The organism is Acinetobacter baylyi DSM 14961 = CIP 107474 (genome assembly GCF_000368685.1).
In the GTDB taxonomy this organism is placed as follows: Bacteria; Pseudomonadota; Gammaproteobacteria; order Pseudomonadales; family Moraxellaceae; genus Acinetobacter; species Acinetobacter baylyi.
In genome coordinates this window covers 173,014-288,356 of the sequence record NZ_KB849623.1, presented here as the reverse complement: position 1 = coordinate 288,356, position 115,343 = coordinate 173,014, and the positions used below count along the sequence as shown (strand labels likewise).

Below are 115,343 nucleotides of genomic sequence, written 5' to 3'. Positions count from 1 at the left end.
AAAATCTGTACAAACAACGAACTCAGCTCCTGCATCAACGCCTGAAACTTCACCAAATGCACCTAAGTCGAGTCAATAATTTAAAATTGCTCTTTATTTTTGTGTAGGAAGCGACTAGAATTCCTGCCACAAGCTGCGGTGGTGGTGGAATTGGTAGACACGCTACCTTGAGGTGGTAGTGCTTTCGGGCGTGGGGGTTCAAGTCCCCCCTTCCGCACCAATAATTCAAGCAATTCAATTATTGGTGTATGCAGCAGTTGATGGAAGCGCATTGAATGCGATCATCCAGAGATTAAAAAAGGTATCTTTCATAAGATGCCTTTTTTTGTTTGTGCGAATTAAAAATATGACTTTAATTTCTGGTTAAATGTTGATCAAGTGATGATGCATCGTTCAACAATGTGTAACTTGGTCTGATGTGTTGCTCATCAAAATAGATCAAAGCTCGAAATAGCTCCAAACAACGTCAACGCCAAGAAAAGTTTCGTTTACTGGATGAAAGGTCGCGATTTTGGGTGTAAATTGCGCGGTATTGTTCGTTAATTGGACGTTCAGTAGGTATGAAGCTGAATAATCAGAATCATTGGTTGACAGGGTGGGCTTAACTCTCTATAGTTCGCTTCACCAGAAAAGTTGCACTGTTTGTGAGACACACAGCAGGCTAAGATGTTAAAAATCTTGGTGCAAACTTTTTGCCACACGAAGTGTGTGTCGATGCGGGATGGAGCAGTCTGGTAGCTCGTCGGGCTCATAACCCGAAGGTCGTTGGTTCAAATCCAGCTCCCGCTACCATTTTCAATTTGAGTTGCAAAATCAGATTGGAGCATTGGTTGAAAGATTGACTTTTTTCAATGAATGTATATAATATTTGCACGTTGATGCGGGATGGAGCAGTCTGGTAGCTCGTCGGGCTCATAACCCGAAGGTCGTTGGTTCAAATCCAGCTCCCGCTACCAAGTTTCTAAGAGGGCTCACAGATAGGTGGGCCTTTTTGCACAGTGGATTTTAGGTTGCTGTGCAAAATATAGGGGCGATTAACGCCCTTTTTTATTGGCTATCGTGTAGTGTCGACATCAATTGGTCAAATAGTCATGCTTCACTATAGTAAGTCTGAATCGGTCTAAAGACCGATTGAATCGCACAAAATGACGAGAGTAAATGAAGTTATCAAACAAAACCCAAGCACTCCATGATCTAATCGCTCCTGCAGTGCAAGCCTGTGACGTGAATCTTTGGGGAATTGAATTTATTCCACAAGGCAAGCGCTCATTATTGCGTATTTTTATTGACAAGCCCGTAGATGAGACTGCTGAACCTGTTTTAAATGAAGACGGGGAAACTGAGCTCGGACGTGGTATTGGCGTTCAGGACTGTGTTCGTGTCACCCAGCAAGTGGGTGCCATCTTGGACGTTCATGATCCGATTTCAGGTGAGTATGCACTTGAAGTTTCATCGCCAGGTTGGGATCGACCATTTTTCCAGCTTGAACAAATGTCTGCATATATCGGACAACAAGTCGCTCTGAGATTAATTAGCGCTGTCGAAAATCGTCGTAAGTTCCAAGCAAAACTGTTGCTCGTAGATCTTGAAAATGAAATGATTCAAGTAGAAGTGGACGGTAAGCATGTGCTTGAGATTGATAGTCATAATATCGACAAAGCAAATTTGATCTATCAGGACTAAATTCATTTAAATTAATAAGAATCTGTAGGTGACTTATGAGCCGTGAAATTCTTACCGTTGTAGAAACGGTTAGTAATGAAAAAGGTGTTAGTCGTGAAGCGATCTTCGAAGCGCTGGAACAAGCTCTTGTTGCGGCAACGAAGAAAAAATTCTACGAAGGCACAAATGCAGAAGAAGCACAATTACGTGTAGAAATTGACCGCAAAACAGGTGATTACCGCACGTTCCGTCAGTGGACACTTGTTGCGGATGAAGATCATGAAATGCCAGCATGCCAAGACGCGATTTCTGATGTTGATGCATCAAAATGGTCAATTGGTGATGTGCGTGAGCTTGAAGTAGAGTCGATCGAATTTGGTCGTATTGCAGCACAAATTGCCAAGCAAGTGATTGTACAGAAAATTCGTGAAGCAGAACGCGCATTAATTGCCGATGCTTACGAATCAAAAGTGGGTGAGCTGATTTACGGTGAAGTGAAAAAGCAAACCAAAGATGGTTTCATCATTGATCTTGGTGACAATGCGGAAGCGTATCTGGCACGTGAAGAGATGATTGCAAAAGAAATTTTGCGTCCAAAACAACGTATGAATGCAATTTTATACAGTGTCAATCGTGAAGGTCGTGGTGCGCAATTGTTATTGTCGCGCGCGCGTCCTGAAATGTTAATGGCATTGATGAAGAAAGAAATTCCAGAAATTTCTGAAGAAATCATTGAGATCAAGGCTGCTGCGCGTCAACCAGGTGTGCGTGCCAAAATTGCGGTGAAAACCAACGATCATCGTATCGATCCAGTCGGTGCGTGTATTGGTATGCGTGGTACACGTATTCAAGCAGTTCAGCAAGAACTCAATGGTGAGCGTATTGATGTGGTGGTGTGGTCAGATGATCCAGCACAGTATATCGCAAGCGCACTTGAACCTGCGGATGTGTCGGGAATTGTACTTGATGAAGATACACGCAGTGCTGACATTATTTTTGCTACCAATGATCAGCTAGCTCGCGCTATTGGATCACAAGGTCAAAATGTTCGTCTTGCTTCAGAATTAACTGGCTATAAACTCGACATGATGCTTGAAGAAGAGTATCGTGCTCGTCAGCAAAATGAAGCGCAGCAATATCTGGATATGTTTGTAACACGTCTGGATATTGAAGAAGATCTCGCAATGGCACTGGTTGAAATGGGCTTTACTTCACTTGAAGAAATTGCTTATGTGCCACCAGAAACATTTGACGAAATCGAACTTGATCAGGAACTGGTTGAGTTATTGCAAAGTCGTGCAAAAGAAGCAGCATTAACAGATGCATTAAAACAGCAAGAAAATGTTCAGGAACCAAGTGTTGAGCTCCTTGCAATGGCAGGAATGACACAAGAACTGGCATATGCTCTTGCAGCACGTGGTGTCGTGACAGTTGATGACTTGGCTGATCAGGCTACTGATGATATTTCTGATATCGAAGGGCTTAGTGAAGAGAAAGCGGGTCAACTGATCATGAAAGCACGCGAATCATGGTTTAATTAGGAGGTAATACATGACGGACAAGTCGATTAAAGAGTTAGCACTCAGTGTAGGTCGTCCTGTAGAAAAGCTCCTTGAACAGGTTCGTGAAGCAGGTCTGCCACAACGTACAGCAAATGACATTATCACCACTGAACAGCAAGACACCCTAGTGAATCATTTGAAAAAGATTCATGGGCAAGAAAGTGGTGCAGGAAAAATCACGTTGAAACGTAAAACTACCAGTACGGCAAAAGTGGCGAGTACATCAGGCAAAGCCAAAACCATTAACGTAGAAGTTCGTAAAAAACATACGTTTACCAAGCCAAATCCAGAACAAATTGCTGCTGAAGCGAAAGCGCGTCAGGAAACTGAAGAGCGTACACGTCCTCAGGAACAACCACGTCAGGCGCCTCAACAGCAAATGCGTGATGAGTCTGAGAACAAAGCGCAGGCTACTTTAAATGCCATGCGTGCAGCGCAGCAAAAAGAAACAGCAAAAACGACTTCAACCACAACAGAAGTTGTTGTGAAAAGAAAGTCAACCAACAAGCCAATTAAACCTGTCAATGTAAAACAGGTGGAAACGGCTGAGCAACGTAAAGCACGTGAAGCAGAAGCAGCGAAGCTAAAAGCGGTTGAAGAAACAGCACGTCGTAAAGCGGCTGAAGAAGCACAGCAACGTACGCTTGAACAAATGCGTAAAATGGCATCTAAGTATTCAACTGAAGAAACAGGTGCCACCATCCGTGTGATTGATGATTCTCCTTTGGCAGCAGGTCTTGTAGGCCAAGCTTATGAAGATTCTTTCAATCAGGAAGACCGTGAGATCAAGCGTGGTGGTGCAACCAATCCACGTGGTCAGAAGAAAGGCGGCCGTAATAACCAAGAAGAGCAAAGTTTTAAATCACATCACAAACGTGGTTTAAAAACTAGCCAAGCCAACAAGCATGGTTTTGAAAAACCTGTTAAAAAACAGGTATACGATGTTGAAATTGGTTCAACCATTGTGGTTGCCGATCTTGCTCAAAAGATGGCGATTAAAGTTCGCGAAGTAATCAAAACCCTGATGAAAATGGGTGAATTGGTTACTCAAAACCAATCGATTGATCAAGATACCGCTGCACTTGTAGTGGAAGAAATGGGTCATAATCCAATTCTGGTGTCTGATACTCAGGCGGAAGATAACTTGCTTGAAGCGGCTGAAGAAGCACGTGGCGAGCAAACAACGCGTCCTCCTGTTGTAACAATTATGGGTCACGTTGACCATGGTAAGACATCATTACTTGACCGTATCCGTCGCTCTAAAGTGGCTGCGGGTGAGGCAGGTGGGATCACTCAGCATATTGGTGCATATCACGTTGAAACAGATAAAGGAATCATTACATTCCTTGATACACCGGGGCACGCGGCATTTACTGCAATGCGTTCACGTGGTGCGAAAGCAACGGATATCGTGGTTTTGGTCGTTGCAGCTGATGATGGTGTCATGCCACAAACAGCTGAAGCAATTGATCATGCGCGTGCAGCAGGAACTCCAATTATTGTTGCCATCAACAAAATGGATAAAGAATCTGCTGATCCAGATCGCGTATTGAATGAATTGACGACCAAACAGATCGTACCTGAACAATGGGGTGGTGATGTTCCAGTCGCAATGGTATCGGCGCATTCGGGTCAAGGTATCGATGAACTTCTAGACTTGATTCTGATTCAATCAGAGTTGATGGAATTGAAAGCATCTGGTGAAGGTGCTGCGCAAGGTGTTGTGATTGAAGCACGTGTCGACAAAGGTCGTGGTGCAGTAACCTCGATTCTGGTTCAAAACGGTACATTGAACATTGGTGACCTTGTTCTTGCAGGTTCATCATATGGTCGTGTCCGTGCGATGTCAGATGAGAATGGCCAGCCAATTAAATCGGCAGGTCCATCTATTCCAGTGGAAATTCTGGGCTTACCAGATGCACCAATGGCGGGTGACGAAGTTCTTGTGGTGAATGACGAGAAGAAAGCACGTGAAGTGGCTGATGCGCGTGCAGACCGTGAGCGTCAAAAACGTATTGAGCGTCAAAGCGCAATGCGTCTTGAAAACATCATGGCATCAATGGGCAAAAAAGATGTTCCAACTGTCAATGTGGTGTTGAAGGCAGACGTACGCGGTACGCTTGAAGCCTTAACTGCGGCATTGAATGAATTATCGATGGACGAGGTTCGTGTCCGTGTGATCAGTTCAGGCGTTGGTGCGATCACAGAGTCTGATGTAACGCTTGCAGAATCGTCTGAAGCAGTATTGCTTGGCTTTAACGTTCGTGCCGATACAACAGCGCGTCAGAAGAGCGATCAAGACGGCATCGATATTCGTTACTACAGCATCATTTATGAATTGATTGATGATGTGAAGAATGCCATGAGCGGTAAGCTTGCACCTGAACATCGTGAAACCATCTTGGGTGTTGCTGAAGTACGTGAAGTATTCCACTCAAGTAAATTTGGTGCAGCAGCGGGCTGTATGGTACTTGAAGGTATGTTACATCGTAACAAGCCGATTCGCGTATTGCGTGATGACGTGGTGGTGTTCCAGGGTGAGCTTGAATCTCTTCGTCGTTATAAAGAAGTCGTGGAAGAAGTTCGTGCGGGTATGGAATGTGGTCTTGCAGTAAAAGGCTATAAAGACATCAAAGCGAAAGACAAGATCGAAGTGTATGATGTTCAATTGATTAAACGGAGTCTTTAATGGCGGGTAGCCAACGCTTAAAGCGAATGGCGGATTCAGTACAACGTGAGTTGTCTGAACTGATCCGTCAGGAGCTCAAAGATCCTCGCTTAGGGGGTCTGGTGACCATCTCTGCAGTGAAAGTCAGTGCAGACATGGGATATGCTGAAGTTTATGTCACTGTGATGGGGCGTGAGCTAGGTGATGAACAAAGTGAAGCAGCAAATAAAGAAACTTTAGATGTCTTAAATAAAGCGTCTGGTTTCTTGCGTCATGAACTAAGCCGTCGCATTAAAACTCGTATTACGCCACGTTTGCGTTTTCACTACGATAAAACCAATGCCTATGGCAACTATATGTTTGGTTTGATTGAAAAGGCAGTGCAAGATCTGCCAGAGCAGTCATCTGAAGATAAGTCTTAAGCCATATAAAAAGCCACCTGCGGGTGGCTTTTTATATGTAGTCATTTATTGATCTGTTGGTGGATCTGAACGTTGATGGCTTTGATTCAGACTACGACGGCGGTTTAGAAATGAATAACGATCCCAAGGAAGTGGACGGTTTAGGCTTTCAGGAACTTCACCACTTAATGATCTTAAGCGTAAATGCAGTGCTGCTTGTGCCATCAGATTGGCCGAAACCGGTGCTGTAATAAAGGCCAGCAAAGTAATCAACAACTCTGCAAAACCAAAACGGCCATGAAAAGCAGAATAAATAATTGAAGCAATTAAAAAGCTACCCAGTCCCAGTGTGCTCGACTTGGTAGGCGCATGCAAACGCATAAATAAATCAGGCAGACGGATCAGGCCAATACCACCGACTAGAGTAAAAAATGCACCTAAAATCAGAAAGATGGATACCAAAATTTCCATAATCAATTGCATAATAGCCTCCTAGTCAATTACATGACCCGTTGTAAAATAACGGGCCAGTGCTGCGGTAGATACAAAACCAAGCATGGCAATCAGCAAGGCACCTTCAAACAGATTGGTGGTGGCCCAGTAAATTCCAAGTACGATCACTAAACAGGTTGCATTTAAAAAGAGTGTATCTAGTGCCAGTAGCCGATCAATGACTGAGGGACCAAGGACTAAGCGGATCAGACACATAAACATCGAAATCGTAATGGCAATCAAGCAGATGCCTAATGCGTATGGAAGAATGGTCATTTAGGATCTCCTTGATTTACATCAACATCAAAGATGGCAATTAATGGTGCTTCATAACGGTTTTTAATCTCTTGAATATCGAGTTCGGTATTCTCGGTACTCAGTGAATGTACCAAAATATCACCACGTTCCTGATCAATACCTGCCGAGACGGTTCCAGGTGTGGTGGTAATGATCATTGCCAGAATACTATTGACCTGTTCATGTTGCGTTTCAAGCGGTACTCGATACCATTTAGGATGTAAGTGCTCAGTTGGCCCTAAAACAAGTTTGGCCACCCGAATATTGGAAACCACAATATCCCAGAGTACGATAAAGATCAGTTTGATCGCGGGGTTCCAGTGGATGTGGGGTGTTCTGGTAATAAAAGGGCGAACCAAGCGTGGAATAAAAACTCCCAAGAGAATTGCAAGTAAAAGATTTGCAAATTCAAGGCTATGTGCCAGCATAAGCCAGCTTAGAGCAATAATCACCGAAACAAAAGGATGTGGAAACCAGCGCTCAATAAAGGAATGCTTACTCATGACTAGGGCTCCATGGGTTTGAGCTGTGCATCAGTTGGAGCAACGCTTTCATTATTCAGTTGTTGCTGGATTTGACGCTGTTTATAAGGGGAAATATGTTCACCCTTTAGTGAGTTTTCCGAAATGATGTAGGGAATATAGTGAGCATTACTATCCAATGCTTCACCGCCATATTTGGTTTCGGGCAAATAAGTCGGATCATAACTTGCTACACTAATCACATTGCCTTCACGATCTTTCTTTAGGACTTGATTGATATATAAGCTACGATCACGAATTTGTTCGGCAGTTGCAAGCGTATATTGCTGAATAGGTGCGGCAAAAACGACATACAAAATTAGACCAGCAAGCAGTACATAAATGGTTTGATTATTACGTGCGGGTGCGCGATCAGGTAAAGCTTGATAAACTGCATAAGCGGGTTCTTTCGGATTATCTTCAGGACGGCTAGCCCGCCAAAATAATACAAAACCAACACGTGTCAGGGCAATAATACTCAGCAGGCTAACGATTAGAATGATCGCAATAATCCAGCCTTGATAAGCCGATTGTGCAGACGATTGCAAGATAAATACTTTACCCCAGAAACCACTAAAAGGGGGTAAGCCTGCCAGCATCAGCGCAATGACCAAAAAGGTGATTGAGGTAATTTTTTCTTGTTTCATTTGAGGCGCAATTTTTAAATGATCTTTAAATTCGCCACGTTGTGAGGTGATCCAGCCTGAAAATAAATAAAATGCGGCTGCAATCAGGGTGCTATGTACTAGATAGTAAAGTGCGGCTGCCCATGCTTGGGTATTTGACATGGCAATTGCAATCAAAATGGTTCCGACGGATGACAGAATCATGAAGCCAATGAAACGACGTAAGCGGTCTGCACCAATGGCACCAATCACGCCATAAAGTGAGGTAACAAGACCGATTGGAAGTAACCATTTTTGCAACATCGCTTGAGAGAAATCGTCATCAAAGACCGTTCCATTGACTCGCAAAATCGCGTAAATCCCCACTTTAGTCATAATGGTAAACAGTGCAGCAACTGGCGTAGTCGCGACAGCATAGGTCTTGGGTAGCCAGAACCCGACAGGAAGCATGGCAGCTTTGATGCCAAAAACAACAAATAGTAATAACCCCCCTGCAATCGCAAGCTTATGTTGTTCTGGTTCAAGAATAGGCACCAAACGCGCAACATCGGCCATATTTAAGCTGCCTACATTGCCATAAATCATGCCTAGCCCAATCAGGAATAGTGCCGATGCAAGCAAATTGATGGTGACGTAATGAATTCCGAGCTGAAATCTGGCTTTACCTTGGGTGTGTAGCAGTAAGACATAAGACGCAAGTAGTAGCACCTCAAAAAATACAAACAGGTTAAATAAATCGCCTGTTAGAAATGCGCCACATACACCCATCAGTAAAAAATGGTACATCACATGGAAATAGCGACCACGTGCATCCCATTCTTTACTTGCAAACCAGAGTACTGGTGTAGCGAGTACATAGGTAAGTAGCACCATAAAGGCAGATAATCGATCAAGAACCAGTACAATCCCAAATGGTGCAGACCATTCACCTAACTGATATACCGTGATCTGACCTGTGCTGGCCATCATGAAATAGCTGATAGCGGTTGCAAGGCCCAATAATATCGAGATGAAACTAATTCCCCGACGCCAGGGTTGGCGTGGATCATGTTCAAGTGCCCCTGAGCCTGGATTGCCCAATAAAACTAGACTAAATGCGGTAAATGCTGGAATTAAAATACTCAAGATCGGCGCATGCATATGCCAAAAAGTGATGAAATCAGACATTAAGGCTTATCCTCACGCGGGTCATAGTTTAATGCAGGATCTTCTTTAGAATCGACATGATCAGTTCCTGATTCATAGCGACTACGGATTGCAAGCTGCACAATAAATGCAGTGGTTGCAAAACCAATCACGATTGCAGTAAGCACCAGTGCTTGAGGCAGCGGATCTGTGACGTTGGCAGATTCGGTGAGAATTGCAGGAGAGTTCACCTGAAGACGTCCCATCGCAAAAAGAAACAGGTTGACTGCATAACCAATCATGGCCAGACCCAATACCACAGGGAATGTACGTGCACGTAAAATCAGATAAATACCTGTTGCAACGAGTAGCCCGATTGCAGAAGCCAGCAAAAATTCAAGACTGATCATGATGAATCTCCTTCTCGTAATACAGGACCCGACATGGTTGAGTGGCGAGAATCGCCCAGCACCGAAATCAATAACATGGTCGCACCGACCACTGTGGCATAAACACCCACATCGAATGCCGCGGCAGAAGCAAGATGCATTTCTCCAAGTAACGGTGGATGAACGTGAATATGGGCGCTGGTCAGAAATGGTCTCATCCAGAACCAAGAGGCTACGCCTGTAAGACCTGCAACGATGAGTCCAGCACCAATCCAGATTTCATATAAACGACCAGATTTGGCCTGAAGAAGACGTTCTGTACGATCCTGGCCCTGTGCAATATATTGAATAATGAGTGCCATGGATGTAATCAGACCTGCGATAAATCCGCCACCTGGATAATTATGACCACGCAGGAAAATATATAAGCTGACCACTAAGGCGATCGGGAGTACCCATGAAGCCGTGGTTCTGAGCATGAGTGGCGAGGGATTAAAGCGGTAGGTGAGTCCTTGGGTAACACTGGTTCCGTGAATACGCATACCGTCCATCAGACACAAGGCGCCAATCGCTGCAATTCCCAACACAGTGATTTCACCGAACGTATCGAAACCACGGAAGTCGACCAGAATCACATTGACTACATTTGAGCCACCACCCAGCGGTAGGGATTGTTGCAAGAAAAACCAGGAAATCGAGTTATGATCGCGGGTTAAAATTAGCCAAGCAATCCATCCAATCCCAACACCGCCAACAATTGCGATAATGGCATCCCGCCAGCGACGTGTACGTTTTGACTCATAAGGCGTGAGCTGTGGGAGCAAAGACAGGCTCATGAGCAGCAGTACAGTGGTCACAACATCAACCGTAATCTGGGTCAAGGCCAGATCAGGCGCTGATAATCCGACAAAAACCATGGTCACAACCAGTCCGATTGCACCACTGATCAAAACGGCCTTGATACGTTCGTGATGAAACCAGATCATCATCCAGCATGCACAAAACAGGACGAGCCATAACACAATGGCCACCCAGGGTGCATGCAGCAATTCACGTGTACCTGTTGTCAATCCTTGATTTAATAATGGTGTTGCAACAATTGCGATGCTAAAGATAACGATCAAAAATAGATAGAGCTGCAAAGAACCAGTTTCGGTACGTTGCTTAATTTTGCGACTACCCAGTAGTAGGTACTGAAGAAAACGATCAAATAATTCTCGACCTTGAAAGATTCCAAAATAAGGATCGAGATCGATATGTCGAATGCGCTGATTTTTTGCCAGTGTAAAATAGAACAGTGCACCACCGACCAGTGCAATGATACTCATGAACAGTGGAAGGTTAATACCATGCCAGATGGCTAAATGGACACCTTCAAAGTTGGGTGCCATCAGGCTTGCACGTGTTGTTTGATTGACAATCGTTTCAACCAGTAGTGCTGGCAAAATTCCGACTAAAATACATAAAACAGCCAGTAATAATGCAGGTGCACGCATACCAAAAGCAGGTTCGTGAGCCTCTTTGTTTGGAACTTTGTCCCCCACGGGGCCGTCAAAAAACACACCATGAACTAAGCGAATGGAATAACTTACTGCGAAGATCCCTGCCAGCGTAGCCACAATTACAGAGAAAATAAGCGCACCGCCATTGAGGCTGTTCACCAATTCGGTAAAGAACATTTCTTTAGAGATAAAACCGTTGGTGAGAGGGACACCCGCCATGGAAGCCGCAGTGATGAGTGTTAATGTGCCTGTAAATGGAAGAAGTTGCCAGAGACCACTCAGTTTACGTAAATCACGCGTGCCCGATTCATGGTCGATAATTCCTGCAATCATGAACAATGCGGCTTTAAAGGTCGCATGATTGATAATATGAAAAATAGCGGCTGCAACGGCTAATGGTGAACCGATCCCGAGTAAGCAAACAATTAAACCCAGATGGCTAATGGTCGAATAAGCAAGTAAGCCTTTCAGATCTTCTTTAAAAATGGCAAAGAAGGCGGCCATACATAGGGTAAATAACCCGACAAAGGTGACAATGTTATGATACAGCGCAGCACCAACAAAAATTGGAGCTAAACGCGCCAACAAGAAAATTCCAGCTTTAACCATGGTCGCCGAGTGTAGATAAGCTGACACTGGTGTTGGTGCAGCCATGGCATTAGGTAACCAAAAATGGAAGGGGAATTGGGCACTTTTGGTGAATGCGCCGGCTAAGATCAGTAAGAGTGCAGGAACGAACAGACTATGCGATTGAATCATCTGCTTCATTGCAAGCAGCTCATCGATTTGATACGTACCTGTGATCTGTCCAATCAGAATAAAACCACCCAGCATGGCCAGACCGCCCATGCCTGTAATGGTGAGTGCCATACGAGATCCGCGTTGAGCTGCATCGTAATTGCCCCAGTAACCCACCAGTAAGAAAGATGAAATACTGGTCAGTTCCCAAAATACCAACAATAAGATCAGATTATTGGAAAGTGAAATACCGAGCATGGCCGCCATAAATATCATTAATAGCAAATAAAGCTTTGCCAATGAATTCTTGGGACTGAGATAGTAATAGGCATAAATATAAATTAAAGTTCCAATTCCCGTAATGAGTAGGCTAAACAGTAAGCCTAAAGCATCGAGACGAAAACTGAGATTAATGCCGAGTTGAGGAAGCCAGTTCCAAGTTTGCTGAAGCGTTGCGCCATGAAACACATCCTGAGCATGTGCCAGCAATAAGCCAAAACTGGTTAAGCTTACCCCGATTGCGCCTAGAGCAGTTACTCCACGTGAAAATCGCTGGAGTAATGAGACAAGGGTAGTGCCTAGTATTAACGGTAATAAGATAATGATCGGTAACACACTGGTATCCATGTCATGAGTTAGGCGAAGCCTAAACGTGAATCTTATCTTTTAAGCGATTCAGGATGACAAAGAGCCTTCCAAAGGTTGATCACTTAAAAACCAAAATAGAACAAAGAGAAAAAATACAAGCTGTATTGCGCAACTTGACAAATAAAATTTTAAGAACAAAGTCAGTATACAGGATAGAGATTTAACTGTCCTAAAATCATTACATGAAAATAACATTATCAACTACTTAAGGCTCTATAGCCTGTAATTTCAAGTGTTACTCAATAATAGGTAATTTCAATCATAATATATTAAATGATTAGATTTGTAAATTATAACGGCGAATTATTATGCATGATCTGAAGCATCTTGTTCGGTTGCAGAGTCAGGCTTGATCAGGCGAATAATGGCGGCTTTTTGATCTTCTGTTAAATATTCAATTTGACTAAGCAGCTGATCAAAATTTTCTGTCGTAAATGAACTTAGGCTGGTGATTAATCCAGTATCTGCTGATGTTTCATCAAACAAGTGACTATAAATTTCATCATAGAGTTTAGTTGGTTGCCCTAACTCAATAGGAACAATCCCCTGATGTGAAAGTTTATAGCACTGATAGGATGTGGTATGCTCAAGTAATTCATCCCGATTACCTGTGGCAATGATCTGGACTTGAGGGAAAGCCTGGTTTAAACGAATTAGAATTTCACGCGATAGCATTTGATCGAGTTGAGTATCAATCTGATCAATCAGGATAATGCCTTCACCTTCCAGACATGGATATAAACTTAAAGGATTGAGCAAACATAAGCGTCTAACCAAATCACCAATTAAGGCAATCCAGATTTTAAGTGAATTAGACAGTTGTTGATATTGGATGATTTGATCTTGATAACAGACCATAAGCTGCAATTTTGGATGATATTCAAGATAAAAATCAGTCAAATCAGGGAAAATATGCTGCAAACTATTTTTGAGTGCTTGCAAGTGCGGTGTTTTAAGTTGTGCCTGGGCATGAAACAACAGTTGTTGCACATCTTGCTCATTGTCTATGGCATTTTGCTGAGTAAGCTGTTGTAAAAGCTGGGCTGCCTGCGCATTTTCAATATCACTGACTTCTCTTAACCATTCAAAGAAGCGTGCAAAGGTGGTAAATGGCAGTATTGAAATATCATAAGCTGCACTTGGCTGGAAGACTGCCGGAATATTTTTGCTGAGTAAGTTGATTTCATTGATAAAGCGGTCAGCTGGATAATAAGCAATGACAGGCAAGCTTTGCAACGGATCTTGTTTGATCGCGTGTTGATATAGTTCAACCATTTGTTCGAGTTGTTGGGTTTCAACTTGGCTAAATCCAGTACCACTAGCAGTCAGAGTTTTATAGAGCCGCCATGAACAACTGCTCTGATCCTGATTTGAGATGTCACTGGCGTCTGATAAAACACCTAATTCAGCAGGAAAGTGAACTGAAATCGCAGTTTTAGACTGGGTTTTTTGAAAGGAAATATCCTGATCCAGCGTCACAATGCCTGCGGTACGACTATCTTTAAAGCGAGCAGGAAACCAGCTTAATGCCTGAAAAATATGCTTGAGCAGAGTGGTTTTGCCCACAGCCTGTTCGCCTAAAATTAGCGTAATGGGCTTATGCGCATAGTCAAACTCAACATGCAAATCCTGAAAAGGGCCAGTATGTTTTAAATGAATCGACTTTAACTTCATAAGCGTCTCACTTTAAACGACGGACGTACGCAAACTCTGAGGTGCTCGAAGCTTAAGCTGTTGTACGAGGTCATAAATATGATGAATATTGAGACTTACTTTAGCACGTGTACAGGCAACGTACAGTAAACGGAGCTCTTCATCACTGATTTTATGTTCAAGTTGATTAATTTTAAATTGGTAATCATCTTCCAGATGGACACGATTCCATTCCAGACCTTTTGCTTTATGCGCTGTAGAAATGACATAATCGGCCTGCTCAATTGGCGTGATTTTGGATAACGCGTGTTTTAAAGGGGCTGTTCCGTGATCATCGACCAGTTTAACCAGTGGCTTGATATCACTCCCATCATTGGTTTCACAGTATTCATGCACATCATGCCAAGAGTTAAACCAGGCCAGCTCTGGCACATCGGTTACGCGTTTACCTTGCTTGAGTAGACTGGCCGCATCAACAAAACGGTTCAGTTTATTGTGATCTGCTTGCAAGCTGACTTTGTCGCCATGTACTAAACCTGCCAGCAATAATTCCATCGCTCGCGCATTGGTACGGCATAAAATCGCATCACGTTGTTTGGTATGTGGCTTATTGACGACTTTGGAATTCAGATCTGGATTGCCAAGCAGGGGAATAGTTTCATCTAGACCATTGAGCAGGTAATTGGCAACATTGGCAATGCTTTCACCAAAACGAAAAGAGGTGGTAAGTCTGGACTCGGGCAATGGAAGCTGCTGCATTGCATTAACGGCACCACGCCATGCATAAATTTGCTGATGCGCATCACCCACATAAATTACTTGGGTATTTCTTTGCTTAAGTAAAATACCCAGCATGAGTGGATCAGCATCCTGTGCCTCATCAAATAAGACATAATCGGCTGGAATGTTCGGTTCAGATAAAGCCCACAGCTTGAGATAAATATCATGTCCGATACCTGCCTGATGCTGGGGATCAATAGACTCAAGCCAGCGTCGCTCAATAGCGGGATATAAATGTTGCTGTAACTGGGTAAGATCGTCTGGATGTAACCAGCTTGGTGCCTGAATATGACGTGGCGCAGGATATTGAGAATTGGTTGAGCAGAAATAACTGACGGTGTTGGCGACCAGACTAGCTAAACGGCTTGGCATCAGCACATATTTTTCATAACGTCCACCCATCAAACGACGCAAGGTAATCGGCTCCAGTCGATAATCTTTTGCCATAAAGCTTGGACTCAGACGCGGTAACCGCAATTTGTCGGTGACCCCACGCGGTACACTACGAAAAGCCAGAGAGTGAAAGGTACGACAATCGACATGACGATGGAATTTTTGTTGTGCTTCACTGGCAATGGCTTTATTAAATGCTAGATACATGCCACGCCGCTCGGGCATGGCATCACTAATCATTTGCAAGGTTGTTGTTTTACCTGTACCAGCATAGGCAATGACCTTAAAGGATTCACCTAGACGTGCATTATCAATTGCGGTTGCTTGTTCATAGGTTGCCTTCGGTTTTTCTATACTCGACACAGGTAATTTTTATCCTTGATTGCGATTGGCTTTTTCAACAAGACCTGATAAACCCTGACGGCGAGCAAGCTCATCCAAAACGGCTTGTGGCGTAAGATCGAAATAGCCGAGCATGACAATACTATGAAACCACATATCGGCAGTTTCATAGATTAAATCATTTAAATGTTCTTGAGTCGGTTCGGCAGCATAATCTTTGGCTGCAATAATCGTTTCAATATTTTCCTCGCCAACTTTTTCAAGAATCTTATTGAGTCCTTTTTGATAAAGGCTGGCGATATATGAGCTGTCGGCTGTTGCTTGCTTACGTTGCTGCATTAATTGACCGAGATATGATAATACATCCACCTGTTCGTTTGAATGACCATGATCATGCGCTTCAACCTTAGCCGATTGACCATAAATCGCAGTAGGGTCTTTTAACTGCGCATCGACAATCTCCCAACCTTGCGGAGTAAGCTTACGATAAAAACAAGATTCACGGCCAGTATGGCAGGCGATGCCGCCATGTTGTTCAATCTGTAAAATAATCACATCGCCATCGCAATCCAGACGAATTTCATAAACGGTCTGAAAGTGGCCTGATTCTTCACCTTTATGCCATAATTTTTGGCGTGAACGTGAATAATATACAGCCTCTTTCTTTTCGGCTGTAAGTGCCAGCGATTCACGATTCATCCACGCGACCATTAATATACGTCCAGTTTGATGATGCTGAGCGATGGCCGGGATTAATCCTTGTTCGTTAAATTTTACTTCATCGAGCCATTGCACGTTGTTCATGAGACATCACCAAAATTAAAGGAAATATAAAAAGGTTGATCGGACTGCCTAGAAAGACAGCTATATAGTGTACGGCATCTCACCAGATTTGCGAAAAAAAAGTCATCTTTTTTGTAGTGAAGTTCATCGACTTCAGCGATATCTTGATCTCAAGCTTGATATAAATAATCAGATTTTTGACTTATATTGAGCAACATCTGAATAATCGAGATGATGCAGGGGATTGGTTTTTAATCCCGAAATTGTGATGGCCATTTGTTTACGCAGATAGGGAATCTGATACATCCAGTAAAAGCTAAAATCGCGAAATGGGCCAGTCCAGGCAGAATCTGATTGATAAAGTGGGGTCAGTAGGCGACTCAAGGACTGATAAAACTGAGTAGAGCTGTAGCGAAGTTGATGATAGTGCTGCCAAAATTTGTTCCATTCGATACGATGGTCTGGAAATTGTTGTAATGCCTGCCCCAATGCCCATGCATCAAGTAATGCCATATTCGCACCTTGCCCTAATTGAGGGCTCATGGCATGTGCGGCATCTCCAATAACACCAAGACGTCCTTGCCCAAATTTTGACATCACCACATCACGATACTGTGCCGATAACCAAGATGAGCTGGATTGATTTTGTGTGATTTGCTCTAACCAGTGGGAGACAGGTGTCCAGCGAGATGAAATTTGATGAATTAAATCATTAAGCTTATTTGGATGGTTTAAAAATTGATCAAGCTGACGAGTAGGTAAACTCCAGAATATACTGGAAAGTCGTTGATGCGGTTTTTCGGGAATTGCACCTGTAGGCAAAATACCCATCATGATTTGTGAACGATCATAAAATTGATGCAGAATCTGGGTATCTAAAATTTGACATTCGGGCACAATATTCCATACCGCACCCCAGGGATAAGGCCGATCAACTTTGACCCAGGCTTGAGGTCTTAAATGGCTACGAGCACCATTGGCAATGATAACAGCATCAAAATTTTCTTCAAAATCCTGCATTTGATATTGACCATAGACTGTAATGCCATGGTTGTGCTCACTTAATCGATTCACCTCGTGTCCCATTTTCCATGAGACATAAGCGTCATACGCTTCCAGCTTTGATTTCAAGACATGGCATAGTGTTGCCCGATGAATTCCGATGCCATAATACTTGTCATGTACTTCACGGTAGTGACTATTGACCAGTAAGCGTTGATTGGCCAGACGTCCTTCAAGGCCTGTGACCATCGCACCGAGTATTAAAGTGTTTTCCAAGATGCCTAAATGTTCAAAAACTGCGAGTCCTGCAGGTTGTAATAATAATCCTGCACCAACGGGTTGTAGTTGTTCGGCTTTTTCAAAGAGTGTCACCTGAATTTCTTGCCGTGCAAATAAAATGGCAGTTGCTAAACCTGCTGTACCAGCACCGATAATGGCAATCTTATTTATTTTTTTCATTGTAGGGGTATTTAATATTTGAGGTGAAGTTTGAATCAGCGCTTCACCTCATGATCCATTATTTAACGATTCGCCAGATCGATAGCAAGATAGTGAGCGTAATCAAGACAATCGAAATATACCATGGTGCAATGATGGCAATACTCAATAGGATGGCAATGATACTGCCAAAAATCCAGCTACGCTTTTGCTGATGTTCCATTTGCAAACGTAATTGCTGTAATTCCCGAACTTGACGATCCTGCCAGGCAGACTGATTTTTTAAACCATTTAAACTGTCAATCAGTAAGGTAGGTAAATCCTGTGCACCTAACAATAAATCAGGAATTTGTTGTCCAATTTCCTTGATATTCTTGACTGGGTTCATATTAGATTTGACCCATTCGGTCAAAATGGGTTTGGCCAGTTTCCAGATATCCAGTTGAGGATAAAGATCTGTTCCGAGTCCTTCAACATGTACCAGTGTTTTCAGCAATAACATCAATTGTGGTGGAATTTCCAGATGAAAGCGGCGTGCAATATCCATCACTTGCAGTAAAATTCCAGCAAAATCCAGTTGATCCATTGGTTTGGAAACCATCGGTCCAACAGTACGACGCATTTCACGGGCTAAAGCATCTTGATCTGTGCCAGGTGGAATCCATCCAGCTTGATGTACAATCTGGATTAACTGCATAAAGTTGTTGTTCATGACCGCCAATAGCATGCGAGCAACGGTCATCTGGTCGTGCTTGGAGAGTTCCCCCATAATTGCACAATCCAGTGCAATAAAGCGTGGGTTGGCGGGATTAATGGTCTCAACAAACACATTGCCAGGGTGCATATCGGCATGGAAAAAGTTATCTCGGAAAACCTGAGTGAAAAAGATAGTTAATCCTTTTTCTGCTAGATCCGCGCGATTCATTCCCAAACGATCAAATGTGGCTGTATCCGAAATAGGCACGCCAGTGATTCGTTCGGCGACCATGACATCTTTACTGTCCATATACACTTCAGGCACATACATCATACTGGAGCCAGTAAAGTAATGTCGCATGCGCCGCGTATTATCTGCCTCTAACGTAAGATCAAGCTCATTGAGAATAATCTGACGATAGTCTTGAATAATTTCACTCAGGTGCAGCGCACGAGCTGCTTCAAGTCGACTTTCTAGTGATTGACCTAGCCATGAAATAATTTCAAAATCTTGCAGAATTTGTGTGCGTATATTGGGACGCGTGACTTTAACAATCACTTCTCGGCCATCGAATAGTGCTGCGGTATGAACCTGAGCAATCGATGCGGCTGCAAGTGGTTGCTCATCAAAGCGAGCAAAGAGAGTATTGACCTCTGCTTTTAAAGAATCTTGAATCCGCTGTTTTGCAATTTGGGGATCAAAAGGTTTCACTTGATCTTGAAGTAAAACCAGTTGAGACAAGATTTCTGGCGGAATAAGATCGCGTCGGGTGGAAAGCAATTGTCCTAATTTAATTGCCAACGGCCCCATATCCTCAAGTGCTTCTTTGAGTTTAAGCGGGTTTTTTCGTTCACGACTGGACCATGCTGCGGGATGTAGCTTGATTAGATTAATCGCATGGCGGGCTTTGGCAGGCAATTCTTCCGCAGGAAACAGGGTGTCGAGCCGATAATGTGCAGCAATACGCCAGAGTTCGAGTAACCGTGAAACGTGCGGAACCATAATAAAATATCACCTAGTTGTCTGATTGTAATTGCAGGTTGAGCTGTTGCAGTCTGGCTTCAACACGATCAAGCTCTTGATTGAGCTGGCGAGTGGCATGCTGTAGATCGTCCATTTGCCAGCGAGGTGCAAACAGACCACTATCTTCTTTTAAAGCATCTTCCACAAAAAACAGATGGCTTTGCATGGATCGTTTGAGTTGCTGTGGCGCAAGCCGAATTTTACCTAACTCATGCGCTAGGGCAGGTCCAATCCAGGGGCTTAAGTGCGCCGCCAGATCGGGTTCAGACTGCTGCATGATTTTCTGAATATCCTGCAATAGATGATAGTCACCCTCGACTGGAATATTGCCAATTTGATCTGGATCGTTGAACAAAAGTTTAACTAACTCAACGATATTTTTCACATGCAAGGTTGCAGTTGCATCTGTCATTTTATACTGAGGATCAAATGGTCGTTGTTCAAAAATAGAAGGAGTTTGACTTTGTCCAGTCACAGTCGGTTCAAGACGAACTCTATTTTCATCAAAAAATACATCAACAGAAAGCTGAGGACTGTCAGTTACAACTCTCAGTAGTTTGCCTTGTAACTGATTGGTCTGAATGCGTGTGATGGCATCCAGATCAATGATATGGTGGATACAGCGTTCGACTGCACCAAGCGCAAGAATCGACCACATGGTTTGAACCTTTTAAAGTTTGAAGCCACGATGAACGGCAACGATACCGCCTGTTAAATTATGATAATCACAATTCTGGAATCCTGCCTGCTCCATCATGCCCTTGAGTGTACGTTGATCTGGATGCATACGAATCGATTCGGCTAGGTATTTATAACTTTCAGAATCATTTGCCACAAGTTTACCCATAAGAGGTAAAGCTGTGAACGAGTAAAAGTCATAAAGTTTTGAAAATGGCTCGAAAACTGGCTTAGAAAACTCGAGCACTAATAAGCGACCACCTGGCTTTAATACGCGATACATGGCTTCAAGTGCTGCATCTTTATCGGTTACATTACGCAAACCAAAACTAATGGTCACCAGATCAAAGCTATTATCTGCAAAAGGTTCTAAAGTTTCAGCATTTGCCAGCACAAAATCCACATTGGTACATCCCGCGTCAATGAGACGGTCACGACCTACATTCAGCATGGATTCATTGATATCGGATAACACCACATGACCTTGTGGGCCAACTTCGCGACTAAAAACTTTCGCCAGATCACCCGTACCACCCGCAATATCCAGCACATGCTGACCACGACGTACACCTGACATATTGATTGCAAAACGCTTCCATAGGCGATGGATACCAAAAGACATTAAGTCATTCATGATGTCGTATTTACTGGCAACCGAATGAAAAACTTCTGCAACTTTTTGTGCTTTGTCATCGGCATTGACAGTTTGGTAGCCAAAGTGCGTTGTTTCTCCGACATTGCCTGTTTTTCCAGCACCACGCGGCAAGTTATATTTTGGAACAGCACGAGTAGAAGAATTGGTTAGGTCTTGTTGTAAGGATTGCTGCTGACCTTGTGGGGTACCTTGAGGAAGTGGTTGATTCAGGAAAGGACTTTGAGTGTCTGAACGCTGGGCCTGCTCAGTAGGAGTTTGTGGCTTTTGATTTTCGTTAGACATGTTGTCGCTCCTGAATGTAAACACACATTATCAAGTAATTATGGCTGTGCATCATGACAGAGTTTGGTATGGTTTTACAGCCGTCACGATGCAATTGTTATTAATACTATACATAAAACCAGACAGCGCAAGCGTTCAGTTCTATGTAGATTATGTTTTAAAAAAATGAATGGAATGGATCGGGATGACCTGAATGTACTTGGTCTATAATTTGTCTTTCGACAGCTGTAAACGATTTAATAAATTTTTCTGCCGATTTCATCGGTTTCATCGCATTAAAACCATCCTGAATAAACTCATACATCAAATCAAAATGATACTTATGCGCCGTGCCTTTGCACATTTTAAATGCAGCGTACATCATAAATGAACGCATATATTTATCTAAGGCTTCACCCAGATCATCCAGTAAGGCAAGTTGCTGCAAACGTTGCTGCTTTTGATCGAGTTTGAGTAATGTAAGACGCATCATTTCATCTGTAATCGGTTGATCTAATGGATAGTCTTTAAGAAGTTGAAGTGCAATTTGTTCATCTAATTGCATGGCAAGAACAGCCAAACTGACTGATTTTGTTCCTGTTTTTATTGCATTTTCAGGAAGAAGTTTTTCTGCTTTATGTGCATATTTAAGTAAACGTTCAATTTGACTGGCCAGCAGATCAAAATCAGGACCACCATAAAGCCGATTTAAAAAATACTGTGTCATCAGATGATACTGTGGCTGGCTAAAAAGAGTGGTGTGCGTTCGCTTTATTCGTTCTTTTAACCAGATTTGAGCATCATTAAGCCGATCAAGAATCAAAGGATCCTGATGATATTGTAACGCATAATATTGTTTTAATAGGTCATCAAATGGAGCAAGCTTAGACATAGATAGGCATGATAGGTAAGCAAATTTTTAAAAGCATACTGCCCTTTATGAAGCAGAGCTATGACTATTCTATATATAAGCTAAAAAAATTAGTCCAACTATGATTTTTTCTATCTGTAAAGGCTTGTGCAATTAGATAGCTCTTGAAAAACTAACCACTATCTAAAATTTATTCCATGATAAAAAATCTTCTCTTTATAAGAGGACTGGGATACTAGTCTAAGAATAGACGAAATTTATCTAGGAAATTGGTAGCAGTCCAAAAAGTTGACGATAATTCTCTAGGTGAATGGTAGCTATTCATTAAAATTTTTAAATTCTAGCAAATAATTAGAGGTGCTACTGTGCTGAATATTCTTGGGATACTTGTGCCCCAGTACGACGCCAAATTTTTTGTAATTCTTTAATAATAGAATTTGTAGTGACTGCTATAACATTTGTCTGCATTTAGCGTGTTCAAGTTGTTTGAATAACTAAAGTGTCAATGATTCTAGATACAGTCAACGACTGTGCAAATATTAAATTCTTCTTGTGCTGTAACTATAATTGGAAAAGTCATACAGACACTGATCCATACGCCAGCGATCATTCGATCCTTTTCTATGTGAATAAGATTTGCTAAATCAAGAAAATTCCATGTCCTAACTTTTTTATTAAGAATAATCAATTAGATATTTTATTTGTTTTTCACTTCATTGATGAATCAATCCATAGCTCGATCATACTCAAATGCTGTTAAAACGCCCTTAATAGAGTCCCATTAACCTTAAAACCTTAATGAATTCTTAATTTGAGATCTAATACATTTTTTTTAAAAAGTGTGTTTTATTTCACATAAATTAATGTATTATGTAAAGGTAATGAAAAAAAGTTTTGTTTTTTTGTAAACAAATCACATTTGTTGGAAAGTAAAGTTAAATCACAAAGCATAACTTTTCAGTCATTACACAAATTTTCTCTGTAAAAATTAAATTGATAAGGTTTTAGTGATGAAAAAACTTAATTTAGCTTTACTTGCAACAACGCTATGTGCTGCTGGTGCAATGACTTCTGCTTTCGCTGCCGATGGTACGATTACGATTAATGGTCGAGTGATTACAAGTACTTGTACTTTAACTGGTAGTGGTACAGCTGGCGCTGACACACAAAACGTGGTCGTGACACTTCCGACGGTACTGAATTCAGCATTTACAGCAAATAGCGCAGTTCAGCCGACTAATTTTACTTTATCTTTAACAAATGCTGCTGGCTCGGCTGCATGTGATGCAGTGACTATTGCGGGTCTTAAAGGGATTACTTTGGGTGGGCCTACAAATTCAGCTCAGTACGTAGCTGGCGATACAACTCGATTGGTTAATACGGTTTCTGGCTCAACAGTAAATACCCAACTTAAATTGGCTTCAGCAACTGCACCAATTGATTTTGCACTAACTAATCAATTAACAAATAGTAATGCGACAACGACCACAAGTGGTATTTGGAATATGCAAGCACAATATTACTCAACCACAGCAACGCCAGCTGCTCAACAAGTAAATTCTGTTGTTAATTATATTTTAAACTATAATTAATCTTTTTGAGTACGAGGAAAAATATGCGTAAGTTCAGTTTTATTATTTCGATATTGTTACTTAGTCAGTATACAAATGCTGGTGTCAGCATAGATGGTACTCGCATTATTTTTCCTTCCAATGCTAAAAGTGTTAGTGTGCAATTACGTAATGGATTTGCTACACCGGCGTTGGTACAAACCTGGATTGATCAGGGTGATATGAGCAGTATTCCTGCAGCTGATCAAATTCCTTTTGTACTCACGCCACCTTTATCGCGTGTTGAGGCTAAAAAAGGACAAATCATTCGTATCATACCTACAGGTTCTCCTGCTTTACCGCAGGATCGCGAGTCCTTGTACTGGTTTAATATGTTGGATATTCCACCTGAAGATTCGGCAAATAAAGATAAAAATATACTCACTTTTAATGTACGTAGCCGTATTAAACTGTTTTATCGTCCAACAGGCTTAAAAATGTCCTCCGATAAGGCATTTGCTAGTGTTGGTTATAGCTACAATAACGGCACTCAAGCTGTCACTTTAAATAATCCGACGCCTTATTTTGTCACAGTGACCAAAGTAGATTTTAAAAATCAAAGTCAAACAGCAAGCTATAACGCAGATGTAGTCATGCTAGCGCCCTTTTCACAACAAATATTGAATAAGTTTCAGTTGAAGTTTAAGCCTGATCAAATGAACTATACAATTATTAATGATTTAGGCGGCAACCAGACTTTTGAGATGAAATAAAGAAACACTCATTGAGTATTTAACGGTATGAAAATCAGATATTCGAGTAGTTTTTTACTGCTTATTCTTCTTGTAAGCAAGTCTTATGCTGCTTCCGAATCAGATATTTCTGGTCGAAATCCGGAAAAAATATTAGCTCAAGAAAATAAAAATGTTTTAACATTTAGTTCCGCTTCATTGTTTGGAGGACAGAGTCAGAGTGTTGATCTGTCCATATTTCGTAATGCGAATTATGTTGCCGAAGGTACTTATATCGTAGATACGGCAGTTAATGAGCGTTCGATTGGTGAATTAAAAGTATTATTTAAGCATTTGGATGCAAACTCAACCGCAGTTTTATGTATTGATGCAGATATATTAAAACGTCTGGATTTGCAGCCACACTATTTGGCATCACTTGCTAAAAAAGACTGCTTGACTATTAAAGATATTAATCCTGATGCATATTATGATTTTGATCTCTCGACTCAAAAAATTGCGATTTATATTCCCCAGAAATTTGTTGTAGATCGACCAGCGGGTTACATTGATCCTGCATTATTTGATTCGGGCATTAACTCAGCGTTCATTGGTTATAATGCAAACTTTAACCAAAATGATCAGGAAGACAGTAAATATTTAGCATTAACTGCAGGATTAAACTTAAAAGGCTGGTATTTCCGTCATGCAGGAAATTTTGACTCGAAGGATTCAGGTTTAGGGAAATATCGTTCATATCAAAATGTACTTTATCGTGATATTACCGCGATAAATGCGCGTATAAGTGCGGGACAATTTAATACATCTAGTCTACAAACTGAAAGTTTGCCAATTGTAGGGATACAACTTGCTTCAGATTTGTCTATGTTGCCTTGGTCAATGCGTAGCTATGCACCAGTCATTGAAAATGTGGCCAATACCAATGCCTTGGTTCGTGTTTTTCAAAATGGTCAAAAGATCTATGAGAGAACAGTTCCTGCAGGTCCATTTCGTATTACTGATTTAACTTCGTTTGCTTCAGGTGTAATGACACTAGAAATTACAGAGAATGGTGGGGAGAAGAAAACCTATATCATTCCTGTGCAAAATAATATGAATTTGCTTAAGCCAGGACAGAAAACTTTCAGTATAGCGCTTGGAAATTATAAAACGATTGAAAAACTGACCGATGATAGTGTATTACAAGCAAGTTATAATTATGGTTTAAATAATTATTTAACATTATTAAGTGGTATGAATCTCACTCAGGATTATCAGGGTGGGATGCTGGGAGCAGGCTTAAATACTGTTTTAGGCGGAATAAGTATAAAAGCAAATGTTAGTCAGGCGACATTGCGAGATCAGGACTACAGTGGTCAAAAAATTGCGCTGGATTATTCTTATTATTTACCTGCATACAAAATAAATTTTTATGCTAATGCACAGACTCAAACACAACATTATCTATCAGTATTAAATTTACTTTCTTATAAAAATTATGATTATTTAAATACAGATGAGTTAAATAGTTTATCTTTGACGGCTGATTTAAGAAATCAGGTCAATTTTAGTTTAAGTAAAAGCTTCGATAATCCGAAGATGGGCGCATTAAGTTTAGGGTTTTTAGTAAGTGACTATTGGAATAGCGATAATAATCGATATCAATATAACTTGAGTTATGGAAATTCATGGAAACGCATGTCTTATTCGATTGGATTCTCTCAAACTAATTATAGAGAGAATACTTTTGATAAGGATCGCAGTATTTATTTCAGTGTTTCTTTACCTTTAGATCTTCGTAAGTCTAACATTAACCTTAACTCAACTTATCAGCATAGTGAACAACAAGGGATTAGTAGCGATAACTTTGGCGCTTATTTGTCTGGTACGGCGGGTTCTAATAACAATATTAACTTTGGTTTAGGTGCAACTTCCAATCGTTATGATGGTAGCACCAATAATTCATACAATGCCAATGTAAATTATTTACTGCCTCAGGTGAATTTAGGTGCAACGGTTTATCATAGTAATCAAGATACCCAATATTCACTTTCAGCACAGGGTGCAATTGTAGCGCATCGCTATGGTATTACAACCACCAACACGGCAGCAGATACTTATACTATTGTTCATGTCGATCATGGTGCTGGTGCTAGTGTTGAAAATGCATGGGGTATAAAACTTGATCGGTGGGGTAATGCAATTTATCCAAATGCTTCCGCCTATTCGATTAATACGCTCTCGATTAATCCAGATCAATTACCGCCTGAAATTACGTTAGATGGTAACCAAACTCGGGTGATTCCGCGTATGTACAGTTCAACCCTTGCGACTTTCAAAGCGAATCAACAAAGCAATATTTTAATGCGTATTGATAGTAAAAACACACAACAGTTTCCTATGGGAAGTCGTATTGAAACATCAAGTGGTGAGCTAATTGGTTTGATGGGTCAGTCGAATCAATCCTTACTTACCCATGATATTCGTGATTTGAAAGAGCCTTTAAAAGTCGTGTGGGGAGATCAGGTTAAACAAAGCTGTAATATTCCGCTAACAGAATTTAGTTCAGTGGTGAAGAAGAAAAACAGTCAATTAGATATTATTAATGTGGAGTGCCATTAAATGTATAAGAAAATAGCGCTAGTCTTGATGTGTCTATTGGCACTTGTCTCCCAAAGTCATGCAGTCTGTACTACTAGAACAAACCCTGTTAATTTTACTGCAAATTTAACTAATGCACACAGTGATAATGCTTATCTACAGCTTGTAGCTCAAACCATAGCTGCTTCATCCCCTCAGCCCATTGATTCATGTATTGGAAGTGGTCCAAGTACTTTTACCATGAGTGGTGTAACCGATCTAACAACTAGCAGTACAATTAGTAAAGATGGTTATACCTATTATCAGATTCCTTCAGCTAAAATTACTCCAACTGCTGCTGCGGCAAATCTTAAGGTCTATCTCGCTTTTAGCGTCAAGGATAATCAGGATAGTGCCACAGAATACTTGGTAGACAGTGCCAGCACCACCTATACGATCTATACAGGTGCCAGTGATACACGAGGCATTCGCTTGCAAAATGTCCGTTTGTTGGTAACGGGTTTGGGCAATACAGCAGGGACTTATACTATTTCAAGTTTAAAGTTGGGTAACTTTTCTGCAAAAGGCTCTGCTTCAACTACTGCAACTACTGCAATCGTGCTAAATAGTGCTACTTTTCAAATTACAAAATCTACCTGCGTAATTAATAATGGTGCGGCGATTAATGTTACTTTGCCCACTGTGCCGAATAGTACCTTTACGACAATAGGCCAAACAGTCGGCGATACGACATTTAACGTGAGTGTCACTGGTTGTGGTAGTAGTGACGCCAATAAAACGTTGGTTGCCTTGTTAACGGATAATAATAATGCATCTGCAAGTAATACCAATGGACTATTAAAAAATACCTATTCTACCAATGTTTCAGTTCAAATCACTGACAGTGCGGGAACTGCTTTACCTATTGCGCCGAAAAGTATTGATAGTTCAAGTAGCTTTTTTAGTTTTGGCACCATTGGTTCAGGTGGTGCGGTTTCTAAAGCATTTAAAGCACGTTATTATTCGAATGTCGCTGCTGTACCAGCAACGCTGGTTCAGGCACAGGCCACGATTACATTGATTTACAATTAGATAGGCAATGAATTGATTTATTATTTTTTACTATTCAATTCTTTTTAAGAATTTTAAATAATCAACAGGATATTTCAGAAATCATCTTTATTTCTATTGGATATAAATGTTTTCACTTTAATCATTTTAAATCTTTTTTGGGCATCGTTGACACAAAGATAAGAATAATGGATTTAAAGGACTAGCTTGTTACCAGTGCATGATTTATCTCGTTTATATGCATCAATTGGTATGCCATGCTTTACATATCACTTTGATGAAAAGCCAAAATAACACATATGTATGGATTGACTCGACAATTTTAGCTGTCTGCAAAAATGGGTGTAGCTAATGTCATAAATTGTTGATCAAAATTCCATCTTGAGTCGAAATCTTGATGGATTGGTTCTTTATTGTTGTAAAACGACTAGCTGTATCGGCTAATAACCATATCTCTAACGTTAAAATGGTTGAGCAGTTGGTTTGAAGGTGTGTAAACAAAGTTGTATTTGGATCGCGGGTATAGCAGTAATGTCCTAAAATTAAAACTAAAAAGATTAAAATATTGATTTAATTACATATCATCTTACGGACCTAGCCAGTTTAGTTCTCAAAAAAATAAACATCATTTAAAACAATGAAATATAAATATCATTTAGCTTGCAAAAGGATAGATACAATCTGAAGACAAGCAAAACCCGAAGTATTGTCGACTATTTAGCAGCAAGAATTAATATATCTTTATATATTGATCAAATTTGTCATCAAAACAAGTCGATGATTCCTATTATACCGATAGGGCTTAAGCGGGATTCAGATCAGATAGTAACAACCTAAGTCATAGGTGTGAGCCATCTCAAACCAGCATGTATTTAAATTTTTTAGGCAGTTTATTTGGTTTTATTGACACTTAAACTGGACTAAGATGAAAACAAGCTTAGACATAAAATAAGTAGAGCATAGAATGCATCAGCCTCATTTATCAGCAGAAGAAAAGCAGCATAGTCATGATCATTTATCCCTGGATTTGATCGAAGCACAATACCAGCTTAAAAATAGTGCAGGAAAGAAAAATGCCAAAAGTGTGTTGGTTCTGGTGAGTGGTATTGAGCTGGCTGGTAAGGGTGAATCAGTTAAACAGTTGAGAGAATGGGTTGACCCACGTTATTTGAGAGTTAAAGCGGATCCGCCGCAATTACTCACGACAAACCAAACCTTTTGGCAGCCTTACAGTAGTTTTATTCCTGCAGAAGGACAAATTGTGGTGCTATTTGGAAACTGGTATAGCGATTTGTTGACCACAGCAATGCATGTTTCCAAACCATTAGATGAAACCCTATTTGATGCCTACGTCAACAGCATGCGTGCTTTTGAACAGGACTTAAAAAATAATCATGTAGATGTTGTAAAGGTATGGTTTGATTTATCTTGGAAATCTTTACAGAAACGGCTTGATCATATCGATGCATCGGAACGCCAGTGGCATAAACTGCATGGTTTGGATTGGCGTAGTAAAAAACAATACGAAACCTTGCAAAAATTGCGTCAGCGTTTTACTCCAGATTGGGTATTCATTGATGGCGAAGATGAAGCTCTGCGTGACCGTGAGTTTGCTGAATGTATTTTAAAAGCATTAAAAGATGTACCTGATCACGTGCAGCAAGCAGATGCTGCATGGACACAGTCAGTAGTTCCTCAAGCGTTATTGCAACCTTCATCTGAAGTGTTGGAAAAGGCAAAATATAAAAAGAAACTCAAAAAACTGACCAGACGTGTAGCAGATGCACTGCGTTATGACCAGCGCAATGTCATTGTTGTATTTGAGGGGATGGATGCTGCTGGCAAGGGCGGTTCGATTAAACGTATCGTGAAACGTCTTGACCCGCGTGAATATGATATTTTTACCATCAGTGCCCCAGAAAAATATGAACTCAGACATCCGTATTTATGGCGGTTTTGGACCAAACTCCAAAACTGTAGTGATATCCGTATTTTTGATCGAAGCTGGTATGGACGAGTTTTGGTTGAGCGAGTAGAGGCTTTTGCATCAGATATTGAATGGCAGCGAGCTTACGATGAAATTAATCGCTTTGAAAAAGATTTAACGGATAGTCAAACCGTAATCGTTAAAATCTGGTTATCGATTAGTAAAGAAGAACAGGAAAAACGATTTGAGGCACGCGAGAAAACACCGCATAAGCGCTTTAAAATTACCGAAGATGACTGGCGTAATCGGGCAAAATGGGATGAATATTTAAATGCCGCTGCCGATATGTTTGAACATACCAGTACAGATTGTGCACCTTGGACCATTATCGCGACCGATGATAAGCCTACGGCGCGTATCAAAATGTTGAAAGCGATTCTGAAACAGTTGAAATCTAAATAAATCAATATAGAACAGAATGACTCTGATTCGGATCAAGAGATACCGAAACAGAGTCACAGCATGATCAGTGAGATACTGAAGAGGCTAATTTTGTTTGAAGGGGCTTGGATTGAGCCGTATTGTGCTGACGTTTGCGAAATACAATCAATGTCGCGATCAAACTAATGATGGCTGCCAACATCAGCCAGAAAGCTGGCATGCTTTTGCTACCACTTTGCTCTACAAGATAGGTTGCAATCATTGGAGTTAAACCACCAAATACCGAGGTTGCCAAACTATAGGCGACTGAAAATCCAGCAATTCGTACCGAGCTTGGCATCATTTCAGTTAAAGATACGACCAGCGCACCATTATAAAAACTGTAAAGTAATGATAACCAAAGCAAAGATATCAGCATATGAGTCAGGCTAATATTCTGGGTCAGCCAACTGAGAAGTGGATAAGCCGTAATAAAGATCAGCGTGGTCGTTGTAATCAATAAAGGTTTGCGACCAAATTTATCAGAAAGATAACCACCAATTGGAAGTAATATAAAATTACTTACGCCTACCATCACGGTTGCCAGTAAGCTTTCTGCACTGGTTAAATGCAAAACTTCCTTACCATAGGTTGGCGTATAAACTGTAATGAAATAGAACATGGTGGTCGTGGTTGCAACCATACACATGCCAGTCAATACAATTTTCCAGTTCGCTGCCAGTGTTGACATGATCTGTTGAGTCGTTGGATGTTCTTTTCTTGAGGCAAACGCTTCTGTTTCTTGCAGAGATTTACGCAACCAGAAAATAAATGGGATGATGGCACAGCCAACAAAAAACGGAATGCGCCAAGCCCAATCAGCCACTTGAGCTTTGGTAAAGACCAGGCTAATCATATAACCGAGCGTTGCTGCAAAAATAACGGCGACTTGCTGACTCGCAGATTGCCAACTGGTAATAAAACCACGATTATGAGGCTCGGCAATTTCGGACAAATACACCGAAACACCGCCAAGTTCTACACCTGCGGAAAAACCTTGTGCAAGACGACCAGCAAAAATCAGAACAGTGGCAGCAAAACCAATGGTTGCGTAGCCTGGGGTTAAAGCAATAATTAAAGAGCCAACCGCCATAATACTCAAGGTGACCATCAAACCTTTACGTCGTCCGATCCGATCCACATAAGGCCCCAGCACCAATGCGCCAATTGGACGCATCAAAAAGCTGACTGCAAAAACCAGAAAGGTTTTCATGAGTGCAGCATAACTGCTATCAGAATGGAAAAAAGTTTCGCCAATCGCTTTGGCATATAGACCAAATAAGAAGAAATCGTACTGTTCTAAGAAGTTGCCACTTGTTACATTAAAAATGGCACGTATACGGGATGTTTGTTGTCCATGTTCCACAACGACTCTCCATCATTTGTCTGTCATCGTAGTGTGGAGAATAAATAGACAATCTTTAAATAAACTTAAAAAATTAATTGAATCATAAACTAAAATAAAATTAAGTTGGGAAGTGTTAATGAAATATTGAATCTTATGAATAACTTGCTGTTTTGATTGGGCACCCGAAAGTGCCCTTTTAATTTTTATTTAAACTGTAGTAGAGGTGTTTTTTTGCTGAAGACGTTTGGCAAGGTGATAACATTCTTGCACATGTGCTTCGGCTACCTTTTTCATCACAATATATCCCAGGCTGGCTGCTACAATCTGTCCACCAAGTGGAATAAATTTAGTCACTTGCTTGGTCAGAACCTTGCCAATAACGCCATTGAGTGATTTTTTGACAGCAGTACGCGCAACTACAAGCCCTGAAAATTCAAACCCACGCTTACGTAGTTCGTTCCAGTGAATTTGTTTGGTTTGCGGGTCATACACCGTAATATGATCTGGCGATAAACCAAATTTTGCACTGATCTCTGGAATAAGCTGTGAAAGAATACCGATATCAATCACGACATCGAAAAATGGAATAGGTACCACAGCGGCCCCAGCCGAAAAGTAGGCACGTTTTTTAACCATTTCTAAACAGTCTAGACGTATTGATTCTAGATTTAAAGTTGGATCAATTGACTCAGGGATATTCTCTATTTTCATGGATTTATACTCAAGTTGGCTCTGTATGATTCAAGCGTTTATTTTGAGAATGACTCAAATTTTTATTCATGACGCAAACGTGACATAGTTACATAAAGATGTATAGTGACGAATGTTTATGATTTTGTGCATAAAAGTGTAGATTTTAAAAGGGTAAGAGGTAGATGGCCATACATGTAATACAAAGTCAGCGTATTGATGTTTTGCTACAAGGCGTGTGGCAATCGGTGCATCAACCTACACGTCAGCCCTTTGATGTGTTGGCAACACAGCACTTTATTGTACCAAGTCCTGCTGTAGAGCAATGGCTGACTGAAAAATTATCTGAGTTGCAGGGAATTACAGCAAACTACCTGTTTCATCAACGTATTCGTGGCTTTCAATGGTATGCCTATCAGCAGGTTTTGAGTGAACATAAGGATGATGTTCGTAAAGCGAATATTCCCCGTTTAATTTTAAAGTGGCGTGTCTATCAGGCGTTATATGACTTTATTCAGCCCGATCAGATTTTAATTACTCAAGATCATCCTGCGTATTCGATTATTGCCCGTATTTATGACAGTGCTGACCGCCTTGAAAATGGATTTGAAAAACAGTTAAAAAAACAAAAAATGCTGTACTGGGTGGCAGAGCAAGTCTCGCAGCTCTTTAGCAACTATATGATTTATAGGGGGCATTGCCAGAAAAATTGTGCTGGAAATTGTGGTTGCGCCAGTAACTGGTTAAGTGCTTGGGGAGAAAACCGCGAGCTGGATATCGAGCAACTCATCGTTCAGGGAAACAAGGAGATTTCGGCCTTTCAGTTGCAACAGGCTCAGGAATTGGAGGCATGGCAGCGCTGGTTGTGGCATCGCTATTTTCATCAGGATTTTTTGGATATTCAGAACATTGATGATCTGTTCTGGCAAGTCCTTGAACAGCCACAGACACGGGATATCGCATTAAAACGCTTACCTAAACAGATTGTGATGTTTACCTTGCTGGATTTGCCACCAAGTCAGTTGCAGTTTTTGCGCCGTTTAGGCCAATATTTAGACGTGTTGATCTTGCATTACAACCCATCACAGGAATATTGGGCAGACAGTGTCGATCCACTTTGGAAGCAGCGTTACGATGTACGTGTCAAACAGCGCTTTATTGAAAAAAATCCAGCGGCTACAGATGTGGATATTGCCCAGTTTTTTGAGCAGTTTACCTTGCATTTCAATGCAGAAGCACGAGAGTCCAGACATCCATTGCTTACCCGACTGGGTAAGCAGGCACGCGATCATTTTTCATTACTTGCCAATCTATCTACTGGTGAAGAAGGACGCTGGGTGGATGCTTTTGTTGATGACTTTCCTGACACTTTGCTGGGGCAAGTACAATCAGATATCTTGAATCTGGCTGAGCCTCAAGCAGGGCGATATACGCTAGAGCCATCAGATGAATCTATTCGTTTTCACGTGTGTCATTCGAGTCTTAGACAGCTTGAGGTCTTGCGTGATCAGTTGATTCACTGGTTGTCACAAAATGATGATGCTTCGGTGCGCCGCCCAAATGATATTTTGGTGGTTGTACCAAATATTAAAGAAATTGAACCCCTGATTCGGAGTGTGTTTCCAGCAACGCCAAGTGATGATGGCGTCTTTTTACCTATCAAAATTTCAGGCGTGGTTCAACTGGATGTGATGAATGCCTGGCGTGCTGTGCTGGGGCGTATGACATTATTGCAAGGACGTTTGAGCTACGATGATTTTGCAGACTGGTTAAGCCTGCCTGCTACTCAGGTTTGTTATGATCTTGAAGATAGTCAGATCAAACGTATGCTGGCGTTACTGGCTGGCGCAGGATTTAAACGTGGCTTTGACATACACCATTTACAACAAAGCTTAAGTGCCGAGGATCATGATGATCGTTATAGTTTTAAATTTGCGCTAGATCGGCTGGCACTGGGTATCGCGATTCCTGAGCATACCTTGTTTCAGGGTGTATTGAGTTATAGTGGCGTTACACCTGATGACTTTGAATTGATTGGAAAACTCATTCAGATCTATCAGGATATTGATGCACGACGTAATTGGGTGCTTGCTCATGAGCAAGGCACGCAGCATTCAGTTGAAGACTGGCTCAAAATCCTGATGCAGGACGTGATTGAGTTTGAGCAGGCGGGTGTGGTTGCTTTAAAAACTGCGCGCGAGATTATCAAGAAACAAGAACGAATGGTCACGCTGGCCAGTTTTTATGCAGACAAAGATGCGCATACCTTACGTCAGATCGCTTTGCCTTTGCCTTATATTTTAGATGAGATTCAACGCACCCTAGAACATCAATCCGCTCAGGCTGAGCCTACGGGGCAGATTACCTTTAGTCAGATTGGACAGATTCGTCCTTTACCCTATCGCTTGGTTGTCATGCTAAATCTGGATACAGGAAGATTTCCAAACCGAGACAGTCATATTCCTTTTGATTTGATGGATGCACTTAGGCAACAACTGGGTGATCGTTCTCGTCTCGAAGATGATCAGGGCGCTTTTTTAGATGCAGTGTTATTGGCACAACAAGCTTTGTGGCTTTTCTATAATGGATTTGACTTGAATGATGGAGAAGTACGGGAGCCGTCAAGTATTTTGCAGGAGTTCCGTGATCATCTGGCTTTGATTGTTGCACCAGCAGAGCAGATAGCAAAACATGAGGATTCCAATTTAACTATCCAGATGCAACAGCAACAGTTCAAATTGCTCGATATTCCCAACCAGTTATGGCCTTTATATTGCGTGCATCCTTTGCAACCATTTGATCCGTTAGGGTTTGGGAATTTGCCTGTAGCAAAACGTTATCAAGATCAGTGGTATCAGGTGGCGCAAAGTATTCAGGAGGCATCTGCGATATTGCAACCTTGGGTCAATATGGTGTACACGCAGCCACAGCAAGAGCTGAGGGTACTCGATAGCCAGCAGTGGATGGCAGATGTGACTTTCCCTGCGCGTTTGTATTTAAAAAATCTGGGTGTCGAAAATCTGGCCATGACCACTTTGCTGGATCAAAATGAACCTTTATTTCTGGATGGTTTAGGGCGCTATGCCATTCGAAACTTTCTACAAAAACAAGAACAAACCACGACGCCAGACACTTTGCTGGATCAGTTGCCTGTTGGGAAAATTAAACATAGTGCTTGGCAGCAAAGCTTGGCAGAGCAAGAGCGATTACTGGAGCGTCTGCATCACTATACAACTCAGCCTACAGCCACAACACATCACGTCTGGCGGGTTTCTAAAACCCTGCACTTAAATATCATAATGCCTGAACATGACGTACAGGACTGGGTCAGCCTGGAAGCTTCCAGTGCACGTGCAAAACGCATCGCCAAAGTCTGGCTGGAATATCTGCTATGGTTATCGTACTTAAATGAAGGTGACGCTGGACAGCGTCGCCGTCGTATTGTGGTTTTTAGTGATCAGACTGTGATTTGTGAAGGGGTGAGCTCGATTCAGGCACGGGATTATCTCACACAATGGCTAAAAATGTGGCAAGTGGCATCTACACAACCTGTCGTGCTACCCGCCGCCTTGATTCTGCAACCTCTGGAAAAAGCGAAACAGTATCACTGGGTGCAGCAGTCAGACCAATTTCAGTTAGTAGAAAAAGATCTGTTGAATATTTTGAAAGAATGGCAAGACCCCAAAGCGTATATGCAAATAGATACCTCACAGCTTGAAAGCAGCCAGTATCATCTTGACTGGTCATTTATTTTACAACAGCAAGATGCAACTGCTTTATTGAAAGATGCATTGCAGCGTTATTCATATGATTTGTATGCGCCAATTTTTCAGTATCTGCGTCTGGAGTAAGCCTGAATGACAAAATCTAAAGTGTCGTATCAACCGATTACAGAGATTGAATTTTCGGGATTACATTTGATTGAAGCCTCAGCAGGTACAGGTAAAACTTATACTTTATCGAGTCTGATGGTTCGGATTTTTCTAGAAAAATATCTGCCGCAACAAGTGATTGCCACAACATTTACCCGTGCAGCAGCAGCCGAACTCAAAGCACGGATTCGTTCGCGTTTACACCAGACATTAACGTATTTACAGGAATGTCGAGGTTTAACTGAGTCTGAGATATTACAAAAAGCGCAGCAGGAAACAGATCCGTTGCTTGAATATCTGTTACAGCAATTTTCGCTACGGATTGGCTATGCCTGCGAGCGGCTAAAATTGGTATTGGATCAGCTTGATGAACTCTTTGTTGGAACACTAGACAGTTTTAGCCAAAAATTATTACGAGAATTTGCTTTTGAAAGTGGCAAAATTGAACGTGCGGACATTACCGATGATGCCAAGGCATATACACGTCAGCTCATTCATGATGTGCTACGGGCCTGGATTCAGGCACAGCCTCAAGCCTTGATTGATGGGCTTTACAATATGGGCGCCCTAAAAAGTGTGGATGCTTTTGTGGGGTTGGTCGAAAGTTCATTAAACTTTAGCTCGGCAAAATTTCAGCAGCAACAAAGTCCAGAAATTGATTTATATGCATTAGAGCAAGTCGCAGCTTTAGCCTGCCAGATTGATGTAACCCCATTGTCTAGCTATTACCAGCTTGATGGGGAATATTATTCGTTTATTCATGGTTCATCATTTCGCAATCATGGCTTTCATGCGCTATTTGTTCAGCATATTCCTTGTCTTTTAAAAGCTTTACAACAGGATTCTGTGTTAAGCATTTTTGACCCTGCATTTAAAGCATCTCGAGAAGCCGCTGATAAGTTTATAGAAAAGCTGGAGCAGGAAAAAATTTTTAAAAAATGTCCAGCAGATGTCAGTGATGGATTTTATCAGCATGCTGTGGTTGCACAGTTAAAACAGGTGATTCAAACATTACAGCATTATCAGGCGCAATTTGAACAGCTTGATCATGCTTTAAAAGCCTATCTGTGCATCGAAGTTAAACAGCGCTTACCCCAAGTCTTGCAGGAGAAAGGAGAAACCACCTTTTCACAGCAAATTAGTACCTTGGCAGAGGCTTTAAAGGGTGAGCAGGGGCAGCGATTTGCAATTTTTGTGCAGGCACGTTATCCGTTAATTCTGGTCGATGAATTTCAGGATACCAACCAAGATCAGGATGATATGCTGGCGAGTATCTGGCGTCATCCGCAGCGCTATCAAAAAGGCTGCATGATTATGGTGGGAGACCGTAAACAAGCGATTTATGGTTTTCGTGGTGGTGATATGCTGACTTTCCTCAATGCATATCAGGATATTCTGCATAAGCAGGGGCGAGAATATAAGCTGAGCCAGAATCATCGTTCGGTCAAGCCGCTTGTTGAAGTCGTTGATGCCTTATTTCAACGACAACCCAATTTTGGTGAGCAGGTGATTTATGACCCGATTCAGGCGGGTAGCCGAGCTCATCCTGCTTTAATGGATCGTGCACAGGTCAATACCGCACCTTTGCGATGGATCATGCTTCAAGACAAAGCGTCAGAAGCAGAACAGGTCGCATGGAAAATTCGTGCACTGCTCAATCAGGCCAGTTCGGGAGAGTTATATTTAAAAGATGGGTCGGTGCACCACTCGATTATTGCCGATGATATCGCAGTACTCTCGAAAAATCATAAAGGATTGGATGATGTACAGGCGGCACTTGAATATTTGAATATCAAGGTGAATCGACCTTCACGCCGAAGTGTATTTGATCATGTTGTTGCACACGATGTGGGGGCATTTCTAACCGCCATTTTATTTCCTTATGATGAGGCCAAAGTCAAACGTGCGCTGTTAAGCCGATTGATGGGCTTCGATCTTGAGCGCCTGTATCAGCTTGAACAAAGCCCAGTTGGACTGAGTGATTATATGAACCAGTTGGATGGATTAAGAGAAATCTGGCTCCATCAAGGTTTTTTACCAGCATGGCAGCGTGGTCTGAATATATTTCAGGTCTGGCAAAATTTGGGAGCCAAACATAGCAGGGAAAATGAACGTGCTGTGGTCAATCTGCGTCATCTGAGTGAATTGCTGAGCAAACACAGCGAGCAGTATCAGGGTGCACAAAATTTATATCATTGGTATCTCAAGCAACTCAGATCGCCAAGCGAACGAGAGTGGGAGCTGGAACGCAAACTTTCCAGTGATGCTGGGGTGCAATTAATGACGATTCATCAGTCGAAGGGCTTAGAGTTTAAGATCGTTTTTTTACTGGGTGCAGATAAACCTCTTCGGGATCAGAACAAAGACCTGAATTTTTCTAGGGCTGAAATTCTGGATGAATCTACAGGACAGATGCAGACCAAGCGCGTGATTGCGATTGCAGACAAAACTCAACTGACTCCAGAGGCAATCATTCAACATACTGAACGCGCTACCGCAGAACAAAACAGGATCTGGTACGTTGCGCTTACACGTGCTAGCCATCGTGTCTATGCCATGTTGCATGATCCGCAGCAAAAATCAAAAGATGCCTTGGCATTCTGGAAAAATCAGGATTCACCTTTTCTGCATGAATACAGTATTGAAGAAGCGCTGCTGATGCAGTGTCCCGAACCTTTGACTGTCCATGAAACGCCTCAGAAAATCCTGATCTATGCGGCACCTTTGCCCCAGCAGCGTTTCTATCCACGCGGGAAAACCAGTTTTAGTTATCTGGCACAACATTTAAAGCCACGCGTGAGCTATGCAGATACGTTGGTGTCAATGCAAACACGCCCAGAGCAGGCAGAGGATGAGCGTGATACCACCACAAGCATTCAATATTCTCAAGCCGCTATACAGCCAATTGCATGGATTAAGCAAAATTTTCCCAAAGGCACACTGGCGGGAAACTTTCTGCACGAAATTTTTGAACATATCAATTTTAATCAGACAGAAGAGTGGATAACTGAAATTCGTCGTCGATTTAAAAATGATTATGGCAGCCTCTGGGAGATGCTTTATCCTGTTTATATAGATGCTTTCCCAGAGCTGAATGGCGACGAAAATAGACTTTACCAATGGCTTGCCGATTGGTTGGATGATGTACTCAAAACGCCTTTGCATCAAGACTTTCAACTCAAGCAATTACAAAGCGGGCAGTTTTTATCAGAGTGTCCTTTTTATCTGGCGCTATCTGATCGTGTCCTCGCCATGCGCCGTATTCAACAGTTATTTATCGAGTATCACATCGAGATGCCAGAATTTCTGGATGCATATTCTGCCCGATACCTGAATGGCTCAATTGATTTGATGTACTTTGATGGCCAGCGTTTTCACATTGCCGACTACAAGAGTAACTTTCTCGGAACAGATCAAACTCATTATGATGGCCTGGCTATTCGCGAGAATATGACCCATTCGAGTTACTGGTTGCAGGCAGCACTGTATCTGGTGGCTTTACACCGTTATTTGAAAGTAAAACTTGAACATTATGAGATTGCAGAACATTTGGGAGGCGCCACCTATTTATATCTGCGTGGAATGAACGGACATACAGGGCAGGGTTATTATTACTGGAAACCAGAAGATGAGTTTATCTTAAGGCTTGATGCCATTTTAGGCTATGCCACTGAGGATAAAATTGGATGAAAATGGGGGTGTTTTCAATAATACTATATAAATCAAAAACTTAATTTGTGGATAAATGTGTTTATAACTATGTGGACAAGCTTGAGGATAACTGTGTGGATAAGCAAAACATCAGTAAAGACACTGATTTAGCATGGCTTGAGACGTGGAGCAAGTATCTTGTCCAGACGCCGTTCAATCTCGGGGAGCGCAATTCTGCCCAAATTACGGCAATGTTGCAAGCATTAATTGAAGCAAGTGTGCAAGGCGATAGCGGTTTGGTGGTTTCTTCATCAATTGTGGCTGAATTGGGAAATTACGTTCTGGATGAAGCTCAGGCCCAAACTCAGGTTGCACCCATGATTTACGATGGGGAACTGCTGGCACTGTATCGTTACTGGATGCTTGAACAGCGTTTAGCGATACAGGTGGTGCGTTTGAGTCAGCAAGTTATTCCGCCTGTCGAGGTTATGCCTCATCTCGATTTACTGACCGATCCGCATCAGCAAGCAGCAATGTCGATGGTTGCTACCCAAGCATTTAGTCTGATTACGGGCGGTCCAGGAACAGGAAAAACCTATACACTTGCCCGAATTATTGCTGTTTTGAATCAAGCAATTCCGAATATTCGTATTGCTATGGCAGCACCTACGGGTAAAGCCGCTCAGCGGATGCAGGAAGCATTACAGGCTTCATTTAATGATGAAAAGCTGACAGCTTCGGGTTTATTGAGTCATGAATTAAAACAGCAAACCACGCAAACACTGCATCGTTTACTCGGACTTGGACATCAGCAGTTACCGCGTTTTCATGCCAAACAACCTTTACCGTATGATGTGATTGTGGTGGATGAGGCATCTATGCTTGATTTGAAACTGGCCACCTTATTGTTCGAAGCTGTGCCAGCAGGTTGTCGACTCATTTTACTGGGGGATGCCAATCAGTTGGCTTCGGTTGATGTGGGTTCGGTACTGGCAGATTTGCAGCAAGTCGAGGCACTTGAACAGAATCGAGTCAATCTGGTGACCAGCCGTCGTTTTCGCGAAGGCGCAAAAATTGGTGAATTTGCCCAGTTTATTCAATGTCTTGATGTAACGTGGGATCCACAGCAAATTCTGCATGAGTTTGAGCATCAAATAGCTGTACCTCAAGCATTACAGCCAGTTTCACTATTGCACGATAGGGATGATATGGTGCAGCTTGAATATCTTCCACCTAAGGTAAACTTAGAGCACCTTACACCGTATTATCAGAAACTCATGCAAGGCTTTGAAACATTTGCCCAGCAGCTCAAGCATTACCGATTACATGATTATGCAGAATCGGAAGTGGCTGCAGTGATTCAGGCATTTGATGATTATCGTATTTTGGTTGCCATTCGCTTTGGAGATTTTGGTCTTGAACACATCAACAAAATGGTTGAACAGTGGCTCACTCAATATTTGGGCATTTTGCCTGTAGGTGGCTGGTATATCGGTCGTCCCGTCATGATGACCTATAACGATTATCAGCTTGGACTTTCCAATGGAGATATTGGGATCTGTTTTAGACATCGAACACAATATGATCAGTTTGAGGTGTATTTCCCAAGTCTGGATAAATGGATTGCTGCCAATCGTCTCCCTAAAAATATTCAGACTGCATTTGCACTCACCATTCATAAATCACAAGGATCAGAATTTCGGCATACAGCGATTGTATTTGATCATATGGCACAAAAAGTGCTGAGTCAGGAACTCATTTATACCGCGATTACGCGTGCTAAACAGGCGGTTAGTCTATTGGTCGATCAAGATGCCTTGCTACAGTCTCTTATTATTCGAACGACACGAAAAAGTGGCTTAATTAAAAAAATTAATAAAGATATCATTTTAGTAAGTTTACCTAAGGAGTAGACAACTCTGTACGAAATTGCTTACACAGATTCGAGAAATTTGCTTATAGAGTCGAATGTCAGATTCTGAGAAGATGATCGTGCAAAAATACTCAGCATGGAATGCAGAGCAAAACCGCAAAAGAATAACAAGACGTCACAGACAGCGAACTTACAGTGAAGTAAGGACAAAGAGGAACTTACAGCCGCTAAGCCTTGTAGTTTTGGGAGAGACTACAGGGCTTTTTTATGTCTATAAATTTTCCAGATGCCAAAAAATAAAATTAAAATGCTAAGTCATCAATAAAAACTGCTTTGTTTTCCTATATATACAGACCTGTACGTTTTTGCTTACATATTGCTACGAAAATTACGACTTTTATTCATAATTAAATGTGGCAGAATGAACTACATAAGGGAAAGTTATTGATGTCAGGGACCTTGATGATAATGAAGAAAAGAGTTCTAAGAAAACTCTCAATATAATAGAAAAGTATAAGAATAATGCTCAAAATAAGAAACTACAGCGCATAAAGCCCAAGTCTGACTTGGGCTTTTATTTTTTATACCATGTCCGTTTCTGATGCATCACTACCAAAAAGTGAGCGACGCTGATTCTTTTCAACTTTTGGGCATTGGGTTGCAATTTGGTACAACACTTTTGCCAGTGCAGTCAGATGTGTACCGACGACGGATTTTCCAGTAGTAAGTAGGGATACACTGATATCACGTTCGGGATCGGCCCAGCATAAAATATTCGAAAATCCCAAATGTCCAAACGCTTGTCCTGTCATGGGGCCAAACAATCCCACTGGATTACTGCCGAGCATTGGTCCTAGCGCATAACGCATAGGTACCAGTAACGTTCGATCTAGGCTGGTGACAGAAGTAGGCAAAGTAGCGCGAAACACGGTTTTTGAAGTTAAAATCCGTTTATTTTTATAAACGCCGCCATTTAATAACATTTCAAAAAAACGCCCAGCCTGTTCTGCACTGGTATAAATATTGCCAGCAGGACAAATAGTCTGCATAAAGCGTGGATCATTGGTGACATCTACAGCGAGCTTTAAGCCACCGCCAAGGACATGATTGAGATAATGATCTGTACCCAGACGCGGGTGCAGACCTGTCGCCACATTAAGCGCAACCTGTTCTTGATATTGTGGCTCAAGACCATAATTGAAGTAAGACATTCCCATGGGTTTTTCAATGGCGTCATGTAGAACAGTTTTTAGATCTTGCCCTGTGACTCGTTCAACCAGCTCTCCTAAAATATAGCCTGCAGTAACGGCATGGTAAGCCAAATGAGTGCCTGCAGCAGACACAGGTTTAGCTTGATAAAGCCGTTGCAAAATAGCTTGTTTATCAAACAGTAATTCTGGTGTGACATCATCTTCAAGACGTGGGATGCCACCACGATGTGAAAGAAGATGAAAAATAGTGGCACGACGTTTGCCATTCACGCCGTATTCTGGAATGTAATAACTGACAGGATCAAGTAGATTAATCATGCCTTTTTCATTGAGTAAATGAACCAGCATGGCAGTCACGATTTTGGAAGCAGAAAATAAACAGATCGGAGTATCTGGGGTTGCAATGACTGCATCGTTTGCCAAACCATGGACAGAGTTACCACGCGCATGACCAATACTCCGATTAATCAGGATATGGCCCTGACGGCGCAGACAAAAGCTAATCAGTGGATGATTTCCTGTGCGATACAATTTTTCTACACTGTTCCAGATTTTTTGAATCTGTTCGTGCTGCATACCGCCAAGTTCTGCTGGGTTCTCATCCTGGGCACGTATTACCGAGGTTAAGTCACTTGGAATTTCACAAGTGTTGGTCGAAAATAGTTTCACAACATCCTCATTGTTCGTTGTTTTTATCATGCAGAGCGTGCCACCGATGCGGATGAAAGTCAGTGTCTTGAATGACCAGTTTTATAAGAGAGTTATACCAGTCAAATCAGGAGGGAGCGATGACTGATTTGATTTATGAATTGTCAAGCGCGGCTATATCCTTTAAAATAGCAAGCTGCTGTAGTGATGCACGGCAGTCAAAAATCTTGTTTTTAGTGAATTAGATCTTTGATATTTATCATTTTGTTATTACTTTTTTAAGCATCTCGGAGAAATCGAATGGCTTTAACAAACGCAGATCGCGCAGCGATTATCGCTAAATTTGCTCGTGCTGAAAATGACACTGGTTCACCAGAAGTTCAAGTTGCTCTATTGACTGCTCAAATCAATGATTTGCAAGGTCACTTTAAAGAGCACAAACACGACCACCATAGCCGTCGCGGTCTAATCCGTATGGTTAACCAACGTCGTAAATTACTTGACTACCTTAATGGTAAAGACCATGGTCGTTATGTAAGCTTGATCGGTGAATTAGGTTTACGTCGTTAATTCGATTTTGGCTTTATTTTTGGTATTACGCCTTATGGTGTGTTTAATTGCTAAAAACGAAGCAATGTCTGGTGTGTGGCACTAGGCAAATTCTAGAAGGGGCGAATGTTCGCTCCTTCTTTGTGTTTATTCTCTAGTGAGGTCGGCTTCTAAGCTTTGTCATTTATCATTGCTGTTGGGGTGATATGAATGCCAAACCTTAGGGGTCTCCACTAGAATAACTGTTCAAAAAGAACTAGGAAAAAAGATTACATGTCGATGTTTAATATTATTCGTAAAGAATTTCAGTTTGGTCAACATCAGGTGGTACTAGAAACGGGTCGCGTTGCACGTCAAGCAAACACCGTTTTAGTCACGATGGGTGGTGTGACGGTATTGGTTGCAGTCGTTGCACAACCTAAAGCGAAAGCGGGTCAAGACTTTTTCCCACTGACTGTGAACTATCAAGAAAAACAATATGCTGCTGGTCGTATCCCAGGTGGTTATGGCAAGCGTGAAGGCCGTGCGTCTGAAGCTGAAACTTTAATTTCACGTTTGATTGACCGTCCAATTCGTCCGTTGTTCCCAGAAGGTTACTTCAACGAAATTCAAATCACCGCGACAGTGGTTTCTTCTGACAAAACGATGGATGCCGATATTGCAGCCATGCTAGGTGCTTCAGCGGCATTGTCAATTGCGGGTACGCCATTCCGTGGTCCAATCGGTGGTGCACGTGTTGGTTTGATCAATGGCGAATACGTTTTAAACCCAAATTTTGAGCAACTTGCTCAGTCTGACCTTGACCTTGTCGTTGCGGGTACAGAGTCTGCTGTACTCATGGTTGAATCTGAAGCAAAAGAACTTTCAGAAGATCAAATGCTAGGCGCTGTACTTTTTGGTCATGACGAAATGCAAATTGCAGTTCAAGCGATCAAAGAGTTTGCTGCGGCGGCTGGTGCAGTTGAATCAACTTGGGTTGCGCCAACGAAAAACGAAACATTGCTTGAGCAATTAAAGGCAGCGTTTGAAGCTAAAATTTCTGAAGCATATACCATTGCGGTGAAACAAGATCGTTATACAGCACTTGATGCACTTTATGCAGAAGCTGTAGCTCAGTTCGTTCCAGAAAATGACGAAACGGGTATTGCCGATGAAGTCAACGAATTATTCGAAGACCTTAAATACCGTACCGTACGTGACAACATCTTGTCAGGTAAGCCACGTATTGATGGTCGTGATACTAAAACTGTTCGTGCTATCGACGTTCAAGTGGGCGTATTAGATCGTGCACATGGTTCTGCATTATTTACACGTGGTGAAACTCAGGCGTTGGTGACCACCACTTTGGGTAATACGCGTGATGCGTTAATGGTTGATACCCTTGCGGGTACTAAAACTGACAACTTCATGTTGCACTACAACTTCCCAGCATACTCAGTGGGTGAAACTGGTCGTGAATCTGGTCCAAAGCGCCGTGAAATTGGTCATGGTCGTTTGGCACGTCGTGGTGTTCAAGCCGTTTTACCTGCAGCTGACCGCTTCCCGTACGTGATTCGTATCGTATCAGACATTACTGAATCAAATGGTTCATCGTCAATGGCGTCTGTATGTGGTGCATCACTTTCATTGATGGATGCAGGTGTTCCATTGAAAGCACCAGTTGCGGGTATCGCAATGGGCCTAGTCAAAGAAGGTGAGCGTTTTGCTGTACTTTCTGACATCTTGGGTGACGAAGATCATTTAGGTGATATGGACTTTAAGGTTGCTGGTTCTGCCAATGGTATTACTGCACTTCAAATGGACATCAAAATTGAAGGCATCACTGAAGAAATCATGGAAGTTGCATTGAATCAGGCGTATGCAGGTCGTATGCACATCCTGAATGAAATGAACAAAGTGATTTCACGTGCGCGTGCTGAAATTTCAGCACATGCACCAACGTTTGAAGTCATTACGATCAATCCAGACAAGATTCGTGACGTGATTGGTAAGGGCGGCGCGACGATTCGTCAGATCACTGAAGAAACCAAAGCCGCAATTGATATTGAAGACAATGGTACAGTGCGTGTATTTGGTGAAACCAAAGCGGCTGCACGTGCCGCAATTGCAAAAATTCAGGCCTTAACGGCTGAAGTTGAACCTGGCAAAATCTATGATGGTAAAGTCATCCGTATCGTAGAATTTGGTGCGTTCGTGAATATCATGCCAGGTACTGATGGTTTGCTACATATTTCACAGATTTCAAATGAACGTGTAGCCAATGTCTCTGATGTTCTTAAAGAAGGTCAGGATGTTAAAGTACAAGTTGCAGATGTCGACAACCGTGGTCGTATCAAATTGAGTATGAAAGATATTGAACAAGCTTAAGCCTGTTTCGTAAATAAAAAAGTCCGCTTCGGCGGACTTTTTTAATTTTAGTATTTACAGTCCAGTTCAGTCCAAGGAATAGATTAATCACTCAGATTAACCAACTCTGGTCTGTGTTTAAGTTATCTTGTCTAGTGAGTCATTGTTTTTTTAAGATGTTTTGGACATTGAGATGTACTTAAAGGTCTGTATCGAGATATGAATAATTCCGAACCTATAAATTAAATTGTCTTTGCAAAATCAAAGAAAGTGAATTGAATGTTTATTTAGAAATTTTGTGAAAGCTGCGTTTTTCATGCAAAGATCATTTAATATCAATTTCATTGATCATGATCTAAGCTGGTTACGCATGCAGGTTTACTACTTTTACCGACATACTACAGACAACTATATTTTTTTAAGTCGTGAACGCATGACTGATCATGAGCTCATTTTTAAATGGGCAGACTGTGTACGTGAAGATGTTGTCAATCATGCAGAGCAGTGGCAGAAAAATATTAAAGGACTCACAGATCTGAGTATCAATGAGTTTCATATTCGAGATATTCTTAATATCGATCATCCATGTGCATTTGACACTATGGAAGATTATGATCTACTCATTTTTAGGAAAATTATCACACCCGATGATCAGATCTCCAATAGTGATGTGACAGGTGAGATTCATGAAAGTATTTTTGGTCTGGCAACCACACCGATTAGCTTTATTATGAGTCAGCATGTGTTGATCAGTATTCGTGAAACAGGAAATAAAGCCATTGATCACTATGTAGAACGTTTTGAGCAAATTTTACAGCGTAGTATTGAAGAGCAGAATAAACCGCGTAAACTTCCATCGACACCGATTGATCTGACCTTACGAATGCTCAATAGCATGATTGATGCTTATCTGGATCTGAGAACACCATTGACTCGTCGGGTCGAACATTGGCAGCGAGAGCTACTTCAAGGACGCAAGCGATTTAACCAATGGCCCCAATTATTTCAGGAAAATATGGCGTTTCAGCAAGTCGAAAATTTATGTGAAGAGCAGATTGAAACCTTACAAGAACTACGTGATGAACTGGTTGAAAATTACCATCATCTAATGGGCGAACATGCTGCTGAGTCTCCAGATTTACTCTTAGTTCGAATGAATGATCTGGGGAGTCATATTGAGCGAACACAGAAACATACCTCCAGATTACGAGCTGCGATTCAGTCAGCCATCGATTTACATTTTAATGCGATTGCCAATCAAACCAACGAAAACATGCGTATTTTGGCCATCATTACCGCAGTCTTTGCACCTTTAACGCTATTAACGGGGGTGTATGGTATGAATTTTGAGTTCATTCCAGGCCTCAAATCTCCAGAGGGATTCTGGATGATGTTGGCGGCGATGCTATTGAGCACGGTCTTACTTTTATATTATTTTTATCGACAACATTTGGTCGGGCGAGGTGAGAAAAGTGTCATTGAGATGCTGGCACAACAGAAACACCAGCGGAATGTTAATCTGTTCTGGTTTCTAGATTATGAACCCATTAAACAAACGCTTAAAGAAGTTGAAAAGATCACACGATTTAAATAAGCGTCCAAATTGATACGATCACAGACTTCACATTGTGAAAGTGCTAGGCTAAACTCGACAGATAGGAGATGACATTCCTCCTCGCAAAAACCGCCGTTCTGGCTAATGATGTCTACGTTACCTCTTTTCAGCAGGGGCGTAGATGTATTGTGCGTGCTCTGTCTGAATATTCATCAGGAGCATGTATATGTATTCTTCCTTGCTTTCAATTGCCTGTGGTGCTGTATTGGGTGCATGGCTACGCTGGTTTGTTGGTCTTAAGTTTAATTCAACCTTTCAAAATTTTCCGCTTGGTACCATTTTAGTGAATCTGGTGGGTGGTTTTATCATCGGCTTTGCAATTGCCCTGTTTGCCAATATGCAGCTTAGTTCTAATTATAAATTATTTGTGATTACTGGCTTTTGTGGTGCTCTAACCACATTTTCGACATTTTCAGCCGAAGTGATTGATCTGTTACAACAGCAGAAATATGGTTTTGCCATTGCGCTTATCACTATTCATTTGATGGGATCATTGCTCTGCACTGTTTTAGGTCTATTGTCTTATCAATGGTTAAGCCAACACTAAATAGAGCATGCTCACCAGTGATAAGTATAGCTACAAATAATTGAATGCTTAGTCGAGTCATATTTTCGCGATAATCAGATTATCGCGAAAATAGAAAAGAGCCAAAGCTAAGGAAGGTGACGAACCTTACGGCGCAACTGATGCACTTCATCAAGCAGATCTAGCATTAAAGCAACAGCCGGCAGGCTGGCATCAAAGTCACGTTGTAGACGGTAGGCACGGCGTGCCCTAGAAACATCTTCACTTAAAAACTGATGCTGATGTGGATGAGTGGCCGATAAAATATCATATTCAATCAGTTGTAACACCCAATCTGGGCTCTGACCACAGACTTGAGCAAAATGCGTTAAGCTTAAACCACGTTGCTCATCCAGGATTTCGACATTCAAGTCACCTTGGCAGATCACTTCACGATAATGAATCTTAGACATATGCGGGCTCCTTATCCACGTGGCTTAAATGAGGCAAATGCCTGAGCGAGTGTTTCATAGGCTTGCTGTTGTTGTTCAGTTTGTGCTTCTGGCAATACAATATTCAACACCAGATAAAGATTTCCAGGTGTTTTGTTTGGAATGCCTTTATCTTTCAAACGCAACTGCTGACCTGTTCGGGCATTTTTAGGTAAATTGACATTCAAGCGTCCACTTGGAGTCATCACTTCAATATTTTTACCGAGTGCAGCTTCCCATGGTGCAACATCAATAGTGTAATAAACATCAACACCTTCAACGTGTATCCGATCAGTGTCTTTATATTGAATTTCAATGTAAAGATCACCATTTTCACCGCCGTTGATTCCAGCCTGACCTTGTCCATTCAAGCGGATTTGCTGGCCTTCTTTCATTCCTTTTGGAATTTTCACTTGTAAAGTTTTACGCTGAACTTCAGGCTCACCATAAGCATTTAAGGTTGGAATCTGTAAAGTCAGATTCTGGGTAGTACCGTGATAGGCAACCTCAAGATCAACTTCAATACTGGCATGTTGATCTTCACCGCGATAGCTACGTGTCTGGCGTTGATACTGCTGATTACTGCCACCAAAACCCGCTCCGAAACGACCAAATAAATCTTCAAAGCCACTAAAATCGGAAGCATGACCTTGCTGGTAAAATTGTCCACCATCAAAACCTGCACCACCTGGAGTACCTTGTCCAAAACCAGAAAAGCCTTGAGGATGATCTAGCATTTGATCATATTCAGTTTTTTTCTCTGGATTGCTGAGTGTATCGTAAGCGACATTGATTGCCTGCATTTTAGCCTCAGCATCTGCCTCCTTACTTACATCGGGATGATACTTTCGGGCAAGTTTGCGATAGCTCTTTTTTATTTCATCTGGAGTTGCATCGCGGGTGACTCCAAGTTCTTCATAATAATTTTGTGCCATAAAAGCTCTTTGAATATTTGAAGTGATATATTTCTATATATATGATGATAACTTGATCAATTACAAGACAAAATCAACAACAAAATGTGGGTTTTTGGCAACGCTAATGTCTATGAAAAAGGCCTGACCAGAGAAATATTCTGATCAGGCCCTATGCAATATAATCGGCGTTATAAGTAACGCCGATATAGCATCGTGTTGATTAACTCAAATGCTCACCAAATAAACCCAAAGCTTCTTCAGCAGTAAAGGTGTATCTGGCCTGACAGAATTGACAATCCATTAAAATTGGATTTTGTTCGGCCAGTGTTTCACGTACAGCATCGACACCGATCTGGATCAGGGCATTAGCACAACGCTCTTTAGAGCAGGTGCAACCAAACTTAAGCTGCTCGATTTCAGGAAGTTTTACTTGCTCTTCGTTATAGAGGCGATACAGAATTTCATTGGCCGAGAGCTGTGTAAGTTCTTCTGATTTCAGCGTTTCTGTCAGCATGGTCAAGCGTGGCCAGATGTCTTCATCAATCAGTTGCTGTTCTTCTTCGTTATTACGAGGCAATAACTGGATCAGTAAACCACCAGAGCGTTCAGTGGTGGTAGCCAATACAATATGGGTAGGAATCTGCGCAGACAAATCGTAATACTGCATCAAACAACGAGCGAGTGTCGGTTGGTCAAGTGGTACGATCCCTTGATAACGCTCCCCAAACTCAGGTTCAATATTGATAAACAGAACTGGGTTTTGCAGGGTTTTTAATACCGTACTGCTATCGGAAGCCTCTTGAAAATGCGGATCGTCTTCATAGTCTGCCAAACCACGCACTTCACCCAGATGCGTACATTCAGCCATTGCCCATTTAAGTGTTCCCGATGCCTGAATCTGTAGGCTGATACGACCTTTAATCTTAAGGGTGCTTGCCAGTAACGCCGTTGCACTGAGCATTTCACCAAGCAATATTTGAACTGCAGGCTGGTAAGGACGTTGCGACAAAATGGTTTGTAATGCTTCTTCAAGATGAACGACTTCTCCACGAACAGGGCAGTCCTCAATATAAAAGCGTTGGCGTAGGTCAGACATATTTTTCTCCATAACCCTGTCTTAATGGTGTCAATATTGTAAAACACAAGTCATAAAGGATCATCTCGTGTAACATCAATCCGATGATTTTCCAGTCCGCGTTTTAAATTAACCTCAGAATTACGTTTAGTTTGATGACGTTCATCACTTTCAAACAAATGTTCGAGTTCTGCCAGTGCATTTCGATGCGTCTCAAAAACTTTCTGCTCATCATTGTAAATATTTTGCTGCTGGGTCAACAACTTTTCATCATAGTCTCTAAACAGTTCGATATTGTCATAGGCTTGTTGTTCTGGAATACCTAATTCGCATAAAGCACGATAGGCCATACCTAACGACGAGAGATAAGTTTCACGCCAGATATGCTCAACCCCAAGATCACGTAATAGATGAACCTGATAACGATCTCTTGCTCTGACCATCAGCGTGATTTGAGGATAATTGAGACGAATGTGACGTGCGACATTCATACTATCTTCGACATCATCAATCGCTAAAATAAAAACCTTTGCTTTTTCAATGCCTGCGGCACGTAAAATATCGGGTTGGGTGATGTCACCATAGTATAATGTGCCACCGTAACGTCTGACAAAATCGATTTGCTGGAGATTATTGTCAATGGCAGTAAACCCAATATGATTGAGACGTGCATTCCGGGCAATGATCTGACCAAAACGACCAAAACCCGCGATAATCATGGGATGTTCATGCTGTGGAATAGCATCATACTCAGGTGGATGTTCCTTAGAAAACAAAGGCAGAATCTGTTTCTGAATAAGCCAATAGCATATAGGTGTCATGACCATAGACACAGTGACAATCAAAATCACTGGATCCGTCATCGCTTGAGCAAGAACCCCTTCTTTTTGCGCTACTTTCAGAATCACAAAGGCAAATTCACCGCCCTGTGCCAAGCAGGCAGCCAGCAGCAGACTGTTTTGCCAGCTATATTTAAAATAGCGCGAGATTGCGGTCAGCACGATGCCTTTGATCAGAATTAGACCCAGCGCACCACCAATAATCAGCCAAGGCATATCAAGGAGAAGTGAAACTTGAGTGGTCATGCCCACGGTCATGAAAAATAGACCAAGTAAAAGGCCTTTGAATGGCGCGATACTTGCTTCAAGTTCGTGTCTAAATTCTGAATCTGCGAGAAGAACGCCTGTTAAAAATGCACCAAGAGTTGTGCTGATTCCTAATAAGTCCATCAGCATCACCACACCCAGCACAATAAATAGCCCAACCGCAGTGATCAGTTCTGTTGCACCACTTTTGGCAACAAAACGAAAAAATGGCCGCATGATATAGCGGCTAAATAAAAATAGCCCTGTAAATGTCGCAATAATCGCAGCGAAATAGGCAATACCATGGTGTGTAGATGAGGTTCCAGTTAATAATGGAATCATGGCCAGTAGCGGAATCGCTGCAATATCCTGAAACAGCAAAATTGAAAAAGACTGCTGACCATACGTGGTACTCAGTTGCTGTTTTTCTGCAAGCAGTTGTAAAACAAAGGCAGTTGAGGAGAGTGCCAGTGCAAAACCGAGTACAAAACCACTGGCAATATCCAGCTTGAATAGCAAAATAATCACGGCTATCAGCACAATGCCTGTCAGCACCACTTGTAAGCTGCCCATCACAAAAATGGAATGACGTAACTGCCACAGTCGTTGTGGCTGCAATTCCAGTCCAATCAGAAACATCAATAAAATCACGCCAAAATCGGCCATATGTAAAATGGCATTGGCATCACTCGCAATATTTAAAATACTGGGTCCTAGCAGGATACCTGTAAACAAATAACCAAGGACAGTCGCAATACCCAAGTGTTTACCCAGCGGTACAAGAAGAAGGGCAGCACCTAGGAAAATGGTGATTTGTAACAGTAAGGACATGGGCGACTCTGAGGCAATCAATCATATAGCAGTGGATAAAACTTTAGCATTATCCACCCATGATGTTTAAATTTCAGTTAAATTCCTGTGGATCAACATCAATTGATAAACGTAATTGATGCTGACGAGGGAGTTGAATCACCTCAGCCCACCATGGACGCAAGAAGAAATGTAGACGCGCCCGATCTTGCGCCAAGATCACCATATGTGCCCGATAACGTCCTGCTTTACGTTCCATCGGGGCAGGAATGGGTCCCCAAATTTCTATACTGTCGCCCGCTTGATGCTGAAGCATCTGCGCAATCTCTTGCAAGAAAGCCTGACTATAATCCCGATCACGTGATTCACATCGAATGAGTACACTGTAGCGATAAGGCGGTAATCGTGCTGCTTTTCGCTCTTCAAGCATATCTTTCGCCACAGCCCGATAGTCTTTTTCAATCAGTGTCGTCAGCATCGGATGATCTGGACGCAAGGTTTGCATATAGACATGACCTTTATGTTCACCGCGACCTGCACGACCTGCCACCTGCACAATTAATTGAGCTGTTCGTTCAGGTGCGCGAACATCGACACTTAATAACCCTGCATCAATATCCAGAATAGCCACTAGCGTTACATAAGGGAAATGATGCCCCTTGGCCAGCATTTGTGTGCCTAACAGAATCATGGGTTTATTGTGCTGGATTCGGTCATAGATTTTTTGCCAGCTTCCGACACGACTGGTACTGTCACGATCGACTCGAATCACATCGTGTTCAGGAAACAGTGTTTTCAGATGTTCTTCCACCTTTGCTGTTCCCATGCCCAGCGTTTTTAAGGTGTGATGATGACATTCGGGACAGGTCTCGGGCAAACGATGAATCGTTCCACAATGATGACAATGTAAATAACCATAAGGCTGAGTGTGTAATGTGAAATGCGCATCGCAATTTGGACAATTGGCTTGCCAGCCACAGCTTTCACAGACCAGAACAGGCGCATAGCCACGTCGATTTAAAAAAATCAGCACCTGTTCCTGACGATCCAGTGTGTGTTGAATCTGATCGATGAGAATCTGGCTGAGTCCCTCATTCTTTTTGGCAACCTTGAGATCGATCAGGTGCATTTTAGGTAATAGCGCGACACCAGCACGCTGATTGAGCTGGAGTAGCTCAAGCTTATTTTGTTCCACCAGATGATAACTGTCTATACTGGGGGTCGCCGAGCCTAATATTACAGGGCATTGTTCTAAATAACCACGATATAGGGCAACGTCTCGCGCATGATAGCGAAAACCTTCCTGTTGCTTATAAGACAAATCATGTTCTTCATCCAGAATAATTAAGCCCAGTCGTGGTAATGGCGTATAAATGGCCGAGCGTGTTCCTAAAATAATCGAGGCTTTACCCATTTTGGCTTGTTGCCATGCCTGTAATCGTTTGGAATCATTGAGTCCAGAATGTAATAAAGCAACATCACAATGAAAGCGGGATTTAAAACGTGAGATGGTCTGTGGTGTCAGTCCAATCTCTGGAACCAGCACCAGCACTTGTTTTCCCTGCTTGAGGACTTCATGCATGATCTGAAGATAGACTTCCGTTTTGCCGCTACCCGTCAAGCCATCTAGCAAAAATGCCTGATAATGATGCAGGGACTTTAATACACGTTGGATTGCATTGTGCTGATCTGGATTGGGTGTGAGCGGCATTTGTGCCAGTTGCACAGGCATCGGGGTAAAGTCTTGAATTTCCTGTGTACAAGCAACCAATTCTTTTTTGGCCAGTGCACGTAAGGTTGCAGTTTCTACACCACTCAAGTTTAAAATAGTTTCTGTCGTTCCAGTGGGATGAAGCTTTAAAATTTGATAGGCATCATACTGTTTTTGTGAACGTTTTAATTTTGATTCGGCCTCTGGATGTGCGGTAATTTTCCAGATATAAGTTAAAACATCTTGAGATTTACCTTGTCTGAGTAAACTTGGAAGCGCTGTCTGAATGACTTCACCGATCGGAAATTGATAATAATGTGCCGACCATGTCAATAAAGTTAAAACTTTGGTATCTAAAATAGGCGCTTGATCGATCAGTTCGCGTATTGTTTTTAATTGAAAACGCGGGTCTATGGGAAGATCTGGCGCGAGTTTTTCAGTAATTACCCCAATCAGTGATTGTCTGCCAAATGAAACCAGTACGCGTGCGCCAGCTTGTGCCTGTTCATATTGTTGCTGGCTTACGCTATAGTCGAAAGTATCGTATAAATGCACAGGAACAGCCACACGAACACGATAAATTTCAGTTGAAGGCTGGGGTGGCGTTAGTGGCATAAATTTATTTCGTCACTCTAATTGGGGTTAAACAGGACTATACTCACACAGTGTGAGCAAATTCCCCAAAATATGAAGGATTCTGAGGGAAAGATGCAACATCAACATGATTATTTTTTGGAAAAACTAGAGCATTACAATGCCTGCATATCAATTTACCGCACTTGATGCATCTGGAAAACAGCAAAAGGGTGTTCTGGAGGGAGATTCTGCCCGTCAGATTCGTCAACAATTACGTGATCGTGAATGGACACCCATTGCTGTCGATCCTGTCGAGCAAAAGGATAAACGTCAGGGAAATACATGGTTCCAAAAAAAAGTTACTGCCTATGATCTTGCATTAATGACGCGTCAATTATCAGTCTTGGTGGCTGCGGCTATTCCACTTGAAGAGGCATTGCGTGCCGTGGCTAAACAGAGTGAGAAAGCACATGTCCAGAATTTACTGCTCTCGGTACGTTCCAAGGTATTAGAAGGGCATTCACTGGCGCAAGGTATGCAGCAGTCAGGCCGTTTTCCTGATCTATATATTGCGACCATTGCTGCGGGTGAGCGTTCAGGGCATTTAGATCTGATTTTAGATCAGCTTGCGGATTACACCGAAAACCGCTTTGCCATGCAAAAGAAAGTTCAGGGCGCCATGATTTATCCGATTATCCTGATGCTGATGTCGTTTGCCATTGTGATGGGACTAATGACGTATGTGGTGCCAGATATTGTCAAAACCTTTGATCAGAGCAAAGAAGCATTGCCCTGGATTACGGTTGCGCTCATGAAAGCCAGTGATTTTATTCGTCTTGCTTGGCCATTTTTAATGAGTTTTGGCGTGATTGCCATTATTTTGTTTATACGATTTTTAAGAACCCATGCAGGTCATTATGCGTTTGATCGTTTAACACTCAGATTGCCATTATTTGGTAAATTATCACGTGGTATAAACTCGGCGCGCTTTGCAAGTACCCTGTCTATTTTGACTCAATCAGGCGTGCCTTTGGTCGATGCCTTGCGTATTGGTGCCGCGGTCAGTAGTAACTGGGTGATCCGTGATGCCATCAATCATGCGGCAGAAAAAGTCACAGAAGGTGGGAACTTGGGTACACAACTGGAACGATGTGGTTATTTTCCACCAATGATGGTACAAATGATTCGAAGCGGTGAAACGTCTGGTGAGCTGGATCGGATGCTTGAACGCGCATCGACCATGCAGGATCGTGAAGTCACGACATTTATTTCAACCTTGTTGGCATTACTCGAACCTTTAATGCTGGTGTTGATGGCAGCCATCGTACTGGTCATTGTGATTGCAGTCATGCTACCGATCGTTAATATGAATAATATGATTTAGAAAATTTGATATTCGAGATGAAAATGGATCAGAAAGAAACAATTTTAAATAATACGTGTGTCTCTGCGACTCAAACAAAAATGATTCGTCCGAAACGCGTTTCAGGCTTCACTTTGATTGAAGTGATGGTGGTGATTGTGATTTTAGGTGTCTTGGCAGCGCTGATCGTTCCGAATGTTATGGGGCGCGGTGAGAAAGCCAAAGTAGACACTACACAAATTACTTTGAAAGGAGTGGCAGGCGCACTGGATCAGTACAAGCTAGATAATGGACATTTTCCAACCATGCAGGAAGGAGGACTTGATGCACTGGTCAATCAACCTGCAACAGCAAAGAACTGGCTACCAGGTGGCTATGTAAAAGGGGGATATCCTAAAGACAGTTGGGAGAATGACATTCAATATGTAATTCCTGGCACGGAAGGTCGAGCTTTCGATTTATATTCTTTCGGTGCTGACGGTAAAGCTGGCGGCGAAGGTAATGATGCAGATATTTATTATAGTGGTAAATAATTTGTTGCTTTAAGTAGATTATCACTTCACTCAAACTAAATAAAACCAAGATGAAGTGATAATCGATATCGATACAGTTTAAAAAGCAAAGTTCTGATTTTATTAGATAAATAATAATATTCTGATTTGAGATTTATAATAAGAATTACTTCTATCTGTACTGGTTACAAGAAAGCTGATTTATGAATAAAAATAGACTTTTTATTTAAATAAAAGCTTGCATAATAACAATAAGTCGTATTTTTACTGTCGGAGAAGATAGCATGAGAGCATTATTTTTATCAGATGACGTTAATCAGTTTCACTGGTCTGTGCTTAAATCTGTTCTTCTGATTCTTAGTTTACTGCCCATCAGTCAGGGTATTTTAAGCCTATGGCAGATGTCTGATGCAAGCAGCCAGATTATTGTGGGTTTTATTGCTCTCAGTATATTTAGTGCAGTTTTGATTCTAAGTTTTTATTCAGCTTTGAAAGCAACTGTAATGAAACTGAATGCACAGCAAGAGATTTCAACACTTGAACAGGTGATATTTTCAATTTATGGCTATCTCCCGATGTTGAGTTTGGCTGCAATGCTATCTTATCTAAGTGCAACTTGGTAAATCTATCGGATTGAAAGAGGAGCTTGGGCCTCACTTTAAATTTGGGTATTTAAACTCATATGTATTTATAAAGCATAGTTTCAAAGATGAGTCATAAGAATCAGATAGGACTGACATCATCGGATAGTAGAATTTTTGAAAATCGAATGGTGCGTAGGAAAAATCATTTTGGTTGAAGTCTTTGAAAAAAAGCATGCAAGCCTACCTATATTTTGCCAATCTGTTTTGGCGAAGCGATTGGTGTTAAAAACCCAGCGTTTAAATCATTTAGTTTTATCAGGCAGAAAATTTAAGTCATCAATGGGACGTTGCAGTGGGGAATTTCCCTAAAAAAATGAATTTAACTCATCAACATGTATAAAAAAACCGAGATGGGTGAACCATCTCGGTTTTAAAAGCCCGACACATTTAGCAATTAGCGACGTGATTTAAATGACACATCGACCTGACGTGGACGATAGATCCAGCCCAGAATCAGCAATAGAACCGAAAACAGTAAGATCGGCCAGTCACTTAAACGGGTGTATAAGGTTTCACCCTGCATTGCAGGTAAGTCGCCACGTAAAACAGCTTCTTTATCAATAGGTGCTTGTTTCACAATATGACCTTGGCTATCAATAAATGCAGTCACTCCAGTATTGGTGGCACGGATAAACCAGCGTCCATTTTCTTTGGCCCGCATTTGCACCATCTGTAAATGTTGCATTGGGCCAGCCGTACCCGTAAACCAAGCATCGTTAGATACCGTAACCAGAAAATCGCTATTTTCTGCGTTGCGTCTGGTCAGGTTTGGATAAGCCACTTCATAACAGATGGCAGCAGCAAGTCGATGACCTTTGATCATGAGCGGTTTCTGATTATTTGATCCCTGACTAAATCCACTCATAGACGGATCATTTTGCAACGCTGGTAGTACCCAACTTAATAGACCAGACAACGGAATATATTCGCCAAACGGAACCAAACGCTGTTTTTTATAGAGGCCTTGAGAATTATCGCCAGAAGCCATGATGCTATTATAATAGAGTGGCGTCCCCACTTCCCGCGAACCTGTAACATCCCAATAAGGAATGCCAGTGACCCATGCCGAACCTCGATTTTTTGCCTGTTGGTTCATGGCATCTAGAAAAGGTTGAATATCGGTTTGAAACATTGGAATTGAAGATTCAGGCCAGACAATCAGGTCTCGTCCCCATTCTGAACGCGTCAAATTGGCATAAATCATGAGCGTTTTAAATTGATATTCGGTCAGCCATTTTAAATCTTGTGGAATATTGCCCTGAATTAATGAAACAGAAAGTGGAGGCGCTTTCTTGGGTTGCACAAATTGTAAATGGGATGCACCCCAAGCACCGAGCAGCAGCAGACCCGATGGAATGAGCCAGAAAATACGCCCTTTGATGATTTCAACCAAAGCACAAGCTAAGGTAATAACCACAAAGGAAACACCGAATACACCAAACAAAGGTGCATAGTGATCTAAAAAACGCTCGGTGAATGCATAACCCGCAAATAACCACGGAAATCCTGTAAACACCCAAGTTTTTGCCCATTCAAAGACAATCCAGATGGGCGCAAAAGTTAAAGGCGTTTCGGGAAAAAAGCGGCGGTAAAACCAGGTTTGGATGGCAGTAAATAAGCCCATCACCAGTGCCATAATCGCAATCATCAACACACTGAGAATGGCATTGGTATCGCCATATACATGAATGGAAGTATAAAGCCAGAAAGCCCCGACAAACCATAATCCCAGCCCATAGGCCCAACCCAGCATAAATGCCTGTTTGGCTGAGCGACGATGTAATACGGCATAAAGCAGAGCTGGAGATAAAATCGCAATCCACCAATAATAATAAGGTGCTAAAGCGAGACTAAATATTGCGCCAGAACATAGCGAAATTAAAAAAGGAAAAATAAAAGGAAGCTGTTTTTGCTGTCGGGAATTGCCTAACAGCTGCTCAAAGTATGCTCTCATTTATGTACAGCTCGAATCAGATGAATAGTGCGTGCATCTGCTTCAATAATTGTAAATTGCCAGTCATCCAGTTCGATCACCTGACCTTGTAGGTCACTCACCAATCCAATTTCTTGAAGCAATAAGCCGCCGACAGTTTCTACTTCATCGTCAGAAAAATCAGCATCTAAAACAGTATTAAAGTGTTCGATTGGTGTAAGTGCTTGTACCATCCATGAATTGGCTGTGGTATGCGCATGATCTGGCACAATGTATTGCGCTTCTTCATCGACATTGTCATGCTCATCTTCGATTTCACCCACGATTTCTTCAAGAATATCTTCAAGGGTTACCAGACCAGAAGTGGTGCCATATTCATCAATGACGACCGCAATATGTGTTTGGGTATGTTTGAGCATACGCAATACCTGATCTGAGCGGGCGCTTTCAGGTACAAATAATGGCTGGCGCATCAGCGCACGGACATCGACCTTGGCGCTGGGCTCTGTCAAGAACGGCAGAAGATCCTTGGCAAGAAGAATTCCAACGACATTATCTGGCTGATCAGAAGAAAAAACCGGAAAGCGGGAATGTGCCGATTCAATCAAAACATGCAGAATATCGAGCAACTCGTCGTCTTCTTGCAAGCTAATGATTGAGGTGCGAGGAGTCATGACTTCGCGTACTTTTGTGGCAGGAAGGTCAAGGACACCTTCAAGCATCGCCACGGTATCGGGTTCTAAAAAACGACGTGAATCTTGAACTAATTTAAGCAGTTCATCGCGTGTTTCTGGCGCAGTACCGAGCCATTTTCGTAAGCCGCGCATACCCCACGATGGGCCTGATTCCTCGTGCATGATCTTTCCTAAAGACTCTTATGCTAAAAATGAATTTTAATCATACCGAAGAAAATGTGCTTATGCATCATCCAATCGGCGGGAAAAAGTAAATGATTCAAATTGATGAGGTAAGTAGCCTCAATTTAATGAGACCGAACAAGTTTATGTTAAACTACGGCCAGTTTTTTGAAATGAAGTGTGAGCATGCCAGAACACGATCTTACGCCAGCAATTCAGTTAAATACACGAGGGTTGCGTTGTCCCGAACCTGTCATGATGCTGCATCAGGCGATTCGTAAATCAAAATCTGGAGATATTGTTGAGGTATTTGCCACAGATCCTTCAACATCATGGGATATTCCTAAATTTTGTACACATTTAGGACATGAGCTGTTATTGCAGGAAGAGCATCTGGATGCGAATGAGCTTAAGGAATACCATTACCTCATACAAAAGGGGTAATATATTTGTCTAAGGTTGCAAGACCCTATATTTTAGCCCGATCTCAGGGTATTCCTCGCTTTTTTAAAAATTGAATTCTACAGCATTGATATTTATAAAAAATCGGTAAGATTTGGTTTGACCCCATGCCAGATTGAAAAGGCTTCAATCGCCTGACCGACTAACATACCGAAACCTTCTGTTGTAGGAACGCCGCGAGCTTTGGCCTGATCCAGAAAAGAAGAGGGTTTACCATATGCCATTTCATAAGCATATTTAAACTGTAGTGTTTCTGGCAATACCAGTGCATCGCCGCTGAGGCTCGCAGACGTTGCGTTAATAACCAGATCAAAATTGCCGTGTAACTGATCGAGTGTCATAACCCTCAATGTTGCTTCTGAAACGGATCCAGCAAGATCCTGAACCAGTTGTTCAGCGCGCTGTTGTGTGCGGTTGGCAATCACAATTTCAGTGACGCCTGCCTGAACCAGTGGATAAATCACGCCACGTGTTGCACCGCCAGCACCAAGGATTAAAATACGAGTACCCTGTAAAGGCCAGTTTAGAGCTTGAATGGCATCGACTAGACCTTGACCATCGGTATTATCCCCATGAAGTTGACCGTTTTCGATCCAGAGCGTATTTACCGCTTTAGCAATTTTGGCACGTTCGGTAAGTTGATGACACATGGCAAATGCCTGTTCCTTAAATGGAACAGTGACATTTATTCCCAAGCCACCTTGATCGAAGAAAGTTTTGACATTGGCTTCAAAGCCATCGAGAGGTGCAAGTCGTTTACTGTAGTTCAGCTCAATTCCCAGCTTTTCTGCAAAAGCATGATGAAGTTCTGGTGAGCGGGATTGTTCAATTGGATTACCAATTACAGCAAACTGCTTGGTCATGCGATATATCCATGAAATTCAAAATGGCATCACTATACGCCAAAAAAAGTCTGAGTTTAAGTCTGTAAGCTCAAGATTAATCTTCGTAATCGTCAGAATGCTGGCCTTTTCCAGAAGTTGGTGCATCTTGAGTTTTGAGTTTATATTCTTCACTGGCCCAAGCACCCAAATCAATCAGTTTGCAGCGTTCTGAACAAAAGGGACGACTTTCATTACCTTCCCAGACAGAGGGCTGACCACAACGAGGGCAGGGAAATGTACGTGGCATTATAAAATCCTTCATTTCATCATCAAGATATTAGGCAAAGCATGAATCAGTTGTTAGACTTAAGCCTGATTTCAATACTCTACTTGAATAGTTTGCTGTGATTATGCCGATTCGTCAATTTCAAGCCCACCGTATGCAAGCCCCTCGTCATTTTAAAGCCATTGAGAACACACCTATATGTGTGGAAATTGGTGCAGGTAAGGGCAAACATGCGTTGTTATTTAGCGGATTACAACCTGCACAAACCTTATACGCCGTTGAACGCACCAAAGAGAAATTTTTGGCTATGCAGAAACAACAGGTACTTGATCCTCGACCAAATCTTTATCCTGTTCATGCCGATGCTTTGCCGTGGATTGTCCATACACTTTATCCTGTGCAAGTCGAACAGTTTTTTATTTTATATCCGAATCCTGAGCCACATAATCCTGCACAGCGCTGGCTGAATATGCCATTTTTTGAGTTTTTACTGTCACGCTTAAAGCCAGAAGGAACAATTACATTGGCCAGTAATATTCCTGAATATATTGCAGAGGCAGCTCAGCAATTAGAGCAATTATGGCAATTACCATTTGAAAAACAGGTGATTGCATCTGGCTCAGCCCGTACTCATTTTGAGATTAAATATTTGGAGCGTGGTGAGCCGTGTCAGCAATTGGTGATCAGCAAGCCTGCAACCTATCAAACGCGTTTTGATAATTTCATGCCTTTATTGGGTCAGAATCATGCCGAATAAGCAGGTCGCGATTATTGGTGCAGGGCCAGCAGGACTGGCCTGTGCCGAAATGTTATCTGAGCTGGGTCATTACGACATCACGGTGTATGAGCAAAAACCATCCGCTGCACGTAAGTTTTTGATGGCGGGAAAAACAGGCCTTAATATCAGTCATGCCGAAGATTTAGAAATTTTTATTGCACGTTATGATCATGCCGACTGGCTACGTCCGATGATCCAGCAATTTTCTGCGCTGCAGATTCAAGCATGGATGCACGGTTTAGGAATTGAATCTTACATTGGCAGTTCAGGCCGGATTTTTCCAAATGAAATGAAAGCCGCACCCTTACTGCGAGCATGGCTCAAGCGTTTGCAAGATCGTGGGGTGAAATTTCGATATCGGCATCAGGTCGTGAATGTTAAAGATGACCAATTGACAGTACTGGATATGGTACAACAGCAAGGACATACACTAAAAGTCGATGCCATCGTATTGGCATGTGGAGCACTGTCATGGCCTCAACTGGGGAGTGATGGCAAATGGCAAAGCTGGTTAGATGCGTCAGTGATGCAGCCGTTTCAACCTAGTAATGTGGGTGTCTTGGTCAATTGGTCTGACTATTTACAAGCAATTTTTGGGCAACCTTTAAAGCGGATTCAAGCGTGGGTTCAGGGGAAAGTTCCTCAATTTGGCGAAATGGTCATCAGTCATTATGGGCTGGAAGGTGGTTTGGTCTATCGTTGTAATCGTGATTTGCGTGAAGCGATGCAAAATCAAAATTCAACCGTTTTATATCTAGATTTGCTGCCAGACCAGCGTGTGGAACAGATTTTACAAAAACTACAGCAAGGCAAAAAACAGTCTTTAAATACGTTATGGCAAAAAATTGGGTTAGATAAAACTAAAATCGCATTGGTACGTGATGTGGTAGACAAAGCCGATTGGAATGATGCAAAAAAAATGGCGCAGCATATCAAACAACTTGCGATAAACATTCATGGCTTTCGACCGATTGAAGAAGCGATTAGCTGTGCAGGCGGTATTTCCTTGGATGCATTGGATCAGCATCTCAAGTTAAAACATACATCAGCTATTTTTGCCTGTGGTGAAATGTTAGATTGGGATGCGCCTACAGGTGGATATTTATTAACTGCATGTCTCGCGACAGGACGTATAACAGCGCATGGTGTGCATGCACAATTAAATGCTGACTAAATTAAATTGGCTATTTTCCTCATTCATAAAACCTGTTAATTTATTTGAAAAATCAATAAATACGAGAGGGAGTATCTTCATGTCACAAGCTGCATTATTGACGGGAAGCTGTTTATGTCAGGGCATTCGTTATGAAATTTCAGGTCATGGCTTGGGAGACATCATAGAATGCCATTGCCAGCGTTGTCGTAAAGCCAACGGCACGGCTTATGCCACTAATACCCCTGTGCATGTAGATGATTTTAAGATTGTGCAAGGTGAGCACTTGCTCAAAAAATATCAATCGACCCCGACCACACAGCGCTGTTTTTGTAGTGAATGTGGTTCACCAATTATGAGTATTAAAACCGATACGCCTGAATATTATCGGCTAAGGATTGGAACACTCGATACCAAAATCGAGCAAAAACCGAGTATGCATATTTTTGCGGCGCATAAAGCAGAGTGGGATACCATTACCGATGATCTGCCACAATATGCTGAACGACCTTAAACTTAAATGGTTTTTGATAGTCCATGTTTTTCATACTGAATAACATGCTTAAAGATCTATAACCATGATGGATGGCATGAATTAATTTTAAGAGACAAATAAAAAACCCAGATGAGGAATCTGGGTTTTTTATGCGTTTATTATTTTATTTGGCCTGAAGTGCCTCACCTTCAAAAGTCACACCATCCCAGCCATGTTGCATAAACTGACGGATATTTTGATGATCTGTACCTTCTGGTGTATTTAAAACAGCAGCATAATGCTCTGCAAATAAGCTTAAAGTTTCAGTCTGATTTAAACCTTCAATTTGTGCCAATGAAAATACTTTTGCACTCCCTTGGTTTTCAGTGGCTGCATTCTGTTGTTGACCATTTTTAAAAGCTGTTGGCTGATGTTCAAAACGCGATTCGATGTAAGCTAAAACGTCAGCAAATTTGGCTTCACCATTTTGAAGCTGTTTTAAAAGTTCTTGTACCATGGGGTTCCGTCATTCAATTGCATATCAAAAGTAGGATCAAGCATACCATTGAATGGGGCGATATCCGCCTGAAAGACGATGAAAAATGAATCAGAAAATCATGCAGATGAATAAAACTAAAATGAAATCTTTGAGATTGTGGATAACTTAAGCTTTATACACAGACGGTATAAAGAAAATGTAGACAAAAAAAGAAGCCCAGGTGGAGGAGATAGTTCCATAGGCTTCCAATACAATAAGTTTAGATGAATAAACTTAAGGAAAAATTAACGTTTGAAACGGCTAAAGCGTTTATTGAATGTGGCAACACGACCTTCATTGCTTGCTTGACGTACTTCACCAGTGTAAAACGGATGCGATGCACTTGAGATATCAAGTGTGACGTAAGGATAAACCTTACCTTCGTATTCACGTGTTTGTTTGGTTTGGATGGTACTACCAATAATAAAATACGCGTCTGCATTGGTATCGTGGAACAAAACTTGTTGATACTCTGGATGGATACCTTGTCTCATATTAACCTCAAATTTATTCTTGCCTAACTATGTAATGTTATATTATTTCATTTTGTATAGTCAATGATCTCTATGCAGATACCTGTATCAATTAGTTAATGGTGGTTGGTACCAACTCTTCAAACAAATCGCTTAAATCATCATGCACTTTTAAATGAATCAGATTCCAGTAATGACCAGAAATAGTTCGATTGACCATCAGCGTATCTGGTGAAGGCTTGAATACATCCCAGTATTTTAAAGATTTTTTTACAAGTGTTACACCATCATGATGTGCTGAATTTTCAGCAAAATCGTAATGTGTAGTAAGAGGACGTAATAGCACTTCTAACCATTGTAAATAAAGCTCTTCTGGGAATAATCCCTTATCCGAGAGCGAATGCAAGGCATCCAGATGATTTTCAATGGCGGTAATATCTTGCTGGCGAGCAGCTTGTACCAAATGTTTAAAATGACTAACGATATCGCTACTTAATGTTTTAACACCACCAAAATCATAAATGATGACAGTACCATCCTCACGAAATGCAAAATTGCCAGGATGAGGGTCACAATGGAAACGTTTAAGGTAAAAAATTTCTTGTCCGAGTGCACGAATGAGACGTCGACCAATTTGATTTCGAGTTTCAAGAGGCCAAGTACTTGCAGTTTCAATGGAATCGCCACGTTCCAGACTCAATGTCAGAATACGTCGTGAAGAATAGTTCTTGTATACAGTCGGAATAATGATTTTATTATCTAGTTGTTGATGAAACGTTTTAAAGACTTCAAGATTTTGAGCTTCAATTTCATAGTTTAGCTCGTCAGACAGACTGTCCTGAATTTCTGTAAAAAGTTGATCCTGAAGTTTTTTATCAATCTTGATCACACCCATCAAGCGTAAAGCAAGACGAACCTGTTTTAGATCACTTTCACAGGCTTCATCAACGCCAGGATATTGTACTTTGACCACAACTTCTTGTCCGTCTGGCAAAACAGCCCGATGTACCTGACCAATTGATGCTGCGGCAAAAGGTTGTTGATCAAAAGACTGAAAGGCCTGGAGTAGCGGTTTACCGAGCTCTTTTTCCACTTGCTGTTGAATTGCGCTGAAAGGAACGGCTGGTGCCTGACGCTGTAATTTTGCGATGGCTTTGGCCACTTCGGGTGGGAAGATATCTTTATATTGTGAGGCAATTTGCCCCACTTTCATGACCGCGCCTTTCATTTCACCCAGAGTATCCGCAATCTGGATGCCAATATCCTGAAAAAGTTTGGTTTTTGAGGCAAGTTTTTGCTCATCATCGGCAGTCAGATTACGGATGGAGTTGGAGACCGTTTTGGTTGCAATACTTGCCGTCATGCCTGCAAGCTTCATAAAACGTCGACTCGGTGAGCTCGCATTCTTTGCCATATTAGATACCTTCGCATAGCGATTTTTCAGTTTTGATCATAGGTGACATTAAATTGATTGCATAGTTGAAATTGTTTAGATGCTGTTAATACCACAATGTAAACAAGAGCTTAAATAAATACAATTTTCTGAAAAGCTTTGCAAAAAACAATTCATAAACAATGCGTTAATCTCTATAAGTGAGCCCATTTTTTGGTGTTATGTTGTTGTCACAAATAAGCACAATTCATCAAGAGGGTAGATCAGAATGAGTCATTTAAATGTCGCTCATAGTGAAGAATATCGAGCAAATTCTGTGCCATTTAATTTTTTTGAGCACACACAAGATGCGCACATTATTCGTTCAGATGAAGAAGCAGTTGAAACTGCAAAAAAGCTCGCACAAACATTTGCCAAAGAAGCATCGTTGCGTGATCAGGAGCGCCGCTTACCATTGAATGAAATCCAGCAATTTTCACAAAGTGGATTATGGGCGATCACTGTCCCTAAGTCATTTGGTGGTGCGGGCGTCAGTTATCGGACTGTGGCAGAAGTGATTAAAACCATTTCAAGTGTGGATCCTTCTCTGGGTCAGATTCCACAAAATCATTTAGTATTTATTGAGCATTTGCGTTTGGATGCGAGTCCAGAACAGCAAAAGTTCTTTTTTAATCTGGTGTTAAAAGGGACACGTTTAGGCAATGCCTTTTCTGAAAAAAATGCAAAAACTGTTGCAGATTTAGAAACGACCATTCGCAAAACTGACAAGGGTTATGAAATTAATGGGCAAAAATTTTTTGCTACAGGGGCTTTGTTGGCACATTGGATTCCAATCGTTGCAGTGAATGAGGATGGCTTGCCCGTTGCAGCATTGGTACCACAACATACTTCAGGTGTAAATATTATTAATGACTGGTCTGGTTTTGGGCAGCGCACAACAGCAAGTGGAACGGTTGAATTAAATCAGGTTGAGGTCAATGAAAATTATCTGGTGCCTATTCACCATGCATTTGAACGCCCAACGCCAGCAGGTGCGATTTCACAGTTTATTCAGGCAGCAGTTGATGCAGGAATTGCACGAGGTGCAATTGAAGAAACGATTGGTTATGTCAAAACACATAGTCGACCATGGATTGATTCAGGGCTTGAACGTGCAACTGACGATCCTTATACCATTGCCAGCATTGGTGATCTAAAAATCAAGTTGCGTGCTGCCGAAGCTGTTCTGGATTTGGCAGCCGACCAGATTGATCAGGCAATTGTACAACCTAGCGAAGAAAATGTCGCACAAGCGACCTTACTTGTGGCGGAAGCAAAAGTACTGACTACTGAAATTGCTTTGTTGGCAAGTAATAAGCTATTTGAGTTATCAGGAACACGTTCAACCTTGTCAGAGCTGAATCTGGACCGCCACTGGCGTAATGCACGAACTCACACATTACATGATCCTGTGCGCTGGAAGTATCACATTGTGGGTAACTATTACTTAAATAATGTACAGCCGCCACGCCATCCGTGGAGTTAAGGAAAAAGCTAAAACAAAGATAAAAATGAGGATTAAACCATGAGTCAATTTGAACATATTCAAGAGCAGCTTTCTTTAGGTGCAGATTATGAAACGGTTGCAACCAAATTTCGCCCTATTTTTGAAAAAATTGCAGCAGGTGCTTTAGCACGTGAACAGCAACGAATTTTGCCTTTCGAGCAAATCGAATGGCTTAAACAAGCAGGCTTTGGTGCAGTACGTGTACCTGTTCGTTATGGCGGGGAAGGTCTTTCTTTACCTCAGCTTTTTCAGTTGCTGACTGAGCTGGCGAAAGCTGATTCCAATATTGTACAGGCATTGCGTGGACATTTTGCTTTTGTCGAAGATCGTTTGATTGCACATAAAACGCAATCACAGCAAATCTGGTTTCAGCGCTTTGTTGCAGGAGACCTGGTTGGAAATGCCTGGACTGAAGTGGGCAATGTACAGATTGGTGATGTCATTACCCGAGTTACTCAAAATAGTGTAGGCCAGCGTATTGTGAGTGGCGAAAAATATTATTCGACAGGGAGTATTTTCTCTGACTGGATTGATCTGTTTGCATTTGACGAAGTGAGCCAGCAAAATGTGATTGCAGCGATTAGTCGTCATGCGCAAGGGGTCGAGATCAAAGATGATTGGGATGGTTTTGGTCAAAAAACAACAGGAAGTGGCACCATAACCATTGATCAGGTAGAAGTACCTATTTCACATATTTTGCCGTTTGATCAGCGTTTCAAATACCAGACTGCATTTTATCAGGTAATTCATCTGGCTACATTGTCGGGTATTGCATACGCTGCTGTAGAAACATTTAGTCAGGAAGTGCGGGATCGTAAGCGTATTTTCAGTCATGGCAATGCCGATCTGGTACGACATGATCCTCAAGTGTTACAAGTCATTGGTAAGGCATCTGCACAGGCCTATGCCAGTGAGGCCATTACCCAACGTACTGCTGAGGCATTACAGCGTGCCTATTTAAGCCATTTTGCTGAAGACGGTGAAAAAGAGCATCAGGCCAATATTGATGCAGAGCTTGAGTCTGCACAAGGGCAGGTAGTGATTGCAGAATTGGTTCTTGGCTTAACAAGTCAATTATTCAATGCTTTAAGTGCATCGGCTGCAAGTACCAGTAAACAACTGGATCGTTTCTGGCGTAATGCAAGAACGGTATCATCTCACAATCCACTGATCTATAAAGAAAAAGCGATTGGGGATTGGGAAGTCAATCGGGCAGAATTACCTTTTGTCTGGCAAATTGGCGCAAGTCCACAAGCAAAATCTGCCTGATATTCTGCTTCAAATCCTTTCAATGGATTGATGACCTTAATCCGTTGGAAGGATTTCTTTCTTTATGATTGTTGCGCCAACTTATGGTTATTGCGATATAAACGCATCAAAAGTAAAACGCAGGCAATGCTTAAACCAGTGATTAAACCCAACCAAACACCCGCAGGCCCCATTTTTGCGACACGTGCGAGATAAGTTCCAACTGGAAATGCAACGACCCAATACGCAATCAGGGTGATCCACATCGGACCTTTGGTGTCCTGCATGCCACGAAGACAGCCTGCGGCACCCACTTGCCAGGCATCCATCAATTGATAAGCCATCGCAAAAAGTAGTAAATATAAAGCAATATCAAATACGGCTGGATCTTGGGTATAAATTGCGACAATTTGTGGGCGTGCAAACCAGATCAGGCTCATGGTACACATAGCAAAAAAAGTGGCAGTTGCAAGTCCGAGTTTCTGTACGAGACGCATGGATACCCAGTTTTTTTCTCCATAATACATTCCCACCCGAATGGTCAGTGCAATCGCCAGTGACATCGGAATCATAAACAGTTGCGATGTGACCGACATGGCAATCTGATGCGCAGCGACCAATGTATCACCCAGTGGACTTAATACAATTGCCCCTGTACTAAAGATACTGACTTCAAAAAATACCGCTAATCCAATGGGCAAACCGAGTTTTAAAATACGTTTGACTAACGTGAGATTGATTCTTTCCCAATGACTAAACACTTGAGTGCTTTGATAGGCTTTGGCACGATATATATAGCTGGCCAGTGTGATCAGCATCAGCCATTGTAAAATGGCAGTTGCAAAACCACAGCCTGCACTGCCTAAGTGCGGTACAGGGCCGATACCATACATAAAAATATAATTCAGTGGAACCAGCACAACCAGTGCTAATAGACTGATGACGGTGACTGGTCGGGGATAGCCAAGTGCCTCGGAATAGCCCCGTAACGCAGCATACATGGTCACTGCGGGCATGCCAAAACCAATGGCATGTAAAAACAAGCCAGCTTTGGGCTGTAAACTTTCGGGAACGCCCAAGATCGGCAGTAAAAAAGGCATGAGTTGTAAAATCAGCATCGCGATCACACCAAGTGAAACCGCAACCCACAATGACTGGCGAACAATAACAGGAATATGTTCTGGCGTTCTGGCGCCTTTTGCTTCCGCGACCAAGGGGGTAGTTGCAATCATGATGGCACTAAATAGCAGCATGACTGGCATCCATAAGCCAACACCAACCGCAATTGCAGCCAGATCATTGGCAGATAAATGTCCTGCCATGATGGTATCGATGAGCCCCAAACCTGCTTGCGCAAATTGCGTAATCAAAATTGGCCACATCAGGTGGAATAGCTGTTTTAACTCAAAGCGGAAGCCCGCAACTTTTGCCACAAAAAATACTCATCTATCAATATAAAATTTAGCGTTGAAAGGTAAAAATTACCCCAATAAAAATCATCAGTGCCCCAATTAGCCGCTGCCAGTTTACAGGCACTTTGTCTGTGCCAAGCCAACCAAAATGGTCCAGAAGCATCGACATGGCAATTTGCCCAAAAATGATCAAACCCGATAAGGTGAGAAAGCCGAGCTTCGGTGCAGTATAAATGCTCAAACTAATCGCATAAACCCCTAAAAATCCACCTAACCAGAGAAACCATGGAATTTCGAAAAGCTGAGAAATGGAGGGTTTTTCTGCATCCTGAAACATGACGAATACCCCCAAAACGATTGTCCCGATCAGAAACGAAAAAAAAGCTGCTTGTAAGGGAGAGTCCAAATAATCTCTGAGTTGAGTGTTTAAAGCGGTTTGCACTGACATTGCAATGCCGATTCCAAGTGCCAAAGGTAAAAGCAAAACGAGTTGCGAGGAGATTTTTAGCATTATTATTCCATATTGTGTTTTTGGTTATTTTTAGTCTAAAGCAATTCGAACGGCTTGAGCGTATGTGATTGCTATAGTCATGTTAAACTAATGCAGTTTCATTGTCTGAGCACACTTTTTGACTGTTTTACTTAACCCTGCCGAAATTCCACTGTCATTATATATCCATATGCCGTGGTGTGTACGTAAGTGTCCTTACTGTGATTTTAATTCACATGCTGTGCCTAATGGCGCTTTATCACTGGAGCTAGAGCAACAATATTTACAGGCATTGGTGGCTGATTTTGAAACGCAGGTGAAATTTGTTCAGGGACGCAAGATTCATAGTGTCTTTATTGGCGGAGGTACGCCATCGCTGATTTCTGCCCAAGGTTATCAATGGCTGTTTGAAAAAATACGTGCTTTAGTCGATTTCGAACAGGACTGTGAAATTACATTAGAAGCTAATCCAGGAACGGTCGAACATGATCCTTTTGCCGATTATTTAGAAGCGGGAATTAATCGGTTATCGCTTGGGGTACAAAGTTTTGATCAGGATCATTTAGAGCGTCTCGGGCGTATTCATAGTTCAGAGAATGCAATTGAAGCGATCAAATTGGCAAAACAGGCGGGTTTTGAGCGTGTGAATGCCGATTTAATGCATGGATTGTCACAACAAACTTTAGAGCAAGCGTTACTCGACTTAAAACTTGCGGTAGACAATGGCGCAACACATATCAGTTGGTATCAATTGACCATTGAGCCCAATACCGTTTTTTTTAGAACTCAGCCTGTCTTACCACAAGATGAAATTCTTGAACAGATTCAACGACAAGGTGAGCAGTATTTAAAAGCACAGGGTTTTAGCAATTATGAAGTTTCTGCATGGCGCAAAGAAAAACCTTCAGCACATAATTTGAATTATTGGCAATTTGGCGATTATCTGGCGATTGGCGCAGGGGCACATGGCAAAGTCACACAACCTGATGGTGTTTATCGGTTTCAGAAAACGCGTTTGCCTAAGGATTATCTCGCTAAAGTTCCAGCCGAGCATGTACAGTGGAAACGTATTGAAGCAGATGAATTACCATTTGAATTTATGATGAATGCACTGCGTTTAAATGAGGGTGTAGCGACAAACTTGTATGAGCAGCGTACAGGATTATCACTGGTCGATATTGAGCCTGCCCTAAATGCTTTGCGTCAGAAAAAATTATTGGTGAATGATCCCGAGCGAATTGCCTGCACCGAGCAAGGGCATCTGTTTTTAAATTCAGTCTTGGAAGAATTTCTATAATTTTTCTCTAACACCGTCATTTTTAAAATCGGTCCATGTGATTGAACATATCTCAGTAAAATCACGATGTAGTCTTCAATAAAAATGGCTAGGGAATAGGGCTTCCCTAGCCAAGTCGAATCATTAACGTGTGGTATAACCCCCATTCGCAAAAATGGTTTGACCTGTAATCCACCAGCCTTCAGTAACCAAGAAACGTACCAAAGGTTCGATATCTTCAATTTTGGTGAGGCCGCCAAGGGCAGAAGCCGATTTGTGATAAGCCACAGCTTCTGGTGCTTCCTGACCATAGAAAAATGGCGTATCCATTGGGCCTGGTGCAACAGCAGTCACAGAAATACCACGCTCACCAAACTCTTTAGAGGCGGCGCGGGTGTAGTGTTCCACAGGTGCTTTTAAACCTTCATAAGTCGAGTAAAGACCCGTATAAGCTGCCAATAATGAAGTGACAATAGTACAGATTTTACCGCCATCATTCAGATGACGACCTGCCGACTGGATAAAGAAGTAAGCAATTTTAGAGTTGATATCACTCATTGAATCAAATTCAGTTTCGGTGGTTTCCAGAAACGGTTTTTTAAGAACTCGACCCACAGTATTGATGGCAATATCGATACCACCAAAATGTGCTTTGGTTTTGACAAATAGCGCTTCAATACGATCAATTGAACTCAGATCACCTTGTAATAATATGGCATCTGCACCTAGTGCTTGCACATCAGCCAGTGTTTTTTCAGCGTCGGCTTTAGTGGATTCACTGTTGTAATGAATTGCCAGTTTTGCACCTTGCTCAGCAAATTTTCTTGAAATTAATCCACCGAGATTTTTTGCACCACCAGTAATTAAAACCACTTTATTTTTAAGTGTTTGAGCAGTCATGTTGTTTCCCTTTTGGCTGTAAAACCATAATCACAATTAATTTGATTGAAATTCAGTCTAAATTTCAATCATGTAATGATCAATTGTGCTAATTTGGTTTCACTATTCAGAAAACACGAACAATATGATGGATCGGTTACAACAGTTTGAGATATTTATAGAGGTTGCCAAACGAGAAAGTTTTAGTGAGGCTGCATTACGTCTAGATCTACCACGCTCTACCGTTACGGCCGCGATTCAAAATCTGGAAGCAAGTTATAAAGTTCGTCTTTTTCAGCGAACGACGCGTCGAGTAAGTCTGACGCAGGATGGTAAACGAATTTTGCCAGAGTGTCAGAATTTGCTAGCCGACTACCAGCTTTTAGAGCAAATGATCCAGACACATCATCAGGATTATCAGGGCATTATCAAAGTGGATATGCCAAGCCGAATTTCACATCAGATTGTTGTACCTGCAATTGGTGATTTTTTTCAGCAATATCCTCATATTCGGATTCAACTCCATAGTTCAGATCATTTAACTAATTTAGTTGAACAGGAGGTAGACTGTGTTGTGAGAGTCGGAATCTTGGAAAATAGTAGTCTGATTGCAAAAACAGTGGGTCATTTAAGCATGGTAAATTGTGCCAGTCCTACATATTTACAGACATTTGGTGTACCCCAACAGCTTAAAGATTTGCATCAACATCAGTTAGTCAATTATCAGAATGGTGTGGGCGATCAACAAGGTACCTTTTTTTATGGTGATCAATACATCAAGTTAAATACTAGATTGAGCGTAAACAATACCGAAGCTTATATACAAGCAGCTCGTGCTGGTTTGGGAATTATTCAAGTACCGTACTATGATGTCTATCAGGATCTTTTGAGTGGAAGGCTGGTTGAAATATTAAAAGACGATGTCTGTCCATCCTTGCCTTTAAATGTACTGTATCCGAATCGACACTATATTCCGCGCCGTCTGGATGTATTTATGAGTTGGCTGATTCCATTATTGCAACGGCAGTGCTGTATACGATCTTAAATACAAAAACCACTTCCTGTTTGGGAAGTGGTTCATAGCTTAAAGTGATATAGGTTTAGATTTTACCCACTAGATCAATCGATGGTGCAAGTGTTGCATCACCTTCTTTCCATTTGGCAGGACAGACTTCACCTGGATGATTGTAAACGTATACGGCTGCTTTTACTTTACGTAGCAGTTCTTGTGCGTCACGGCCAATTCCACCCGCATTGATTTCAACAATTTGGATTTTACCTTCTGGATCAATTACAAATGTTCCACGATCAGCCAAACCTTCAGCTTCAATTAAAACTTCAAAGTTTTTAGAAATGGTCCAAGTTGGGTCACCAATCATGGCATATTGGATTTTACCAATGGCATCTGATGTATCATGCCATGCTTTATGGGTGAAGTGAGTATCTGTAGAAACAGAGTAGATATCGACACCTAGCTTCTGAAACTCTGCATATTGATCTGCAAGGTCTTCAAGTTCCGTTGGACACACAAAGGTAAAGTCAGCAGGGTAAAAAAATACCACAGACCATTTTCCTTTTAAGTCAGCTTCGGAAATATCGATAAATTGACCATTTTGATATGCAGTCGCTTGAAAAGGTTTGATTTCGGTATTGATTAAACTCATTATCTTGATCCTCTTAATGGCGTGAGAAAGTTCTTAATGTGGCAACCAAGATAACGCATTTATATAAATCGTAAAAACAGAAATTTTTTATAAAATTGATCGGATATTTGAATTATTTGATTTTTGGCGTCATGAAACATTCATGGTTAGGTTGTAAAATTCTAAACAAAAAAAAGCCTTAACATGATCAGTTAAGGCTTTTTTAGAATCTGGTGGGTCGTCCGCGACTCGAACGCGGGACCAACGGATTAAAAGTCCGCTGCTCTACCAACTGAGCTAACGACCCTGAGTGTTTTAAAGCAAGGCTTTAAACGCATTGTAAGATGAGATCGTCTCTTAATCTTACAAGAAAGAAGGTGGTAAATTATCTTCTTTCATCAGATCAAACAATAAATGGTGGGTCGTCCGCGACTCGAACGCGGGACCAACGGATTAAAAGTCCGCTGCTCTACCAACTGAGCTAACGACCCTGTATCGTTTGATGGAGCGTATTGTAGCAAGTTATTCAGCTAACACAAGAGGAAAATTCAAAACAATTGCATGACTGTTTATAAAAAACACGATTTCCTCATGTTCAGCTAAAAAATGAACTAAAAACGGTACTTATATGCCTGGATGTTATCAAAAATCTCTGAAGTTACCTCACAATAAGCACTTTCACCTGGTAATAAAACCAGTAAACGTTCTTCTGTTTTGCTTGGATCAAATGCCTGTTCTTTGAGTTTATTCTTCTGATATTTAAATGTTCCTGTCGTTTCGACCGTTTTTTGTACACGTAAAAATACAGGAATGGCATATGCAGGTAAACATTTTTTAAAGGTATTCACCATCGCGCTCATATCTTCATCGTTGAATTCGGCCTGATCGTTAAGCGTAATAGCGGCCATTCCTGCACGTCCGTTGGTATTTGGAATTTCTACGCCGTATACCACCGCCTCTACAATCTTCTCGTATTCACACAGCATATTTTCAACTTCAGTGGTTGATACATTTTCACCTTTCCAGCGGAATGTATCTCCCAAACGGTCTACAAATTGAGCATGACGGAAACCAATATCACGCACCAGATCGCCCGTATTGAAATATGAATCACCTTTCTTAAAAACATTCTTAAGAATAACCGATTTATTTTTTTCAGGATCGGTATATCCATCAAAAGGTGATCGACGCGTGATTTTACCTACCAGTAAACCGACTTCACCCGTTTTCACTTTCTGGCAGTAGCCATTTTGATCACGAATAGGTTCATTTTTCTCTTTATCAAAGGCAATTACTGCGTAAGGGGTAGGTGAGAAACCAACGGTATTGTCAAAATTAAAGATATTGCTAAACCCGACGTTGCCTTCACTTGAGGCATAGAGTTCAAGAATTTCTTTTACGCCAAAACGCTGCTTGAATTTATCCCAGATATTGGGGCGCATGCCATTACCGATCATTTTGGTCACACGATGATGACGGTCAAGCTCGGAAGGAGGTGCATCCATTAAATAACGGCATAGTTCACCCACATAACCAATAGCAGATGCATTAAATTTTTGTACATCTTTCCAAAATGCGCTGGTGGAGTATTTTCGGCGCAATGCCAGTGTTGCACTACCTGCAATCACGCCGCACCAACACACCACAATACCTGTCGCATGATACATTGGAAGAGTCACGTACATGACATCATTTTCATCTAGCGCCAGTACGTGGCCATAAGTACCATAAGCCAGTGTCCAGCGGCTATGGGTAAAAATTACAGCTTTAGGTAATCCAGTTGTTCCTGAGGTATAAATATAAAATAATCCATCTTTGCCTTGCACAGTCTGCGTGGTTGGCGGATTAAATTTTGGGAAATGATCGATTTTTTCTGCCAGATTGATGTAGTCACGTGGTGCAGAGCCCGCATCTTGACGAGTGGCCTGATTGGCAAACCAATGAAAGCGATCCTGCGCAAGATTCAGATCTTGTTTAATTTCATCGACACATTTACGGACTTCTTCACCAACAATCAGTGCAATAGGTTGAACCAGATTAATACTGTGGGTTAATACTTTGCCTGTTTGTGAAGTATTGACCAATGCAGCAGTCACCCCAATTTTGGCAAGCGCCACGATGGTTGCTAACAGTTCAGAACGGTTTTCTACCATCACCGCAATGACATCACCTTTACGCGCACCTAATGATAAATAAAAGTGTGCGATCTGGTTTGCCCATTCATTCAGTTCCTGATAGCTATAGCGTTCATCTTCAAATAGTAAAGCCATACCATCTGGATTACGTTTGACTGCTTTTTCAAAAGCGATACCTAAACCAGCAGGGGTGCTTGGGGTTCTTAAATAGGCTTGCTTGAGACCATTGAGGAGATGAGGCACCTTTGGAATCAGTTGAGGAATTTTTGCGGCAACAGCGCCAAGCGTAATGATGTCGGTCTGTGTGGTCTGGCTCATATGCATCCTATTTATTTTTCGATTAATCCAATCAGGTTTACGTGTCTATAGCAAAATACGCAGTTTAATCTACAACTGTTCTTTTACGAGATATGTTGTAGTGCAATCAACCTAATCTGACAAAAGTATCAAAAAAAACCTAGTCACCGAAATGACTAGGTTTGTTTTATTGACCTGCAATTTTGCAAATCATTCAGTGCCAGTTGATGTTTTCTTCGGTGGACGACCACGAGGACGACGAGGACGAGCGATTTTTTCTTGCTCTGTACTGGTCTCTTTAGGTGCCGATTTTGCCGTAGCTTTACTGGTTTTTCCTTTAGCTTGCGGCGTCGTTGCAGTTTCTGCTTGCTCGATTTCAGGTAACGAGGCTTGTACCGCATCGTGCTGAGGCTGCTCAGCTTCAACCGCTATTTGCGAAGTTGCTGCTACTTCCTCGGTAGAGGCTTCTTGCACTATCGTAGCTGTTGGTTGATCTACAACCGCTTCTACTAGAGCTATAGCTTCTACAGGCGTTTCTATGCTCTTAGGCGCTTCTTCAACCTGAGACGTTGCAACGGCATCAGCAGCAGGCTGTTCCTTTGAACCGATCTGTGCCTGTTCTGCTGCAAGTTTAGCTTGTTCATGGGCCTGCTCTGCAGCCTGTTTTGCCAAACGACGACGTTCACGTGGATCGTTGGCAACACGGCTAACCGATGCTTGTGGTGGTGTAAGCGGCAAAACAGGTGCTGGCTCAACTTCTTCAGCAGGTTTGCTGTTTGGAAGCTCTACATCACGGGTGACTGGTTTTTTGTCTTCCGTAGCGTTGGCAACTTCACTCACCACCAGCGTTGCTGCATATTGCTCAGTAAACTTGAGCAAAGCGCGGTTAAACGTTGGAACAAGCCCAAACTGTTCAATCAGAACCGTACAGTCTTCACCATACACATGACGAATTAGACTGCCAATACTGTACTGAGCTAACTGTGGAACCTGTGACGGTAACACTTTTGGTGTTTGCGCTTTTGCTTTTTGTGCCTCGCGTTGCTGACGGCGACGCATACGTGGATCATTACTTGCACGTCTAACCTGTGTTGATGCAGAGTCAGTGCTTTCAGTCTGTTTAGACTTGGTCTCTGCTACAGCAGGTTCAACCTGGGTTGCTGCTTTAACTTTATTTTCTGGTAAAGTTTTAGCTTCAACAGGTTCAGACTTCATTACTGGTGCAGTTTTTACCGTCTCTTTTTGCTCAGTCAATGCCACGATTTCGCTTTGAGATTCATCTACATTGATGACTAATGCAGTAGCTAAAACTTCATCACGTGGTACATCGATCTGATCAACACGGACTTGGCGTTCATCTACTACAGGTGCAGTTGCGTTAGCTGGTGCTTTGGTTTGAGCTGTTTCTTCGCTCAATACGCTTTGGTCACGATAGCGATTTGGGCGATTTGGACGTTGTTGATTACGGTCACGACGTGGAACTACAGCTTCTTCAGTCTGCTGCTGTTCATTGTGTTGTTCAGAAGGTGATGACTGATGACGTTTTTGATGACGTTTTTGCTCACGCTGTTCCTGACGAGACAGTTGCACGGTTTCTTCATGTATTTGTACCTGTTGTGGCTGCTCTTGTACATGATTGTGCTGTTCACGATGCTCTTTATGCTTGCGCTTTTTGTTGTTCTGACGTGATTGTTGCTGTGGCTTCTCGTCTTTCTCAACCTGTTCGCGTGCATCATGCTTAGTCGTGTTTTGTGACATATAGGCATTGTTTGATGGCACTGCCACTGGTGCTGTTTCTGCAATCGCAGGAACATGTGCAACCTGACCAAACTGACCACGGCTCACGGCACCATTGTTAACCATTTGCTCAATTGCAGCAGCTGCATTTTGTGCTGAGCGTGATTGATCAACGGTTTGAGCTTGTTTTTGTACAAAAAGATTTTCAAGCCATGCACATGGGCTTGCCGCTTTTACTGGTGTGGCAGCAGGAGCAGATGCTGGTGATGCAGGTTTTTGCTGGTTTTTCGCTTTAGACGCTTCTTGTGAAACAGGACTTGCATGCTGATGCTCTGTATCTTCAAGATGCCAGCCAGATGATTCATAACCCAGTTCTTTTTCACTTGAACGCGTTGCTTCAGTACGTTCATAACTTGATGGTGCAAAACCTTCAGGATTGTACTGGATTTCGTAATGCGGTGTTTCAAGGTGTGGGTGAGGCAAGACAGTGACACGTACACCCGAAGTTTGTTCAAGATAAACCAAACTATGACGTTTTTCGTTAAGCAAAAATGCTGCAATTTCTACAGGTACTTCAACTTGAACTTCACCATGACGTTCACGTAATGCAATCTCTTCAACTTTACGCATGATTGAAAGTGAAAGTGAACGCAGGTCACGTACCATGCCTGTGCCATGACAACGTGGACAAACATAACCAGTCGCTTCTTCTAGAGAAGGGCGCAAACGTTGACGGCTCATTTCCATCAAGCCAAAGCGTGAGAGCTGACCAAATTGAATGCGCGCGCGGTCACTTTGCGTTGCTTCACGTAATTTGGCTTCGACCATACGCTGGTTACGGTCTTTAGTCATATCAATAAAGTCAATGACGACCAAGCCACCAATATCGCGTAAACGCAATTGACGGGCAATTTCTTCTGCTGCTTCTAAGTTGGTATTAAGAGCAGTTTCTTCAACATCATGACCACGAGTCGATTTGGCCGAGTTAATGTCGATCGAAACAAGGGCTTCGGTTTGATCAATCACGATTGAACCGCCAGAAGGTAGTTTTACTTCACGTTCGTATGCGGTCTGAATTTGACTTTCAATAGCAAAATGAGCAAACAGTGGTTCATTGAGCGTGTAAGTTTTCAGTTTATCAAGCTGACGCGGCATCACTGCTTTTACAAAGTTATAGGCTTCGTTATAGGCTTGTTCGCTATCGATTAGGATCTCAGCAACGTCATCACGCAAGTAATCACGGATGGCACGAGTAACTACACCTGCTTCCTGATGAACCAGCATAGGTGATGGCCCAGAATTTGAGGTGCTCTGAATTTGGCTCCACAAATCTAGAAGGTGCTGTAAATCGAGTTGCAATTCTTCTTGCGAACGACCAATACCCGCAGTACGTACAATCACGCTCATGCCACGAGGAACATTCAGTGAGGCCAGCATTTCTTTTAGTTCTTCACGCACTGAACCCGAAATTTGACGGCTAATACCACCACCTTTAGGATTATTTGGCATGAGAACAAGATAGCGTCCTGCAAGCGAGATAAAGGTAGAAAGCGCTGCACCTTTGTTGCCGCGTTCTTCTTTTTCAACTTGAACCAGAAGCTCGGTACCTTCAGTGATCAGTTCACGGATATTTGAGGTCTGACGTGGGTCGGCATGCAAGTAAGAACTTGCAATTTCACGCATAGATAAGAAACCTTGACGCTGTGCACCGTATTCGACAAATACAGCTTCCAAAGACGGTTCTACACGTGTGACATGACCTTTGTAGATGTTCGATTTTTTTTGTTCGCGGGTACGATTTTCTAAATCAAAATCGTAAAGACGATTACCAGTGATAAGTGCAACGCGGACTTCTTCAGCGTGGGTTGCATTAATCAACATACGTTTCATGGGTGTGACACCTAATAGTGACTCACTCAGATCACTGCGATGATCAGCTGCACAAACATCAATCCTTTATGGTTCAGGACTGGATCTCAATAAATGTGGTTCCAATCATGATGAACAGCTAGCGCATAATGCTTCAGTTCAATATCTGTCTTGATGTCGGCGATACTGCTTTAACTGTCAAAACAGTTAAAGTGCCCGAGTTGCTTCACTGGCGGATAAGCGGTGTATTGGATGATAACTTTCACTGTCACTGAGCTTGAAGATCCTTCTTGTGAAGTCTTGATACGGAATGTTCATCGTATCAGTGCTATTTGGCAGTTCCAATACATCAACACTTTAGCCTGAAGATATCCTCATGGCGCAATGTATCTGATGTGCATCAGTTTACGTTTAATAACCAACGTGAGGGTTGGCGACATATTTCTTTAAACAAACTGTTGTGCAAATGCACAATTAAACGCGACAGTTTGTTTTTTGCCGATATAATAAGCCTTCGGCGTGGGCATATTCTTTTGGGACCTATCCGAGTTTTTGGTGAAGCCTTGACCGAATCATAATTTCAAACTGAGTTGAAATTATTTCGTTTTTTGTTCACTTACGGTGGTATCCGTGCGCTGACTATATCAAACCTTGCACGATCTGCCTATGGGCTAATTGAAAGTTTCTTGTGAAATCAAGTAGCTAAATGATCATTTTTTATTCAAATTTCATCTTTTTCGGGTTTTAATTACTGTATGAATTCTACGCAACAATGGCAAAGTGTCACTTGGTTTGAGGTGGACGAGCACCAGGCAGGTCAGCGAATCGATAATTTTTTGTTTACCCGATTAAAAGGCGTACCTAAAAGTCGTATTTATCGCTTGATCAGAGAAGGGCAGGTACGGGTCAATAAAAAACGAATCAAAGCTGAAAGTAAACTCAGTATTGGCGATCAAATACGTGTTGCCCCGATTCGCTACGAACAAAAAGATGAAAGCGATGCGCCAGTCAGCGATCAGGTTGCCAAAAGCCTGCTCAACCGCGTGGTGTATGAAGATGAGGGTTTACTGGTGGTGAATAAACCATCGGGGATCGCCGTACATGGCGGAAGCGGTGTGGCATACGGTCTGATTGAAGCCATGCGAGCGGCCACTGGAAAAAAATATCTAGAATTGATTCACCGAATTGACCGTGATACTTCGGGGTTGGTCATGATCAGTAAAAAGCGCAGTACGCTCAAGTTACTGCAAGATTTATTGCGCGAGCATAAAATTCGTAAAACTTATGCCGCACTGGTGAAAGGACAGGTGAGTCTGGATCAACAATTGATTGATGCGCCGTTATTACGTTATGAGCTGTCCAATGGTGAGCGTCGTGTACGTGTCTCCAAAGAGGGTAAACCGAGTAAAACAGAATGGCGAGTGGCTGAACGATTTAAGGAAGCGACTTTGGTATATGCTTCTCCACTTTCTGGACGTACACATCAGATCCGTGTGCATGGTTTAAGTATTGGTCATCCACTGGTAGGAGATGATAAATATGGACATCAAACTGTCTATTCAGGTCCAGAAGCGCGTCGTTTATGCTTACATGCGATGCGTCTTGAAATTCCAGGCTATCCTGTGATTGAAGCACCGCTTGCAGAGGATATTCAAAGCGTTGTAGCGCAGTTGAGAGCACGTAAATGAAGCGTCCAGAACTGATTATTTTTGACTGGGATGGCACCTTATTTGATTCCGTGGGACAAATTGTTGCGAGTTTGAGATTCGCAGCAGATCAATTCAATCAACCACTCACCGATGAAGCTGCACAAAGTATTATTGGTCTGGGTTTGCCAGAGGTCATGCAAGCCCTATTTCCACAGGTTCCTCATCTGCATCAGGAGATTTTGGTACATTATGGTGAGCATTATGTAGAGAATTCTAAGCATGATGCGTGGTTTGAGGGTGTAGCCGAGTTATTACATGATCTTAAAGCACAAGGCATAAAACTCGCTGTAGCAACAGGCAAAAGCCGTCGTGGGTTAGATCGAGTGCTCAATAAAACACAAAGTCATGAGCTGTTTGATATTACGCGTGCAGCCAGCGAAACCATGTCTAAGCCTCATCCACGCATGCTAGAGGAAATTTTGCAGGTCACACAAGTTGAAGCTCAACATGCCATTATGGTCGGTGATAGTAGTTATGATCTTGAAATGGCCAAGAATATTGATATGCCACGTGTTGGGGTCAGCTATGGTGTACATGAGGTTGACGTGCTGCAACGCTATGAGCCTTTGACAATTGTAGATAGTATTGCAGAATTGCATCATTATTTAACACAGTTGCTTCAAGAAAAAATCCACGCTTAGATCTTAATTAGGCATCTAGTAAAACAGACAGAGAGTAAACCTCAGCGTGTTTCTCTCTGATAAAAAACTAGAGGTTCAGATGAGTCGTTCAATTCGATTATTGAATTTATTGCAGCATTTGAGAGAAGCCAAATATCCAGTAACCTCACAAACGTTGGCAGCGCAACTTGGCATTAGCCAGCGAAGTGTTTATCGAGATATCGAGACGCTCCGGCAACAAGGAGTAAGAATTGATGCCTGTGCAGGAATGGGATTTCAACTTAAAGAAGATTTTTTTCTGCCGCCGATCACACTCAATGAAACAGAGGTAGAAGCAATTTTTCTGGCACTGCATTGGCTTAAAAGTGTGCCTGATGGTGAGTTACAGTGTGCTTCTTCTTCGGTATTGACCAAACTAAATTCGGTTTTACCCGCTCATCGCCAGCATTTGCTTGAGCAAACGACATTAAGAGCATTTAATGTCTGGCTGCCTGTCGATATGAAAATTCTAGAACAAATCCGAATGGCGATTCGGCGACAAGTCAAGATTTCGGTGATGTATTGGGATGAGCAACAAAGAGAGAGTCATCGTATTTTATGGCCGTTTGCAATGGGATATTTTAACGACAAAATTATGCTGGCTGCTTGGTGTGAGCTGCGGCAGGCATTTCGAAACTTTAGGATTGATCGAATCCAACAACTTCATTTAAGTCAGGAGATTTATCCTCAGTTTAAGCAAAAACTGTTTCATCAATGGTGGACTCAGGAAGTATGTAGCACTACTGACAAGAACTGACAATCGACTGCTCTACACTAGACCGATCACATCAAAAAAGGAGTAAATCAGATGGGTCTTAAACTTTATACCAATAAAGAATCACGCGGTGTCGTGGTTGAGTGGTTACTCATCGAGCTTGGGATCGAGTGTGAGCGGATTGAGGTTGAATATAATACCAGCATGAAATCGCCCGAATATCTCAAATTAAATCCATTTGGCAAAGTACCTGTACTCACTGATGGCGATGTCGTGATCTATGAACTTGCTGCAGTTTGTGCCTATTTGGCAGATAAATTTCCAGAAAAGAATTTAGCACCTGCTCTTAATGATCCGAAACGAGGTCTGTATTATCGCTGGCTATTTTTTATCTCAGGACCATGGGATGCATTGGCAACCGATCAGATGCGAGGTATTCAAATTCAATCTGAACAAAAAATGTTTATGAGTTATGGTGATGAAACAGATGCGTATCGCGCATTGATTCAGGGATTGAATGAAGCACATCCTTATTTATGCGGTGAACAGTTTACCGTAGCAGATGTATGTGTTGGTGCGATGTTGCTTTGGCAAAGCAAAACGGGACAGTTAAAAGCGGATCCTGCGATAGACCGGTATCTTGCGACAATTCGACAACGAGACAGTTTAAAACAGAGTAATTCTATTTTTGCGAATTAAACAGATTTAAAGTGACGAAGGAAAGCGAAGATGCTTTCCTTTTTATTTAATTGGATAAAAAACTGGCTGCGACATTAATACAGATGGCTAAGATCGTGGTATTAAAACAAAATGCCAGAAAGGCATGGAAAATATTGAGCAGTCGCATGGCACGTGACGTGATTGAAACATCAGCAGTTTGTGCTGATGTGCCAATGATGTAACTAAAATATAAAAAATCAGCGTAGGTTGGATCTGCTGTTTTAGGAAAATCCAGACCGTCATCTTTACCTTTACTGCGTGCCATATAAAAATCATGGGCATAGTGCAAAGCAAATACAGTATGCATAAAAATCCATGCCGAAATAATGGTTAACATTGCCAATCCGACATGTTCAATTTCATAAGGACTGTTTTTAGACAAAATGGACAACTGCACCACAATGGCTATCAGACACATGCCTAACGCGAGCAAGACTACAAGCATAATCACCCATTTGCTTTCATCCTGACGTTTGGCTTGTTGTTGCATTGCATCGATATCGACATGCCAGATTAAGCGTATCACATGGGTAAAATATAAAATAACAGCGATATTCCAACTGATCAGGGTGATGGTGGACCAATGCCAAACTGTCAACCATGACAGTGAAAGGGCCATGATTAAGCCAACACACAAAGCAATAAAAAAATGTGGACGTGTATAAATGCTGCTACGAATTTGAGAAAAAAATCGAATCATGATTTTTAACGTCCCTGTATCTTAGGCAATGCTGTGATTTTCAAATGTATAGCATAAATAAATGATTCTTGTCTGAAATCGAATGCGTAGATCTATGACCATAAAAATCATTTAAAATGGTCAATAGCCAGCAGGTTGAAACCATTTGTCCAATGCCTTGATAAATGTCGTTACTGGTGGCGTTTTTGATGCTGATTGGTAAGCCATAAATAAATCAAAATGTGGCAATTCAATATCAAGTGGTCGCATCACACAATTTTCTGGCAAGAGTGTTGACACATAATTAGGTAAAATACTACAGCCCAGATTGAGTGCCACAGAAGTAATGTTGGATAAGACAGTATCAGCACTTTGAATAATGTTGAACTGGATCTGATGTTGTTTGGCAAACTGCAAAATATGCTGGTTTAACACTCTGGCCTGATCTGCTGCCGGAATAATAAAATCGATATTGTTTAATGCTTCAAGCGGAATGCGTTCAAGTTTGGCCAATGGATGCTGTTTAGGCAGGATAAAAATGAGTGGTTCACTTAATACCAATTGACTATGGATACCATCACGATGCTGAATATTATCTCGGATAAAACATAAATCGAGTTCACCACGTTTAAGCGCCTTAAGTTGCTGATCGTTATTTAAACTATGGAGTTCAATTCTAAGTTCTGGATGATGCGCACGAAAATTAGGTAACACATGCGGAAATACTTGTACTTCTGCAACAGGAACAAAACCGATGCGCAAACATTGTTGCTTTGCCTGAGAGACTTTGCGTGCCATCATGACCGCTTTATCTGCCTGAGCCAAAGTAAGCCGAGCCTGTTCTAAAAATACAGCGCCTTCTTCTGTGAGCTCCACTTTACGTTTGGTTCGATAAAGAAGTTGTACACCGACGTCTTCTTCCAAATCTTTGATCTGTTGGCTAAGTGAGGGTTGAGCAGTATAAAGTTTTAAGGCAGCTTTACTAAAGTTAAGCTCTTCAGCTACAGTGACGAAATATCGGAGATGACGCAATTCCACTAAGTTAATCCAGAAATGTCTTGCTTGAGCCAGTCTAAAGTATATTAAATCAATAGAAAATCTTTAAAACCGCTTTTGTCATTTATAAAATAAATAGTATTTTGGTCATCATTAATAATTCGATATAAAAAATAAATTCATGAATTAATTCATAAATTAGTTTAATCAAATGCATAAATAAAATGAATGTGACACGCGAATAGGAGTGTTTAAAATACATTTTATATCATTATTTGGCGTTGAAAATAATATTTAGTGGACTAAAAACAATTTTCAACAGTAAAACATTTTAAAATAAAATAGCTTGACGCTATAACATATAAAGATGCCTTATTTAACTGAAAATAAAAATTATGTCTTCATCATCCAGTAAAATTGTTGTATATGCAGCGCTAGTTGGCAATTTACTTATTGCTCTAAGCAAGTTTATTGCTGCATATTTTACCAACAGTGCTGCCATGTTAAGTGAAGCAATTCACTCGGTTGTGGATAGCCTAAATGAGATTTTATTACTCTATGGTTTGAAAAAATCCCAAAAGCCTGCCAATTATCGCCATCCCTTTGGGTATGGTCGGGAATTGTATTTTTGGGCCTTTATTGTCGCTTTACTGGTCTTTGCATTGGGGGCTGTGGTCTCTATTTATCAAGGTGTTTCGCATATTCTTCAGCCTGAAGAAATGAAATATCCATTGGTCAATTATTTGGTTCTTGGTTTTGCAATTTTGTGTGAAGGCGCATCTTGGTGGGTGGCGGTTAAAAATTTTAAAAAAATGAAAGGTTCATTGGGCTATTTTGAAGCATTTAAGCGAAGCAAAGATCCAACGACATTTACTGTACTGTTTGAAGACTCGGCAGCTTTGATTGGTTTGATTATTGCATTGATAGGTATTACCGCGGCACAATTTTTACAGATACCTATTCTGGATGGTGTGGCATCGGTATTGATTGGTGTTGTACTTGCTGTTTCTGCTTTTTTATTGGCACGTGAGACCAAAGGGTTATTATTAGGAGAAACAGCAGATCCAGAGCTACGTAAAAATGTATTACGTATTGCTCAGGACGATGAAGCAGTTTACTCTGCCAATGGTGTCCTGACAGAACAGATAGGTGCGCATCAGGTCATTGCATCTTTGAGTCTTGAGTTTAAAGATGGTTTGATCTCGGATGAGATTGAAAATTGCGTCAATCGAATTGAAGCACAAATTAAACAGATTCATCCTGAAATTGTGGCACTCTTTATTAAGCCCCAATCTAATGAAGTTTGGTTAGAGAGGATGAAAGGACGATTAAATCAACAAAACGGAGAAATAGTCGCTGCTAAAGTTAAATGAAAAACATGCGTAAAAATATGTTTATTTGACCACGAGATGATGACTGAAATCACCTATGAAAGAGAAGCCGACATTAACTTATCAATTGCCGACTAAATCTTGTTTGACCCATACATGGAGTAAGCCTTCTTTTCATTATGTAGATTCTGAGCAAGCGGGGCCAGCCCGTTTCTATAATCAGGTGAAACGTCCGTCTGCGCGTGGTTCGACTGAACTTCTGCGTTGGTTAGCGACGCGTGAATCATACACATGGCAGGTCGACATATCTCGTGAATATGAGCTGCGCCTTAACACGCCTATTGCCATTCCACAAAATCGGCCACATGCCAGCTTAGACGACTGGCAAGTATGGTTTGTTGGTCATGCAACAGTACTGCTTCAGATTGGGCCATATAATTTTATTACCGATCCAGTCTGGTGCGAATATGCCAGTCCTCACCAAGGTCGTGGCCCGCGTCGGGTTTGCCCAGCAGGAATTGCACTGGAACACTTGCCCACAATTCACGCCGTGTTGCTCAGCCACAATCATTATGATCATATGGATCTGGCGACACTGGAATGGCTACATCGTAAATTCGCAATGCCCATCTATACTGGATTAGGAAATCAATATTATTTACCCAAAGACTATCATGTGATTGAGATGGACTGGTGGCAGATGATCCCGTTTCACGATCTCACCATTATGTATACGCCAGCTCAACACGGTTCAGGTCGTGGTATACGTGATCAAGGCAAAGCCTTGTGGGGTGGGTTTTCAGTTATTGCAGAATCAGGTCACGCTTTTTTTGCTGGCGACACAGGTTATGGGCCACATTTTAAAGAAATTTATGAGCGTTGTGGTGCCCCTCGAATTGCATTGTTACCAATCGGAGCCTATGAACCGCGCGATTTGATGCAGTATGTCCATATGAATCCACAAGATGCTCTGCATGCACATCTAGATTTACATGCACAACGAACCATGGCAATTCATTATCGAACATTTCAGCTCACAGATGAACATCGTGATGATCCAGAGCGTGAACTTACGCATCTGTTAAAAACCTCATCTAAATTGGTCAATCCATTTTACTGTATCCGTGAAGGACATAAGCTCACTGTTTAAAGCTTTTTGTTTGCAATAAAAAACCACCCGCAGGTGGTTTTTTATTGCTTTTCTATTATAAGAAACCAGGATGACCTTTAGCAGGATCACTGTCACGGGCTGCTTGAGCATCTGCAACCGTCATGCCGAGTGCCTGAGCAACACCTTCTCCATAGGCAGGATCACAGGCGTAGCAATTACGGATGTGGCGATATTTAATGAAGTCGAGCGCATCACCCATCGCACGTGCCGTATTACCAAATAATGCCTGTTTTTGCTCATCATTCATCAAATTAAACAAAGCACGGGGCTGGCTAAAATAGTCGCTGTCATCTTGACGGAAATCCCAGAAATCTGCATCGCCCGTAATTTTTAAAGGCGGTTCACGAAACTCAGGCTGTTCTTGCCATTGATGGAAACTGTTCGGTTCGTAGTGTGGTAAACCACCATAGTTACCATCCATACGGCCTTGTCCGTCACGGCGGTTACTATGCACTGGACAACGCGGCGCATTTACTGGAATTTGAGTGTGATTTACACCAACACGATAGCGGTGTGCATCGGCATAGTTCACCAAACGTGCTTGTAACATGCGGTCTGGAGAGTAGCTAATCCCTGGAACTAGATTACTTGGTGCAAATGTCGCTTGCTCAACATCCTGAAAATAATTTTCAGCATTACGATTTAGTTCAAATTCACCGACTTCGATCAGTGGGTAATCCCCATGCGGCCAGACTTTAGTGAGGTCAAATGGATGATAGGGTACTTTTTCCGCATCAGTTTCTGGCATGATTTGAACGAACATGGTCCATTTTGGATAGTTACCTTGTTCAATCGCATTGAACAAATCGCTTTGGCTACTTTCACGGTCTTTGGCAACAATCGCTTCAGCTTCAGCATCAGTTAAATTCTTAATACCTTGCTGGGTGCGGAAATGGAATTTTACCCAAAAGCGCTCATTGCTGGCATTGATGAAGCTATAAGTATGGCTACCAAAACCATGCATATGGCGATATCCATCTGGAATACCACGATCTGACATCACAATTGTGACCTGATGCAGTGCTTCAGGCAGTAGCGTCCAGAAATCCCAGTTATAGGTGGCACTACGTAAATTAGTTTTTGGGTCGCGTTTTACTGCTTTGTTAAGATCTGGGAACTTACGTGGATCACGCATAAAGAACACAGGCGTATTGTTTCCCACCATGTCCCAGTTACCTTCTTCGGTATAAAACTTGAGGGCAAAACCGCGAATATCACGTTCTGCATCGGCAGCACCACGTTCACCTGCGACCGTTGAAAAGCGGGCAAACATTTCAGTTTTTTTCCCAATTTCACTGAATATTTTGGCACGGGAATACTGTGTAATATCGTGGGTTACCGTAAAAGTACCAAATGCTCCTGACCCTTTGGCATGCATACGACGTTCTGGAATAACTTCACGTGCAAAATTAGCCATTTTCTCATTGAGCCAGAGATCTTGGGTCAGAAGTGGACCACGTGCACCTGCCGTCATACTGTTCTGATTGTCTACAACAGGCGCGCCTGCATCAGTCGTAAGGTGGGTGACTGGACACTTTAACTTATCGTCACTCATTAGAATTCTCCGTCAAGTGTTTTAGTAGTGAAAATTTTAATAATGTCATGGATATAGCAACATTATATAACTAGCATTCCTATCCTCGAATAACATTGCATTTTTTGTAAAAAGTACTCAAAACATGCATTTTTCAAGGTTAAGTTATTCAATTTTAGAATCAACGTGTGACAGTGCTATGCACACTTCAATCTATGTCACAAGGTTATTCTGTAGATGTTAGTGAATGATGCAGCATGGTTTACTTTTATTACCATAAAGGGTCTGTTATAAAATAGCAAAACGATTAAAATAATTTAATTAAGAGATAAAAACGATTATAAGGAATTTTATATTTATTTTTCAGCATAGTAGATGAATCATGTAAAGACAACGTTTGAATTAAGATCAATGAATTTGGTCGATCATATTTTTAATTTTGAGAAAATTAGTACTACTGATATACATAATAATTGCTAATGGCTTGATATTTAAAGATTAAATGATAAGAAAATCATATGTTTGGAAAATAAAGATCATCATGACCTATGTGCCCAAAATTCTGGTATATCTAGAAAACCATCTAGAAATAAAATAAACCATGGATAAGTCGCATGATGACAAGGATACCCGATCAGTCTGATAACCAATTTAATGAATTATGTAACTACAATTTATATCAAAGCGATGTGCCTTTACAGGAAATTCTGAAACGTTATGGACATCACGAGCAGAAACAGCTTACAACGTTTGGCGAAATACTTGGTCATCAACGTAGTTATATGCTGGCAGATCAAGCCAATCGACATTTACCACAATTGCATGGTTTTGATGCGCGTGGCCGACGAATCGATGAAGTTGAGTTTCATCCCGCCTGGCATCAATGGATGCGACAAAATCGTGAATATGCATTACATGCACATCCATTTATTACAAGCGCTGCTCAAACGGGTTGGGTGGAGTGGGCTGCGCGTTTTTATTTGAGTGGCCAGGTTGAAAGTGGCAGTTTGTGTCCGAGCGCAATGACATTAGGAAGTATTCCCTTGATTCAACGCGAATCTAAATTATGGCAAACCTTAGGTAAAAAACTGCTTTCTTGTGACTATGATGAACGAGATATACTCATCTCCCAGAAATCATCAATCTGGGTTGGAATGGGAATGACCGAAAAGCAGGGTGGCTCGGATGTGCGTGCCAATCAAACATTCGCCAAGCCCGTTGGTATTTCAGGTCGTGGAGAGGAATATTTATTGACGGGGCATAAATGGTTTTTTTCTGCACCCATGTCGGATGCGCATTTGGTGGTCGCACAAACTTCACAAGAGGAACTCGCCTGTTTTTTTGTGCCGCGTTGGTTATCAAATGGGAGTAAAAACCATATTGAGATTCAGCAGCTCAAAAATAAGGTGGGCAATAAAAGTAATTCCAGTAGTGAAGTCGAATTTCGCGATGCATTGGGCATTATGATTGGAGAGGAAGGGCGAGGTATTCCCACGATTATCGAGATGGCAACCTATACCCGTTTAACATGTTCGGTTGGAAGTACAGCGATACTTCGTCAGGCTTTGGTACAATGTATCGCTTACACACGTCAGCGTCGTGCATTTGGTCGAGTTCTTGCAGATCAACCGCTTATGCAGGCAGTTCTGACCGATATGGCACTGGAAACTGAAGCAGCGCTACACTTGAGCATGCATTTGGCAGCATGCTACCAACGTGATGATGACATCTCACAGGCATGGGTACGGTTATTGACGCCAGCAGCCAAGTTCTGGATCTGTAAGCGTGCTGTTGAGTTGACTGGCGAAGCTATGGAGGTGTTTGGTGGCAACGGTTATGTCGAGACAGGCATAATGTCTCGGCTGTTTAAAGAAGCACCTGTTAATTCAATTTGGGAAGGCTCAGGAAATATTATGTGTCTGGATGTGCTTAGGGCAATACAGCGTCATCCTGAATCTATTCAGGTTTTATTCGATTCATTTGGCGATGTAACTGCGCAAGAGTCTTGCTTGTATCAGGACCTTCAGGCGTTGAAAGATGAGTTGCAATATTCTAGTGAGCAATTGCAGTTTAGCGCCCGTCACTTTGTTAGCCGTTTGGTGCTGCTGACACAAGCCGTATTGATGAGGCGCTACGCTCCCCATTGGGTATCCGATGCATTTATCCAGTCTCGTTATGGTACTTGGCATGGACGAGTGACTGGAATATTACCCGTTATGCCAGATTCCAAACTAATTTTGGAGCGTGCATATCCAGAATAAAATTTTCAATTAAAAAAGGGCAAATGATTTGCCCTTTTCTGATGAAGCCTAATTTAAACTGATACCAATCTGTTAGATTTGACCATGTCGCCAAGCCCGTGATTTTTAAAATAATACTCGATCCAGCTTTTGACCATCAGTGGATTATTCATTTTAACCACTTCACTGAGTAGCTTTTCTGCATCGCTCATGGCGACGTGACAGATGGCTTTACGCACCCGCAAAATATTACTTGAACTCATCGAAAGCGTGTTGAATCCCATCGCCATCAGTAAAATTGCTGAAAGCGGATCGCCTGCCATTTCTCCACAAATACTGACGGGTTTTTCATACTTATGACAGTCTTTGACCAAGCGTTGCAAGGCACGTAATACAGAAGGATGAAAATGAGAGTAGACACTTGAAACACGTGGATTGTTACGGTCTACCGCCAGAAGATACTGAATCAAATCGTTAGAACCCACAGAGAAGAAATCGACCAGTTCAGAAAATTCATCAATCTGCAAAAGTACACTTGGGACTTCGACCATGATACCAATTTTCGGTTTGGTAATTTTGACCTGTTCTTCCTCTTGTACGGCATTCCAGTCACGTTCTACCAGATACAAAACCTCTTCAACTTCACTAACACTGGTTACCATTGGCAGCAAAATATGCAAATTATTCAGGCCAATACTGGCTTTGAGCATGGCACGAACTTGGGTCGAGAAAATCTCTGGATGATCCAGCGTAAAACGCAGGCCACGCCAGCCCAATGCCGAGTTTTCTTCCTCAATACTAAAATAAGGCAGATCTTTATCGGCACCAATATCGAGGGTACGCATGGTGACAGGTTTGTTGGCAAAGTGACTCAGTTGCTGGCGATACATGGCACGCTGTTCCTCTTCGCCAGGAAAGCGGTCGCGTAACATAAACGGGATTTCACTACGATATAAACCGACACCTTTAGCACCGCGCTGTACACCACGCACCACATCAATCATCAAGCCTGTATTGACATATAAGCGTACTGCAACACCATCAGGCGTAATGGCATCACGGGTTTCATACTGTTTTAAATCCTTCGCGATTTGTTCTTCTTCTTTCTGGATTTCTTTATAACGCTGACGCATGCGACGTGGTGGATTGATAAAGATGCGTCCTTGATAAGCATCGACAATCATCTCTGCATCATCAAGCGTATTAATGGGCAACTCAGTTACCCCAACCACTGTGGGAATACCCAAAGCTCGCGCCACAATCACCATATGTGAATTGGCAGCACCTTCTGTGGTCACAATTGCGGCAATATTATCAACAGGCAATTCAACCAGTGCCGCCGTACTGATTTCTTCTCCAATAATAATACTGTCTGGACTAATTTCACGATGACTGGAATCGGCTTCCTGGAGTGAGGCTAAAATGCGGCGCCCCAAATCTTTTAAATCTGAAACACGTTCACGTAAATAGTCATCTTCCATTTGGGCAAAGAGGGTAATGTGCTTGTCGATCACCCGACGTACGGCACCTTGTGCCCAATTACCTGCACGAATTAATTCCTTGATTTCCGCAGGGAGCGCATTTTCATCCAGCATGCGTAAGAACACACTAAATAATGCACGCTCTTCAGACATCAATGAGTCTTGCATTTTTTCATCAAGCTGCTGAATTTCTGTTCGAACTGAGCTGACCGCCTGATCCAGTAGTTGTAATTCATCACTGATATCTTCAGCCTCACGATCTGGAACCGATGCCAGATCTGCAGGAGGATACAGTACAATTGCGCGTCCTAATGCAATACCACCTGAACCAGGTACACCCTGGAAGGTTTTATAAGTTGCACCATTGCTTGGCTTACGGAAAACATCGATATTGCCTACCGCATGTGCATGGGCAATAACACCTGAAAGCTGTGCGCACAAGGTCACCAAAAAGGATTCGGCTGCCTCACTAAAGTCTTGTGGCTGTTTGTTTTGCACCACCAATACGCCCATGACCTTACGGCGATACATAACAGGAACACCGAGAAAAGAATTGTAAATTTCTTCTCCAGTTTCGGGTAAATAAGCAAAGCGCTCGTGCTTGGAGGCATTCTCCAAGTTGACGATTTCTTCACGCTGTCCGACCAACCCGACTAAACCTTCGCTGAGCTGTAACGAGACGTGACCGACAGACTCAGGATTGAGTCCTTTTGACGCCATCAGTAAATAGCGCTGGTTCCGTTCATCAAGCAAATAAATCGAACATACATCCACTTTCATCGCGTCGGCCACTTGATTGACCATAATATCGAGCGAATCATGCAAACTTACGGACGAATTGATCTCCTGAACAATACGTCTCAAAGTGTCAAGTTGCATGTTTGACATGGATGCATACTCCAAAATTTTTAATTTTTCATAGTGATGTTATAACAGCACTCGACCGAAAAATCATTTGCTAGAGAGATGATTTTTCGAACGTTTGTTGTTGTGGCAAGAGCATACACAGCTCCATCATGGCTTTACGGTATACATCTCGCTTAAAATTGACGACTTGGCCTAATGGATACCAATAACTGACCCACTGCCATTCGTCAAATTCGGGCGGGTCGGATAGGTTTAATTGAATATGCCGTGTCGATGCGGTGAGCTTCAATAAAAACCATTTTTGTTTCTGTCCAATACATACCGGGTCAGAATCTGGCCGGATGTACCGATGTGGCAAACGATAACGCAGCCATCCTTTGGTCTGCGCAATAATCTGGACGTGTTCTGGCAATAAGCCGACTTCTTCTCTCAGTTCACGATAAAGTGCCTGCTCGGGGGTTTCTCCAAAATGGATTCCTCCTTGTGGAAATTGCCAAGCATTGTGACCAATGCGTTTTGCCCATAAAACTTGTCCGTTATCATTTGCCAAAATGATCCCGACGTTGGGTCGGAAACCTTCTGAGTCGATCATTTGGCTACCTAAAATTTATCAATATCGTTGACTTTGAAATCGGGGGCGGTCACTCTTAAATGCCCAGCTCGAAAAGATCAAAGTAAAATGCATTAAAATTGCTATGATCTTAACGAATTTCTATCGACTAGCGGAGATAGATTTACATTTTTTTTCTTAAATTTCAGTTTTAACGAGAATTTTCATGAAATTGGCTTTGTTTGATCTCGACCACACTCTACTTAATACAGATTCTGACCATTCATGGGGAGAATTTCTGGTCAATGAGGGATTGGTCGATCCTGTACATCATCGCCAGATGAACGATAAGTTTTATGAAGATTACAAAGCGGGTCAGCTTGATCCGATTGCTTACAATGAATTTGTATTTGAGTTTTTAACGCAAAATACGCCTGAGGTGTTAACTGACCTACATGCGCTATTTATGCAAAAAGTGATTCGTCCACAAATGCGACCAAAAGGCTTTGATGGCATTAAAAAGCATCAGAATTTGGGACATGACATTGTCGGGATTACCGCCACCAGCGATTTTATTACTGCACCTATTTTTCGTGCATTCGGAATTACTGAAATTATTGCGACCAATGCCGAAGTACAAGATGGGAAATATACAGGTAAAGTCGCAGGCTTACCATGCTACCAAAAAGGTAAATTGGCTCGTTTAGATCAGTGGCTGGCAGGGCGTAGTGTAGAAGAATCTTGGGCATATTCAGATTCGATTAATGATCGCTTTTTACTGGAATACGCAACCCATGCCATCGCAGTCAATCCAGATGATCGTCTGGAAAAATTGGCTATTGATCAGGGCTGGACAATAGAAGATTGGTCGATTTGATATTACTTAAAGCCAGCCAATGCGTGATTGAATTTTATTTCCATTTGCTCAGTCAAGGTCCGAATTAAAAGCTGTGCAATACGTGATAACTGGCGCCGCGAACCACTACAGAGCGCCAGCGTTAATGGCTGTATGGTCTTGTCTTCTAATGGAATAAAAATTAACTCTTGTTTTTCTACTGCACTATAAACATCCAGATAACTCAATAACGCGATGCCCATATTTTTCTTGAGCATGGACTGTATAAGGCGAATGTCATTGGAAAGCGTAATCTGGGCTGGGTTGGCGTGATATTTTTTATACATTGCCATTACTCTATCGTGAATAACCAACGGTTGATCGGGGACAATATGTCGGGTATCTAGGGTTTGAGATAACGTGAGATGAGTGTGCTGTGCCAAAGGGTGATCGGGACACATCACAAAACCTATCGGAATTTCGACAAAAGACATGACATCTAGTTGGGCGCTGACAACTGGATCAAGAATGAGGCCAACATCAATCTCATTAGTGATGATTTTGTTAATCAGGACATCACTATCATCGGTCAGAATGTTGAGCGTAATCCATGGAAACTCACTCTGTAATGTCGCCAGTACATCCACCACAAACCCGTCGCTTAATGCGGCAATTAATCCAAGTTCAATAGCGCCACGTTTCAATCCTTGTATTTCATCAAAACGCATACAGGTTTGTTTATATTCTTTTTGCCAACGCAGCACATCTGAATACAGCATTTCTCCTGCCAAGGTGAGCTTTAAGCCATTTGGCAGCCGTTCAAACAATGCAATATCTAGCTCCTCTTCAGCTAAAGCGATTTGTCGGTGCACCGCCGAGACTGAAATATGTAATTGGTCAGCAGCCTTTCGGAGGTTTCCAGTTTTGGCGACTGTCATAAAATAATCGGAAAAGCGAGAAAAGGGGATACTCATTATGGTGTTCTAAAAATCAGAATGATTACTTCAAATCATTATAATAGACAGAACAATGGATTTCTATCAGAGTAGCACTTACTGCACGACTAAACAGTGATATATCTTAGGCTTCTGGTGAGCCGACACTGGATAGCGTGTTTTCTTGATGTCGGTGTTGTTAGATAAGAGTAACTGCCATGAATGCAATCCCAGTAGTAAATTTGGTGAATAAACCTTGCTATAGCCAATTTGAAGATCAGGATTGGGAGATACTTTCCCAGCACTGGTATCCTGTGGCCAGAATTGAAGAGGTTTCGATGCAACCACAACAAGTCACTTTGCTTGATGTGAAAATGGCATTATACAAAACAGCGTCGGGCGATATTCATCTGGTGCGTGATATTTGTCCTCATCGAGGTGTACCACTGACTAAAGGATGGGTAGAGGGCGAAGAAATCGTTTGCCCTTATCATGGCTTACGCTATAACGCGGAAGGGAAATGTACCAAAATCCCAGCACAGCCTGAGCTTACCAAGATTTCTGATCGGTTCAGCCTTACCAAATTTCCAGTCATTCAAAAATATGGCTTAATCTGGACCAGTATCCAAAATCGTAATGTAGCATCGGCTAACTTGCCTGAACTCGATACATGGGATATGCCAGAACATCAGGCAATTCTGCCGCCATTTGTGGACATTGCAGGTTCAAGTGGTCGTCAACTTGAAGGATTCATTGATGTCGCGCATTTCGCATGGGTACATCATGAGGCATTTGCCAGTCGGGAGAATCCTGTAGTACCGAAGTATTCAACAGTTAAAACAGATTATGGATTGCGCACTGAATACATGAGTGATGTGAGTAATTATCCTCATGAATTACAGCACTTAGCACCTAAAGATTTTTTATGGAAACGTACCTTTGATGTCTATCCACCATTTTCGGCAGTATTAACGGTCGATTTTCCAAATGATGGTGTCCTCAAAATTTTAAATGCATGTTGTCCTATTTCACCTAATAAAACGCGATTATTTGTGCCTCTGACACGTAATTTTGATACGACTGGTGACTTGCAGGCTGTATATGATTTTAATGCCCAGATTTTTGCAGAAGATCAAGAAATGGTAGAGGCTCAAAAACCTGAAGAATTGCCACTAGATTTAACAATGGAAGCACATTTTGAAGCTGATCGTTCATCAACTATGTATCGACGAATATTGGCAGATTTAGGATTGAGTAAACGTTATATCGTTTAAATAAGTCTGGTTAAAAATCTTAATTTTAATAGGGTGGTAAGCATTTTAATACTGACCACCTGACCTTATTTATTCTTATAACGCATCGCATTGTTGCTATCTTGAGTTATTTGATACGCTCCCAAAAGGTCACTTCAGATAGGCTATGCTGAAACTTATGTTGTGTTTCACGGATCACAAATGGCACTTCTTTGGGCGCAGTAATCAATCTAAAATGTTGATCTAAAATAGCGTGCAGACCATCTAAGGTGGTAAAGCTTTCTCCATCTTTTTTGAAGCCACCAATCCATTCTTCACGCGGTGTATGCTCTTCTAGCCAAGTATAAGGTGACGCAATCATAAGAACGCCACCAAGATTCAGGCGTTGATGGATCTGACTTAAGAACTGACTTGGACGATATAACCGATCAATGAGATTGGCTGCAAATATCAGATCATAACCCGTAAAATTCGATTTGAGGTTACAGGCATCGCCCTGATAGAAATCGACCTTATCTTTTATCTGCTCTAGTCCGAGTTGATGCAGCGAACAGGCTTTGTACTGAACCAGTTCACCTTCAGCGGCAAGGGTATAACGTAATGTTTCACCTTTGGTCAGTTGAACCCCGTGCTGGATAAAACGTGCTGAAAAATCAATGCCTGTTACATGCTCAAAGGCGCGAGCCAATTCAAATGTCGCGCGTCCGACCGCACAGCCAATATCTAACGCTTTGACTTTAGGACGGTCAATCATAGTTTCAATGGCAAGTTCGGCCAGTGCTTTGGAAAAATTGGGGACACCAAAATATTCACTTCCAAAATGAAATTCGGCATACTGAGATAAAAATTGATCTGTTTCATAATGTGAATCAGGAATACTCACCGCTTGCTCCGAGGCGACATAACGAAAGCCCGCATGTTGGAAAAAATGACGTCGAAATGCGTACCGCGAAGCGTATAAGCTTTCATTGCCACAGGAAATCCATGAACCGCCTTTGATCAGATTATGGCGTTCATCAAAAGTGGGGGTAGTGAAATCATCATAAATTGGATGAGCTTCGAAATCGTTATATGGATAAATGGGTGTTTCTGACCATTGCCATACATTTCCACGCACATCAAAAAAATCACCGTGCTGAAATGTATTTACAGGGCAGGATGATGCTGCGTAATCCAGATGGATGTTAGCATCGGCAGGTTGTTCCCCAACTTCTTGTAAACTGGCAACATCGTAAAGTCGATACCATTCATCTTCTGTGGGCAAACGAATATTCTGGTTTAATTGTTGGGATTTCCATTGGCAAAACGCCTTGGCTTCGTGGTAATTCACCTCAACTGGCCAGTCCCAGCGCATAGGCACTTCTTCGGTCATCAGTCGCAAATACCATCCATCAGGTTTTTTTAGCCAGAATGTAGGATATTCAGCCTCACTAAAGTTGAGCCAACCTTGACCTTCTTCTCCCCAGTATGCACTATTCAGATATCCACCAGCCTCTACAAAACCAAGAAACTCATGATTGCTGACGATGTATTTTGAGGCAGTAAATGCTGTGATTTCTGCCTGGTGATGACCAAATTCATTATCCCAACCGTAATACGCATTGTCTTTTTGCTGATTATGCGTGACTTTGCCTGCTGCTACATCAATCAGTTCATTTTGCGGTACAACACCTGTGATCGGACTAGGTTGCCATGCCTGATGGGATTTGACCAGATCAAGACGCTGCTGACGGATTAAAACTGATGAGGTTTCCAGATGAATGCGTTCATGTTCGATGCCCATCATAATCGCCCACCATGGATGCTCCCAGTTGACTGGTGAGCTAAGCGGCGCAGTATCAATCACATCAAGGACCACTTTTTTGACTTTATCCCGATAAGCCTTCACTTGTTGAGGTGATGGCCAATCATAGTGTTTGTCATCAAGATCATCCCAACTCATCTCGTCTACACCTACAGCAAATAGGGCTTCATAACGAGGATTCAGTCGCTCTGTGATCAAATGTGTAAGTAGGAGTTTATTGATAAAAAAGGTGGCAGTATGGCCATAGTAAAAAATTAGCGGATGCCGAAGAGCAATCGGTTTTTCATAAAAAGCATCTTCACAGGCAAGACATTCAAATAGAGACTCATAAGTCTCAAAGGTATTCATAAAATATTCCCGAATGCTTTCTCTGAGCGCCTGAGTATCTTTCTGAGTCAGATCAGGAGTTCTTAACATCTGAGGGCGTAAAGCAGGAGAAGACACCTTGTTTTTTATAGTATGACTTGAATTGTTGGAATAACATGACGCCGTAGATAAATGGGGGGAGACTTCTCTTAGCATTCTTCAACTCCGTTCGGAATATTATTGTCAAAATACCGTGATAGGTTGGGAAGTTATAATTTTAAGCCGATTCACGGTTGGGTATATTCAACACGTTACTCCATTCTAATTTGAATTTTATTATATTTCGGTAAAGTCATTGATGAAATTGGTGTTGATTTAAAGTGATTCAGTGAGCGTTGAATCCTGTGCATACGCGATTAGTGCTTTTGCTGCTTTAGACTGAATACGGGCGGGATGCCATACAATGCCAAGCTGACGATTCAGATCAACTTCAAGCTGTAACTGGGTTAAATCCTGATTAAGTAAAGTTTTGGGCAAAACCGACCAGCCCAATCCAATAGAAACCAGCATGCGGATAGATTCGAGTGGATTATTGCTCATGGTGATTTTGGGTTTTAAACCATGTTTTTCAAAGGCCTGTAAGGTAATTTGACTGGTATAGGTCTGTGAGGATGGTAAGAGGCTTGGATATTCAAGTAAGTCTTGTAATTCAATATTTTGTTTATGCGCTAGAGGATGAAAAGGCGCCACCACAAAAACCAAAGGATCGTTCCAGATCGTGAGATACTTTAGGCGTTCATCACCCTGAGGTGGCAGTGTCAAAAAAGCCAGTTCCAGATCGCCTGCAAACACCTGTTCATGTGCTTGTTCTGAATCGACAAAATGCACATCTAGTGTCACATCAGGAAATTGTTGTACATAGTTACGTAAAGGTTTGGGTAAATGATGCAAGCCAATGTGATGGCTGGTTCCGATCTTAAGACGTCCTTGTACCTGATCATGTTCATGACTTAAGGTATGGTGAATTTCGCCCAGTTCATTAAGCCAGTTTTTGACTTTGGGAAGTAATGAGTGCGCCGCATGAGTGGCCTGAATACCACGACCTGCCGATTCAAATAGCTTAACCCCAAAATAATCTTCAAGACTATGAATACGTTTGGTAACCGCGGGTTGCGTAATAAAAAGTTGATCTGCTGCCAAGGAAATTGAGCCTGTTTCCATCACTTTGATAAAGGCTTCAAACGCAGCAAGATTCATAATTTAAATCCAATTTCTCAATGTAAAATAAGCGGGTATGAAGGCAAACCAGCTTTTTACATTGTAGTAGTCAAATCAGATCAAGTGCAAACAATTAATGGGCTGTATTGGATTCTGCTGCATGTATTTTATCTTTAACCGCCCAGACTTTTTCATGAAAAAAGAAGGCAACTGCCTGTACAGTCGGTTCAAGCATACTTAAGGTGATGGCAATCCACAGATTACCAGTGACGACATAAGCGACTAACATTGCGACGGTAATGTGCATGATGTAATAGCTTAAAGTCTTTTTTAAGGTACGCCGATTTTTTGAAATAAAATGCATGATATGTGTTGTCATGTCTCTGCCCTCATCATTGTTCATCTGGATTTGTATAGCTTGAGTTTATGCAATGACACTGATAATGGGAAATGGAATGTTTAAATGAGAATTATTATTAAATCCGATACTACTTTAAAATAGTTTAGAAACGGAGACAAATCCAAATAAATTATTCCATAAAGTTTTTTAATTAATAAAAATGATAAATTAGATTTATGTGAAACTGTGCTTATAATAATAAAAATACAGAATACGATACCCAGTCCAATGGAGCATGACGACATGGCAGGCACGACCCAAGGCGCTAAAACCTTGTACGACAAATTATGGGATGACCATTTGGTTTCACAACGAGACGATGGTTCATGCTTGATTTATATTGACCGTCATTTATTGCATGAAGTGACCAGTCCACAAGCTTTTGAAGGTTTACAGCTTGCAGGTCGTCAGCCTTGGCGTCTAAATGCCAATATCGCGACACCAGATCACAATGTTCCAACCTCTAAAAAAGAGCGTGAGCAAGGAATTGCGGGTATTGAAGATGATACCTCACGTATTCAGGTTCAGACGCTAGATGATAACTGTAAGACATTTAATATCGTTGAGTTTGGTATCAATGATATTCGTCAAGGCATTGTGCATGTTGTCGGGCCAGAGCAGGGTTTAACCTTACCAGGCATGACCGTTGTCTGTGGCGATTCGCATACAGCGACGCATGGTGCTTTTGGTTGTTTGGCGCACGGTATTGGTACATCTGAAGTGGAACATGTGTTAGCAACACAATGTTTGATTCAGAAAAAATCTAAAAACATGTTGATTCGTGTAGATGGCCAGTTAGGCAAAGGTGTGACACCCAAAGACGTGGTATTGGCGATCATTGGTAAAATTGGCACTGCAGGCGGAACAGGCTATGCCATCGAATTTGGTGGACAGGTCTTCCGTGACATGTCGATTGAAGGCCGCATGACTGTATGTAACATGGCGATTGAAGCAGGCGCACGTGTGGGTATGGTGGCTGTAGATGATAAAACCATTGAATATGTACAATCTCGTCATTACGCACCAAAGGGCGAACAATGGGATCAGGCAGTAGCCTACTGGAATACCTTGCATTCAGATGATGATGCGGTATTTGATGAAGTTGTTGTATTAAATGGTGCAGAGATTGAACCACAGGTATCTTGGGGAACATCTCCTGAAATGGTGATTCCAGTATCTCAAGCTGTTCCAACTTTAGAACAGGCAAAAGACGACGTACAACGCAATGACTGGACACGTGCATACCAATATATGGGCCTAACAGCAGGTCAGGCGTTGGCTGATATTCAGCTAGATCGTGTATTTATTGGTTCGTGCACCAACTCACGTATCGAAGATATTCGTGCAGCGGCAGAGGTCGTGAAAGGTCGTAAAGTTGCTTCGAGCATTAAGCAAGCGATGATTGTTCCTGGTTCTGGTTTGGTCAAGCAGCAAGCAGAGCAAGAAGGTTTGGATCAGGTGTTCCTTGAAGCTGGTTTTGAATGGCGTGAACCAGGTTGTTCGATGTGTTTGGCGATGAACTCTGACAAATTACAGCCAGGTGAACACTGTGCTTCGACCTCAAATCGTAATTTTGAAGGACGTCAGGGCAATGGCGGACGCACCCATTTGGTAAGTCCAGCAATGGCAGCAGCAGCAGCAATTGCAGGTCACTTCGTCGATGTTAGAAGTTTCTAATGAGCATGACTTTGTATCTGGGAACAAAAAATTATTCTTCATGGTCTTTGAGACCTTGGCTTGCCGCAAGAAAAGCAGCTATTAAATTTGATGAAATAATTATTGATTTTGATCAACCAGATACGAAGTCTCGTATTTTAGAGGTAAGTCCTTCTGGTAAAGTTCCTGTGTTGATTCATAAGGAATTGAAAATTTGGGACTCTCTTGCTATTTGTGAATATTTTGCTGAAATCGAGCCACAATTATGGCCTGAACAGTCTGATTTAAGAGCTATAGCGCGCTCCGTTAGCGCTGAAATGCATAGTGGTTTTATGGCTATACGGAATGAAATGGGTATGAATGTCAAAGCTAAACATAGAAAGGTGACTTTGACTAATCAAGCTCAAGAGGAGCTACTGCGTATTGATCAGATTTGGACAGGCTTACGACAACAGTATCATGCACAAGGTAATTGGTTATTTGGCAAATTTAGTATTGCAGATGCCATGTTTGCTCCAGTTGTAATTCGATTAAAAGCCTACACAGTTAAAACATCTCCTACGATGCAGGCTTATGTGGAAACATTTTATAATGATTCTGCTTTTTTAGAATGGATTAACGATGCTGAACAAGACACTTTAATTGTGCCTCGTTTAGAGTGTGGTCAAGTTTAGGCATAAAGAGTTTTTATTATGAAAGCATATACAGTAGAACAAGGTATTGTGGCGCCATTAGATCGTGCCAATGTCGATACCGATTTAATTATCCCGAAACAGTTTTTGAAATCCATTAAACGCACGGGTTTTGGCGATAATTTGTTTGATGAATTACGTTATTTGGATGAGGGTTATCCTGGTCAAGATAACGCTAAACGTCCTAAAAACCCTGATTTTATTTTAAATCAGCCATGTTATGCATCTGCGACAGTATTAATCGCACGTAAAAACTTTGGTTGTGGTTCAAGCCGAGAACATGCGCCTTGGGCATTAAATGAATATGGTTTTCGTACCGTGATTGCACCAAGTTTTGCAGATATTTTCTTTAACAACTGCTTTAAAAATGGCATGTTGCCAGTCATCTTGGATGAAGAGACTGTTGATCAGTTGTTTAAAGAATGTGCCGCAAGTGAAGATTATCAGTTAACGATTGATCTTGCTGCTCAAGAAGTTAAAACACCAACGGGTGAAGCATTCAAATTTGAGATTGATCCATTTCGTAAACATTGCTTGTTAAATGGCCTGGATGATATCGGTTTGACTTTGCAAAATGCGGGTGCTATCCGAGAATTTGAAAGTAAAGCTAAACAATCACGTCCTTGGGTGTTTCAAGATTTAAAAGCGTAATCGACACGGGAGATTTTAAAGATAGCCATAGCGTAGATGCCTAACTCTTGTTAACATGCATGAGCATAAATTGCTGAAAACTTTGCTCGAAAAAGGGTTGGGCTCCAACAATGATCAGGATATTTGGCCGTAATGTAGTACTGGCAGCGTCTTTAGGAATACTGGCGGGGTGTCAAAGTACCAATCATGTGGTGGATACATTACGTATTAAACAAGCAGAAACTGGTCTGAGTTCAAATGCTACAATTTATTGTACAGGTGCCAAGCAGTGTGAGTTTGAGCGGATTAACACCACGATAATTGTTGATCCACAAAACCATCGCGTTACCGAACAAGCCTTACATCAAGGATTAGTCCGTTTACAGGGCTCAGTGTTTAGCCCTGCTAATTCGATGTACTTGTCTGTACCAGCACAGCAGTATGAGCTGGTGATTCGTTTTTATCCGATCTCTCCAGATCGTGCTGAAACTTTTCACGTGATTCATCGATTTAAGGCAAACCAGCGCTATACCTTTAAAATGTACCGTGATCGTTCCAAACATACGGGTGGCAGTTTACTCAATGTTTCTGCGCCAGAACCGTTATGTGTTGAGCTTGAGCAAGAAAGTCATCCAATTCGTCGTTTCTGCCGTCCTTTTGATGCAGTGACAGGATTGGGTGAGTTTATTGAACAACGAATTTAATGATCAATCAGCACGTGTGATGCTGAATTAGTAAAAATGGAAACGTTCATGTCGAAGCAAATTTTAATTTTAGCTGGTGATGGTATTGGTCCTGAAATTGTGGGGGCTGCCGAGCAAGTATTAACTAAGGTCAATGAAAAGTTTGAACTTGGATTGACTTGGGAACATGGCTTACTCGGTGGTTCTGCCATCGATGCCCATGGTGAACCCTATCCTGCCGTTACAAGTGAACAAGCAAAAAAAGCAGATGCGATTTTACTTGGCGCCGTCGGTGGACCTAAATGGGATACGATTGAGCGTTCGATTCGTCCTGAGCGTGGATTGCTTAAAATTCGTAGTGAACTGAATCTATTTGCTAACCTTCGTCCAGCGCTTTTATATCCTCAGCTTGCAGATGCATCTAGTTTAAAACCAGAAATCGTTGCGGGTCTGGATATTTTGATTGTACGTGAATTGACGGGTGGTATTTATTTCGGTCAGCCACGCGGAATTCGCGAACTCGAAAATGGTGAGAAACAAGGCTATAACACTGATGTTTACAGTGAGTCTGAAATTAAACGCATTGCAAAAGTGGCATTTGAGCTCGCGGCATTGCGCGGTAGTAAAGTGTGCTCGGTTGATAAGGCTAATGTACTTGAAGTAACTGAATTGTGGAAGCAAACAGTGACTGAGTTACAGCAAGCTCAATATCCAAATATTCAATTGTCACACATGTATGTTGATAATGCGGCGATGCAATTGGTACGTGCACCTAAACAGTTTGACGTCATTGTTACAGGCAACTTGTTTGGTGATATTTTATCTGATGAAGCTGCAATGCTGACAGGCTCAATTGGCATGTTGCCATCTGCATCGTTAGATGAAAACGGTAAAGGCATGTATGAACCTTGTCATGGTTCTGCGCCAGATATCGCAGGTCAGAACGTTGCTAATCCATTGGCTACCATTTTATCGGTGGCCATGATGCTGCGTTATACTTTCCGTGAAGAAGCTGCTGCAAAAGCGATTGAAGATGCAGTCGGTCAAGTGCTTGATCAAGGCTTACGTACAGCAGATATCATGTCTGAAGGCATGCAAAGAGTGGGTACCGTTGAGATGGGGCAGGCGGTTGTTGCTGCTTTGGCTTAAATAATATTGCCCGAACACCGATCTTAAAAGGAGATGCCTTGAACAAGCATTTCCTTTTTTAATATTATAAAAATAAATTATTGTGATAAGTTAGAGACAAAATAATCCTGACTAGAATTGATGAGTCAGGTTGTTACATATGCTTTTTGTATGTACTGGAATATTTCAATAAAACACAAAAAAGTAAATGAACGAGGATGTCATGATGAAATTAAGCATAAAACTTCTGTCTGCTGTGATATTTCTGGTTGTTTCAGGTACTTCATATGCAGATAACTGCGATAAAACCAGAAATACCTATGATGATATTTATTGTACCAATAAAATTTTCGCAAGCGCAGATGAGGATTTAAATCGAAACTACCAAAAATTACGTACTCAATTAAATCAAAACCAAAAACAAATATTAAAGAAGTCACAACTTGCATGGATTCGTGAACGTGATGAACAGTGTGTCGAAGATCAGAAGGTAGATGTAGAGTGTCGTCTGGAAAAAACACAGCAACGTAATCAGTGGCTGGTTGAACGCTTACGGGAGTGTAAAACAGTAGGTTGTAAAACCAGTCGGTTGAGTAATTAAGCTCTCCGGAGCTAATTTCGATAAAAATCCACTGCTAAAAATTCAAGTCGTAAAAAAAGCCACTTCAGAGTGGCTTTTTTGCATTCGCTAAACGTGATTAACGTGCACGATACGTGATACGACCTTTACTTAAGTCATATGGGGTCATTTCAACTTTAACGTTATCACCCGTTAAGATACGGATATAGTGTTTACGCATTTTACCAGAAATGTGCGCAATTACTTCGTGACCGTTTTCTAAACGTACACGGAACATCGTATTAGGAAGCGTTTCGGTGACAACGCCTTCGAACTCAATGAGTTCCTCTTTATTGGCCATAGCCTACCTGATGATCAAATTGGAAAGGCGCAAATTATAGGCAATTTTTTTTGAAAAAACAAGCCATAGGCGGTGATCTTATTGGCTTTTAAATTGGGAATACAGGTCAAAATTGACAAAAAAAATCTACAAAAATGACCCGAATAGAGTTGTCAGTTTGGTCAATCGACGCTAATCTAAAATGAGAGTTTTAAGTATAAATGAAGAACATACAAGGAAGGGCGCCGCGTGGGTCAGCTAACAGATGCATCGGTTGTACTACGGTTTGGCTATCAAGCGATTCGTCGTGCTGGTTTGCCAACCGAAGAAATTTTAATGAAAGCAGGTGTAGCACTCAATCAGGTCGATACCAACTCTCGAACGCCTGTAAGTGCGCAGTATGCTTTCTGGGTCGCAGCAGAGGAAGTCAGTAAAGATCCAGATATCGGTCTGCATCTGGGCGAGCATCTGCCACTTTATCGTGGTCAAGTCATTGAGCACCTGTTTATCAGTAGTGAAAATTTTGGTGAAGGGTTAAAGCGTGCTTTGGCCTATCAGCGGTTGATTAGTGATGTATTTCATGCGCGTCTGGTGATGGAAGATGGACGTTGTTATCTAACCAATGGTGAGCAACCTTTTGCAGATACCATTGTGAATCGCCATTTTTCAGAATGTGCCATTTCGGGAATTCTACGGTTTTTCAAATTTATTACCGAAGGTGCATTTCAGCCGATTTTTATCGATTTCAATTTTAATGAAGGCGCTTCTGAGGATGAATATTTTCGGGTTTATGGCTGTCCAGTCAGTTTAGGGCAGAGAGAAACACGTTTATATTTTGACTCAGATATTCTTAATTATCCGTTATGGCAGGCAGAACCAGAACTGTTGCAGTTGCATGAGCAGCTTGCCATTGAAAAACTGCAAGAACTAGCACGTTACGATTTGGTAGGTGAGGTGCGTCGAGCGATTGGCTCAACCCTAGAAAGTGGTGAAACGACACTTGAAACGGTCGCTTCTCAGCTACATATTACACCACGGCGTTTAAGAACCCAGTTGAGTGAAGCCAATACCAGTTTTCAGCAAATTTTATCGGACTATCGTTGTCGTCTAGCCAAACGATTACTAGCCAATACCAGTGAAAGTGTGGAGCGTATTGTGTATTTGACGGGTTTTTCAGAGCCAAGTACATTCTACCGTGCATTTAAACGTTGGACCAACGAAACCCCTGTTGAGTATCGTAAGCGTAAACAACGTTAAATGAAAAAAAATGCATCGAAAGATGCATTTTTTATAGAAGCTTAATTATGTGTTTAATCAAATATTGGGTATCTCATCGGGTAAATTGAGCCAATGTGGGCCAAGTGGATGCTGAGGCAACTCAAAATGCTCAGGATAATAGGCCTGAATAAAATACAATCCGTCCGCTGGCGCTGTCACTCCCGCGGCTTTGCGGTCTTGAGCAGCAAACATGGTATCAATATGTTCAATTTCATAACAGCCTTGACCAATTTCGAGCAAGCAGCCCATGATATTACGAACCATATGGTGTAAAAAACCATCTGCCTGAATGTCCAGTACCAGATAACGTCCATGTCGGGTTAAACGACAATGGCTTAAGTGTCGTACTGGCTGACTGGATTGGCAGGATGCTGCACGAAACGTTTCAAAGTTGTGTGTACCTTCAAATTTTCTTGCGGCCAGCATCATTTTATCGACATCAAGTGTCTGATAAACATGTGTTACCTGCTTGTGTAACAGGGCAGGTCGATTCAGCGTATTGTAAACTACATAGCGATAGCGACGGGCCGTGGCTTTAAAGCGTGCATGGAAATCCGTATTCATTTCCTTAATCCACTGGATAGAAATGTCTTTGGGAAGTTGACTATTGGCACCCATGAGCCAGCCGCGTTGAGGGCGAATTGCATTGGTGTCAAAATGCGCCACCATATTGGTGGCATGCACACCAGCATCGGTTCGTCCAGCACCATGCAAAATAATGGGCTCATCGGCAATCTTGCTGAGTACTTTCTCAATGGTTTCCTGAATGCTGGGTACGCCAGCCTGTTGAGTCTGCCAGCCCCGATAACGGATACCACAAAACTCAATTCCAACTGCGTAACGTTGCATCATTTAACCTCAATGTATTTATTAATAATCATACCAGTGCTGTTGCCATTGTTCGGCCGTGGCGTATTTTAAATAAAGCTGTAAAAGTTTGGCATATAGATCGGCATGCCCATGACCTGTATGAGTGACAATACCAGCCGTATTGACCCAGTCGCTAATCGCATAGCGCTGATCAATCTGCCCGAATGTGACTTGTGTGGTAAGAATCACCAGACAGCCTTGCTCACGCAGTTTTTGGAAGATGGCAAGAATATCGGCGTTTACAGCCAGATTTCCTGTGCCAAATCCTTGGATAACTAAAAAATGCGGAGCAGTAGTTAAGATATTTTGCAGTTGTTGTGCCAACTGATGCATCGCAATGGGTTGCATCATTAGATTGACGACTGAAAGTGCTGCGCTACGTTGAATCTCTTCAGTATGTACAATCGTGGCTGTGCTGCTGGTACGGCATTCTTGGGTTGCATCGATACCTGAAAAAGCATCCAGTTCTGTAGTATGGCTCTTTAGCGCGGTTTGAGCATGAAAGACCTGATGGTGAAACGCCAGATAGGTACCAGGATTCAACGCTTGAACCTGTTCTAAGGCCAGATACAGATTGTCGATGGCATCAGTAAATTCACGCGTGTTGTCGCCTGCTGTATTGAGTAGCGGATACTGACTACCTGTGATGACTACATGACAACTGTTACCTAAAAAACGTGCCAGCGTTGCAGCTGCATAGCTCATGGTATCTGTACCATGAATCACGACAAAACGATGAAATCCTTCAAGTTGCAGACGTTGAATTTCTTGAATGAGCAACAGCCAATCTTGAGCTGTACAAGCACTGCTGTCTTTAACAGATGGTGCTTCAAAGCAACTTACTATGAATTGTGGTGGAATAATTCGCTCTAACTGGGGCTTAAATGTCTGAAAAGGCATTGGAGCCAGTGGCTCGCCAACACACCCAAAGGTTCCACCCATGTAAATTAAGGCAATTTTATTCATAACTAAAAAGCAGTCCAAACTGACTGCTTATGTTAGAACGATATTTTTTAAGATGCCATTCGATTTAGCAGTTTTTTTGAGAGTTCAAGCTGTTGAGCGCTAAATTTTGATTCATTTTGATTCAAAAGAATTTGGGCAGAAGCATAAGCTCCGAGTTCAATATATTGCTCGGCAAGTTCTAAATCGAGTTGAGTTTCATCCAGATTGGCAAGCTCAGGAAAAGCCTGAATCAGTGGATCGTGGTCTACAGTGATCTGAGCGGGTTGTGGTTGGAGACTTTCAGCGACAGGTGGTAGATGTTGCTTTAACGTAATTGGTGGTGTGTCTTGTCGCGTTAAAGTCGGGGGCGGTACAGGCGTATGTACAGGTGGTGTATCTATACGAGGCTCAACTACTTTAGGTTGAGCCAAATGTGATGCTTCTTGATCTGCATTTAGCGCTTGTGGGGGAGAAGCAGCAAGTTTTCTGGTTTGATTTTCTACTTTAACTTCCGCAGCGGCTTCATTCTTTTTAGGCGATACTGTAATTTGATCCGCCATTTCCAATACAAAAGAAATATCCTGATGAGGGACTGTATTTGATTTTTCAGATTTATTGACTGGCGCAATCGGCTTGGGATTGAACTCTAAGCTTTGATGTTCTTCGATAATGTGTTTTTGAACGGGAGCAGGATTGGTATGTGTTGTTTCAACCTTGATTGCTGCTGTAGCCGTTGGAGACGCAGTGCGTGTAATATCTTGAATATTTTGCTGTTTTTGTTGAATAATTTTTGCATATTTTTCTTTTTGTTCATGTGTATTGCGGTACTTCCCCTCAATTTGATTCAACACATCATGTAGTTGTAATTGCTGTAAGTTTTGAATCAGTTGTTTGATTCCTAATTCATCATTCTGGCGTAAATGTAAATCCAATAAATAAAGATAGAGATCATGCCGTGAAGGATCACGATTGAGTGTCTGATTAATCAGTGCTTCAGCGGCAGATAAATGACCGATATCAATAAGATGATCGATTCGTTCATGAATATTAGGATCAATCGTAACGGGTGTCTTTGCTGCTGAAAGATCATTTTCAGATGTTTTGATTTCATTGTTTTTATTATTTTTTGCATGAGATGAGCTTGAAGCGTTTTGGCGACGTTGTCGTATTATAAAAATGATCGCCACGACCAATAAAATAATAAATGGAATCACGTATAACACAGTTTTCCCCTGAACCACGTGCGATGCGGGCTAAGAGATTTAACCGTTTTCCACGCATAGATTTTTTAGTGTTTAGATAAGCTGTAATTTAGCGGTTTTTTGGGGTCTTGTCATACCCTTTCTGAGCAACACCGACAAATACATCGCATGATCAGTCTTTAAAATGTCGATGCACAAAAAAGCCGATCATCAAGATCGGCTTCATGACATCATTAACAATCAAGTTTAAGCATTTTTGTATTCGATCAGAATACGTAACATACGACGTAACGGCTCAGCAGCACCCCAAAGCAACTGATCACCTACAGTGAACGCACCAAGGTATTCTTTACCCATATTTAATTTGCGTAAACGTCCAACTGGTACAGTCAATGTGCCAGTCACGGCAACAGGAGTGAGATCAGTCATAGACGCTTCACGAGTATTTGGAACCACCTTTGCCCATTCATTTGACTGACGAATCATATCTTCGATTTCATCCAGTGGAACATCTTTTCTGAGCTTAATGGTGAGTGCTTGTGAGTGGCAACGCATTGCACCAATACGTACACAGTGACCATCAATTGGGACAATTTGAGCATTCCCCAAGATTTTGTTGGTTTCTGCTTGGCCTTTCCACTCTTCTTTAGACTGACCACTTTCAAGCTGTTTATCGATATAAGGAATCAATGAGCCTGCTAATGGCACACCAAAGTTTGCTTTTGGAAAACCTTCACCACGTTGTAATTCTGCAACGCGACTGTCGATATCCAAAATTGCAGAACGTGGGTCATCTAGCAATTCTTTGGTATTGTTATACAAATACCCCATGCCAGATAAAAGCTCACGCATGTTTTGCGCACCTGCACCAGATGCAGCCTGATAGGTCATGGCACTCATCCATTCAACCAAATTATTTTGGAAGAGTGAACCAAGACCCATGAGCATCAAGGAAACTGTACAGTTACCGCCTACAAATGTTTTAGTGCCTTTAGCTAAACCATCTTTAATCACATGTGCATTCACTGGATCTAGTACGATAATGGCATCATCCACCATGCGTAACGTCGATGCAGCATCAATCCAGTAACCATTCCAGCCTTCGGCTTTGAGTTTTGGAAAAACTTCAGAAGTATAGTCACCACCTTGGCAGGTAATAATGACGTCCATTTGCTTCAGACTCTTAATGTCTGTTGCATCCATAAGTGCTGGGGCAGTTTTACCACCAAATGAAGGAGCTTCACCACCTGCATTACTGGTAGAAAAGTAAAATGGCTCAAAGTGAGCAAAATCATTTTCTTCAACCATACGTTGCATAAGGACGGAACCAACCATCCCGCGCCAACCGACCAGACCTACTTTCATGTCATTTTGCCTCGGTGCGTTAAAAAATGTAAAAAGGGGGCTTGAGTGTATCAAAAGCGATCACAACTGCAAGTATTATCCAATTAAAACATGACGTTTATTGTGAATAAATTTATGAGTGTGCTACATAGAGAGTATAGAAATAAAAAATGAATCCAAAATGACAGGATGGAATAAAACTTGATACTTTTGCTTGAAAGCTGTGCAGTGCTCGTCATCTGGATTACGTTCTGGTCTTTGATTCCTCGTGATGAATGGTGGATTCGAGGCGCTGATTTTCCACGTTTGCAGATTTTGGCGCTTGGTTTGGTGGTTTTGGTTGCTTATTTATTTTGGGATGCAGCATGGACCTTAAGTCGAGAAATTATATTGGCTGGTCTGATTGCTGCCATAGCCTATCAGCTTAAGATGGTATTACCCTATACATTCCTATGGAAAAAACAGGTGGTACAAGTTCGACCTGAACAGTCCAATAAAAATAAGCAAATTTCATTGCTGGTTTCCAATGTACTTACCCCCAATAAAAAATATCATCTTTTGATTGAGCAAATTCAGCAGCTCATGCCTGATGTGGTATTGACACTCGAAACAGATCAGACTTGGCAAAATGAGTTATCAGTTATTGAAGCGGATTATCCTTATCAGGTTGCGGTTCCGTTGGATAATTTGTATGGCATGCATTTGTATAGCCGTTTTAAATTGCTTGATACTCAAGTTAAATTCATTTTGAGTGATGAAATTCCATCAATTCATACCAAAGTTATTCTGCCATCGGGTTTAGCTGTACAGCTATGTTGCTTGCATCCGAAGCCTCCTAGTCCAACTGAGGCTAAAGACTCAACCTTACGAG

94 protein-coding genes, 5 tRNA genes and 1 riboswitch (2 of these 100 only partly in view) are annotated in these 115,343 nt (G+C 41.8%); of the genes, 48 read left to right on the top strand and 51 right to left on the bottom strand.

Annotated features, from left to right (window positions below; translation table 11 throughout):
- From secG to F952_RS01290, 8 genes are all read left to right on the top strand, one after another.
- Nucleotides 1-79, top strand: the 3' end of a protein-coding gene (gene secG / locus F952_RS01325; protein WP_004920467.1) for a preprotein translocase subunit SecG. 251 nt of this gene lie to the left of the window's left edge; only the last 79 of its 330 coding nucleotides appear in the window; its start codon lies beyond the left edge, outside the window; its stop codon occupies nucleotides 77-79.
- Between the two features lie 56 nt (nucleotides 80-135).
- Nucleotides 136-220 (top strand) — tRNA-Leu (locus F952_RS01320).
- Nucleotides 221-715: 495 nt separating this feature from the next.
- A tRNA-Met gene (locus tag F952_RS01315) sits at nucleotides 716-792 on the top strand.
- Nucleotides 793-879: 87 nt separating this feature from the next.
- A tRNA-Met gene (locus tag F952_RS01310) sits at nucleotides 880-956 on the top strand.
- A gap of 202 nt (nucleotides 957-1,158) precedes the next feature.
- A complete protein-coding gene (rimP, locus tag F952_RS01305) occupies nucleotides 1,159-1,683 on the top strand; it encodes a ribosome maturation factor RimP (protein WP_004920465.1) in 525 nt (174 codons plus the stop codon).
- A gap of 35 nt (nucleotides 1,684-1,718) precedes the next feature.
- Nucleotides 1,719-3,203 carry a transcription termination factor NusA gene (gene nusA / locus F952_RS01300; protein WP_004920463.1) on the top strand — a complete coding sequence of 495 codons (1,485 nt, stop codon included), beginning with the start codon at nucleotides 1,719-1,721 and terminating at the stop codon, nucleotides 3,201-3,203.
- A 10-nt stretch (nucleotides 3,204-3,213) separates the two neighbouring features.
- Nucleotides 3,214-5,913, top strand: coding sequence for a translation initiation factor IF-2 (infB, locus tag F952_RS01295; protein WP_004920460.1), 2,700 nt, complete (start codon nucleotides 3,214-3,216; stop codon nucleotides 5,911-5,913).
- Nucleotides 5,913-6,314, top strand: a complete 402-nt coding sequence (locus F952_RS01290) for a ribosome-binding factor A (protein ID WP_004920457.1) — start codon at nucleotides 5,913-5,915, stop codon at nucleotides 6,312-6,314. Before infB ends, F952_RS01290 begins: the two co-directional genes overlap by 1 nt.
- Before the next feature lie 45 nt (nucleotides 6,315-6,359).
- Here the strand turns inward: F952_RS01290 and F952_RS01285 are convergent, their stop codons facing one another.
- From F952_RS01285 to F952_RS01220, 14 genes are all read right to left on the bottom strand, one after another.
- Nucleotides 6,360-6,776, bottom strand: a complete 417-nt coding sequence (locus F952_RS01285) for a Na+/H+ antiporter subunit G (protein WP_004920455.1) — start codon at nucleotides 6,774-6,776, stop codon at nucleotides 6,360-6,362.
- A 9-nt stretch (nucleotides 6,777-6,785) separates the two neighbouring features.
- Nucleotides 6,786-7,061 carry a monovalent cation/H+ antiporter subunit F gene (locus F952_RS01280; protein WP_004920452.1) on the bottom strand — a complete coding sequence of 92 codons (276 nt, stop codon included), beginning with the start codon at nucleotides 7,059-7,061 and terminating at the stop codon, nucleotides 6,786-6,788.
- Nucleotides 7,058-7,585, bottom strand: coding sequence for a Na+/H+ antiporter subunit E (locus F952_RS01275; RefSeq protein WP_004920448.1), 528 nt, complete (start codon nucleotides 7,583-7,585; stop codon nucleotides 7,058-7,060). Before F952_RS01275 ends, F952_RS01280 begins: the two co-directional genes overlap by 4 nt.
- Nucleotides 7,586-7,587: 2 nt before the next feature.
- The gene (locus F952_RS01270) at nucleotides 7,588-9,396 is read right to left on the bottom strand and encodes a monovalent cation/H+ antiporter subunit D (protein ID WP_004920446.1); all 1,809 of its coding nucleotides are present in this window, start codon (nucleotides 9,394-9,396) and stop codon (nucleotides 7,588-7,590) included.
- The gene (locus F952_RS01265; protein WP_004920442.1) at nucleotides 9,396-9,764 is read right to left on the bottom strand and encodes a Na+/H+ antiporter subunit C; all 369 of its coding nucleotides are present in this window, start codon (nucleotides 9,762-9,764) and stop codon (nucleotides 9,396-9,398) included. Before F952_RS01265 ends, F952_RS01270 begins: the two co-directional genes overlap by 1 nt.
- Complete coding sequence (locus F952_RS01260) at nucleotides 9,761-12,610, bottom strand: monovalent cation/H+ antiporter subunit A (RefSeq protein ID WP_004920441.1); 2,850 nt, start codon at nucleotides 12,608-12,610, stop codon at nucleotides 9,761-9,763. Before F952_RS01260 ends, F952_RS01265 begins: the two co-directional genes overlap by 4 nt.
- 327 nt (nucleotides 12,611-12,937) lie before the next feature.
- Entirely contained in the window at nucleotides 12,938-14,305 is a 1,368-nt protein-coding gene (locus F952_RS01255) for an ATP-binding protein (protein WP_004920437.1), read from the bottom strand.
- Between the two features lie 12 nt (nucleotides 14,306-14,317).
- Entirely contained in the window at nucleotides 14,318-15,820 is a 1,503-nt protein-coding gene (locus F952_RS01250) for a UvrD-helicase domain-containing protein (RefSeq protein ID WP_004920436.1), read from the bottom strand.
- Nucleotides 15,821-15,829: 9 nt separating this feature from the next.
- Nucleotides 15,830-16,603, bottom strand: a complete 774-nt coding sequence (gene hisIE, locus F952_RS01245; protein WP_004920433.1) for a bifunctional phosphoribosyl-AMP cyclohydrolase/phosphoribosyl-ATP diphosphatase HisIE — start codon at nucleotides 16,601-16,603, stop codon at nucleotides 15,830-15,832.
- Nucleotides 16,604-16,771: 168 nt separating this feature from the next.
- On the bottom strand, nucleotides 16,772-18,043 hold the full coding sequence (locus F952_RS01240) for an FAD-dependent oxidoreductase (protein WP_004920429.1): 1,272 nt from the start codon (nucleotides 18,041-18,043) through the stop codon (nucleotides 16,772-16,774).
- Between the two features lie 58 nt (nucleotides 18,044-18,101).
- Nucleotides 18,102-19,721 (bottom strand): ABC1 kinase family protein, encoded by a 1,620-nt coding sequence (locus F952_RS01235; protein WP_004920426.1) that lies wholly within the window; start codon nucleotides 19,719-19,721, stop codon nucleotides 18,102-18,104.
- A 13-nt stretch (nucleotides 19,722-19,734) separates the two neighbouring features.
- Nucleotides 19,735-20,400: a ubiquinone biosynthesis accessory factor UbiJ gene (locus F952_RS01230; protein ID WP_004920425.1), complete on the bottom strand. Its 666-nt coding sequence runs from the start codon at nucleotides 20,398-20,400 to the stop codon at nucleotides 19,735-19,737.
- A 12-nt stretch (nucleotides 20,401-20,412) separates the two neighbouring features.
- Nucleotides 20,413-21,357: a bifunctional demethylmenaquinone methyltransferase/2-methoxy-6-polyprenyl-1,4-benzoquinol methylase UbiE gene (gene ubiE / locus F952_RS01225; RefSeq protein ID WP_004920423.1), complete on the bottom strand. Its 945-nt coding sequence runs from the start codon at nucleotides 21,355-21,357 to the stop codon at nucleotides 20,413-20,415.
- A 157-nt stretch (nucleotides 21,358-21,514) separates the two neighbouring features.
- A complete protein-coding gene (locus tag F952_RS01220; RefSeq protein WP_004920421.1) occupies nucleotides 21,515-22,228 on the bottom strand; it encodes a DUF8198 family protein in 714 nt (237 codons plus the stop codon).
- Between the two features lie 989 nt (nucleotides 22,229-23,217).
- Between F952_RS01220 and acuA the strand changes: the two genes are divergently transcribed.
- The 5 genes from acuA (at nucleotide 23,218) to pap (ending at nucleotide 30,528) form a co-directional block, all read left to right on the top strand.
- Complete coding sequence (gene acuA / locus F952_RS01215; RefSeq protein WP_004920420.1) at nucleotides 23,218-23,799, top strand: thin pilus major pilin AcuA; 582 nt, start codon at nucleotides 23,218-23,220, stop codon at nucleotides 23,797-23,799.
- Nucleotides 23,800-23,822: 23 nt separating this feature from the next.
- Complete coding sequence (gene acuD / locus F952_RS01210; protein WP_004920417.1) at nucleotides 23,823-24,530, top strand: thin pilus assembly periplasmic chaperone AcuD; 708 nt, start codon at nucleotides 23,823-23,825, stop codon at nucleotides 24,528-24,530.
- Between the two features lie 27 nt (nucleotides 24,531-24,557).
- Nucleotides 24,558-27,110, top strand: a complete 2,553-nt coding sequence (acuC, locus tag F952_RS01205; RefSeq protein ID WP_004920414.1) for a thin pilus assembly outer membrane usher AcuC — start codon at nucleotides 24,558-24,560, stop codon at nucleotides 27,108-27,110.
- A complete protein-coding gene (gene acuG, locus F952_RS01200) occupies nucleotides 27,111-28,160 on the top strand; it encodes a thin pilus adhesin subunit AcuG (RefSeq protein ID WP_004920412.1) in 1,050 nt (349 codons plus the stop codon). It begins immediately after the preceding gene.
- 943 nt (nucleotides 28,161-29,103) lie between these two features.
- A complete protein-coding gene (gene pap / locus F952_RS01195) occupies nucleotides 29,104-30,528 on the top strand; it encodes a polyphosphate:AMP phosphotransferase (RefSeq protein WP_004920409.1) in 1,425 nt (474 codons plus the stop codon).
- A gap of 64 nt (nucleotides 30,529-30,592) precedes the next feature.
- Here pap and tcuC read toward each other — a convergent pair whose 3' ends face one another.
- Together tcuC and F952_RS01185 are read right to left on the bottom strand one after the other, a co-directional pair.
- The gene (tcuC, locus tag F952_RS01190) at nucleotides 30,593-31,912 is read right to left on the bottom strand and encodes an MFS transporter (RefSeq protein ID WP_004920407.1); all 1,320 of its coding nucleotides are present in this window, start codon (nucleotides 31,910-31,912) and stop codon (nucleotides 30,593-30,595) included.
- A 189-nt stretch (nucleotides 31,913-32,101) separates the two neighbouring features.
- Nucleotides 32,102-32,605: a hypothetical protein gene (locus tag F952_RS01185; RefSeq protein WP_004920405.1), complete on the bottom strand. Its 504-nt coding sequence runs from the start codon at nucleotides 32,603-32,605 to the stop codon at nucleotides 32,102-32,104.
- 164 nt (nucleotides 32,606-32,769) lie between these two features.
- On the opposite strand from F952_RS01185, the gene F952_RS01180 reads away from it, so the two are divergent.
- From F952_RS01180 to recD, 3 genes are all read left to right on the top strand, one after another.
- Nucleotides 32,770-36,435, top strand: coding sequence for an exodeoxyribonuclease V subunit gamma (locus F952_RS01180; protein WP_004920403.1), 3,666 nt, complete (start codon nucleotides 32,770-32,772; stop codon nucleotides 36,433-36,435).
- A 6-nt stretch (nucleotides 36,436-36,441) separates the two neighbouring features.
- Nucleotides 36,442-40,146 (top strand): UvrD-helicase domain-containing protein, encoded by a 3,705-nt coding sequence (locus F952_RS01175; protein WP_004920400.1) that lies wholly within the window; start codon nucleotides 36,442-36,444, stop codon nucleotides 40,144-40,146.
- A gap of 95 nt (nucleotides 40,147-40,241) precedes the next feature.
- Complete coding sequence (gene recD / locus F952_RS01170) at nucleotides 40,242-42,020, top strand: exodeoxyribonuclease V subunit alpha (RefSeq protein ID WP_004920398.1); 1,779 nt, start codon at nucleotides 40,242-40,244, stop codon at nucleotides 42,018-42,020.
- Between the two features lie 541 nt (nucleotides 42,021-42,561).
- On the opposite strand, the gene F952_RS01165 is transcribed toward recD, so the two are convergent.
- Entirely contained in the window at nucleotides 42,562-43,860 is a 1,299-nt protein-coding gene (locus F952_RS01165) for a serine hydrolase domain-containing protein (protein WP_004920394.1), read from the bottom strand.
- A gap of 279 nt (nucleotides 43,861-44,139) precedes the next feature.
- On the opposite strand from F952_RS01165, the gene rpsO reads away from it, so the two are divergent.
- From rpsO to crcB, 4 genes are all read left to right on the top strand, one after another.
- Nucleotides 44,140-44,409 (top strand): 30S ribosomal protein S15, encoded by a 270-nt coding sequence (gene rpsO / locus F952_RS01160; RefSeq protein WP_004920392.1) that lies wholly within the window; start codon nucleotides 44,140-44,142, stop codon nucleotides 44,407-44,409.
- Between the two features lie 258 nt (nucleotides 44,410-44,667).
- On the top strand, nucleotides 44,668-46,755 hold the full coding sequence (gene pnp / locus F952_RS01155; RefSeq protein ID WP_171056895.1) for a polyribonucleotide nucleotidyltransferase: 2,088 nt from the start codon (nucleotides 44,668-44,670) through the stop codon (nucleotides 46,753-46,755).
- A 349-nt stretch (nucleotides 46,756-47,104) separates the two neighbouring features.
- Nucleotides 47,105-48,328, top strand: a complete 1,224-nt coding sequence (locus F952_RS01150) for a magnesium transporter CorA family protein (RefSeq protein ID WP_026056988.1) — start codon at nucleotides 47,105-47,107, stop codon at nucleotides 48,326-48,328.
- A gap of 55 nt (nucleotides 48,329-48,383) precedes the next feature.
- Nucleotides 48,384-48,450, top strand: a riboswitch (Fluoride riboswitch).
- A gap of 65 nt (nucleotides 48,451-48,515) precedes the next feature.
- On the top strand, nucleotides 48,516-48,896 hold the full coding sequence (gene crcB, locus F952_RS01145) for a fluoride efflux transporter CrcB (protein WP_004920383.1): 381 nt from the start codon (nucleotides 48,516-48,518) through the stop codon (nucleotides 48,894-48,896).
- 107 nt (nucleotides 48,897-49,003) lie between these two features.
- On the opposite strand, the gene F952_RS01140 is transcribed toward crcB, so the two are convergent.
- From F952_RS01140 to F952_RS01120, 5 genes are all read right to left on the bottom strand, one after another.
- Nucleotides 49,004-49,327: a chaperone modulator CbpM gene (locus tag F952_RS01140; protein WP_004920380.1), complete on the bottom strand. Its 324-nt coding sequence runs from the start codon at nucleotides 49,325-49,327 to the stop codon at nucleotides 49,004-49,006.
- Nucleotides 49,328-49,338: 11 nt separating this feature from the next.
- Complete coding sequence (locus tag F952_RS01135) at nucleotides 49,339-50,280, bottom strand: DnaJ C-terminal domain-containing protein (protein ID WP_004920377.1); 942 nt, start codon at nucleotides 50,278-50,280, stop codon at nucleotides 49,339-49,341.
- Nucleotides 50,281-50,482: 202 nt separating this feature from the next.
- A complete protein-coding gene (gene hslO / locus F952_RS01130; RefSeq protein ID WP_004920374.1) occupies nucleotides 50,483-51,358 on the bottom strand; it encodes an Hsp33 family molecular chaperone HslO in 876 nt (291 codons plus the stop codon).
- Between the two features lie 50 nt (nucleotides 51,359-51,408).
- Entirely contained in the window at nucleotides 51,409-53,253 is a 1,845-nt protein-coding gene (locus F952_RS01125) for a monovalent cation:proton antiporter-2 (CPA2) family protein (RefSeq protein WP_004920372.1), read from the bottom strand.
- Between the two features lie 73 nt (nucleotides 53,254-53,326).
- Nucleotides 53,327-55,558 carry a primosomal protein N' gene (locus F952_RS01120; protein WP_004920370.1) on the bottom strand — a complete coding sequence of 744 codons (2,232 nt, stop codon included), beginning with the start codon at nucleotides 55,556-55,558 and terminating at the stop codon, nucleotides 53,327-53,329.
- A 139-nt stretch (nucleotides 55,559-55,697) separates the two neighbouring features.
- Here F952_RS01120 and gspF point away from each other — a divergent pair, with 139 nt between their 5' ends.
- The 3 genes from gspF (at nucleotide 55,698) to F952_RS01105 (ending at nucleotide 58,017) form a co-directional block, all read left to right on the top strand.
- Nucleotides 55,698-56,903, top strand: a complete 1,206-nt coding sequence (gene gspF / locus F952_RS01115) for a type II secretion system inner membrane protein GspF (RefSeq protein ID WP_004920366.1) — start codon at nucleotides 55,698-55,700, stop codon at nucleotides 56,901-56,903.
- Between the two features lie 80 nt (nucleotides 56,904-56,983).
- Nucleotides 56,984-57,415 carry a type II secretion system major pseudopilin GspG gene (gene gspG, locus F952_RS01110; protein WP_343681850.1) on the top strand — a complete coding sequence of 144 codons (432 nt, stop codon included), beginning with the start codon at nucleotides 56,984-56,986 and terminating at the stop codon, nucleotides 57,413-57,415.
- A 263-nt stretch (nucleotides 57,416-57,678) separates the two neighbouring features.
- Nucleotides 57,679-58,017, top strand: coding sequence for a hypothetical protein (locus F952_RS01105; protein WP_004920361.1), 339 nt, complete (start codon nucleotides 57,679-57,681; stop codon nucleotides 58,015-58,017).
- A 415-nt stretch (nucleotides 58,018-58,432) separates the two neighbouring features.
- Here F952_RS01105 and lnt read toward each other — a convergent pair whose 3' ends face one another.
- On the bottom strand, nucleotides 58,433-59,992 hold the full coding sequence (gene lnt, locus F952_RS01100) for an apolipoprotein N-acyltransferase (protein WP_004920357.1): 1,560 nt from the start codon (nucleotides 59,990-59,992) through the stop codon (nucleotides 58,433-58,435).
- A complete protein-coding gene (locus tag F952_RS01095) occupies nucleotides 59,989-60,828 on the bottom strand; it encodes an HlyC/CorC family transporter (protein ID WP_004920354.1) in 840 nt (279 codons plus the stop codon). Before F952_RS01095 ends, lnt begins: the two co-directional genes overlap by 4 nt.
- A 186-nt stretch (nucleotides 60,829-61,014) precedes the next feature.
- On the opposite strand from F952_RS01095, the gene tusA reads away from it, so the two are divergent.
- Nucleotides 61,015-61,272 carry a sulfurtransferase TusA gene (gene tusA, locus F952_RS01090; protein ID WP_004920351.1) on the top strand — a complete coding sequence of 86 codons (258 nt, stop codon included), beginning with the start codon at nucleotides 61,015-61,017 and terminating at the stop codon, nucleotides 61,270-61,272.
- 92 nt (nucleotides 61,273-61,364) lie between these two features.
- Here tusA and aroE read toward each other — a convergent pair whose 3' ends face one another.
- Both aroE and F952_RS01080 read right to left on the bottom strand, forming a co-directional pair.
- Nucleotides 61,365-62,153 (bottom strand): shikimate dehydrogenase, encoded by a 789-nt coding sequence (aroE, locus tag F952_RS01085; RefSeq protein WP_004920348.1) that lies wholly within the window; start codon nucleotides 62,151-62,153, stop codon nucleotides 61,365-61,367.
- A 76-nt stretch (nucleotides 62,154-62,229) separates the two neighbouring features.
- On the bottom strand, nucleotides 62,230-62,421 hold the full coding sequence (locus F952_RS01080; protein ID WP_004920346.1) for a DNA gyrase inhibitor YacG: 192 nt from the start codon (nucleotides 62,419-62,421) through the stop codon (nucleotides 62,230-62,232).
- 97 nt (nucleotides 62,422-62,518) lie between these two features.
- Here F952_RS01080 and F952_RS01075 point away from each other — a divergent pair, with 97 nt between their 5' ends.
- The 3 genes from F952_RS01075 (at nucleotide 62,519) to F952_RS01065 (ending at nucleotide 64,845) form a co-directional block, all read left to right on the top strand.
- Complete coding sequence (locus F952_RS01075; protein WP_011182044.1) at nucleotides 62,519-63,157, top strand: class I SAM-dependent methyltransferase; 639 nt, start codon at nucleotides 62,519-62,521, stop codon at nucleotides 63,155-63,157.
- Nucleotides 63,147-64,352: a TIGR03862 family flavoprotein gene (locus F952_RS01070; RefSeq protein WP_004920342.1), complete on the top strand. Its 1,206-nt coding sequence runs from the start codon at nucleotides 63,147-63,149 to the stop codon at nucleotides 64,350-64,352. The genes F952_RS01075 and F952_RS01070 overlap by 11 nt, the downstream gene beginning before the upstream one ends.
- Nucleotides 64,353-64,431: 79 nt before the next feature.
- Nucleotides 64,432-64,845: a GFA family protein gene (locus F952_RS01065; RefSeq protein ID WP_004920338.1), complete on the top strand. Its 414-nt coding sequence runs from the start codon at nucleotides 64,432-64,434 to the stop codon at nucleotides 64,843-64,845.
- A 145-nt stretch (nucleotides 64,846-64,990) separates the two neighbouring features.
- Here the strand turns inward: F952_RS01065 and F952_RS01060 are convergent, their stop codons facing one another.
- The 3 genes from F952_RS01060 to F952_RS01050 all read right to left on the bottom strand — a co-directional run bounded on the left by F952_RS01060 (nucleotide 64,991) and on the right by F952_RS01050 (nucleotide 67,231).
- Nucleotides 64,991-65,323, bottom strand: a complete 333-nt coding sequence (locus F952_RS01060; RefSeq protein WP_004920334.1) for a HopJ type III effector protein — start codon at nucleotides 65,321-65,323, stop codon at nucleotides 64,991-64,993.
- Between the two features lie 266 nt (nucleotides 65,324-65,589).
- Nucleotides 65,590-65,838, bottom strand: a complete 249-nt coding sequence (locus F952_RS01055; protein ID WP_004920331.1) for a type B 50S ribosomal protein L31 — start codon at nucleotides 65,836-65,838, stop codon at nucleotides 65,590-65,592.
- A 91-nt stretch (nucleotides 65,839-65,929) separates the two neighbouring features.
- Complete coding sequence (locus F952_RS01050; protein WP_004920327.1) at nucleotides 65,930-67,231, bottom strand: ABC1 kinase family protein; 1,302 nt, start codon at nucleotides 67,229-67,231, stop codon at nucleotides 65,930-65,932.
- A gap of 247 nt (nucleotides 67,232-67,478) precedes the next feature.
- Here F952_RS01050 and F952_RS01045 point away from each other — a divergent pair, with 247 nt between their 5' ends.
- Both F952_RS01045 and F952_RS01040 read left to right on the top strand, forming a co-directional pair.
- Complete coding sequence (locus F952_RS01045) at nucleotides 67,479-68,735, top strand: SfnB family sulfur acquisition oxidoreductase (RefSeq protein WP_004920325.1); 1,257 nt, start codon at nucleotides 67,479-67,481, stop codon at nucleotides 68,733-68,735.
- Nucleotides 68,736-68,774: 39 nt separating this feature from the next.
- Entirely contained in the window at nucleotides 68,775-70,025 is a 1,251-nt protein-coding gene (locus F952_RS01040) for an acyl-CoA dehydrogenase family protein (RefSeq protein WP_004920321.1), read from the top strand.
- 62 nt (nucleotides 70,026-70,087) lie between these two features.
- On the opposite strand, the gene F952_RS01035 is transcribed toward F952_RS01040, so the two are convergent.
- Together F952_RS01035 and F952_RS01030 are read right to left on the bottom strand one after the other, a co-directional pair.
- A complete protein-coding gene (locus tag F952_RS01035) occupies nucleotides 70,088-71,437 on the bottom strand; it encodes an MATE family efflux transporter (protein WP_004920318.1) in 1,350 nt (449 codons plus the stop codon).
- A gap of 28 nt (nucleotides 71,438-71,465) precedes the next feature.
- Nucleotides 71,466-71,927 carry a DMT family transporter gene (locus F952_RS01030; protein WP_004920316.1) on the bottom strand — a complete coding sequence of 154 codons (462 nt, stop codon included), beginning with the start codon at nucleotides 71,925-71,927 and terminating at the stop codon, nucleotides 71,466-71,468.
- Between the two features lie 118 nt (nucleotides 71,928-72,045).
- Between F952_RS01030 and hemW the strand changes: the two genes are divergently transcribed.
- A complete protein-coding gene (hemW, locus tag F952_RS01025) occupies nucleotides 72,046-73,203 on the top strand; it encodes a radical SAM family heme chaperone HemW (protein ID WP_004920314.1) in 1,158 nt (385 codons plus the stop codon).
- A gap of 123 nt (nucleotides 73,204-73,326) precedes the next feature.
- Here the strand turns inward: hemW and F952_RS01020 are convergent, their stop codons facing one another.
- The gene (locus F952_RS01020) at nucleotides 73,327-74,082 is read right to left on the bottom strand and encodes an SDR family oxidoreductase (RefSeq protein WP_004920312.1); all 756 of its coding nucleotides are present in this window, start codon (nucleotides 74,080-74,082) and stop codon (nucleotides 73,327-73,329) included.
- Between the two features lie 127 nt (nucleotides 74,083-74,209).
- On the opposite strand from F952_RS01020, the gene F952_RS01015 reads away from it, so the two are divergent.
- Complete coding sequence (locus F952_RS01015; protein ID WP_026056986.1) at nucleotides 74,210-75,106, top strand: LysR family transcriptional regulator; 897 nt, start codon at nucleotides 74,210-74,212, stop codon at nucleotides 75,104-75,106.
- A gap of 55 nt (nucleotides 75,107-75,161) precedes the next feature.
- Here the strand turns inward: F952_RS01015 and ahpC are convergent, their stop codons facing one another.
- From ahpC to F952_RS00990, 5 genes are all read right to left on the bottom strand, one after another.
- Nucleotides 75,162-75,725: an alkyl hydroperoxide reductase subunit C gene (gene ahpC, locus F952_RS01010; RefSeq protein ID WP_004920306.1), complete on the bottom strand. Its 564-nt coding sequence runs from the start codon at nucleotides 75,723-75,725 to the stop codon at nucleotides 75,162-75,164.
- Nucleotides 75,726-75,935: 210 nt separating this feature from the next.
- Nucleotides 75,936-76,011, bottom strand: a tRNA-Lys gene (locus F952_RS01005).
- A 108-nt stretch (nucleotides 76,012-76,119) separates the two neighbouring features.
- A tRNA-Lys gene (locus F952_RS01000) sits at nucleotides 76,120-76,195 on the bottom strand.
- A 120-nt stretch (nucleotides 76,196-76,315) separates the two neighbouring features.
- Nucleotides 76,316-78,157, bottom strand: coding sequence for a long-chain-acyl-CoA synthetase (locus tag F952_RS00995; protein WP_004920304.1), 1,842 nt, complete (start codon nucleotides 78,155-78,157; stop codon nucleotides 76,316-76,318).
- 189 nt (nucleotides 78,158-78,346) lie between these two features.
- The gene (locus tag F952_RS00990) at nucleotides 78,347-81,763 is read right to left on the bottom strand and encodes an Rne/Rng family ribonuclease (protein WP_004920302.1); all 3,417 of its coding nucleotides are present in this window, start codon (nucleotides 81,761-81,763) and stop codon (nucleotides 78,347-78,349) included.
- A 734-nt stretch (nucleotides 81,764-82,497) separates the two neighbouring features.
- Here F952_RS00990 and F952_RS00985 point away from each other — a divergent pair.
- From F952_RS00985 to F952_RS00970, 4 genes are all read left to right on the top strand, one after another.
- Nucleotides 82,498-83,430: an RluA family pseudouridine synthase gene (locus F952_RS00985; RefSeq protein ID WP_004920299.1), complete on the top strand. Its 933-nt coding sequence runs from the start codon at nucleotides 82,498-82,500 to the stop codon at nucleotides 83,428-83,430.
- Nucleotides 83,427-84,092, top strand: coding sequence for an HAD-IA family hydrolase (locus F952_RS00980; RefSeq protein ID WP_004920297.1), 666 nt, complete (start codon nucleotides 83,427-83,429; stop codon nucleotides 84,090-84,092). The genes F952_RS00985 and F952_RS00980 overlap by 4 nt, the downstream gene beginning before the upstream one ends.
- 79 nt (nucleotides 84,093-84,171) lie before the next feature.
- Complete coding sequence (locus tag F952_RS00975; RefSeq protein ID WP_004920293.1) at nucleotides 84,172-84,867, top strand: helix-turn-helix transcriptional regulator; 696 nt, start codon at nucleotides 84,172-84,174, stop codon at nucleotides 84,865-84,867.
- A gap of 51 nt (nucleotides 84,868-84,918) precedes the next feature.
- Complete coding sequence (locus F952_RS00970; protein ID WP_004920289.1) at nucleotides 84,919-85,524, top strand: glutathione S-transferase family protein; 606 nt, start codon at nucleotides 84,919-84,921, stop codon at nucleotides 85,522-85,524.
- 46 nt (nucleotides 85,525-85,570) lie between these two features.
- On the opposite strand, the gene F952_RS00965 is transcribed toward F952_RS00970, so the two are convergent.
- Both F952_RS00965 and hcaR read right to left on the bottom strand, forming a co-directional pair.
- Nucleotides 85,571-86,245 (bottom strand): DUF1345 domain-containing protein, encoded by a 675-nt coding sequence (locus F952_RS00965; protein ID WP_004920287.1) that lies wholly within the window; start codon nucleotides 86,243-86,245, stop codon nucleotides 85,571-85,573.
- Nucleotides 86,246-86,365: 120 nt separating this feature from the next.
- Complete coding sequence (hcaR, locus tag F952_RS00960; RefSeq protein ID WP_004920283.1) at nucleotides 86,366-87,262, bottom strand: DNA-binding transcriptional regulator HcaR; 897 nt, start codon at nucleotides 87,260-87,262, stop codon at nucleotides 86,366-86,368.
- A 353-nt stretch (nucleotides 87,263-87,615) separates the two neighbouring features.
- Here hcaR and F952_RS00955 point away from each other — a divergent pair, with 353 nt between their 5' ends.
- Both F952_RS00955 and F952_RS00950 read left to right on the top strand, forming a co-directional pair.
- Nucleotides 87,616-88,593, top strand: coding sequence for a cation diffusion facilitator family transporter (locus F952_RS00955; RefSeq protein ID WP_004920280.1), 978 nt, complete (start codon nucleotides 87,616-87,618; stop codon nucleotides 88,591-88,593).
- A 55-nt stretch (nucleotides 88,594-88,648) separates the two neighbouring features.
- On the top strand, nucleotides 88,649-89,701 hold the full coding sequence (locus F952_RS00950) for an MBL fold metallo-hydrolase (RefSeq protein WP_004920276.1): 1,053 nt from the start codon (nucleotides 88,649-88,651) through the stop codon (nucleotides 89,699-89,701).
- 55 nt (nucleotides 89,702-89,756) lie between these two features.
- Here F952_RS00950 and F952_RS00945 read toward each other — a convergent pair whose 3' ends face one another.
- The gene (locus F952_RS00945; protein WP_004920274.1) at nucleotides 89,757-91,277 is read right to left on the bottom strand and encodes a catalase; all 1,521 of its coding nucleotides are present in this window, start codon (nucleotides 91,275-91,277) and stop codon (nucleotides 89,757-89,759) included.
- Nucleotides 91,278-91,870: 593 nt separating this feature from the next.
- Here F952_RS00945 and F952_RS00940 point away from each other — a divergent pair.
- Complete coding sequence (locus F952_RS00940; protein ID WP_004920271.1) at nucleotides 91,871-93,517, top strand: acyl-CoA dehydrogenase family protein; 1,647 nt, start codon at nucleotides 91,871-91,873, stop codon at nucleotides 93,515-93,517.
- A 53-nt stretch (nucleotides 93,518-93,570) separates the two neighbouring features.
- Here F952_RS00940 and ptsP read toward each other — a convergent pair whose 3' ends face one another.
- Both ptsP and F952_RS00930 read right to left on the bottom strand, forming a co-directional pair.
- Nucleotides 93,571-95,865 carry a phosphoenolpyruvate--protein phosphotransferase gene (gene ptsP, locus F952_RS00935; RefSeq protein ID WP_004920268.1) on the bottom strand — a complete coding sequence of 765 codons (2,295 nt, stop codon included), beginning with the start codon at nucleotides 95,863-95,865 and terminating at the stop codon, nucleotides 93,571-93,573.
- Between the two features lie 70 nt (nucleotides 95,866-95,935).
- Nucleotides 95,936-96,436, bottom strand: coding sequence for an RNA pyrophosphohydrolase (locus F952_RS00930; protein WP_004920265.1), 501 nt, complete (start codon nucleotides 96,434-96,436; stop codon nucleotides 95,936-95,938).
- Nucleotides 96,437-96,620: 184 nt separating this feature from the next.
- Here F952_RS00930 and F952_RS00925 point away from each other — a divergent pair, with 184 nt between their 5' ends.
- Nucleotides 96,621-97,271: an HAD family hydrolase gene (locus F952_RS00925; RefSeq protein WP_004920263.1), complete on the top strand. Its 651-nt coding sequence runs from the start codon at nucleotides 96,621-96,623 to the stop codon at nucleotides 97,269-97,271.
- A gap of 2 nt (nucleotides 97,272-97,273) precedes the next feature.
- On the opposite strand, the gene F952_RS00920 is transcribed toward F952_RS00925, so the two are convergent.
- On the bottom strand, nucleotides 97,274-98,203 hold the full coding sequence (locus F952_RS00920) for a LysR family transcriptional regulator (protein WP_004920260.1): 930 nt from the start codon (nucleotides 98,201-98,203) through the stop codon (nucleotides 97,274-97,276).
- Nucleotides 98,204-98,382: 179 nt separating this feature from the next.
- On the opposite strand from F952_RS00920, the gene F952_RS00915 reads away from it, so the two are divergent.
- Nucleotides 98,383-99,438 carry an aromatic ring-hydroxylating oxygenase subunit alpha gene (locus F952_RS00915; RefSeq protein ID WP_004920257.1) on the top strand — a complete coding sequence of 352 codons (1,056 nt, stop codon included), beginning with the start codon at nucleotides 98,383-98,385 and terminating at the stop codon, nucleotides 99,436-99,438.
- Between the two features lie 106 nt (nucleotides 99,439-99,544).
- Here F952_RS00915 and ovoA read toward each other — a convergent pair whose 3' ends face one another.
- From ovoA to F952_RS00900, 3 genes are all read right to left on the bottom strand, one after another.
- On the bottom strand, nucleotides 99,545-101,638 hold the full coding sequence (gene ovoA / locus F952_RS00910) for a 5-histidylcysteine sulfoxide synthase (protein WP_227499426.1): 2,094 nt from the start codon (nucleotides 101,636-101,638) through the stop codon (nucleotides 99,545-99,547).
- A gap of 264 nt (nucleotides 101,639-101,902) precedes the next feature.
- Nucleotides 101,903-102,784: a LysR family transcriptional regulator gene (locus F952_RS00905; RefSeq protein WP_004920249.1), complete on the bottom strand. Its 882-nt coding sequence runs from the start codon at nucleotides 102,782-102,784 to the stop codon at nucleotides 101,903-101,905.
- A gap of 94 nt (nucleotides 102,785-102,878) precedes the next feature.
- Complete coding sequence (locus F952_RS00900; protein WP_004920245.1) at nucleotides 102,879-103,124, bottom strand: DUF2061 domain-containing protein; 246 nt, start codon at nucleotides 103,122-103,124, stop codon at nucleotides 102,879-102,881.
- A 264-nt stretch (nucleotides 103,125-103,388) separates the two neighbouring features.
- Between F952_RS00900 and leuC the strand changes: the two genes are divergently transcribed.
- From leuC to F952_RS00870, 6 genes are all read left to right on the top strand, one after another.
- Nucleotides 103,389-104,822 carry a 3-isopropylmalate dehydratase large subunit gene (leuC, locus tag F952_RS00895; protein WP_004920241.1) on the top strand — a complete coding sequence of 478 codons (1,434 nt, stop codon included), beginning with the start codon at nucleotides 103,389-103,391 and terminating at the stop codon, nucleotides 104,820-104,822.
- Entirely contained in the window at nucleotides 104,822-105,475 is a 654-nt protein-coding gene (locus tag F952_RS00890) for a glutathione S-transferase family protein (protein WP_004920236.1), read from the top strand. The genes leuC and F952_RS00890 overlap by 1 nt, the downstream gene beginning before the upstream one ends.
- Nucleotides 105,476-105,493: 18 nt before the next feature.
- Nucleotides 105,494-106,144, top strand: a complete 651-nt coding sequence (gene leuD / locus F952_RS00885) for a 3-isopropylmalate dehydratase small subunit (RefSeq protein ID WP_004920234.1) — start codon at nucleotides 105,494-105,496, stop codon at nucleotides 106,142-106,144.
- 110 nt (nucleotides 106,145-106,254) lie between these two features.
- A complete protein-coding gene (locus tag F952_RS00880) occupies nucleotides 106,255-106,827 on the top strand; it encodes a hypothetical protein (protein WP_004920231.1) in 573 nt (190 codons plus the stop codon).
- 48 nt (nucleotides 106,828-106,875) lie between these two features.
- Nucleotides 106,876-107,955, top strand: a complete 1,080-nt coding sequence (gene leuB / locus F952_RS00875; protein WP_004920228.1) for a 3-isopropylmalate dehydrogenase — start codon at nucleotides 106,876-106,878, stop codon at nucleotides 107,953-107,955.
- A gap of 202 nt (nucleotides 107,956-108,157) precedes the next feature.
- Nucleotides 108,158-108,535, top strand: coding sequence for a lysozyme inhibitor LprI family protein (locus F952_RS00870; protein ID WP_004920225.1), 378 nt, complete (start codon nucleotides 108,158-108,160; stop codon nucleotides 108,533-108,535).
- A 97-nt stretch (nucleotides 108,536-108,632) separates the two neighbouring features.
- On the opposite strand, the gene infA is transcribed toward F952_RS00870, so the two are convergent.
- The gene (infA, locus tag F952_RS00865; protein ID WP_004920223.1) at nucleotides 108,633-108,854 is read right to left on the bottom strand and encodes a translation initiation factor IF-1; all 222 of its coding nucleotides are present in this window, start codon (nucleotides 108,852-108,854) and stop codon (nucleotides 108,633-108,635) included.
- A 228-nt stretch (nucleotides 108,855-109,082) separates the two neighbouring features.
- Between infA and F952_RS00860 the strand changes: the two genes are divergently transcribed.
- Entirely contained in the window at nucleotides 109,083-110,090 is a 1,008-nt protein-coding gene (locus F952_RS00860) for an AraC family transcriptional regulator (RefSeq protein WP_004920221.1), read from the top strand.
- A gap of 57 nt (nucleotides 110,091-110,147) precedes the next feature.
- Here the strand turns inward: F952_RS00860 and truA are convergent, their stop codons facing one another.
- The 4 genes from truA to asd all read right to left on the bottom strand — a co-directional run bounded on the left by truA (nucleotide 110,148) and on the right by asd (nucleotide 114,493).
- Nucleotides 110,148-110,960 carry a tRNA pseudouridine(38-40) synthase TruA gene (gene truA / locus F952_RS00855; RefSeq protein ID WP_004920219.1) on the bottom strand — a complete coding sequence of 271 codons (813 nt, stop codon included), beginning with the start codon at nucleotides 110,958-110,960 and terminating at the stop codon, nucleotides 110,148-110,150.
- A gap of 21 nt (nucleotides 110,961-110,981) precedes the next feature.
- Nucleotides 110,982-111,947, bottom strand: a complete 966-nt coding sequence (locus F952_RS00850) for an asparaginase (RefSeq protein ID WP_004920215.1) — start codon at nucleotides 111,945-111,947, stop codon at nucleotides 110,982-110,984.
- Between the two features lie 47 nt (nucleotides 111,948-111,994).
- Nucleotides 111,995-113,149 carry a hypothetical protein gene (locus F952_RS00845; RefSeq protein WP_004920213.1) on the bottom strand — a complete coding sequence of 385 codons (1,155 nt, stop codon included), beginning with the start codon at nucleotides 113,147-113,149 and terminating at the stop codon, nucleotides 111,995-111,997.
- 225 nt (nucleotides 113,150-113,374) lie between these two features.
- Complete coding sequence (gene asd, locus F952_RS00840) at nucleotides 113,375-114,493, bottom strand: aspartate-semialdehyde dehydrogenase (protein ID WP_004920211.1); 1,119 nt, start codon at nucleotides 114,491-114,493, stop codon at nucleotides 113,375-113,377.
- Nucleotides 114,494-114,676: 183 nt separating this feature from the next.
- Here asd and F952_RS00835 point away from each other — a divergent pair, with 183 nt between their 5' ends.
- On the top strand, nucleotides 114,677-115,343 hold the 5' portion of the coding sequence (locus F952_RS00835) for an endonuclease/exonuclease/phosphatase family protein (RefSeq protein ID WP_026056984.1). 452 nt of this gene lie beyond the right edge of the window; only the first 667 of its 1,119 coding nucleotides appear in the window; the start codon lies at nucleotides 114,677-114,679; its stop codon lies off the right edge, out of view.

What these genes read in the sequence shown, in the direction of transcription:
- F952_RS00870 (WP_004920225.1), top strand. Translation starts at nt 108,158, where the DNA reads ATGATGAAATTAAGCATAAAACTTCTGTCTGCTGTGATATTTCTGGTT.
- ahpC (WP_004920306.1), bottom strand. Translation starts at nt 75,725, where the DNA reads ATGAGTTTAATCAATACCGAAATCAAACCTTTTCAAGCGACTGCATAT.
- F952_RS00995 (WP_004920304.1), bottom strand. Translation starts at nt 78,157, where the DNA reads ATGAGCCAGACCACACAGACCGACATCATTACGCTTGGCGCTGTTGCC.
- ovoA (WP_227499426.1), bottom strand. Translation starts at nt 101,638, where the DNA reads ATGTTAAGAACTCCTGATCTGACTCAGAAAGATACTCAGGCGCTCAGA.
- F952_RS00880 (WP_004920231.1), top strand. Translation starts at nt 106,255, where the DNA reads ATGATCAGGATATTTGGCCGTAATGTAGTACTGGCAGCGTCTTTAGGA.
- leuB (WP_004920228.1), top strand. Translation starts at nt 106,876, where the DNA reads ATGTCGAAGCAAATTTTAATTTTAGCTGGTGATGGTATTGGTCCTGAA.
- F952_RS01275 (WP_004920448.1), bottom strand. Translation starts at nt 7,585, where the DNA reads ATGAGTAAGCATTCCTTTATTGAGCGCTGGTTTCCACATCCTTTTGTT.
- F952_RS00985 (WP_004920299.1), top strand. Translation starts at nt 82,498, where the DNA reads ATGAATTCTACGCAACAATGGCAAAGTGTCACTTGGTTTGAGGTGGAC.
- ptsP (WP_004920268.1), bottom strand. Translation starts at nt 95,865, where the DNA reads ATGTCAAACATGCAACTTGACACTTTGAGACGTATTGTTCAGGAGATC.
- F952_RS00905 (WP_004920249.1), bottom strand. Translation starts at nt 102,784, where the DNA reads ATGAATCTTGCTGCGTTTGAAGCCTTTATCAAAGTGATGGAAACAGGC.
- hisIE (WP_004920433.1), bottom strand. Translation starts at nt 16,603, where the DNA reads ATGAACAACGTGCAATGGCTCGATGAAGTAAAATTTAACGAACAAGGA.
- F952_RS01135 (WP_004920377.1), bottom strand. Translation starts at nt 50,280, where the DNA reads ATGGCACAAAATTATTATGAAGAACTTGGAGTCACCCGCGATGCAACT.
- F952_RS01105 (WP_004920361.1), top strand. Translation starts at nt 57,679, where the DNA reads ATGAGAGCATTATTTTTATCAGATGACGTTAATCAGTTTCACTGGTCT.
- F952_RS00930 (WP_004920265.1), bottom strand. Translation starts at nt 96,436, where the DNA reads ATGATCGACTCAGAAGGTTTCCGACCCAACGTCGGGATCATTTTGGCA.
- F952_RS01230 (WP_004920425.1), bottom strand. Translation starts at nt 20,400, where the DNA reads ATGTGGTCGATTCTTGCGCTTGGTGCAGTCGAACGCTGTATCCACCAT.
- acuC (WP_004920414.1), top strand. Translation starts at nt 24,558, where the DNA reads ATGAAAATCAGATATTCGAGTAGTTTTTTACTGCTTATTCTTCTTGTA.
- F952_RS01040 (WP_004920321.1), top strand. Translation starts at nt 68,775, where the DNA reads ATGAGTCAATTTGAACATATTCAAGAGCAGCTTTCTTTAGGTGCAGAT.
- F952_RS01150 (WP_026056988.1), top strand. Translation starts at nt 47,105, where the DNA reads ATGCAGGTTTACTACTTTTACCGACATACTACAGACAACTATATTTTT.
- F952_RS01070 (WP_004920342.1), top strand. Translation starts at nt 63,147, where the DNA reads ATGCCGAATAAGCAGGTCGCGATTATTGGTGCAGGGCCAGCAGGACTG.
- F952_RS01065 (WP_004920338.1), top strand. Translation starts at nt 64,432, where the DNA reads ATGTCACAAGCTGCATTATTGACGGGAAGCTGTTTATGTCAGGGCATT.
- F952_RS01120 (WP_004920370.1), bottom strand. Translation starts at nt 55,558, where the DNA reads ATGCCACTAACGCCACCCCAGCCTTCAACTGAAATTTATCGTGTTCGT.
- F952_RS01235 (WP_004920426.1), bottom strand. Translation starts at nt 19,721, where the DNA reads ATGGTTCCGCACGTTTCACGGTTACTCGAACTCTGGCGTATTGCTGCA.
- pap (WP_004920409.1), top strand. Translation starts at nt 29,104, where the DNA reads ATGCATCAGCCTCATTTATCAGCAGAAGAAAAGCAGCATAGTCATGAT.
- F952_RS01180 (WP_004920403.1), top strand. Translation starts at nt 32,770, where the DNA reads ATGGCCATACATGTAATACAAAGTCAGCGTATTGATGTTTTGCTACAA.
- F952_RS00890 (WP_004920236.1), top strand. Translation starts at nt 104,822, where the DNA reads ATGAGCATGACTTTGTATCTGGGAACAAAAAATTATTCTTCATGGTCT.
- F952_RS00945 (WP_004920274.1), bottom strand. Translation starts at nt 91,277, where the DNA reads ATGAGTGACGATAAGTTAAAGTGTCCAGTCACCCACCTTACGACTGAT.
- F952_RS01080 (WP_004920346.1), bottom strand. Translation starts at nt 62,421, where the DNA reads ATGCCACGTACATTTCCCTGCCCTCGTTGTGGTCAGCCCTCTGTCTGG.
- leuC (WP_004920241.1), top strand. Translation starts at nt 103,389, where the DNA reads ATGGCAGGCACGACCCAAGGCGCTAAAACCTTGTACGACAAATTATGG.
- F952_RS01060 (WP_004920334.1), bottom strand. Translation starts at nt 65,323, where the DNA reads ATGGTACAAGAACTTTTAAAACAGCTTCAAAATGGTGAAGCCAAATTT.
- asd (WP_004920211.1), bottom strand. Translation starts at nt 114,493, where the DNA reads ATGAAAGTAGGTCTGGTCGGTTGGCGCGGGATGGTTGGTTCCGTCCTT.
- truA (WP_004920219.1), bottom strand. Translation starts at nt 110,960, where the DNA reads ATGCAACGTTACGCAGTTGGAATTGAGTTTTGTGGTATCCGTTATCGG.
- ubiE (WP_004920423.1), bottom strand. Translation starts at nt 21,357, where the DNA reads ATGTCTAACGAAAATCAAAAGCCACAAACTCCTACTGAGCAGGCCCAG.
- acuA (WP_004920420.1), top strand. Translation starts at nt 23,218, where the DNA reads ATGAAAAAACTTAATTTAGCTTTACTTGCAACAACGCTATGTGCTGCT.
- F952_RS01185 (WP_004920405.1), bottom strand. Translation starts at nt 32,605, where the DNA reads ATGAAAATAGAGAATATCCCTGAGTCAATTGATCCAACTTTAAATCTA.
- pnp (WP_171056895.1), top strand. Translation starts at nt 44,668, where the DNA reads ATGTTTAATATTATTCGTAAAGAATTTCAGTTTGGTCAACATCAGGTG.
- F952_RS01095 (WP_004920354.1), bottom strand. Translation starts at nt 60,828, where the DNA reads ATGCACGAGGAATCAGGCCCATCGTGGGGTATGCGCGGCTTACGAAAA.
- F952_RS01240 (WP_004920429.1), bottom strand. Translation starts at nt 18,043, where the DNA reads ATGAAAAAAATAAATAAGATTGCCATTATCGGTGCTGGTACAGCAGGT.
- F952_RS01045 (WP_004920325.1), top strand. Translation starts at nt 67,479, where the DNA reads ATGAGTCATTTAAATGTCGCTCATAGTGAAGAATATCGAGCAAATTCT.
- F952_RS00980 (WP_004920297.1), top strand. Translation starts at nt 83,427, where the DNA reads ATGAAGCGTCCAGAACTGATTATTTTTGACTGGGATGGCACCTTATTT.
- F952_RS00920 (WP_004920260.1), bottom strand. Translation starts at nt 98,203, where the DNA reads ATGAGTATCCCCTTTTCTCGCTTTTCCGATTATTTTATGACAGTCGCC.
- F952_RS01015 (WP_026056986.1), top strand. Translation starts at nt 74,210, where the DNA reads ATGGATCGGTTACAACAGTTTGAGATATTTATAGAGGTTGCCAAACGA.
- F952_RS00950 (WP_004920276.1), top strand. Translation starts at nt 88,649, where the DNA reads ATGAAAGAGAAGCCGACATTAACTTATCAATTGCCGACTAAATCTTGT.
- F952_RS00970 (WP_004920289.1), top strand. Translation starts at nt 84,919, where the DNA reads ATGGGTCTTAAACTTTATACCAATAAAGAATCACGCGGTGTCGTGGTT.
- nusA (WP_004920463.1), top strand. Translation starts at nt 1,719, where the DNA reads ATGAGCCGTGAAATTCTTACCGTTGTAGAAACGGTTAGTAATGAAAAA.
- F952_RS01270 (WP_004920446.1), bottom strand. Translation starts at nt 9,396, where the DNA reads ATGTCTGATTTCATCACTTTTTGGCATATGCATGCGCCGATCTTGAGT.
- rimP (WP_004920465.1), top strand. Translation starts at nt 1,159, where the DNA reads ATGAAGTTATCAAACAAAACCCAAGCACTCCATGATCTAATCGCTCCT.
- hslO (WP_004920374.1), bottom strand. Translation starts at nt 51,358, where the DNA reads ATGTCTGACCTACGCCAACGCTTTTATATTGAGGACTGCCCTGTTCGT.
- F952_RS01030 (WP_004920316.1), bottom strand. Translation starts at nt 71,927, where the DNA reads ATGCTAAAAATCTCCTCGCAACTCGTTTTGCTTTTACCTTTGGCACTT.
- F952_RS00955 (WP_004920280.1), top strand. Translation starts at nt 87,616, where the DNA reads ATGTCTTCATCATCCAGTAAAATTGTTGTATATGCAGCGCTAGTTGGC.
- F952_RS01265 (WP_004920442.1), bottom strand. Translation starts at nt 9,764, where the DNA reads ATGATCAGTCTTGAATTTTTGCTGGCTTCTGCAATCGGGCTACTCGTT.
- F952_RS00940 (WP_004920271.1), top strand. Translation starts at nt 91,871, where the DNA reads ATGATGACAAGGATACCCGATCAGTCTGATAACCAATTTAATGAATTA.
- F952_RS01175 (WP_004920400.1), top strand. Translation starts at nt 36,442, where the DNA reads ATGACAAAATCTAAAGTGTCGTATCAACCGATTACAGAGATTGAATTT.
- infB (WP_004920460.1), top strand. Translation starts at nt 3,214, where the DNA reads ATGACGGACAAGTCGATTAAAGAGTTAGCACTCAGTGTAGGTCGTCCT.
- F952_RS00900 (WP_004920245.1), bottom strand. Translation starts at nt 103,124, where the DNA reads ATGACAACACATATCATGCATTTTATTTCAAAAAATCGGCGTACCTTA.
- infA (WP_004920223.1), bottom strand. Translation starts at nt 108,854, where the DNA reads ATGGCCAATAAAGAGGAACTCATTGAGTTCGAAGGCGTTGTCACCGAA.
- F952_RS01220 (WP_004920421.1), bottom strand. Translation starts at nt 22,228, where the DNA reads ATGTCTAAGCTTGCTCCATTTGATGACCTATTAAAACAATATTATGCG.
- F952_RS01020 (WP_004920312.1), bottom strand. Translation starts at nt 74,082, where the DNA reads ATGACTGCTCAAACACTTAAAAATAAAGTGGTTTTAATTACTGGTGGT.
- F952_RS01255 (WP_004920437.1), bottom strand. Translation starts at nt 14,305, where the DNA reads ATGAAGTTAAAGTCGATTCATTTAAAACATACTGGCCCTTTTCAGGAT.
- gspG (WP_343681850.1), top strand. Translation starts at nt 56,984, where the DNA reads ATGATTCGTCCGAAACGCGTTTCAGGCTTCACTTTGATTGAAGTGATG.
- aroE (WP_004920348.1), bottom strand. Translation starts at nt 62,153, where the DNA reads ATGACCAAGCAGTTTGCTGTAATTGGTAATCCAATTGAACAATCCCGC.
- F952_RS00850 (WP_004920215.1), bottom strand. Translation starts at nt 111,947, where the DNA reads ATGAATAAAATTGCCTTAATTTACATGGGTGGAACCTTTGGGTGTGTT.
- F952_RS00915 (WP_004920257.1), top strand. Translation starts at nt 98,383, where the DNA reads ATGAATGCAATCCCAGTAGTAAATTTGGTGAATAAACCTTGCTATAGC.
- F952_RS00990 (WP_004920302.1), bottom strand. Translation starts at nt 81,763, where the DNA reads ATGAAACGTATGTTGATTAATGCAACCCACGCTGAAGAAGTCCGCGTT.
- F952_RS01125 (WP_004920372.1), bottom strand. Translation starts at nt 53,253, where the DNA reads ATGTCCTTACTGTTACAAATCACCATTTTCCTAGGTGCTGCCCTTCTT.
- lnt (WP_004920357.1), bottom strand. Translation starts at nt 59,992, where the DNA reads ATGAGAGCATACTTTGAGCAGCTGTTAGGCAATTCCCGACAGCAAAAA.
- F952_RS01290 (WP_004920457.1), top strand. Translation starts at nt 5,913, where the DNA reads ATGGCGGGTAGCCAACGCTTAAAGCGAATGGCGGATTCAGTACAACGT.
- F952_RS00975 (WP_004920293.1), top strand. Translation starts at nt 84,172, where the DNA reads ATGAGTCGTTCAATTCGATTATTGAATTTATTGCAGCATTTGAGAGAA.
- F952_RS01055 (WP_004920331.1), bottom strand. Translation starts at nt 65,838, where the DNA reads ATGAGACAAGGTATCCATCCAGAGTATCAACAAGTTTTGTTCCACGAT.
- gspF (WP_004920366.1), top strand. Translation starts at nt 55,698, where the DNA reads ATGCCTGCATATCAATTTACCGCACTTGATGCATCTGGAAAACAGCAA.
- rpsO (WP_004920392.1), top strand. Translation starts at nt 44,140, where the DNA reads ATGGCTTTAACAAACGCAGATCGCGCAGCGATTATCGCTAAATTTGCT.
- F952_RS01140 (WP_004920380.1), bottom strand. Translation starts at nt 49,327, where the DNA reads ATGTCTAAGATTCATTATCGTGAAGTGATCTGCCAAGGTGACTTGAAT.
- F952_RS01050 (WP_004920327.1), bottom strand. Translation starts at nt 67,231, where the DNA reads ATGGCAAAGAATGCGAGCTCACCGAGTCGACGTTTTATGAAGCTTGCA.
- leuD (WP_004920234.1), top strand. Translation starts at nt 105,494, where the DNA reads ATGAAAGCATATACAGTAGAACAAGGTATTGTGGCGCCATTAGATCGT.
- F952_RS01285 (WP_004920455.1), bottom strand. Translation starts at nt 6,776, where the DNA reads ATGCAATTGATTATGGAAATTTTGGTATCCATCTTTCTGATTTTAGGT.
- F952_RS01260 (WP_004920441.1), bottom strand. Translation starts at nt 12,610, where the DNA reads ATGGATACCAGTGTGTTACCGATCATTATCTTATTACCGTTAATACTA.
- acuD (WP_004920417.1), top strand. Translation starts at nt 23,823, where the DNA reads ATGCGTAAGTTCAGTTTTATTATTTCGATATTGTTACTTAGTCAGTAT.
- F952_RS00925 (WP_004920263.1), top strand. Translation starts at nt 96,621, where the DNA reads ATGAAATTGGCTTTGTTTGATCTCGACCACACTCTACTTAATACAGAT.
- F952_RS00965 (WP_004920287.1), bottom strand. Translation starts at nt 86,245, where the DNA reads ATGATTCGATTTTTTTCTCAAATTCGTAGCAGCATTTATACACGTCCA.
- tusA (WP_004920351.1), top strand. Translation starts at nt 61,015, where the DNA reads ATGCCAGAACACGATCTTACGCCAGCAATTCAGTTAAATACACGAGGG.
- crcB (WP_004920383.1), top strand. Translation starts at nt 48,516, where the DNA reads ATGTATTCTTCCTTGCTTTCAATTGCCTGTGGTGCTGTATTGGGTGCA.
- acuG (WP_004920412.1), top strand. Translation starts at nt 27,111, where the DNA reads ATGTATAAGAAAATAGCGCTAGTCTTGATGTGTCTATTGGCACTTGTC.
- F952_RS01280 (WP_004920452.1), bottom strand. Translation starts at nt 7,061, where the DNA reads ATGACCATTCTTCCATACGCATTAGGCATCTGCTTGATTGCCATTACG.